106 protein-coding genes (1 of these 106 running past the window's edge) are annotated in these 112,826 nt (G+C 70.4%); 46 read left to right on the forward strand and 60 right to left on the reverse strand.

Annotated elements, in window-relative coordinates; all coding sequences use genetic code 11:
• The 4 genes from ABZS69_RS16815 to ABZS69_RS16830 all read right to left on the reverse strand — a co-directional run.
• The coding region (locus ABZS69_RS16815) for a transposase (RefSeq protein WP_355372530.1) at positions 1-296 on the reverse strand (296 nt) is incomplete at its 3' end.
• Between the two features lie 519 nt (positions 297-815).
• Complete coding sequence (locus ABZS69_RS16820; RefSeq protein WP_355372533.1) at positions 816-1,592, reverse strand: ABC transporter permease subunit; 777 nt, start codon at positions 1,590-1,592, stop codon at positions 816-818.
• 720 nt (positions 1,593-2,312) lie between these two features.
• Positions 2,313-3,077, reverse strand: a complete 765-nt coding sequence (locus ABZS69_RS16825; RefSeq protein WP_355372536.1) for an ABC transporter permease subunit — start codon at positions 3,075-3,077, stop codon at positions 2,313-2,315.
• A complete protein-coding gene (locus tag ABZS69_RS16830) occupies positions 3,074-3,838 on the reverse strand; it encodes an ATP-binding cassette domain-containing protein (RefSeq protein WP_355372539.1) in 765 nt (254 codons plus the stop codon). Before ABZS69_RS16830 ends, ABZS69_RS16825 begins: the two co-directional genes overlap by 4 nt.
• Positions 3,839-3,906: 68 nt before the next feature.
• Here ABZS69_RS16830 and ABZS69_RS16835 point away from each other — a divergent pair, with 68 nt between their 5' ends.
• The 5 genes from ABZS69_RS16835 to ABZS69_RS16855 all read left to right on the forward strand — a co-directional run bounded on the left by ABZS69_RS16835 (position 3,907) and on the right by ABZS69_RS16855 (position 7,285).
• Positions 3,907-5,103 carry a histidine kinase gene (locus tag ABZS69_RS16835; RefSeq protein WP_355372542.1) on the forward strand — a complete coding sequence of 399 codons (1,197 nt, stop codon included), beginning with the start codon at positions 3,907-3,909 and terminating at the stop codon, positions 5,101-5,103.
• On the forward strand, positions 5,100-5,741 hold the full coding sequence (locus ABZS69_RS16840; RefSeq protein ID WP_355372544.1) for a response regulator transcription factor: 642 nt from the start codon (positions 5,100-5,102) through the stop codon (positions 5,739-5,741). Before ABZS69_RS16835 ends, ABZS69_RS16840 begins: the two co-directional genes overlap by 4 nt.
• A 322-nt stretch (positions 5,742-6,063) precedes the next feature.
• Positions 6,064-6,426, forward strand: coding sequence for a VOC family protein (locus ABZS69_RS16845; RefSeq protein ID WP_355372547.1), 363 nt, complete (start codon positions 6,064-6,066; stop codon positions 6,424-6,426).
• A gap of 40 nt (positions 6,427-6,466) precedes the next feature.
• Positions 6,467-6,853 carry a hypothetical protein gene (locus tag ABZS69_RS16850; protein WP_355372550.1) on the forward strand — a complete coding sequence of 129 codons (387 nt, stop codon included), beginning with the start codon at positions 6,467-6,469 and terminating at the stop codon, positions 6,851-6,853.
• A gap of 57 nt (positions 6,854-6,910) precedes the next feature.
• Positions 6,911-7,285, forward strand: coding sequence for a hypothetical protein (locus ABZS69_RS16855; RefSeq protein WP_355372553.1), 375 nt, complete (start codon positions 6,911-6,913; stop codon positions 7,283-7,285).
• 194 nt (positions 7,286-7,479) lie between these two features.
• Here the strand turns inward: ABZS69_RS16855 and ABZS69_RS16860 are convergent, their stop codons facing one another.
• From ABZS69_RS16860 to ABZS69_RS16870, 3 genes are all read right to left on the reverse strand, one after another.
• Entirely contained in the window at positions 7,480-7,995 is a 516-nt protein-coding gene (locus ABZS69_RS16860) for a DUF402 domain-containing protein (protein ID WP_355372555.1), read from the reverse strand.
• Between the two features lie 66 nt (positions 7,996-8,061).
• The gene (locus ABZS69_RS16865; protein ID WP_355372558.1) at positions 8,062-9,303 is read right to left on the reverse strand and encodes a hypothetical protein; all 1,242 of its coding nucleotides are present in this window, start codon (positions 9,301-9,303) and stop codon (positions 8,062-8,064) included.
• Complete coding sequence (locus tag ABZS69_RS16870; protein WP_355372561.1) at positions 9,300-10,556, reverse strand: glucarate dehydratase family protein; 1,257 nt, start codon at positions 10,554-10,556, stop codon at positions 9,300-9,302. The genes ABZS69_RS16865 and ABZS69_RS16870 overlap by 4 nt, the downstream gene beginning before the upstream one ends.
• A gap of 104 nt (positions 10,557-10,660) precedes the next feature.
• Here ABZS69_RS16870 and ABZS69_RS16875 point away from each other — a divergent pair, with 104 nt between their 5' ends.
• Complete coding sequence (locus ABZS69_RS16875) at positions 10,661-12,130, forward strand: aldehyde dehydrogenase (NADP(+)) (protein WP_355372564.1); 1,470 nt, start codon at positions 10,661-10,663, stop codon at positions 12,128-12,130.
• A gap of 261 nt (positions 12,131-12,391) precedes the next feature.
• On the opposite strand, the gene ABZS69_RS16880 is transcribed toward ABZS69_RS16875, so the two are convergent.
• The 5 genes from ABZS69_RS16880 to ABZS69_RS16900 form a co-directional block, all read right to left on the reverse strand.
• A complete protein-coding gene (locus tag ABZS69_RS16880; RefSeq protein ID WP_355372567.1) occupies positions 12,392-13,297 on the reverse strand; it encodes a 5-dehydro-4-deoxyglucarate dehydratase in 906 nt (301 codons plus the stop codon).
• A 12-nt stretch (positions 13,298-13,309) separates the two neighbouring features.
• Complete coding sequence (locus ABZS69_RS16885) at positions 13,310-14,071, reverse strand: IclR family transcriptional regulator (protein WP_355372570.1); 762 nt, start codon at positions 14,069-14,071, stop codon at positions 13,310-13,312.
• A 67-nt stretch (positions 14,072-14,138) separates the two neighbouring features.
• Complete coding sequence (locus ABZS69_RS16890) at positions 14,139-14,999, reverse strand: carbohydrate ABC transporter permease (protein WP_355372573.1); 861 nt, start codon at positions 14,997-14,999, stop codon at positions 14,139-14,141.
• Complete coding sequence (locus ABZS69_RS16895) at positions 14,996-15,925, reverse strand: sugar ABC transporter permease (protein ID WP_355372576.1); 930 nt, start codon at positions 15,923-15,925, stop codon at positions 14,996-14,998. The genes ABZS69_RS16890 and ABZS69_RS16895 overlap by 4 nt, the downstream gene beginning before the upstream one ends.
• Positions 15,922-17,229, reverse strand: coding sequence for a sugar ABC transporter substrate-binding protein (locus tag ABZS69_RS16900; RefSeq protein ID WP_355372579.1), 1,308 nt, complete (start codon positions 17,227-17,229; stop codon positions 15,922-15,924). The genes ABZS69_RS16895 and ABZS69_RS16900 overlap by 4 nt, the downstream gene beginning before the upstream one ends.
• A gap of 135 nt (positions 17,230-17,364) precedes the next feature.
• Here ABZS69_RS16900 and ABZS69_RS16905 point away from each other — a divergent pair, with 135 nt between their 5' ends.
• The 3 genes from ABZS69_RS16905 to ABZS69_RS16915 all read left to right on the forward strand — a co-directional run bounded on the left by ABZS69_RS16905 (position 17,365) and on the right by ABZS69_RS16915 (position 20,185).
• Positions 17,365-18,159, forward strand: coding sequence for an NAD(P)-dependent oxidoreductase (locus ABZS69_RS16905; RefSeq protein ID WP_355372581.1), 795 nt, complete (start codon positions 17,365-17,367; stop codon positions 18,157-18,159).
• Positions 18,160-18,287: 128 nt separating this feature from the next.
• The gene (locus ABZS69_RS16910) at positions 18,288-19,250 is read left to right on the forward strand and encodes a LacI family DNA-binding transcriptional regulator (protein WP_355372584.1); all 963 of its coding nucleotides are present in this window, start codon (positions 18,288-18,290) and stop codon (positions 19,248-19,250) included.
• Complete coding sequence (locus ABZS69_RS16915; protein ID WP_355372586.1) at positions 19,247-20,185, forward strand: aldose epimerase family protein; 939 nt, start codon at positions 19,247-19,249, stop codon at positions 20,183-20,185. The genes ABZS69_RS16910 and ABZS69_RS16915 overlap by 4 nt, the downstream gene beginning before the upstream one ends.
• Before the next feature lie 15 nt (positions 20,186-20,200).
• On the opposite strand, the gene ABZS69_RS16920 is transcribed toward ABZS69_RS16915, so the two are convergent.
• Both ABZS69_RS16920 and ABZS69_RS16925 read right to left on the reverse strand, forming a co-directional pair.
• Positions 20,201-22,636, reverse strand: a complete 2,436-nt coding sequence (locus ABZS69_RS16920; protein ID WP_355372588.1) for a SpoIIE family protein phosphatase — start codon at positions 22,634-22,636, stop codon at positions 20,201-20,203.
• A gap of 117 nt (positions 22,637-22,753) precedes the next feature.
• On the reverse strand, positions 22,754-23,422 hold the full coding sequence (locus tag ABZS69_RS16925; RefSeq protein WP_355372590.1) for a tyrosine-protein phosphatase: 669 nt from the start codon (positions 23,420-23,422) through the stop codon (positions 22,754-22,756).
• A gap of 146 nt (positions 23,423-23,568) precedes the next feature.
• On the opposite strand from ABZS69_RS16925, the gene ABZS69_RS16930 reads away from it, so the two are divergent.
• The 6 genes from ABZS69_RS16930 to ABZS69_RS16955 all read left to right on the forward strand — a co-directional run bounded on the left by ABZS69_RS16930 (position 23,569) and on the right by ABZS69_RS16955 (position 30,088).
• Positions 23,569-26,070, forward strand: a complete 2,502-nt coding sequence (locus ABZS69_RS16930; RefSeq protein WP_355372593.1) for a DNA translocase FtsK 4TM domain-containing protein — start codon at positions 23,569-23,571, stop codon at positions 26,068-26,070.
• 94 nt (positions 26,071-26,164) lie between these two features.
• Entirely contained in the window at positions 26,165-26,920 is a 756-nt protein-coding gene (locus ABZS69_RS16935; RefSeq protein WP_355372596.1) for a RodZ domain-containing protein, read from the forward strand.
• Between the two features lie 60 nt (positions 26,921-26,980).
• A complete protein-coding gene (gene rimO, locus ABZS69_RS16940; protein WP_355372599.1) occupies positions 26,981-28,390 on the forward strand; it encodes a 30S ribosomal protein S12 methylthiotransferase RimO in 1,410 nt (469 codons plus the stop codon).
• Positions 28,387-28,959 (forward strand): CDP-diacylglycerol--glycerol-3-phosphate 3-phosphatidyltransferase, encoded by a 573-nt coding sequence (pgsA, locus tag ABZS69_RS16945; protein ID WP_355372602.1) that lies wholly within the window; start codon positions 28,387-28,389, stop codon positions 28,957-28,959. The genes rimO and pgsA overlap by 4 nt, the downstream gene beginning before the upstream one ends.
• A gap of 3 nt (positions 28,960-28,962) precedes the next feature.
• Positions 28,963-29,454, forward strand: a complete 492-nt coding sequence (locus tag ABZS69_RS16950) for a nicotinamide-nucleotide amidohydrolase family protein (protein WP_355372605.1) — start codon at positions 28,963-28,965, stop codon at positions 29,452-29,454.
• Between the two features lie 277 nt (positions 29,455-29,731).
• Positions 29,732-30,088: a helix-turn-helix transcriptional regulator gene (locus tag ABZS69_RS16955; RefSeq protein ID WP_355372608.1), complete on the forward strand. Its 357-nt coding sequence runs from the start codon at positions 29,732-29,734 to the stop codon at positions 30,086-30,088.
• Here ABZS69_RS16955 and ABZS69_RS16960 read toward each other — a convergent pair.
• Both ABZS69_RS16960 and ABZS69_RS16965 read right to left on the reverse strand, forming a co-directional pair.
• Positions 30,085-30,864, reverse strand: coding sequence for a DNA-formamidopyrimidine glycosylase family protein (locus tag ABZS69_RS16960; RefSeq protein ID WP_355372611.1), 780 nt, complete (start codon positions 30,862-30,864; stop codon positions 30,085-30,087). The genes ABZS69_RS16955 and ABZS69_RS16960 overlap by 4 nt on opposite strands.
• Positions 30,865-30,873: 9 nt before the next feature.
• Entirely contained in the window at positions 30,874-31,470 is a 597-nt protein-coding gene (locus ABZS69_RS16965) for a TetR/AcrR family transcriptional regulator (protein ID WP_355372613.1), read from the reverse strand.
• A gap of 21 nt (positions 31,471-31,491) precedes the next feature.
• On the opposite strand from ABZS69_RS16965, the gene ABZS69_RS16970 reads away from it, so the two are divergent.
• From ABZS69_RS16970 to ABZS69_RS16980, 3 genes are all read left to right on the forward strand, one after another.
• Entirely contained in the window at positions 31,492-31,779 is a 288-nt protein-coding gene (locus tag ABZS69_RS16970) for a hypothetical protein (RefSeq protein ID WP_355372616.1), read from the forward strand.
• An 82-nt stretch (positions 31,780-31,861) separates the two neighbouring features.
• Positions 31,862-33,802 carry a serine/threonine-protein kinase gene (locus ABZS69_RS16975; protein WP_355372619.1) on the forward strand — a complete coding sequence of 647 codons (1,941 nt, stop codon included), beginning with the start codon at positions 31,862-31,864 and terminating at the stop codon, positions 33,800-33,802.
• Complete coding sequence (locus ABZS69_RS16980; protein WP_355372621.1) at positions 33,799-35,703, forward strand: serine/threonine-protein kinase; 1,905 nt, start codon at positions 33,799-33,801, stop codon at positions 35,701-35,703. The genes ABZS69_RS16975 and ABZS69_RS16980 overlap by 4 nt, the downstream gene beginning before the upstream one ends.
• On the opposite strand, the gene ABZS69_RS16985 is transcribed toward ABZS69_RS16980, so the two are convergent.
• The 3 genes from ABZS69_RS16985 to ABZS69_RS16995 all read right to left on the reverse strand — a co-directional run bounded on the left by ABZS69_RS16985 (position 35,704) and on the right by ABZS69_RS16995 (position 37,516).
• Positions 35,704-36,153, reverse strand: coding sequence for an Rrf2 family transcriptional regulator (locus ABZS69_RS16985; RefSeq protein ID WP_355372624.1), 450 nt, complete (start codon positions 36,151-36,153; stop codon positions 35,704-35,706). It abuts the gene before it with no gap.
• 125 nt (positions 36,154-36,278) lie between these two features.
• A complete protein-coding gene (locus ABZS69_RS16990) occupies positions 36,279-36,695 on the reverse strand; it encodes a hypothetical protein (protein WP_355372627.1) in 417 nt (138 codons plus the stop codon).
• Positions 36,692-37,516 (reverse strand): tRNA(His) guanylyltransferase Thg1 family protein, encoded by an 825-nt coding sequence (locus tag ABZS69_RS16995; RefSeq protein ID WP_355372630.1) that lies wholly within the window; start codon positions 37,514-37,516, stop codon positions 36,692-36,694. Before ABZS69_RS16995 ends, ABZS69_RS16990 begins: the two co-directional genes overlap by 4 nt.
• Positions 37,517-37,668: 152 nt before the next feature.
• On the opposite strand from ABZS69_RS16995, the gene ABZS69_RS17000 reads away from it, so the two are divergent.
• Positions 37,669-38,850 (forward strand): ROK family transcriptional regulator, encoded by a 1,182-nt coding sequence (locus tag ABZS69_RS17000; RefSeq protein WP_355372632.1) that lies wholly within the window; start codon positions 37,669-37,671, stop codon positions 38,848-38,850.
• A gap of 59 nt (positions 38,851-38,909) precedes the next feature.
• On the opposite strand, the gene ABZS69_RS17005 is transcribed toward ABZS69_RS17000, so the two are convergent.
• The 4 genes from ABZS69_RS17005 to ABZS69_RS17020 all read right to left on the reverse strand — a co-directional run bounded on the left by ABZS69_RS17005 (position 38,910) and on the right by ABZS69_RS17020 (position 43,603).
• Complete coding sequence (locus tag ABZS69_RS17005) at positions 38,910-40,349, reverse strand: glycoside hydrolase family 3 protein (RefSeq protein WP_355372635.1); 1,440 nt, start codon at positions 40,347-40,349, stop codon at positions 38,910-38,912.
• 67 nt (positions 40,350-40,416) lie between these two features.
• A complete protein-coding gene (locus ABZS69_RS17010) occupies positions 40,417-41,271 on the reverse strand; it encodes a carbohydrate ABC transporter permease (protein WP_355372638.1) in 855 nt (284 codons plus the stop codon).
• Positions 41,268-42,272 (reverse strand): sugar ABC transporter permease, encoded by a 1,005-nt coding sequence (locus tag ABZS69_RS17015; protein ID WP_355372640.1) that lies wholly within the window; start codon positions 42,270-42,272, stop codon positions 41,268-41,270. Before ABZS69_RS17015 ends, ABZS69_RS17010 begins: the two co-directional genes overlap by 4 nt.
• A 5-nt stretch (positions 42,273-42,277) precedes the next feature.
• The gene (locus ABZS69_RS17020; protein ID WP_355372642.1) at positions 42,278-43,603 is read right to left on the reverse strand and encodes an extracellular solute-binding protein; all 1,326 of its coding nucleotides are present in this window, start codon (positions 43,601-43,603) and stop codon (positions 42,278-42,280) included.
• A gap of 137 nt (positions 43,604-43,740) precedes the next feature.
• Between ABZS69_RS17020 and ABZS69_RS17025 the strand changes: the two genes are divergently transcribed.
• From ABZS69_RS17025 to ABZS69_RS17035, 3 genes are all read left to right on the forward strand, one after another.
• Complete coding sequence (locus ABZS69_RS17025; protein ID WP_355372644.1) at positions 43,741-44,889, forward strand: ROK family transcriptional regulator; 1,149 nt, start codon at positions 43,741-43,743, stop codon at positions 44,887-44,889.
• Between the two features lie 12 nt (positions 44,890-44,901).
• Positions 44,902-45,552 (forward strand): M15 family metallopeptidase, encoded by a 651-nt coding sequence (locus ABZS69_RS17030; RefSeq protein WP_355372647.1) that lies wholly within the window; start codon positions 44,902-44,904, stop codon positions 45,550-45,552.
• A gap of 89 nt (positions 45,553-45,641) precedes the next feature.
• Positions 45,642-46,727 (forward strand): glutamate--cysteine ligase, encoded by a 1,086-nt coding sequence (locus tag ABZS69_RS17035; protein ID WP_355372650.1) that lies wholly within the window; start codon positions 45,642-45,644, stop codon positions 46,725-46,727.
• A gap of 9 nt (positions 46,728-46,736) precedes the next feature.
• On the opposite strand, the gene ABZS69_RS17040 is transcribed toward ABZS69_RS17035, so the two are convergent.
• From ABZS69_RS17040 to ABZS69_RS17080, 9 genes are all read right to left on the reverse strand, one after another.
• Complete coding sequence (locus ABZS69_RS17040) at positions 46,737-47,477, reverse strand: sulfite exporter TauE/SafE family protein (RefSeq protein WP_355372653.1); 741 nt, start codon at positions 47,475-47,477, stop codon at positions 46,737-46,739.
• A complete protein-coding gene (locus ABZS69_RS17045; protein ID WP_355373398.1) occupies positions 47,474-49,228 on the reverse strand; it encodes a gamma-glutamyltransferase family protein in 1,755 nt (584 codons plus the stop codon). The genes ABZS69_RS17040 and ABZS69_RS17045 overlap by 4 nt, the downstream gene beginning before the upstream one ends.
• A gap of 50 nt (positions 49,229-49,278) precedes the next feature.
• On the reverse strand, positions 49,279-50,247 hold the full coding sequence (locus ABZS69_RS17050) for an oligopeptide/dipeptide ABC transporter ATP-binding protein (RefSeq protein ID WP_355372656.1): 969 nt from the start codon (positions 50,245-50,247) through the stop codon (positions 49,279-49,281).
• Positions 50,244-51,209, reverse strand: a complete 966-nt coding sequence (locus ABZS69_RS17055) for an ABC transporter ATP-binding protein (RefSeq protein WP_355372659.1) — start codon at positions 51,207-51,209, stop codon at positions 50,244-50,246. The genes ABZS69_RS17050 and ABZS69_RS17055 overlap by 4 nt, the downstream gene beginning before the upstream one ends.
• A complete protein-coding gene (locus tag ABZS69_RS17060; RefSeq protein ID WP_355372662.1) occupies positions 51,206-52,057 on the reverse strand; it encodes an ABC transporter permease in 852 nt (283 codons plus the stop codon). The genes ABZS69_RS17055 and ABZS69_RS17060 overlap by 4 nt, the downstream gene beginning before the upstream one ends.
• Positions 52,050-53,009, reverse strand: coding sequence for an ABC transporter permease (locus ABZS69_RS17065; RefSeq protein WP_355372665.1), 960 nt, complete (start codon positions 53,007-53,009; stop codon positions 52,050-52,052). Before ABZS69_RS17065 ends, ABZS69_RS17060 begins: the two co-directional genes overlap by 8 nt.
• Positions 53,009-54,625: an ABC transporter substrate-binding protein gene (locus tag ABZS69_RS17070; RefSeq protein ID WP_355372667.1), complete on the reverse strand. Its 1,617-nt coding sequence runs from the start codon at positions 54,623-54,625 to the stop codon at positions 53,009-53,011. The genes ABZS69_RS17065 and ABZS69_RS17070 overlap by 1 nt, the downstream gene beginning before the upstream one ends.
• A gap of 90 nt (positions 54,626-54,715) precedes the next feature.
• Positions 54,716-55,390 (reverse strand): GntR family transcriptional regulator, encoded by a 675-nt coding sequence (locus tag ABZS69_RS17075; RefSeq protein ID WP_355372669.1) that lies wholly within the window; start codon positions 55,388-55,390, stop codon positions 54,716-54,718.
• A 164-nt stretch (positions 55,391-55,554) separates the two neighbouring features.
• The gene (locus ABZS69_RS17080) at positions 55,555-60,318 is read right to left on the reverse strand and encodes an ATP-dependent helicase (RefSeq protein ID WP_355372672.1); all 4,764 of its coding nucleotides are present in this window, start codon (positions 60,316-60,318) and stop codon (positions 55,555-55,557) included.
• A 90-nt stretch (positions 60,319-60,408) separates the two neighbouring features.
• Here ABZS69_RS17080 and ABZS69_RS17085 point away from each other — a divergent pair, with 90 nt between their 5' ends.
• Positions 60,409-60,897 (forward strand): VOC family protein, encoded by a 489-nt coding sequence (locus ABZS69_RS17085; protein ID WP_355372675.1) that lies wholly within the window; start codon positions 60,409-60,411, stop codon positions 60,895-60,897.
• A gap of 13 nt (positions 60,898-60,910) precedes the next feature.
• Here the strand turns inward: ABZS69_RS17085 and ABZS69_RS17090 are convergent, their stop codons facing one another.
• The gene (locus ABZS69_RS17090; protein WP_355372679.1) at positions 60,911-61,105 is read right to left on the reverse strand and encodes a hypothetical protein; all 195 of its coding nucleotides are present in this window, start codon (positions 61,103-61,105) and stop codon (positions 60,911-60,913) included.
• 44 nt (positions 61,106-61,149) lie between these two features.
• Here ABZS69_RS17090 and ABZS69_RS17095 point away from each other — a divergent pair, with 44 nt between their 5' ends.
• Entirely contained in the window at positions 61,150-61,344 is a 195-nt protein-coding gene (locus ABZS69_RS17095; protein WP_355372682.1) for a DUF3046 domain-containing protein, read from the forward strand.
• Between the two features lie 29 nt (positions 61,345-61,373).
• Here ABZS69_RS17095 and ABZS69_RS17100 read toward each other — a convergent pair whose 3' ends face one another.
• Complete coding sequence (locus ABZS69_RS17100) at positions 61,374-61,646, reverse strand: hypothetical protein (protein WP_355372685.1); 273 nt, start codon at positions 61,644-61,646, stop codon at positions 61,374-61,376.
• Between the two features lie 74 nt (positions 61,647-61,720).
• Positions 61,721-62,284 carry a hypothetical protein gene (locus ABZS69_RS17105; RefSeq protein WP_355372687.1) on the reverse strand — a complete coding sequence of 188 codons (564 nt, stop codon included), beginning with the start codon at positions 62,282-62,284 and terminating at the stop codon, positions 61,721-61,723.
• Here ABZS69_RS17105 and ABZS69_RS17110 point away from each other — a divergent pair.
• The 4 genes from ABZS69_RS17110 (at position 62,277) to rny (ending at position 68,220) form a co-directional block, all read left to right on the forward strand.
• A complete protein-coding gene (locus ABZS69_RS17110; protein ID WP_355372689.1) occupies positions 62,277-62,549 on the forward strand; it encodes a hypothetical protein in 273 nt (90 codons plus the stop codon). The two genes, ABZS69_RS17105 and ABZS69_RS17110, sit on opposite strands and share 8 nt — an antisense overlap.
• A gap of 156 nt (positions 62,550-62,705) precedes the next feature.
• On the forward strand, positions 62,706-63,800 hold the full coding sequence (gene recA / locus ABZS69_RS17115; RefSeq protein ID WP_355372692.1) for a recombinase RecA: 1,095 nt from the start codon (positions 62,706-62,708) through the stop codon (positions 63,798-63,800).
• Positions 63,801-65,393: 1,593 nt separating this feature from the next.
• Complete coding sequence (locus ABZS69_RS17120; protein WP_355372695.1) at positions 65,394-65,840, forward strand: regulatory protein RecX; 447 nt, start codon at positions 65,394-65,396, stop codon at positions 65,838-65,840.
• A 763-nt stretch (positions 65,841-66,603) separates the two neighbouring features.
• Positions 66,604-68,220: a ribonuclease Y gene (gene rny, locus ABZS69_RS17125; protein WP_355372698.1), complete on the forward strand. Its 1,617-nt coding sequence runs from the start codon at positions 66,604-66,606 to the stop codon at positions 68,218-68,220.
• A 203-nt stretch (positions 68,221-68,423) separates the two neighbouring features.
• Here rny and ABZS69_RS17130 read toward each other — a convergent pair whose 3' ends face one another.
• From ABZS69_RS17130 to ABZS69_RS17180, 11 genes are all read right to left on the reverse strand, one after another.
• A complete protein-coding gene (locus ABZS69_RS17130) occupies positions 68,424-69,386 on the reverse strand; it encodes an ABC transporter permease (RefSeq protein WP_355372701.1) in 963 nt (320 codons plus the stop codon).
• On the reverse strand, positions 69,386-70,342 hold the full coding sequence (locus tag ABZS69_RS17135; protein WP_355372704.1) for an ABC transporter permease: 957 nt from the start codon (positions 70,340-70,342) through the stop codon (positions 69,386-69,388). The genes ABZS69_RS17130 and ABZS69_RS17135 overlap by 1 nt, the downstream gene beginning before the upstream one ends.
• Positions 70,339-71,304, reverse strand: coding sequence for a dipeptide ABC transporter ATP-binding protein (locus tag ABZS69_RS17140; protein WP_355372706.1), 966 nt, complete (start codon positions 71,302-71,304; stop codon positions 70,339-70,341). The genes ABZS69_RS17135 and ABZS69_RS17140 overlap by 4 nt, the downstream gene beginning before the upstream one ends.
• Positions 71,304-72,353, reverse strand: a complete 1,050-nt coding sequence (locus ABZS69_RS17145) for an ABC transporter ATP-binding protein (protein ID WP_355372709.1) — start codon at positions 72,351-72,353, stop codon at positions 71,304-71,306. Before ABZS69_RS17145 ends, ABZS69_RS17140 begins: the two co-directional genes overlap by 1 nt.
• A gap of 14 nt (positions 72,354-72,367) precedes the next feature.
• Positions 72,368-74,194: an ABC transporter substrate-binding protein gene (locus ABZS69_RS17150; protein WP_355372712.1), complete on the reverse strand. Its 1,827-nt coding sequence runs from the start codon at positions 74,192-74,194 to the stop codon at positions 72,368-72,370.
• Between the two features lie 196 nt (positions 74,195-74,390).
• On the reverse strand, positions 74,391-76,199 hold the full coding sequence (locus ABZS69_RS17155) for a prolyl oligopeptidase family serine peptidase (protein ID WP_355372715.1): 1,809 nt from the start codon (positions 76,197-76,199) through the stop codon (positions 74,391-74,393).
• Between the two features lie 50 nt (positions 76,200-76,249).
• Entirely contained in the window at positions 76,250-77,095 is an 846-nt protein-coding gene (locus tag ABZS69_RS17160; RefSeq protein WP_355372718.1) for a glutamate ABC transporter substrate-binding protein, read from the reverse strand.
• Between the two features lie 119 nt (positions 77,096-77,214).
• Entirely contained in the window at positions 77,215-78,132 is a 918-nt protein-coding gene (locus tag ABZS69_RS17165) for an amino acid ABC transporter permease (protein ID WP_355372721.1), read from the reverse strand.
• On the reverse strand, positions 78,129-78,797 hold the full coding sequence (locus ABZS69_RS17170) for an amino acid ABC transporter permease (RefSeq protein ID WP_355372724.1): 669 nt from the start codon (positions 78,795-78,797) through the stop codon (positions 78,129-78,131). The genes ABZS69_RS17165 and ABZS69_RS17170 overlap by 4 nt, the downstream gene beginning before the upstream one ends.
• 58 nt (positions 78,798-78,855) lie before the next feature.
• Entirely contained in the window at positions 78,856-79,719 is an 864-nt protein-coding gene (locus ABZS69_RS17175; protein ID WP_355372727.1) for a glutamate ABC transporter substrate-binding protein, read from the reverse strand.
• A gap of 18 nt (positions 79,720-79,737) precedes the next feature.
• Complete coding sequence (locus ABZS69_RS17180; RefSeq protein WP_355372730.1) at positions 79,738-80,493, reverse strand: amino acid ABC transporter ATP-binding protein; 756 nt, start codon at positions 80,491-80,493, stop codon at positions 79,738-79,740.
• Between the two features lie 137 nt (positions 80,494-80,630).
• Between ABZS69_RS17180 and miaB the strand changes: the two genes are divergently transcribed.
• A complete protein-coding gene (miaB, locus tag ABZS69_RS17185) occupies positions 80,631-82,127 on the forward strand; it encodes a tRNA (N6-isopentenyl adenosine(37)-C2)-methylthiotransferase MiaB (protein ID WP_355372733.1) in 1,497 nt (498 codons plus the stop codon).
• Between the two features lie 125 nt (positions 82,128-82,252).
• Here miaB and ABZS69_RS17190 read toward each other — a convergent pair whose 3' ends face one another.
• Positions 82,253-82,561, reverse strand: a complete 309-nt coding sequence (locus tag ABZS69_RS17190) for a hypothetical protein (RefSeq protein WP_355372736.1) — start codon at positions 82,559-82,561, stop codon at positions 82,253-82,255.
• 508 nt (positions 82,562-83,069) lie between these two features.
• Between ABZS69_RS17190 and ABZS69_RS17195 the strand changes: the two genes are divergently transcribed.
• From ABZS69_RS17195 to ABZS69_RS17205, 3 genes are all read left to right on the forward strand, one after another.
• Positions 83,070-83,600 (forward strand): hypothetical protein, encoded by a 531-nt coding sequence (locus tag ABZS69_RS17195; protein ID WP_355372739.1) that lies wholly within the window; start codon positions 83,070-83,072, stop codon positions 83,598-83,600.
• 82 nt (positions 83,601-83,682) lie between these two features.
• A complete protein-coding gene (locus tag ABZS69_RS17200) occupies positions 83,683-84,417 on the forward strand; it encodes an isocitrate lyase/phosphoenolpyruvate mutase family protein (protein ID WP_355372742.1) in 735 nt (244 codons plus the stop codon).
• 25 nt (positions 84,418-84,442) lie between these two features.
• Positions 84,443-85,093, forward strand: coding sequence for a hypothetical protein (locus ABZS69_RS17205; RefSeq protein ID WP_355372745.1), 651 nt, complete (start codon positions 84,443-84,445; stop codon positions 85,091-85,093).
• Here the strand turns inward: ABZS69_RS17205 and ABZS69_RS17210 are convergent.
• Entirely contained in the window at positions 85,069-85,983 is a 915-nt protein-coding gene (locus tag ABZS69_RS17210) for a ribonuclease Z (protein WP_355372748.1), read from the reverse strand. The two genes, ABZS69_RS17205 and ABZS69_RS17210, sit on opposite strands and share 25 nt — an antisense overlap.
• Here ABZS69_RS17210 and ABZS69_RS17215 point away from each other — a divergent pair.
• From ABZS69_RS17215 to ABZS69_RS17240, 6 genes are all read left to right on the forward strand, one after another.
• Entirely contained in the window at positions 85,982-86,494 is a 513-nt protein-coding gene (locus tag ABZS69_RS17215; RefSeq protein ID WP_355372751.1) for a methylated-DNA--[protein]-cysteine S-methyltransferase, read from the forward strand. The two genes, ABZS69_RS17210 and ABZS69_RS17215, sit on opposite strands and share 2 nt — an antisense overlap.
• Positions 86,495-86,522: 28 nt before the next feature.
• The gene (miaA, locus tag ABZS69_RS17220; RefSeq protein ID WP_355372753.1) at positions 86,523-87,428 is read left to right on the forward strand and encodes a tRNA (adenosine(37)-N6)-dimethylallyltransferase MiaA; all 906 of its coding nucleotides are present in this window, start codon (positions 86,523-86,525) and stop codon (positions 87,426-87,428) included.
• Between the two features lie 9 nt (positions 87,429-87,437).
• Positions 87,438-88,250, forward strand: coding sequence for a diaminopimelate epimerase (gene dapF, locus ABZS69_RS17225; RefSeq protein ID WP_355372755.1), 813 nt, complete (start codon positions 87,438-87,440; stop codon positions 88,248-88,250).
• 49 nt (positions 88,251-88,299) lie between these two features.
• Positions 88,300-89,055, forward strand: a complete 756-nt coding sequence (locus tag ABZS69_RS17230; RefSeq protein ID WP_355372757.1) for a hypothetical protein — start codon at positions 88,300-88,302, stop codon at positions 89,053-89,055.
• Positions 89,056-89,074: 19 nt separating this feature from the next.
• On the forward strand, positions 89,075-91,351 hold the full coding sequence (locus ABZS69_RS17235) for a tetratricopeptide repeat protein (protein WP_355372760.1): 2,277 nt from the start codon (positions 89,075-89,077) through the stop codon (positions 91,349-91,351).
• A 119-nt stretch (positions 91,352-91,470) separates the two neighbouring features.
• Positions 91,471-92,253 carry an SDR family oxidoreductase gene (locus ABZS69_RS17240; protein ID WP_355372763.1) on the forward strand — a complete coding sequence of 261 codons (783 nt, stop codon included), beginning with the start codon at positions 91,471-91,473 and terminating at the stop codon, positions 92,251-92,253.
• 8 nt (positions 92,254-92,261) lie between these two features.
• Here ABZS69_RS17240 and ABZS69_RS17245 read toward each other — a convergent pair whose 3' ends face one another.
• The gene (locus ABZS69_RS17245; RefSeq protein WP_355372767.1) at positions 92,262-92,714 is read right to left on the reverse strand and encodes a hypothetical protein; all 453 of its coding nucleotides are present in this window, start codon (positions 92,712-92,714) and stop codon (positions 92,262-92,264) included.
• Positions 92,715-92,806: 92 nt separating this feature from the next.
• Between ABZS69_RS17245 and ABZS69_RS17250 the strand changes: the two genes are divergently transcribed.
• Genes ABZS69_RS17250 through ABZS69_RS17260 form a run of 3 tightly spaced genes read left to right on the forward strand, consistent with a single transcriptional unit; the run spans position 92,807 to position 95,188 of the window.
• The gene (locus ABZS69_RS17250) at positions 92,807-93,487 is read left to right on the forward strand and encodes a response regulator transcription factor (protein WP_355372769.1); all 681 of its coding nucleotides are present in this window, start codon (positions 92,807-92,809) and stop codon (positions 93,485-93,487) included.
• A 40-nt stretch (positions 93,488-93,527) separates the two neighbouring features.
• The gene (locus ABZS69_RS17255; protein WP_355372772.1) at positions 93,528-94,766 is read left to right on the forward strand and encodes a HAMP domain-containing sensor histidine kinase; all 1,239 of its coding nucleotides are present in this window, start codon (positions 93,528-93,530) and stop codon (positions 94,764-94,766) included.
• A 35-nt stretch (positions 94,767-94,801) separates the two neighbouring features.
• Positions 94,802-95,188 carry a PepSY domain-containing protein gene (locus ABZS69_RS17260; protein WP_355372775.1) on the forward strand — a complete coding sequence of 129 codons (387 nt, stop codon included), beginning with the start codon at positions 94,802-94,804 and terminating at the stop codon, positions 95,186-95,188.
• Positions 95,189-95,249: 61 nt separating this feature from the next.
• On the opposite strand, the gene ABZS69_RS17265 is transcribed toward ABZS69_RS17260, so the two are convergent.
• The 4 genes from ABZS69_RS17265 to ABZS69_RS17280 form a co-directional block, all read right to left on the reverse strand.
• Entirely contained in the window at positions 95,250-96,014 is a 765-nt protein-coding gene (locus ABZS69_RS17265) for an endonuclease/exonuclease/phosphatase family protein (protein ID WP_355372777.1), read from the reverse strand.
• Positions 96,015-96,080: 66 nt separating this feature from the next.
• Complete coding sequence (locus tag ABZS69_RS17270) at positions 96,081-96,761, reverse strand: HNH endonuclease family protein (protein ID WP_355372780.1); 681 nt, start codon at positions 96,759-96,761, stop codon at positions 96,081-96,083.
• A gap of 80 nt (positions 96,762-96,841) precedes the next feature.
• Complete coding sequence (locus ABZS69_RS17275; protein WP_355372783.1) at positions 96,842-97,156, reverse strand: glycine cleavage T C-terminal barrel domain-containing protein; 315 nt, start codon at positions 97,154-97,156, stop codon at positions 96,842-96,844.
• Positions 97,157-97,979: 823 nt separating this feature from the next.
• On the reverse strand, positions 97,980-98,321 hold the full coding sequence (locus tag ABZS69_RS17280) for an FAD-dependent oxidoreductase (RefSeq protein WP_355372786.1): 342 nt from the start codon (positions 98,319-98,321) through the stop codon (positions 97,980-97,982).
• A gap of 126 nt (positions 98,322-98,447) precedes the next feature.
• Here ABZS69_RS17280 and ABZS69_RS17285 point away from each other — a divergent pair, with 126 nt between their 5' ends.
• A complete protein-coding gene (locus ABZS69_RS17285) occupies positions 98,448-99,434 on the forward strand; it encodes a helix-turn-helix domain-containing protein (protein ID WP_355372788.1) in 987 nt (328 codons plus the stop codon).
• Between the two features lies 1 nt (position 99,435).
• Here ABZS69_RS17285 and ABZS69_RS17290 read toward each other — a convergent pair whose 3' ends face one another.
• Genes ABZS69_RS17290 through aceB form a run of 7 tightly spaced genes read right to left on the reverse strand, consistent with a single transcriptional unit; the run spans position 99,436 to position 107,796 of the window.
• A complete protein-coding gene (locus ABZS69_RS17290) occupies positions 99,436-101,337 on the reverse strand; it encodes a hypothetical protein (RefSeq protein ID WP_355372791.1) in 1,902 nt (633 codons plus the stop codon).
• Positions 101,338-101,395: 58 nt separating this feature from the next.
• Positions 101,396-101,608, reverse strand: coding sequence for a DUF2277 domain-containing protein (locus ABZS69_RS17295; RefSeq protein WP_355372794.1), 213 nt, complete (start codon positions 101,606-101,608; stop codon positions 101,396-101,398).
• Positions 101,609-101,628: 20 nt separating this feature from the next.
• A complete protein-coding gene (locus ABZS69_RS17300; RefSeq protein WP_355372796.1) occupies positions 101,629-102,381 on the reverse strand; it encodes an IclR family transcriptional regulator in 753 nt (250 codons plus the stop codon).
• The gene (locus tag ABZS69_RS17305; protein ID WP_355372799.1) at positions 102,378-103,580 is read right to left on the reverse strand and encodes a heterodisulfide reductase-related iron-sulfur binding cluster; all 1,203 of its coding nucleotides are present in this window, start codon (positions 103,578-103,580) and stop codon (positions 102,378-102,380) included. Before ABZS69_RS17305 ends, ABZS69_RS17300 begins: the two co-directional genes overlap by 4 nt.
• Positions 103,580-104,755: an FAD-binding oxidoreductase gene (locus ABZS69_RS17310; RefSeq protein WP_355372801.1), complete on the reverse strand. Its 1,176-nt coding sequence runs from the start codon at positions 104,753-104,755 to the stop codon at positions 103,580-103,582. The genes ABZS69_RS17305 and ABZS69_RS17310 overlap by 1 nt, the downstream gene beginning before the upstream one ends.
• Positions 104,755-106,191, reverse strand: a complete 1,437-nt coding sequence (locus ABZS69_RS17315) for an FAD-linked oxidase C-terminal domain-containing protein (RefSeq protein ID WP_355373401.1) — start codon at positions 106,189-106,191, stop codon at positions 104,755-104,757. The genes ABZS69_RS17310 and ABZS69_RS17315 overlap by 1 nt, the downstream gene beginning before the upstream one ends.
• A 27-nt stretch (positions 106,192-106,218) precedes the next feature.
• Positions 106,219-107,796, reverse strand: coding sequence for a malate synthase A (gene aceB, locus ABZS69_RS17320; protein ID WP_355372803.1), 1,578 nt, complete (start codon positions 107,794-107,796; stop codon positions 106,219-106,221).
• 153 nt (positions 107,797-107,949) lie between these two features.
• Between aceB and ABZS69_RS17325 the strand changes: the two genes are divergently transcribed.
• From ABZS69_RS17325 to ABZS69_RS17340, 4 genes are all read left to right on the forward strand, one after another.
• On the forward strand, positions 107,950-108,642 hold the full coding sequence (locus ABZS69_RS17325) for a DUF4097 family beta strand repeat-containing protein (RefSeq protein ID WP_355372806.1): 693 nt from the start codon (positions 107,950-107,952) through the stop codon (positions 108,640-108,642).
• Positions 108,643-108,717: 75 nt separating this feature from the next.
• Positions 108,718-110,145 carry a GTPase HflX gene (gene hflX / locus ABZS69_RS17330; RefSeq protein ID WP_355372809.1) on the forward strand — a complete coding sequence of 476 codons (1,428 nt, stop codon included), beginning with the start codon at positions 108,718-108,720 and terminating at the stop codon, positions 110,143-110,145.
• Positions 110,146-110,801: 656 nt separating this feature from the next.
• Positions 110,802-112,010 carry an imidazolonepropionase gene (hutI, locus tag ABZS69_RS17335; RefSeq protein WP_127930837.1) on the forward strand — a complete coding sequence of 403 codons (1,209 nt, stop codon included), beginning with the start codon at positions 110,802-110,804 and terminating at the stop codon, positions 112,008-112,010.
• A 14-nt stretch (positions 112,011-112,024) separates the two neighbouring features.
• Positions 112,025-112,826 carry the 5' portion of a DegV family protein gene (locus tag ABZS69_RS17340; protein ID WP_355372813.1) on the forward strand. It continues 11 nt past the right edge of the window, so 802 of the gene's 813 nt are visible here — the first part of the coding sequence; the start codon lies at positions 112,025-112,027; its stop codon lies beyond the right edge, outside the window.

Consider the following 112,826-nt stretch of genomic DNA (forward strand, 5'->3'; position numbering starts at 1 on the left):
GAGTCCACGGCGATGTCCCAGTCCACCCGCCCCTCGGCGTCCTGCTCGGCCTGGATCGCGGTCAGCAGCATCTGCCAGGTGCCATCGGCCGACCAGCGGCGATGCCGTTTGTAGACCGTGATCCATGGACCGAACCGCTCGGGCAGGTCCCGCCACGGCAGCCCGGTCCGTGCCCTGTACAGCACGCCGTCGATCGTCGTGCGGTGGTCATTCCATCGCCCGCCCCGTTGGCCACCTTCGGGCAGCAGCGGCCGGAGCCGCTCCCACTCGGCGTTCGTTAAGTCACCACGCCCCATGAACTGATCGTGACAACATCACCACGATTAGTCAGCAGATCTAAGAAACAGCTCTTAGTCGTCTGAGGTCCTTGGCGGTCCCGCCCCGGAGGGTGGGTGCCAACGGCGAGGAGCGTTTGGTGGTCCCGCTCCGCGGGGTGGGTGCTAACGGTGACGGGCGTTTGGTGGTCCCGCCCTGCGGGGTGGGTGCCGGCGGCGATGGGCGTTTGGTGGTCCCGCCCCGTGGGTTGGTCACGGTGGCTCGGGGGATTTGGTGCCGCTGCGCCCCACTGAACGAGCAGGCGTGGTGTCGATGGGTTGGTGCTATCGCTCGGATCCTGTAGGTGCCTCCGCGCTCTGTGGACGGGCATGCATGCTTGTCCTGTGCGCCCTGCCACTGCGCTGGTGTCGCGGCGTACTCCTGGGAGACCGATGATGCGGCGGATGAGTTCCCATACACCCCTGAGCCGGGAGCCGGCGCTCAGGCGTGAGCTGGTGTGGTGATGGGCCGGTCGCATCAAAGGCTCCGAGGCGGACATCTCAGGCGTCTCTCCGGCGTACCAGCCACGCGGCCGCCAACAACGGGACCGCCGCATAGGCGACCAGCACTGCGGCAGCGGCTGCGGGAGACAAGAGGGAGCCGTATACCGATGTGGTGATGAAGTCGCCGGTGAGCTCGCGGGGAAGGGCGCCGATCATCACCGAGCCGAGGCGTTCACTCCAGGGCTCCGGGATGTTGCCGATGATTATGGGGATCACGTAGACGAGGCCGGCCAAGGTGGCGATGGAAGCGGCGGTCGAGCGGAAGAGCGCGCCTAGGCCCAAGCCGAGCAGCGCGAACGTGGGCACCGTGAGGCTGATGGCGGTGAGGAGTGGCAGCCTGTCCACGAAGGCGCCGGTGTACGCGCCGGAGAAGCGGTCGCCCAGCACCCATCGGGTGACGAAGTACGTGCCGAAGACCGTCAGCAAGCCGATGATCAGGCCGAGTGCGCCCACGACCGCGGATTTGGCGGCAAGGACGGGCCAGCGGCGTGGCACGACGGTCAAGCTCGTTCTGATCAAGCCGGTTACGTATTCGGAGGTGATGGCGAGCGTGCCCAGGATGCCCATGCACAGCTGGGGCACGATCACGATCACCTCCTCCAGGTCCGCGATCCGGGCGTTGGGTTGCTGGGTGGCGGGAGCGGTGTCGTACATGTTGGCGGCCATCACGGCGAGCGCGAGACCCAGGAGGACCGTGCAGAGACTGAGCCCGAGGATCAGGTAGGTCGAACGGAGGGAACGGACCTTCAGCCATTCCGAGGCGAGAACGCTCATGCTTCCGTCCGCTCCGAGCTGAGGATGCCCACGGGGGTATCCATTCTTCGGATGTGTGTGTTCATGTGAGGTGGGTCCGTTCCTGGGGAATTGCTCTGTAACCCCAGTTCCTGGGGCGGCAGCGTTCGTGCGGGGTTGCATTCACGTTCCCGGGGTCTTTAGCCCTGGTACGGAAACGTTCGGATAGGTGATGGTGGGGGCGTTCGTGGGGCGTTGTTGAGGCGCTCGCCGAAGTGTGAGAGGGAATATGCCCCCGCTGGGGTGCTCGCCTGAGCGGCGCTTCCGGCTGCAGGCGGATGTTCGTATAGGCGGTCCTTCGTGGCGAAAGCGTGCTTGTTCGCGTTGTTACTGCAGTTGGGACATTCACGGTCGTTGGTTCTGGGGTCGGAGATGCTTGAGCGGGCGCGCCCTTTGGCGGGAGCGTTTGCTCGGCCGGCTGCTGCTGCGGTGAGAACAGGCATTGCGGTCTGCGCTCCTGTGGCGAAAACAGGCTTTGCGGTCTGTACTCCGGCGGTGGGAGCAGACTTGTGGCTGCTTGGTGCCCGTATGGAGAAGCTCAAGTAACTCCTGACGCGGGATGGATGCTCGTGCGGGCGTGCGGGCGTGCGGTTTGGGTGAGGGTGGCTGTGTGGGTTTTCTTTCAGGGCTGGTGGTGTTCTACGGGTGGTTATCGCCGTTTTGGTGATGCCTGTGAGCGTTTCGTTCTGGAAGAGGGAGGGGTCACACGTCTCTTCGGTGGAGTTGGTGGTAGCCGATGGCGAGGGCGATGAGTGGGTAGGCGAGGAGAGCGGCTAGTGCGGCCCAGGGCGGCAGGAGCCCGTCGCCCAAGCGTGAGGAGAGGCGCTGGTCGGCTATTTGGGGGACGAGGTTCGGCAGGAGGAGCGTGGCCACGCGGGTGTTCCAAGGTGGGGGCAAGTAGTTGACTACGCCCGGTAGTACGAAAAGCAGTGCCACGATCGAGACGATTGCTCCCGCCGTTGAGCGGATCGCGGTGCCCAGGCCGAGGCCTACCAATGCCAGCGCGGTCACCGACAGGCCGGAGGCAAGCAGCATCGGCAGGTCGTCGGTTATCGAGGTGTCGTTGAAGCCCAACTCGTGACCGCTCGCTATCAAGCGGCTCGCCGAATAGGTGACCAGGAGGACCGCGTTCGCGGCTATCAAGGTGGCCAGGCCGACGATGCCGGCCTTGGCCAGAAGTAATGTGCCGCGTTTCGGGACGGCGATCAGACTGGTGCGAATCGTTCCTGTGGCGTATTCGGAAGTGATCGCGAGCACGCCCAGCACTGCCAGGCTGATCTGGACGAGTGGGAGAAAGCCCTGCTCCGGGGCCGCCGCTCTCAGCTCGCCCCGCTCGTCGGCCAGGCCGCTCACATAGACGGTCCATGCCGCGCCCAGGAGCACTGTGAGGGCCGCCGTACCCATCGTTTGGTAAGTGGAAGTAACTGAGCGTAGCTTCAGCCATTCGGCGGAGAGGACCGCTCTCATCGGGACGCTCCGTACTGGACGCTGCCGGCGGTCAGGGCCATGTAGGCGTCTTCGAGCGAGGGACAGTGCGCGGTCAGCTCCGCGACCGTGGCCTCGGCGATCAGCTTGCCGCGGCCGACGATGACGATGCGCTCGGCGGTGAGGGCCATCTCGCTCATCAGGTGGCTGGAGAGCAGGATCGTGCGGCCTTCGGCGGCCAGAGAGCGCATGAGGTCGCGGATCCAGCGCACGCCGTCCGGATCCAGGCCGTTCACCGGCTCGTCGAACATCAGCACGGCCGGATCGCCGAGAAGCGCCGACGCTATGCCGAGCCGCTGTTTCATGCCGAGTGAGAACCCGCCCACCCGTTTTCGCGCCACGCCGGCCAGCCCGACCTGGTCGAGCACCTCGGCCACTCGGGTGGCGCCGATGTCGTTGGTGCGGGCCAGAGACAGCAGGTGGTTGTAGGCGCTGCGGCCGCCGTGGACTGCACCTGCGTCGAGGAGGGTGCCCACCTCGTGCATCGGCTTGGCGATCGACGTGTATCGGCGCCCGTTGACCAGCGCTTGGCCGGAGGTCGGGGCGTCGAGGCCGAGGATCAGGCGCATTGTGGTGGACTTGCCCGCGCCGTTGGGACCGAGGAAGCCCGTGACGTGGCCTGGCTCGACCCTGAACGACAGGTTGTCCACGGCGAGGGTGTCGCCGTAGCGCTTCGTGAGGTGCTGGAGTTCGATCACGCCGTAAAGAATGCGGGACGGCGGGTCGCCGGCGCGTCGGACCACGGTTCGAATCTCAAGGTCAGACCCTGGGTTGACGTGAGGGGACCGCGGCAGCGGCTACCGTTCAACGCGTGGACGACACCCATCCCTTCTTCGCCAGGCGATTGAGCCGTGGCCAGTTGCTCATGCTCGATCTGGTGGCAGGGATGTGCTTCGCCTTAGTTTCCTTCACGGTTGCGGTGAACGCCACCGCGCTGCCGCCCTGGATGAGAATCGCCATTCCTCTCGGGCTGGGGCTGCCGCTGGCGCTGCGGAGACTGTGGCCTCTGCCCGTCTTCTGTTTCACGCTTGTGCTCGCCATCTTCGCCGCGCTGGTCGACGCCGTGGGATTCGCCTATCTCGCGCCCGCGTACGCCCTATATATAGTCGCCCTCTCCGGCAGGTTCGGCGCGGTGGTCCCGACGTCGGCCATCGGCGGGTTGAGCCTGGTCACGGTTCTCGGCCTGGCTGTGGCAGGTGCGCCGCGTGACACCGCTCCTGGATGGCTGGTGCATCTCGACCAGCCACTCATGGGGATCGCGGCGCTGGGCGGCGCTTGGACGGTCGGTCGGGCCGTGCAGGAGCGCAGGCATTACGCGGCCCGTGACGCTGAGCGGTTGGCGACGCAGGCGGTGACGGAGGAGCGTTTACGGATCGCTCGGGAGTTGCACGATGTGGTCACCCACAGCGTGGGATTGATCGCCGTCAAGGCCGGTGTGGCCAATCACGTGATGGCGACCAGGCCGGACGAGGCGCATGACGCGCTGCGTGTGATCGAGACTGCCAGTCGGAGCGCGCTGGTTGAGATGCGCCATCTGCTCGGTGTGCTGAGATCGTCGTCCAAGCCTGAGTTCGTTCCTGCTCCTGGCCTCGCGGGGATCGAAGGGTTGGTGGCGCAGGCTCGGCTGGCGGGGGTCGAGGTCGAGCTCAAGGTACGGATCGGGAGCAGCGATGAAGCGAAGGAGGGGCAGCCTGAAGGGCGAGGGCGGCCACCTGAGGGCGTGGGGCTGTCGGTTTATCGCATCGTGCAGGAAGCGCTGACGAATGTCATCAAACATGCCGCGCGTGCTCGCTGTCGGGTGTCCGTGTTCGCTGATGGAAAGACGGTACGGATCGAGGTGGTGGATGACGGGGCCGGCAGCCGTGCGTCGTCTGCTGCCGGCACCGGGCATGGCCTGATCGGGATGCGGGAGCGGGTCATGATGTACGGCGGGACGTTCGAAGCCGGGCGCCTTTCTGGTCGAGGGTTTCGTGTTTTCGCCGAACTGCCTTATGAGGAGGTCTCGTGATCCGGGTCGTTATCGCCGATGATCAGGCGTTGCTCAGGGGAAGTTTTCGAGTGCTGGTGGACTCCGAGCCCGATCTGGCTGTCGTCGGAGAAGCGGCCACAGGGGTCGAAGCTGTCAGTGTTGCTTTGGAGCAGCGGCCGGATGTCGTGCTTATGGACGTTCGAATGCCAGAAATGGATGGGATTGAGGCTGCTCGGCGCCTCAGGGATGTTTCACGAGTGCTTGTCGTGACGATGTTCGATCTCGATTCTTACGTCTATGATGCGTTGCGGGCCGGGGCTAGCGGATTCCTGTTGAAGGACACGCCGCCTGCGGATCTGCTTGCCGCTATCCGTGTGGTCGCGAGTGGGGAGGCGCTGCTGGCGCCTACGGTTACCCGCAGGCTGATTGAAGAGTTCACGCGTACGCCTGTTCTGCCCCGGGTGAAGGGATTGGGCGGGGTTACGGAGCGGGAGCGAGAAGTTCTGACGTTGATCGCGCGGGGCTTGTCCAATGGGGAGATCGCGGAATATCTACAGGTGAGCTTGGCTACGGTGAAGACTCATATCACTCGGCTGCTCGCCAAACTGGAGGCCCGGGATCGGGCGCAACTCGTTATTGCGGCGTACGAGAGTGGGCTGGTTTCCGCTGCGGGCTGAATTTGCCTGCACCGGCACGGGTTGCGTGCAGGGCTGAAGCGTTCTTGTCTGGTGGGACGGTCACATCCCTTGGGTGGGTAGGTGATTCAGGGCGCCCTGTCGGCGTACGGGTCAATGAGTAGAGCCGGGTATGTGTGAACGTGCGCGGGCCGATGGCGCTGTTCAACGGTGGACTCATGAGGCGTCCGACACGGTGCGTCACGATGATCGCCAACGGGTCACCATTCCGGAAGTAGAACGTCCACAACTGGCTGTAGCGTGCACAAGAACCAACATCGACGCTTACGTGGGAAGGTGCACGGTGCGATCTCGAACAGGGGGCATGTGGTGGGGAACCGCTATCGAGGCGCCCGACCCCGGCGCTTTGGCGAAGTTCTACTCCGAGCTGCTCGGGTGGCCCATCGGCCATGAGGAGCCGGGAACGACGATTCTCGCCGCTCCCGAGGGATCTATCTATGTCGTGTTCCAGCAGGCGACCGGTTACCAAGCTCCCGTCTGGCCACCTGTCGATGGGCAGCAGCGTCCGATGATGCACTTCGACTTCCAGGTCGGAGATCTGGACTCCGCGGTCGCCGAGGCGGTCGCCCTCGGAGCTTCGGTCGCCGAAGAACAGCCGCGAGACAATGTCCGGGTGCTTTTCGACCCGGCCGGCCACCCGTTCTGCTTGTGCCGCGACGACGGCTGATCGCGCGGCCGTTGATCGGCAGAAGTGGACGTGCTGGCCGGTGGATGTGATCGTCGCGACGGCACGCTGGTGTTGTGGGCTTGCCGTGTTGGCTTGTCGCGTCGTAAGCGGTTGGGTGTCGGACCTGTTTGCGCTCATCGCATTGTCTACAAGCAGGACGCTGTGCGCGTTCTGTCGTATGCGGCTTTGCACGCTGCCCTGCTCGCGGGCACACTCCGGTGCGGAGATGATAGACGCGGCCCCGGTGGTCACCGCCGACGCTCTGCACACCCAGCACGAACACGCCCGGCAGATCGTCGAGGTGGGCGGCCACTATGTGTTCATCGTCAAAGGCAACCAGACCACGCTCCTGCGCCAGCTCAAGGCCCTGCCCTGGCGTGAAGCCATCCTCGCTCCTGTGCCGGCTCAAGGGCCTGCCCTGGCGTGAAGCCATCCTCAACGACCGCACTGACGAGCGCGGGCATGGCCGCCGCAAGATCGCCGCATGAAGATCTGCACCGTCCGCCCAGGGCTGCCCTTCCCGTATGCGGTCCAGGCAATCCAGGTCAAGTGTCGCCGCACCGACCGCAAGACCGGCAAGACCACCATCGTCACGATCTATGCCATCACCAGCCTGCCGCCCGGCCGAATGGCCCAGGCCCAGCTCGCTGAGCTGATCCGCGGCCACTGGGGCATCGAGGCACTGCACCACATTCGCGACGTCACTTACCGCGGAGACGCCTGCGGAGGATGTCGCTTACTGCGAAGACGCCTGCAAAGGACGTCACTTACTGCGGAGACGCCTGCGAAGTGCGGACCGGTGCCGCTCCCCGCATCCTGGCGAGCCTGCACAACCTGGCTATCGGCCTTACTCGGCTGATCGGCTGGTCCAATATCGCCGCCGCTACTGACCACTGCCGCAGCCCCCAGGCGACGGCCTTCAGCTGCTCGGTCCCACCATATGAGAACACTTCGGCCCTGGGGTTGTGTGGTTGATGTTGAAGCTGTCTGTGTTTTGTTGGGTCGATATTGGCGGCCTTGTTATGGTGCGCGGGGTTGAGTGGGCTGAGCTGATCAGGTTGTTCTTGCGAGCCACTCGAGGTGGGCGCCGTCGAATGGGCCCTTTCTGTGGCCTACTGCGTCGAGTAGCCAGCGTGCGGTGGCTTCTGCCTGGGTGATGAGTTCGGGGGGATAGCCCAGGAGGACCTGATGTTCGGCGAACTCGTCCTCGTCGTCGAGGATGAGCCGGCCGTCCCGCATCCGGATCACGTCGAGATCGAGGTCGAGCATCGTCACCTCGCCGTCTCTCCACTCTGGGACGGTCGTGACGTCGACGTAGATCTCGGCCCGGTGGGGTGGTGAGTTGAAGGACGCCGTCCACCAGGCGTTTCGAGGGAATAGCATGATCGCGGTGGTCTCCCAGGTGACCGGTGGGCCCTCGCCCTTGCGGGCGACCGTTCCGCCGGGGACTTCCGCCCAGACTCCGTGTTCGTCCTCGCCCAGGAGTCGGCCGGAGTGGTTCCAGTGCAGCGCTCCGCCGTACTTTCGGTACACAACTCGTACATCGGTCACATGTGGCAACTTATCCACGGTGTGAGGCTTGCGTGCGCAGGGCCCTGGTTTTCGGTGGGAGTTCGGGTGGCTGGGTTTGCCGCGTTAGGCGTGCCGGCGTAGGGCTTCAGTGATGGCGGCCAGGCGTTGTGGGGAGGCCAGGCCGGCGTGGTACAGGTGAAACTCGGTCGCTCCTGCCTTGGCGTACGTACGGAGCTGGTCGACCAGTACCGCGGGGTCGGCAGGGCGAGGGGGCAGGGTGAGGACGTAGGCGCCGATTCGCTGGCCCGGGGTGGACAGGTCCTTGAGCTGGGCGAGGCGGGTGGCGTCCGTGGCGGGGTCGCCCCAGCAGTTGGCGACGAGCACGTCTGCTCCCGGTTCGCCTGACGGCAGAGGTGCGAAGGCTCCTGCTGCCCAGGGGTTCGGGTTGGCGTGGAGGGTGATGGGGGTGCCGGGGGCGGTCCTTCGGGCGACGGCGATCAGGCGGCGGCGGAGGGAATCGGACAGGCCGCGGCGAACGTCGCGCACCTCGTCGGTCAGTTCGCCGAGAGCGTCTTCGATCGTGAGCGGTGGAGCGCCGGTGGCCGTGCCGTCAGCCGGAGAGGCGCTGGTGTGGGCCGCGGAAATGGATGTCGCGGAGTGGGTTGTTGCAGGGGTGGTGATGCGGGCGGGTGTGGCTCGGTACGAATCTGTGGGGTGGGTGCGGTCTATGGCGGCGCGGACTCTGTCCCGGGTGGTTGCCGGGTAGCGGTCGGCGCAGGCCGTGCAGAAGCACAAGGAGAGGAGGTCCGAGTCGGCGGGTGTCCAGTCCGCACCGGAGGTCTTCTCGTGGACGCTCTGGTGACCGAAGCCCATCGGGCCGCAGGCCTCCAGGATGAGGCCGTCCGGCTCGCCTACCGCGAGGATCTCCTCGACCAGGTGCTCGCAGTACTCAAGAACGTCCTCGTGGGCGGGGCAGATCGCGTACGGATAGGGGTCGCCGAAGGCGTTGCGTACGACCAGGTCGGGATTCGCGGTGCCCAGGTAGGAGTTGTGAGTCAGGACGGTCCAGGCGTGCACCTGCAGGCCGACCGCCTTCAGGGCGTCTCTGGCCTGGAGGTACGCGTCCTCCGGGGTCCAGGTGGGGGCCGCGGGAACCAGGCGGGACCAGGACGCGGGGCGGATCGGGAGGTAGAAGGCCGGATAGGGGACGTCGAGTACGCGATGGGACGGGTGGTAAGGCGTGGCGGCTCTCGTCGAGTGGTAGCTCGCTGCCAGAGCTACCGCCTCCACTCCCAGGCCGGCCAGGCGGTCGGGGGCGGCGGGGTCGCCGACGATGTCCCAGGGGTAGACGTAGGCCACGTTCACCAGCGCGGTCTCCTTGCGGAAAAGGTGGGCTCGAAGCGTTGCATGTAACTCGTGTCGTCGCGGGCGGAGATCCCGCACTTCTCGTACTGCTCGTTCATGACGGCCAGCGCGTCGCGGTCGAGCTCGACGCCGAGGCCGGGGCCGGCGGGCACGGGGACGGCGCCGTTCACGAAGCGCAGGGCGCCGGGCGCGATCACGTCCTGGCCATCCTGCCAGGGGGTGTGCGTGTCACACGCGAACGTGAGGTTCGGGGTGGCGGCGGCCAAATGGGTCATGGCGGCCAGGCTGATCCCGAGGTGGGAGTTGGAGTGCATGGACAGCGCCAGTCCGAATGTGTCGCACAAGGTGGCGACATGCGCGGAACGCACCAAGCCACCCCAGTAGTGGTGGTCCAGGAGGAGTACGCCGATCGCGCTGGACGCGATGGCGGGAGGGAGGTGCTCGTGGGTGACCACGCACATGTTCGTGGCCAGCGGCATGGGGACGGCGGCGGCCACTTCCGCCATGCCGGAAATGCCGGGGGTGGGGTCTTCCAGGTATTGGAGGGTGCCCTCCAGCTCCCGGCCCACGCGGATCGACGTCTCGACCGTCCAGGTGGCGTTCGGGTCCAGGCGGAGGGGCGTCTCAGGGAACGCCTCGTGCAGCGCGCGGATCGCGGCTATTTCCTGGTCGGGAGGAAAGACGCCGCCTTTGAGCTTGATGGACTCGAAGCCGTATTCGTTGATGAGGAGGGTCGCTTGTTCCACGACACCCGATTCGTCCAGGGCCGCACCGAACCGGTCGGGGGCCTCGTCGGGGTGGCCCGCCCACTTGTAGAAGAGGTAGGCGCTGTACGGCACGGCATCCCGGACGCGGCCGCCCAAAAGGTCGGTCACCGGGACGCCGGCCGCCTTGCCGCGAATGTCGAGGCAAGCGACCTCGAAGGGGGAGAAGACCCGATCGATGCTCTTCTCCTTGGTGGCCGCACCGGTCAATCCATGCAGATCGGTCACCGTGTGGCCGACGATCGCGCTGATCCGGGCGTACATCGTGTTCGTGGCGTGCACGTCGAGGCCGATGAAGGCCTGCGCGCACTCGCGTACCTTGCCCAGGTGTCCGAGGTCCCCGTAGGTCTCCCCCAACCCGGTCAAACCTTCATCAGTGACGACCTCGACAATGGTGCGGAGGGCCCACGGTTCGTGGACTCCGGCGGCGTTCAGAAGAGGCGGATCCCGAAAGGCGACAGGGGTGACGTGGATCTGCCTAATGATCATTTAGACCGCCGTCCAGATATGTGAACAATAGCCAGATTTGTGGACAAGTTGCCGCAACTGTAAGAATCAAGCTGAAGAAGTGTCAAGCTCGGAAGGGCCTTTCGATGATCTACGGACACGACCCCAGGACCGGCGAGACCGTTGGCGCCGCACTGCCCGAGACCGGCAGTGCCGGGGTCGACTTGATCGTTTCCGCCGCGGCCGCCGCCGGCACGGCCTGGCGGGCGACTCCGGCGGCTGAGCGCGCGGTCGCGCTCGAGGCCGTCGCCGATGCGCTGACCGCGCACGTGGACGAGCTGTGGCAGCTCGCCGACCAGGAGACCGCGCTCGGCGAGGTACGGCTGCGCGGCGAGGTCGCGCGTACGGCGGGCCAGTTCCGGCTCTTCGCCCAGGTCCTCAGGGACGGCGGTTACGTCGAGGCCATCATCGATCACGCGGATGCCTCGCTCGCGCCACCCCGGCCCGACGTGCGGCGGATGAAGCATGCCCTGCCGGGTGTCGTCGCCGTGTTCGCGGCCAGCAACTTCCCGTTCGCGTTCTCCGTGGCCGGGGGTGACACGGCGTCCGCGCTGGCCGCTGGGTGTCCGGTGGTCGTCAAGGCGCACCCCGGGCATCCGAACACCTCCGAGCGGGTGGCGAAGATCGTTCGTGACGCGCTTCCGTACCCGGACCTGCTGGGTCTGGTGCAGGGCATGCAGGCCGGGATCGATCTGGTGCAGCACCCCGGGGTGGTCGCGGCCGGGTTCACCGGGTCCGTGGCCGGGGGCAAGGCGATCCAGCGGCTGATCGATGAGCGGGAGGTGCCGATCCCGTTCTACGGTGAGCTGGGCAGCGTCAACCCCGTCGTCGTGCTGCCTTCCGCGCCGGCCAAGGACGTGGCCACGGGGTTCGCCGGGTCGCTGACGCTGGGGGTCGGGCAGTTCTGCACGAACCCCGGTCTCATGTTCGTTCCCGAGGGCGACGAGCTGCAGAAGGCGCTGGCCGAGGCGGTCGCGGGGACCAGCGGTGGCCCCATGCTGGCCGAGCGGATCAGGGACGGATACGTCGGCGGTGTCGAGCGGCTGGGCGAGCTGCGCCTGCTGGCCGAGGGCAAGCCCGGCGAGGGCAGCTGGGCGGTCACGCCCAAGGTGTTCACCGCCGATCTCGACACGTTCGAGGAGAAGCTGCCGCGGATCGCCGAGGAGTGCTTCGGGCCGGCGTCGATCGTGGTGACGTATCGGGAAATTTCCGATCTGCGGCCTGTGCTTGAGCGGCTGGAAGGGTCGCTGACCGCGACCGTCCACGGCGCCGACCCGGACGAGGCCGGCGAGGTCGTCGAGGTGCTGGGGAGGAAGGCCGGTCGGCTCATCTGGAACGGGTGGCCGACCGGGGTGGCCGTGTGCTGGGCGATGCAGCACGGCGGTCCTTGGCCTGCCGCGACCACTACGACCACCTCTGTCGGGGCGACGGCGATCGATCGGTGGCTGGCGCCTACGGCGTACCAGGACTGGCCGGAGGCGCTGCTGCCGGACCAGCTCAAGGACGACAACCCGCTGTCCGTTCCGCGGAGGGTTGACGGTCGTCTCGAGGTGTGAGCCGGCCCCCCTGAAGTGGGGTGATGGCGGAGGTGGGGCCCGTGGCGATGGTTTGTGCGGCTGACCGGCCGGCTGTGAGGCTGGCCGGTCAGCCGTGAGGCGGGGTATCGGCCCTGGGCGACGGCGTCGTGATGGGGGAGCCGGTTGGCTGGGGTGGCGGTGTGTGGGGCCGGTCTGGTTGTGGTGATGGTGCGGGGTGAGCCCGAGCGGCCGACCAGCCCGCACCGCCGTGCCATCACCCCAGGCCAGGCAGGCGCGGGCTTAGGCGCCGGCTATTTCCAGGCCCCTTGCGATGATCCGTTCCAGGCGCTCGATGTGTTCGGGTGTCGGGTCCACCAGAGGCGCGCGTACGCCTCCGGCCTCCACCCCCCGCAACCGCACCCCCGCCTTCACCAGCGCGACCGCGTAGCCGGGGACGAGGTCGCGTAGCTCCACCAGCGGGAGGTAGAAGTCGGTCAGCAGCCGCTGCGCCAGCACCTCGTCCCCGCCTGTCACCGCCTTGTAGAAGGCCAGCGAGATCTCGGGTGCGAATGCGAACACCGCGCTCGAGTACAGGTTCACGCCGAGGCCGCGGTAGGCGGGGACGGTCAGTTCGGCGGTGGGGAGGCCGTTGAAGAAGGTGAAGTCCTTGTCGGTGGATCGGCGGACGGTGAGGATGATCCGTTGCAGCAGGTCGAAGTCCCCCAGCCCGTCCTTGAAGCCGACGATGTCGGGCACTTGGGCCAGTTCGGCGACGGCCGATGGGGTGAAGCGGGTGGTGCCGCGCTGGTAGATGATGATCGGCAGGTCGACGGTCGCCGCGATCTCGCGTACGTAGCGCACCAGGCCCGCGGGCGGGCCGCTGACCAGGTAGGGAGGCATGAGCAGCAGTCCGTCGGCGCCCTGGGCGGCGGCCGCGCGGGCGATGGCCTTGGCGGCGGGCAGCGGGCCGCCCGCGCCGGCGAAGACCGGGACACGACCGGCGGTGGAGGTGACGGAGACGCCCACCACCCGGGTGTATTCGTCGAGGTCGAGGGCGTTGAACTCACCGGTGCCGCACGCGGTGAACACCCCTCCCGCTCCCGCCGCGACTCCGTCGGCGACGTGCCGCGCCAGTACGGCTTCGGCGAGGTCGCCATCGGCTTCGAAAGGGGTCACCGGGAAGAAGAGAACACCATCCAGCCGCATCGACAGTCCTTTCTAGCGGATGCCCTCCCTGCGCAGGGTGGCAGCCAGCTTGCGGGTGTGTTTGATCACTGCCTCGGTGATCCGCTCGACCTCGCCGGGCGCCAGCCTCGCGGGCATCGAGCAGCTGATCGCATCCGTGGCCGGGATGCGGTAGTCGACCGCCACGGCCACGCAGGCCAGGCCGGGCGTGCCCTGCTCTCGTTCGTAGGCCCAGCCACGGGTGCGGACCTGGTCGAGCTCGCCGGTCAGTTTGTTCAGGTCCGTGATCGTGTGCTCGGTGAGCCCGGACAGCGGCTCCGGCAGGATGGCCATGACCTCGTCGTCGGTGAGCTGGGCGAGGAGCACCTGGCCGAGCGCCGTGACGTGGGCGGGCAGCCGCCGGCCCACCCTGGGGATCACGTGGTCGGCCTCGCGCGACTCGCGGGTGGCCAGGTAGAGGACGTGCCCGCCGTCCCGGCGGGCGAAGTGGGCGGTCTGTCCGATCTCTGCCCGCAGGTCTTCCAGGGTCTCCTGCGCGAACGGCAGCGCCGGATCCTTGTCGAGGTACGCGGTGCCGGTGAGCAGCGCGTGCGGGCCGATCCCGAACGCCGACCTGGCCGAGTCGGTCTCGACCCAGTTGAGCTCGACCAGTGTCCGCATGAGGGCGTGGAGGCTGCTGCGCGGGAACCCGGTGCGCTGCTGGAGCTCCGACAGCGTCAGGCTGTCGTGCGACTCGGCCAGTGCCTCCAGGATGCGCACCGTCCGTTCCGCGGACTTGACCAGCTGAGGCTCCATACTCTTCCCATCTACTGCTGCGGGTTCGACGTCCAGGATATGGGATAGCGTCCAGATACATGGACACTTAACCCTTGATGGCACCGCTTGTCAGACCGCGCATGAACTGTCGCTGGAAGGCCAGGAACGCGATGATCGACGGCAGCAGCGCCAGCAGCGACGCGGCCAGCAGCACGCCGATCCCCACCTCCTCGTCGGAGCGGAGCGAACGCAGCGCGATGGGCAGCGTCCACATGCTCGACTCGGGCGCGACGATCAGGGGCAGCAGGTACTGGTCCCAGATCATCGTGAAGCCGAACACCCCGATCACGCCGAGCGCGGGACGGCACAGCGGCAGGATGATGGTGGCGAAGATCCGTACTTCACCCGCGCCGTCGATGCGTGCGGCCTCTTCCAGTTCGACCGGCACCTCCTTCATGAACTCGGTCATGACCAGGATGGAGAAGCCCCAGGCGCCGACCGGCAGGATCATGCCCGCGTACGTGCCGATGAGATTCACGTGCAGCAGCGGCATGTCGGCCAGGACCAGCGAGAGGGGGATCGCGATGATCTCCTCCGGCAGCATCATCGTGGTGAGCATGAGCAGCAGCACGAACGTCATGCCGCGAAACTTCTTGCGGGCCAGCGAGTACGCCGCGAAGACGCTCACCAGCATCTGCAGCAGCAGGCCGAAGCCGACGACGATGAAGGAGTTGAGCAGGTAGAGGTAGACGTTCTTCTCCTTGGCCTGGACGAAGTTCTCCAGCGTGAACTCGTCCGGCCACAGGGAGAAGGAGGTGGGGTCGAGCGTCTTGCTGAAGGCGCTGACGAGCAGCCCGACCAGTGGCCCGGTAAAAACCACCACCATAAAGCTATAAATCAGGACTTTTCCGCCGACGGCCAGCGGGCCCTTGCGCGACTCCAGCCCCAGAGCGCTGTCGAACCTCATGTCGCCTGCCTCCTGCGCAACATCTGCGCGACCAGGGTCAGCGCCAGCGTGGCCAGGAACAGCACGATCCCGCCCGCCGAGGCCACGCCCAGGTCGTTCTTCTGGAACCCGAGCTTGTAGATCAGCGTCATCAGTACCTCGGACGACCCGTTCGGACCGCCGTTCGTCAGGACGTACACCTCGACGAAGACCCGCAGCCCGCGGATGGCGGCCAGCGTGAACAGGATCCAGAACACCGGCCGCAGGGCGGGCAGCGTGATGTGCCGCAGCCGGTGCCAGGTGGAGGCGCCGTCCACGGCCGCGGCCTCGTACAAGGTGCGGTCGACGCCGACCAGCCCCGCCAGGAAGATCATCATGTCGTACGGGGTGCCGCGCCAGATGCTCATCAGCATGATCGACCACAGCGAGGAGTGCTCACTGGCCAGCCACGGCTGGGGATCGATGCCGACCCAGCCGATGATGACGTTCAGCATCCCGCTGTCGGCCGGGTGGAACATGATCCGCCACACCTCGGCCACGGCCGCCATCGTGGTGACGACGGGCAGGAAGGCCGCGGTGCGCACGAACCACAGGTAGCGCGCCGGCCCCTCGATGAGCAGCGCGAACCCCAGACCCAGCACCAGCGAGCCGACCGTGGTGCCCAGCGCCAGCAGGATGCTGTGCCAGATCGCCGCGGCGAAGTCGGCGTCGCTGATGATCGTCTGGTAGTTCTGCAGGCCCAGCCACTCATCGCCGAGGAACGTCTGGACCTTGAAGAAGCTCTTCCACAGGCCCACGAACATCGGGATGAACTTGAAGTACAGGAACAGCAGCAGCGCGGGCGCCAGGAACAGCCAGGCGATCAGCGGCCCCCGCCACCGCGCCCGCTTGGGGCGGCGGTGGGGGGTCGTCGTGCGGCTGCGCGCCTCGGTCAGTGTCGAGGTCATGACGCTTTCTGGCTCTGGAGTTCCTGCGTGAGCTTGGTGTTCAGCTGGTCCATGGCCGTCTTGACGTTGGAGGCGCAGTCGGCCCAGACCGCGTTGATGGAGTCGGCCGAATCCTGGCGGATGGGCGCCCAGTTCGGCACGGGTGGGGCGTAGACGGCGTTGGCGTAGGCGTCCTGGAACACCTTCCAGCGCGGGTCCTGCCGTTCGCCGGCCATGTCGACCTGCGTGTTGACGGGCAGGCGGACGATGGCGCCGTTGGCGTCCTTGTTCATGCCGATCTTCTGGCCCTCGGGGGAGATCGCGAACTCGGCGAACTTCTTCTGCGCGTCCTGCTGGTCGGAGCCGGCCATCAGGTAGACGTTCTCGCCCTCGCCGAGGGTGCCGGGGCCGCCGGACGGGCCCTTAGGCAGGGGCAGGACCTCGATCTTGTCGGTGCCGATGCTCTTGACGAACCTGGCGAGCACGTACGGGCCGACCAGGTAGATGCCGCCCTGGCCCTTCTCGAACACCTCGTGCGTGACGGTCGTGTCGTTGCTGACGGCGCCCGGGTTGACGGACTTGGTCTTGCAGAACTGGTCCTGCAGGTACTGGACGGCCTCGACGGTCTTCGGGTCGTTGACGGTGGACTGGAAGTGGCCGCCGCCGGTGCTCTTGATGAAGTCGCCGCCGTTGGCGTAGATGAGGGAGGAGGCGTACCAGGAGGCGTAGCCGCGCTTGGTGCCCGCGGGGATGACGAATCCCGCCGTGTCGGCCTGGCCGTTGCCGTCGGGGTCCTTCTGGGTGAACGCCTGGGCCAGCTTGGCCAGGTCTTCCCAGCTCTGCGGCGGCTCCATGCCGACCTTCTCGCGCCAGTCCTTCCGTACGATCAGCGCGAAGGACTGGGCGGAGAACGGGGCGGCGTAGAACTTGCCGTCGGCCCCCGTGGCGGCCACCCACGCGCGCTCGGACAGCTTGTCGCCGTTGGCCAGCGTGGCCTTGTCGATCTCGCGCAGCCAGCCTTGCGAGTGCATGTTGCCGAGTTGGGCGGTGTCGTTGATGACGATGTCGGGAAGCTGCTTCTGGGCGGCCTGCTGGTTGAGCTTGGTCTCGAAGTCGTCGAATAACGCGACGACTTTCGTCTTCACCCCGCTGGCCTTAGTGAATGCGTCGGCGAGTTTCACCGCCGTCTTGGCGGAGTCCGAATCGGGCGCCTGCCTGATCCAGATCTCCAGTGCGTTGTCAGAGCCTGATCCCCCGGAACCGCAGCCTGTCAGCGTTACGGCCAGGGCCGCTGTCACTGCGACCCCGAGCAGACGACGTGACATCAGACCGCCTCCCGTTCACATACGTGGACTTGAGTCGTGGACTTGAACTCGTGTCTGCGAACGTAACTAGCGGCATGGTTCACGGTCAATATTCAAGGATGTGAATTTCGGTCAGAATCGTGTACACCATGAGACATGCGCATTCTTATGACCGGAGCCGCTGGAAAAGTCGGCACACTGCTCCGCCCACGGCTCGCCCGTGACGGCCGCACCCTGCGGCTTTCCGACCTCCACCCGATCGAGCCGGGCCCCGGCGAGGAGTGGGTGGCGGCCGACCTCGCCGACCCGGCCGCGGTGGCCGAGGCGATGAAGGGCGTGGACGCGGTGGTGCACCTTGGCGGCCAGAGCCGGGAACATCCCTGGGCAGACATCGTGCAGGCCAACATCAACGGTACGCAAGTGCTGTTGGAGGCGGCGCGCGAGGAGGGCGTCCAGCAGTTGGTGCTCATGGGCAGCCACCATGCGGCCGGTTTCCACACCCGGCCCGCCGACGGCTCCGATCTGCCCGACTACGCCTTTCCCCGGCCTGACACCTTTTACGGAGTGAGCAAGGTCGTCATGGAGGCCCTGGGGAGCCTGTACCACGACCGGTTCGGCATGAACATCACCGTGGTCCGGCTCGGCACCTGCAGCGAGGCCTCCGGCGACACGCGCGGGCTGGCCACGTGGATCTCACCTGACGACCTGGCCCGGCTGACCGAAGCGGCGCTGACCGCGCCCGGGTACCACGTGGTCTGGGGGGTCTCGGACAACGCGCGGCGGTGGTGGTCGCTGGAGGAGGCCGAGGCCATCGGGTACGAGTCCCGCGACTCCTCCGACGCCCAGGCGGCGGCGCTCATCGCCGAGCAGGGGGAGCCGGACCTTGCCGCGCCGCTCCACAACCGTGCCGGTGGGGTGTTCACCCTCAACGAGCTGGGGGGTCGCTGGTAACCGGGCCGACCGGCGGCCGATGCAGGGTTGGCGCACGCGGGGGCCAGCAACCGGTTGCAAAAACCTTGACGGCGACAGGTGTGAAGGTCAAGGTTTAGTCTGGCAACCGTTTGCAAGGGAGGACGGCGATGGCGGCGACGATCAAGGACGTGGCCCGCGCCTGCGGCGTGCACGTGTCCACTGTGTCCCGCACCTTCTCCGCACCCCACCTCGTCAATCCTGCCACCAGGAGCCGCGTGCTGGCCGCCGCCGACGACCTCGGTTACCGGCCCAACCGCGCGGCCAGAGCGCTCACGACCGGCCGCACGTTCAACATGGGCCTGATCGTGGCCGACATCTCCAACCCGTTCTTCCCGCCGCTCATCAAGGCCGCCCAGGCGCAGGCCAGGGGCCGGGACTACCACGTGTTCGTGGCGGACACCGACGAGGACCCGCGCGTCGAGGAGGAGCTGATCAGGACGTTCACCAAGCAGGTGGACGGCGTCCTGCTGTGCAGCCCGCGACTGTCGAACAAGATGATCGAGCGGCTGGCGGAGGACGTGCCGTTCGTGGTGATCAACCGGCGGATCAAGGGCATGCCCGCCGTGCTGATGAACGTCGCCCAGGGCGCCAAGCTGGCGCTGGAGCACCTGGTCGGGCTGGGGCACCGCAGGATCGCGCTCGTGTCGGGCCCGATCGGTTCGTGGACCAGCAACGAGATGCAGGGCGCCGCGGCCGAGGCGCCCGGGCTCGACCTCGTCTTCTTCGGCCCCAACCAGCCCACGGAGTCGGGCGGCCTGTCGGTGGCCGCCGACGTGGCGGCCTGCGGGGCGACGGCGGTGCTGGCGTACAACGATCTCGTCGCGCTTGGTCTCATTGAGGGGCTGTCGGAGATGGGGATAGGGGTACCAGACCAGATAAGTGTGATCGGGTTCGACGACATCCTGCCGGGACGGCTCAACCGGCCCAAGCTCACCACGGTGGCCATGCCGGCCGTGGCCGCCGGGAGGATGGCAGTCGACCTGCTGCTCCAGTCGGGGGGCGAGGGCGCGACAGTGACCCTCGACACCGCTCTCATTGTCCGCGAGTCCACGGGAAGGGCCCAATCATGAACTTCGGAACGCTGCCGTCGGGGGAGAGCGTCGAGCTGGTGGAGCTGTCGTCGGGACGGCTGCGCGCCGAGGTGCTCACGTACGGCGCCATCGTGCGCTCGCTGGAGGTGTCCGGCCGCAACGTGGTGCTCGGGCTGGACACGCTGGAGGACTACCAGACCCGCAGCCGCTACTTCGGCGCGGTCGTCGGCAGGTACGGCAACCGCATCGCCAACGGCCGCTTCACCCTGGACGGCGTCGAGTACGAGCTGGCCGTCAACAACGGCACCGCCCACCTGCACGGCGGCATCGTGGGCTTCGACAAGCAGGTGTGGACCATCGAGTCCAACGACGCCAAGTCGGCGACGTTCAGGCTGATCAGCCCCAGCGGAGACGAGGGCTACCCGGGCACGCTGACCGCCCGGGTGACGTACACGCTCGACAACGACGCGCTGCGCATCGACTACGAGATGGAGGCCGACGCCCCGACCGTGGTCAACCTCACCAACCACTCCTACTTCGACCTGGCGGGCGAGGGCGACGTGCGGGACCACGTCGTGTGGATCGACGCCGAGCACTACCTGCCGGTGGACGAGGCCAAGATCCCCACGGGAGAGCTCGCGCCGGTCAAGGGCACGCCGTTCGACTTCACGGAGCCGCACGCGGTGGGGGAGCGGAACGACGGCGCCTACGACCACTGCTACGTGCTCGGCGGCGGTGGCGCCACGGTGACGGCCGGCGGCCTGACCATGGAGGTCACGACGACCGAGCCGGGCGTGCAGTTCTACACCGGTCACATGCTGGACGGGGACGCGACGCCGTACGGGCCCTTCGGCGGGCTGTGCCTGGAGACGCAGCACTTCCCCGACTCGCCGAACAAGCCGCAGTTCCCCTCCACCGTGCTCCGGCCGGGCCGGCGGCGCACCTCGACGACCACGTACCGGTTCACGTCCTGACGGGGGCTCACGGCCTCAGACGGGGCGACGGCGCTCCCTCACGGCTGAAGCCTTGATCACCAGCAGGGCCACGTCGTCCTGTGACGGCTCCTCGGCGAACGTCTCGACCGCGTGCCGCACGCGTTCGGCGACCGCGTGGGCGCTCAGCCCCGTGCAGCCGGACAGCAGCGCGGCCAGCCCGTCGCCGTCGTCGAGCAGCCGGCCGCCGTTGCGCCGCTCGGTCACCCCGTCGGTGACGCACAGCAGCAGGTCCTCCGGCGCCAGCTCGAACGTCTCCACGTAGAACCTGGCGCCGGACTCGATGCCCAGCAGCAGCTGCGGGGTCGCCATGGGCTCGACCTTGCCGTTCGGGCGCAGCAGGAGTGGCGGGGGGTGCCCCGCGGAGGCGATCGTGCAGAGCGCGCCGCCCTGCGGCAACGGGGTCAGCTCGCCGCACAGCAGGCTCAGGAACCTGCCCTCCTCGCCCTCCTCCAGCAGCGCGTGGTTGAGCCGGTCGAAGATGTCGGCCACCGTGTAGTGCTCCTTGGCCAGCAGGCGTACGGCATGGCGGGCCAGCCCGGTGACGGCGGCCGCCTCGGGCCCGCTGCCGCACACGTCGCCCAGCGCGAAGCACCAGTGGTCGCCCACCGTGAACAGGTCGTAGAAGTCGCCCCCGACGTGCGCGCCCTCCTCGGCCGGCTCGTAGACGACCGCGGACTCCAGGCCGGGCATGGGCGCCGCGCGCATGGGCAGCAGGCTGCGCTGCAGCACCCGGGAGGTGGTCGCCTGCCTGGTGTAGAGCATGGCGGTGTGCAGGTTGAGCGCCACCAGGCGGCACAGGTCTGACAGCAGGTCGGCCAGCTCCAGCGGCAGCGTCGGCTCGGCGCGGCCGATCACCAGCGCCCCGTGCGACCTGCCCTGCGTGAGCAGCGGGAACGACAGCACGCTCTCGGGGCCGACCGGCCAGCTCACGTCGCTGAGCGCGGTGCGCGGGATCGCGGGCAGTGACTTGCGCAGGTCGGCGTTGTGGCGCTCGTCGCTGTGCCAGACGTGGGCGAGCCTGGTCATCCCCGCGAGGTCGGTCAGGTAGACGGCCGCCCAGGTGGCGATCTTGGGTACGACGAGCTGCGCGGTCAGCGCCGCGATCAGCTCCTCGTCGTGCACGCCGGCCAGTAGCTCGCCCGCCTCGGCCAGGAACGACAGCCGCCCCCGGTGCGCGCGGTCCTGCTCGGCCAGCCGCTCGCGCTGCACGGGCACGGCCACCTGACCGGCGATGTGCTGGAGGCTGACCGTGAGCTCCTGGTCGAAGCGGTCCGGCTGGGCGGCGGTCACCACGATGTATCCGGCCAGCTCGCCGCCCGCCAGCAGCGGCGCGCACGCCAGCGATCTGGCGCGCAGCTGCTCGGCCAGCTCGACGTCCACGGCGAGCAGGTCCTCGATCATCGTGGGGGTCTTGCGCTCCGCGCCGAACACGCCGGTGGCCAGCACCCCCACCAGCCCCGCCGTCGCGCCCGCGCCCGCCGCCACGCCGAACCTGTTGCCGCCCTCCGCCGCGAGCAGCACGTACGCGGCGTCGCCCCCGCTGGAGATCTGCACGATCTGGGCGATCGTGTCGAGCAGCTCGGCGAACGGCACGTCCTGGTCGAGCAGGTCCTTGATGCGCCGGCCCGCCCCGCGCAGCTGCGGCGCCGGCGGTGGCGCCAGCACGTAGCCGTGGTCGGCGGCCACCACCATCCAGATCGAGCACCGCTGCCGCCTGGAACGCAGGTGCGAGACGTAGACGGGGACCAGCCTGCCGTCCTGGTGCCGCATGTGCGTCTCGCCCCGCCAGCGGCCCAGGCTGAGGGTGTCGGCCAGCGACAGCGCGTACGGCCCGTGGCCGCGCCAGGCCACCAGCCGCTCCAGGGAGCGGCCGATCGCCTGGTCGGCCCGCCAGCCGAGCAGCTTCTCCGCCTCCGGGTTCCACGACTGCACGACCCCGTCGCGGTCGGCCACGACGACGCCGACGTGCAGCGTCTCGATGGGCGCCCCGCCGGGCGGCGCCGGCGGGGCCTCCTGGACCTCGCAGCCGTCCGTGATCTCCATGCGCACCCAGACGCGCTTGGCGGTCTTCGTGTACGTGACGCCCCAGGCGTCGGCCAGCATGTTCGCGAGGGCGAGTCCGCGCACGGAGGCACGCGCCGGCTCGGGCACGGGCCCGGCCGCCAGGATCGTCCGAGCGGGGTGGGGGTCGTCGACCTGGATCTCCAGCTTCGGGGGACTGGCCTCCACGTCCAGGCGGCAGGTGAGCTCGATGCCGGTGCCCGCGTGCTCGACGGCGTTCGTGACGAGCTCGCTGGTCAGCAGCACGGCGTCCTCGGCCAGGTGGCTCAGGCGCCACTCGCCGAGCACCTGGCGGACGAACTTGCGCGCGTGCGCCGGGGCATGCGGCGTCCCGTCGAAGGCCGTGCTCGACACCCTTGTCGTGTCCACTCTGCGTCCTAGAACATCACTCGATGTGGCAGTCCGGTGACTCTCAGAGTGGCAGAATGGTGCGGCTGATACCTCCTGTTGTGAAGAAGGCGGGCTCGACCGACGCGGTCGACGCGTTCAGGGGACGAGGGCGGCCCTGAGGCGGTCTGCGTGCGCCCTGGTGAGCCCGTTGGCCAGCAGGAGCCGCTCCGCGCCGCCGAGCTCGCCCAGCGTGGCCAGGAACGTCCGCATCGCGCTCTCCGGCGCCTCCAGGAGCGCGGCGGGCGCGTCCCGCGACGGCGTCATGCCGAGCATGAGCATGACGTCGGGCAGCGCCTTCGCGGTGAGCGCGTAGTCGCGGACGATGGCCTCGTGGTCCACGCCGAGCAGGTCGAGGATCAGCGCGACGACGATGCCGGTGCGGTCCTTGCCGGCGGCGCAGTGGACGAGGGCGGGCAGGCCGTCGGCGATCTCCGCGACGACGCCGGCGAACCAGGTCGTCCGATACCGCAGGAGTCCGACGTACAGGTCGCCGAGGGTCAGGTCGGGCGGCAGCGCCGCGAGCTGGGCGGGTGAGGCGTCGGAGGAGCCCGCGCCGAGCAGCGCGTGCCGGACGGCGCCGCCGAGGACGGGCGCCCAGTCCCCGGGGGCCCGCTCGTTGTCGCCGCGCAGGTCGGCGATGAGCCGCAGCCCGGCCACCAGCTTCGCGTCGTCGGCCGTGAGCGTGTGCGGCTGCGCGGAGCGGTAGAGCACACCCGGGCGCAGCGCGGTCTCCGTCGCGACGTCCCGGAAGTTGAGGAGAGGCATAGGACCATTCAGGAAGGAGTTGTCTGCGGGTGCGCGGCTTTTATGTGGACATCGGGTGAATCTTCCCGGGATCTTCGTGCCCGTTTGGCGAGGTCCTCGGCGAGCCTACGCGCGATCCACGGTGTCTCCGACGTACCTTTGGCATCATGGCCACCCGTACGCCGAAAAGCGCATCGAAGGGGCCGGCGAAGCGGTCGACCTCGTCTCGCTCGACCCCCGCCAAGCGCGGGGCCTCGTCGACGGGGCGTCCCAGGGCGGCCTCCGGACGCAAGCCTTCGATGACCCACCAGGACCCGATCAGCTGGGTCTTCACGATGATAGGCAAGCTGATCGTCGGGCTGTGGATGCTGCTCGCCAACGGCATCGGCAGCACGGCCCGCGCGCTGGGCAAGAACGCCCGCGAGCTCGATCCCGCGCACCGGCGCGACGGGGTGGGCCTGACGGTGCTCGCCGGCGCGATCGTGCTGGCCGCCATGACGTGGCGCAACGCCGACGGGGCGGTCTCGGGCGTGGTGAACACGACCGTGCACGCCGTGTTCGGCTCGCTGGCGTGGGCGCTGCCGCTGCTGTTCGGGCTGCTGGCCTGGCGCTACCTGCGCCACCCCGACCAGAACGCCGACACCGGGCGCATGGTGATCGGATGGGCCGCGCTGATGGTCGGCGTCCTCGGCGTCATCCACGTGGCCAACGACACCCCCTACCCGGCCGGCGAGGGCCAGGGCATGGACAAGGTGTCGCAGGCCGGGGGCATGATCGGGTTCATCGTGTCGGCGCCGCCGATGAGCATCCTGCCGCCGTGGATCACGATCCCGCTGCTGCTGCTCCTGTCCGGGTTCGGGGTGCTGGTGATCACCGCCACCCCGGTGCACCGGATCCCGGAGCGGCTGACCGAGCTCAAGCACATGCTCTTCGAACGGCACGCCGAGCCCGAGTCGCGGCAGCCGGGCAAGAAGCGGGTCAGGACCTCGAAGAAGTCCGCCGAGGAGGGGCCCGACTCGGTCAAGCCGTACGACACGCCGGTCCTGTCGGACAAGAACGACAAGCGGCCCGAGCACTCGCCCGAGATCGTGCCCGGTCTGACGGACGAGGAGGAGACGCCCGCTCCCGAGGCCGAGAAGCGGCCTGAGCCGCCCCAGCCGACGCCCGCGCCCCGCAAGGTGGAGCAGCTCGTGCTGTCGCCGCAGGCGGGCCCGTACAGCCTGCCCGACCTGCAGTTCCTCAAGCAGGGCACGGCGCCCAAGCCGCAGACCAAGGCCAACACCACCGTGGTCAACGCGCTGACCAGCGTGCTGGAGCAGTTCACCATCGACGCGCAGGTGATCGGGTTCACCCGTGGCCCGACGGTGACCCGTTACGAGATCGAGCTCGGGCCCGCGGTCAAGGTGGAGAAGGTCACGGCGCTCACCAAGAACATCGCCTACGCCGTCAAGTCCGCCGACGTCCGGATCCTGTCGCCCATCCCGGGCAAGTCGGCGATCGGGGTCGAGATCCCGAACGCCGATAAGGACCTGGTGGCCCTGGGCGACGTGCTGCGCGCGCAGGTGGCGCAGGCCGACCACCACCCGATGATCGTCGGCCTGGGCAAGGACGTCGAGGGCCGCACCATCGTCGCGAACCTCGCCAAGATGCCCCACCTGCTCATCGCGGGCGCCACCGGCGCCGGTAAGTCGGTCTGCGTGAACGGGCTGATCACCAGCATCCTGATGCGGGCCACGCCCGACGAGGTGCGCATGGTGCTGGTCGACCCGAAGCGGGTCGAGCTCAGCGTGTACGAGGGCATCCCCCACCTGATCACGCCGATCATCACCAGCCCGAAGAAGGCCGCCGAAGCCCTCGAATGGGTCGTGGGCGAGATGGACCGGCGCTACGACGACCTGGCGGCGTCGGGGTTCAGGCACGTCGACGAGTTCAACAAGGCCGTGCGGGCGGGCAAGCTGCAGCCACCGCCCGGGAGCGAGCGGGTCTACCAGCCGTACCCGTACCTGCTGGTGATCGTGGACGAGCTGGCCGACCTCATGATGGTCGCCCCGCGCGACGTCGAGGACTCGATCGTGCGCATCACGCAGCTCGCCCGCGCGGCCGGCATCCACCTCGTGATCGCCACCCAGCGGCCCTCCGTCGACGTCGTCACCGGCCTGATCAAGGCGAACGTGCCGTCCAGGCTCGCGTTCGCGGTGTCGAGCCTGACCGACTCGCGGGTCATCCTCGACCAGCCGGGCGCCGACAAGCTGGTCGGCCAGGGTGACGCGCTGTTCCTGCCGATGGGCGCGAGCAAGCCCATCCGCATCCAGAACGCGTTCGTCTCCGAGAAGGAGATCGCCGAGATCGTCGGCCACTGCAAGACGCAGATGCAGGTCGAATACCGCGAGGACGTGTCCGCCGCGCCGGTCAAGCGGGAGATCGACGAGGACATCGGCGACGACCTCGACCTGCTGATCCAGGCCGCCGAGCTGATCGTGACCACCCAGTTCGGCTCGACCTCGATGCTGCAGCGCAAGCTGCGGGTCGGGTTCGCCAAGGCCGGGCGGCTGATGGACCTGCTGGAGAGCCGCAACGTGGTCGGCCCGAGCGAGGGATCCAAGGCCCGCGAGGTGATGGTCAAACCGGACGATCTACCGGGTTTGCTCGCCGACCTGCGTGGCGAATGACCCCAATGCGTGCCTGCCGGGTAGTAACTGGTTGAATATAAACCACTACCCATAGTGGTAGGCAGATGCAGGTGCCGTGGGGGAGGCGTTCGTTGTGCAGGAGCAGAGCATCGGGGCCATGCTGGCGGCGGCCAGGCAAACGGCCGGGCTGACCGTCGAGCAGGTCAGCGCGGCGACCAGGATCCGCGAGGCGATCATCCATGGCCTGGAGCAGGATGATGGCAGCCAGTGCAATGGCGACTTCTACACCAGGGGGCACGTCAAAGCGGTGGCGAAGGCGGTGGGGCTCGACCCGGAGGCCACCGTCCATCTCTACGACCAGCAGCACGGCGGGGCGCCCAGGCCGGTCGCGGCCTCGGCCGTGTTCCAGGCCGACAAGAAGATCAACGTTCCGGAGCGGCGGGGGCCGAACTGGACGATGGCACTCGGGGTCGCGCTGGCGATCGTGGTCGTCTTCGGCATGATGCGGGTGCTGGGCGGCGCGAGCGACCAGGTGCGGACGGCCGACGTGCAGGTGGCCTCGGCCCGGCCCAAGGTCCCGCCGAACATGCCCATCGAGCAGCCCAACGCCGCGGCGGCCAAGGCGGTCAAACGCATGGTGACCGTCGAGATCAAGGCGAAGCGGTCGTCGTACGTCCAGGCTCACGACGCCATGGGGCGCAAGCTGTTCTCGGGGACGCTGAAGGCCGGAAAGTCCGACACGTGGAGCGCGGAAGACAAGGTCAACGTGCTGCTAGCGGACGCGTCGGCCGTTACGCTCCAGGTCAACGGCAAGAAAGTGAAGCTGGACGCGGGCAGGGGGGAGCTGGTGCGGCGCTCGTTCGGGCCGCCCAAAACAGCCGCGCGATAGTCATCTGGCGGGAGCCGGTGCATCGGGTGGTGGCCAACTCCCGATACCGTAGTGTTCACCATGTCATCCCGCCGAACCGCATCGCTGATCACTCTGGGCTGCGCCCGCAACGAGGTCGACTCCGAGGAGCTGGCCGCGCGACTTGAGGCTGCCGGTTGGCAGCTGGGCGACGACGACCCCGATGTCGTCGTCGTCAACACGTGTGGCTTCATCGACTCGGCCAAGAAAGACTCCATCGACACGCTGCTGGCCGCCGCCGACACCGGCGCGAAGGTGGTCGCAGCGGGCTGTATGGCCGAGCGCTACGGCAACGAGTTGGCCGAGGCGCTGCCCGAGGCCAGCGCGGTCATCTCCTTCGACGACTACACGGAGATCGGCGGCCGCCTCGACGACGTGCTCGCCGGGCGGCCGCTCAAGCCGCACACGCCACGTGACCGCCGCACCCTGCTACCCATCTCGCCGGTGGACCGTGCCAGCGCGCCCAAGGCCAACATCCCCGGTCACGGCGACCTGCCCGACGGGCTGGCGCCCGCGAGCGGCCCGCGCGTGCTGCGCAAGCGCCTCGACGAGAGCCCGGTGGCCTCGCTCAAGCTGGCCTCCGGCTGCGACCGGCGCTGCACGTTCTGCGCCATCCCGGCCTTCCGCGGCTCCTACGTCTCGCGCCGGCCCGACGAGCTGCTGGCCGAGGCCGACTGGCTGGCTCACCGGGGCGTGCGCGAGCTCGTCCTGGTCAGCGAGAACTCCACCTCCTACGGCAAGGATCTCGGCGACCTGCGGGCGCTGGAGAAGCTGCTGCCCGAGCTGGCGGCGGTCGAGGGCGTCTCCCGGGTGCGGGTCAGCTACCTGCAGCCCGCCGAGCTGCGCCCGGGGCTGATCGACGTGATCACGGGCACCGAGGGGATCGCCGCCTACTTCGACCTGTCCTTCCAGCACGCGAGCGGCACCGTGTTGCGCCGGATGCGCCGCTTCGGCGACCCCGAGCGCTTCCTCGGGCTGCTCGAGACCATCCGCGAGCGCGCCCCCGAGGCGGGCGTGCGCTCCAACTTCATCGTGGGCTTCCCCGGCGAGACCGAGGAGGAGTTCGGCGAGCTGGTGGGCTTCCTGGAGGCCGCCAGGCTCGATGTGATCGGCGTGTTCGGCTACTCCGACGAGGACGGCACGGAGGCCGCCGGGCTGCCGGGCAAGCTCGACCAGGAGGTCGTCGACGAGCGCGTGCGGGTGCTCACCGAGCTGGCCGAGGAGCTGACCGCCCAGCGCGCGGAGGAGCGCATCGGCACCGAGGTCGACGTGCTGATCGACGACGACCTGGGCGACGGCGGCTACGAGGGCCGGGCCGCCCACCAGGGCCCCGAGGTCGACGGCTCCGTCACGGTGCAGGGCATCGGCCTGGTCAAGGGGCAGATCGTGCGCGCGGTCGTGGTCGACTCCGAGGGGGTCGACCTGATCGCGCGTATCAAGGCCAGTCCATGAAAAGGGACGAGCGCCGCGTGGTAAGCCCGTGGAACATCGCCAACGTCCTCACGGTCCTCCGGTTGGTGCTCGTCCCCTTCTTCGTCGTCTGCCTGTTCCTGCCGGGCACGGGCTGGCGGGTGGCCGCGCTCGCGGTCTTCGCGGTCGCCTCGATCACCGACCACCTGGACGGCGAGCTGGCCAGGCGCTACGGCCTCATCACCGACTTCGGCAAGATCGCCGATCCGATCGCCGACAAGGCGCTCACCGGCGCGGCGCTGGTGAGCCTGTCCATACTCAACGAGCTGCCCTGGTGGGTCACGATCCCGATCCTCGGCAGGGAGATCGGCATCACGGTCCTCAGGTTCGTGCTGCTGCGGCGCGCGGTCATCCCGGCCAGCTACGGCGGCAAGGTCAAGACCGTGCTGCAGATCGCCGCGATCGTGCTCTACCTCCTGCCGTGGGTGCCGGGGCCCGTCCGGTGGGTGGTCATGGGGGCGGCACTCGTGGTCACCGTGGTCACCGGGGTCGACTACGTCATCAGGGCGGTGCGGCTGCGCAAGGTCGCGAAACAGGTGCGCGGGGAGTGATCGATGGCGGACGTGGCCGAGGTTCTGACGATGCTGGTGGGCCGGTCCGCCACGGTCGCGGTGGCCGAGTCGCTGACCGGCGGGCTCATCGGGGCCGCCATCACGTCGGTCTCGGGGTCGTCCAAGGCGTTCAGGGGCGGGGTCATCTCGTACGCCACCGATCTCAAGCACGAGCTGCTGGGGGTGCCGGGGGAGCTGCTGCGCCGCGAGGGGGCCGTACACCCTGAGGTGGCCGCGGCCATGGCGGCGGGGGTCGCGCGGCTGTGCGGGGCCACGTACGGGCTGGCCGTGACGGGGGTGGCCGGGCCGGAGCCGCAGGACGGCAGGCCCGTCGGCACCGTGTACGCGGCCGTCTGCGGGCCAGGGGGCAGGATTTGGGGGCGTGAATTGAGACTTAGCGGGTCGCGCGAACGTATCAGGGTAGAGACGGTGGACGAGGCAGTCGATCTACTGTCAGGTGTGCTGAAGGCTAACGTAGGGGAACATTCCGGGTGATTACCGTGTTACGTCCCGAGCGAACATGCCAAGCACGGTCTGACGCGGTGTCGGTGGATACGGGTACGGTGGAGCTGTGAGTGAGGTCCGTGAGCCAACTGCAAACCCCGAGCGCCCGGCCGGCGGGCCTGAAGAGTCGCGAGCGGCAGTCCAGGGTCGGCGACGCCCGATGATGACGGCGAGGAGTATGTACGAAGCTAAGAAGACCAAAGTGCGGCACGATCCGATCGCGCGGGGCGTGGTGAAGTCATCGTCCGCGCCGGGGAGGGAGCGACAGATGATTCTGCTGCGTCAGCTGCTCGGCGACGTGCTGAGGCGGTTGAGGGTGCGGCAAGGACGCACGCTACGCGAGGTGTCCACCCAGGCACGTGTCTCGCTCGGCTACTTGTCCGAGGTCGAGCGCGGCCAGAAGGAGGCCTCGTCGGAGTTGCTGGCGTCCATTTGCGGCGCACTCGAAGTGCCCCTTTCGCAGGTGCTGCGTGAGGTTTCCGACCAGTTCTCGCTGGCGGAGCTCCAGGCTGCCCCTGTGCTGGCCGACGTGCCCGATCGCGAACGCCTGCCCCTTACGGAGACGGTCCCCGGGTCGATTTCCGACTCCGTGTTCCCCGAAGTCAAGGACATGGTGGCTGCCTAAGCCGGTTGGCAGCCAGCACACCACAGGATCAGCCGTTCCTGTGGCTGCGCCCCCATCTCCCCACGGCTGATGCGGGTGCCGCATCGGCGACAGGGCCTCCCCGCCCTGCCGTAGACCCACGTCTGGTGCGCCGGGCGGCGATCACCTGTGGTCACCGTGCCCGCATGATTCTTGTTCGCGTCCAGCAACCGCTGGGCCAGTGACACGAGCCCGACGAGATCCTCGATCTCCCCGACCTTCTTCCACGGCCAGATCCCGCGCAGGAAAAGGGTCTCGGCGCGATAGATCGTGCCGACCCCCGCCAGGTTGCGCTGATCGAGCAGCGCCTCCCCGATGGTCCTGTCGGGTGCCGCTCGCAGCCTTCGCACGGCCTCATCCGGGTCCCACTCCGGGCCGAGCAGATCCGGCCCCAGATGGCCGACGAGCCGCCCCTCCTCGCCTGTCCTGACGAGATCCACCATTCCCAGCCTGACCCCCACGGCCTGCCACCGCTGGTTGGCCAGCACCAGCCTGACCTGGTCGCCCGGCGCGGTCCGGCGTCCCGCCGCCATGACCTGCCAGCTCCCGTCCATGCGCAGATGGGTGTGCACGGTCAGGTCGCCTTCGACGCGGGTGAGCAGGTGCTTGCCCCTGGAGACCGTGGTGATGACCGCGCGGCCGGTCAGGTCGGCCGTGGCGTGCCTGGGGACGCGGAAGTCCGACCTGGTGAGCACCTGGCCGTCCAGCGCCCCACGCAGCTTCGCCGCCGTGCGGTAGACGGCGTCTCCTTCGGGCATCCCTCCAGTCTAAGAACGCGTTCCCGTCCCGTGCGCGGCCACCCAGTCGTCCACCAGCGCGCACAACTGGTCCAGAGCCTCCTCCGCCCGTTCGCGCTCGCCGGTCGTGAGGAAGTCGATCTGCAGCCCGGTGTACGCCGAGTTGGCCAGGGTGGAGATCCGCAGCGCGTCGGCCTCCGGGACGCCTCGATCGCGCAGCAGGCCCGCCACGAACTCCGACCGGTCCGCCAGCAGCCGGGGCACGGGCCCCGGGAGCCGGCCGCCGGCCGCCAGCCCCTCGATCTCGTGGATCAGGCGGGCGACCGGCAGGTTCTCCTCCCGCGCCTGCCAGTCCCAGGTGCGGCGGATGATCGTGCCCACGCTGTCGGGGCCCGACCAGCCCGGCAGCGCGCGCAGCCATTCGCGGTGCCGCTCGTCCAGGCGCTCCATGGTGGCCGAGAGCAGCGCCTCCTTGTCAGAGAAGTGGTGGGTCAGCACGCGGGTGGACTTGCCCAGGTGCTCGGCCAGCGGGCGCATCGACAGGGTCGAGAGGCCGTGTTCGGCCAGGTAGTCGACGATCTGGTCGAGCAGTTCGGCCCGGCGGCGCGGGTCGGCGGTCCTGGCCATCGGCGAAATCCCTTTGAGGTCGTGGGGGTTACGACTGTTACCCTATCGGGGAAACGACCGTTACCGCAGACCCGGCTGCTCGCCCTGGCCGGCCCGGCCGGGCCGCAGGCGCTGGCGCTCAACAGCAGCGCCGTATACGTCGGGGTCGCCGGCGGTGGCGCGGTCGGCGGGCCCGTACTGGAGAGCCGCGGAAGTGGCCTGCTGCCCCTGGCGGCGGCCGTCGTCGAGCTGGTGGCCCTCGCGCTCTTCTGGGCGGCGGCGAACAAGGCGCGTTCCAAGGAGTCGCCCCCGCTTCACGCGGGCGGTTGATGATCGGGAAAGGCTGCGTCGGGCGGAGAGGGAGACCATAATGACGGGCGAGGAGTAGGCCTGGCGGAAGGCTGACCGGGGCATGCCGGAGATCACAGGTTTACGCGGGGGCGACCCCGCCGAGATCGGCGGATATCGGCTGATGGGCCGCCTGAGCTCCAGCGTGTACGCCGGACGGTCCCGCTCCGGCGAACCCGTGGCCGTCAGGCTGCTGCCGACGGAGATGGAGCCTGAGCCCTTCCTGCTGGCCATGGAGCGGCTGCAGGGCGTCTCCGCCGTCACCACCGCGCAGATCCTGGCCACCGGCCTGCTGGGCGAGCAGGCGTACGTCGTCAGCGAATACGTCGAAGGCCCCGCGCTCGAAGAGGCCGGGGGGAGCCTGAGCGAGGTGGGGCTCCACCGGCTCGCGGTCGGCACCATCACGGCGCTGGTCGCGATCCATCAGGCTGGGCTCGTGCACGGCGACATCCGGCCCGGCAACGTGCTGCTCGGCCCGGACGGGCCGCGGGTGATCAACACGGGCCTCGAGCAGGCGATGACCGAGGCGGCCATCTCCACCCGCAAGGTCGCCGTGCCCGCCTACACCGCGCCCGAGCGGCTGCGGGGGGCCGGGGCCGAGCCGCCCGCGGACGTGTTCTCCTGGGCGGCCACCATGGTGTTCGCCGCGACAGGGGCGGCCCCGTTCGACGGCGGCTCCATGGCCGCGACGGTCGATCGGATCGTCCACGACGCGCCCACGCTGCCCGGCAACCTGGGCGAGCTGCACGGACTGATCGTGGCGTGCCTGGACAAGGAGCCGGCCCGGCGGCCCGGCGCCAGCGAGGTGCTGTTACGGCTGGTGGGCCAGACGTTGTTCCTGACCGGGCAGGTGGCGCCGCCCGTCCCGCAGCCGCCGCCCCCCGTCCCGCCGCTCGCGGTGGCCGGGCAGGAGACGAGGCCGCCGAGCCGCAGGGGCCGCGGACTGGCGGCGCTGGCCGCGGCGTTCGCGGCCGGGGCGCTGGTCTCCGGAGCCTCCGTGTACGTGCTGGTCGACGAGCCGGCGCCGGTCAGGACGGTCGCCGCCGCCACACCCGCGCCGAGCACCACGCCCACCGTCACCTCCTCGCTGACGCAGGTGCCGGTGGAGAAGGTGGAGGCGAAGGCCGCCACCGACACCAAGCTCCCGGTGGTCGGCGCGACCCTGCACGAGAACCCCAAGGACCCCGTCAGGCTGGCGGCCTATCTGGAGGTCGCCGGCAAGTACACCAGCTACGTCAGGGACAGATCGGGCGCCTTCAAGGCCGTCGGCATGGCGGAGGAGCCGATGGTCTCGCCCGACGGCGACTGGGTCGCGCTCAACCCGTGGCTGAAGTTCCAGAACGCCGAGATGGACCAGGTGAAGTTCACCAGGCTGTCCACGGGTGAGAGCTTCACCGTCGCCACGGTCAAGAAGCCCCTGCAGACCATGATCCCGGCCTGGTCGCGCGACGGGCGCAGGCTGCTGCTCTCGGTCGTCGACAACGGCAAGCCGCAGCGGATCGTGGGCTTCGTCCTGGTCGACGTGGCCGCCAGGAAGGCCGTGCACGTCGAGACGGCCTTCACCGACAACGCCTCGCTCAGCTTCACCTTCACCCCCGACGGCAGGATCGCCAAGGCCTACTTCGACGGCAAGACGAACGGGATCGACTTCTACAGCGACTCGGGCCAGGTGATCAAGTCGATGCACTGGGTGGGCCTGCCGCGTGACCGCGACTGGTACTCGCCGTCGGGCAAGCAGTTCGTCACCGTCTGCCCGGGCGGCCGCAAGGACCTGTGCGTCTGGAACGCCGTTACCGGCGACAGGCTGAAAACGGTGCCCCTCGCCGACTCGGAGGGCAACCTGCTCGGCTGGTTCGACGAGTCGCACCTGCTGGTGCAGGAGCCGGGCAAGAAGAAGGGCACGGCCCAGGTCAAGATCATCGACCTGGTCGGCAAGACCGTCCGCGTGCTCGCCGACGTGAACCCGCGCAAGGCCTCGTTGCAGTTCGCCGCCGTGCCGCGATGATGAGAGCGCTGACCGCCGGCGACCCCGCTCAGGTGGGCGGGTACCGCATCGTGGGCCGGCTCGGCGAGGGCGGCCAGGGGGTGGTCTACCTCGGCGAGGCACCCGACGGACGGCGGGTCGCGGTCAAGATGCTGGGGACCGGGCTGGACGCCCCCGACGCGCGGACGCGCTTCCGGCAGGAGATCGGGTACGCGCGCCGGGTCAAGGCGTTCTGCACGGCCCAGGTGCTGGCCAGCGGTGAGCTGGACGGCCTCCCGTACGTGGTGAGCGAGTTCGTCGACGGGCCCTCGCTGGCGGAGGTGATCCGGGAACGCGGCACGTTGCGCGGAGCGGAGCTGCGCAGGCTCGCCATCGGCACGCTGACCGCGCTGTCGGCCATCCACCAGGCGGGCGTGGTGCACAGGGACTTCAAGCCCGGCAACGTGCTGCTCAGCAGGGACGGGCCGCGGGTGATCGACTTCGGCATCTCCAGGGCGCTGGAGGAGTCGGAGTCCGAGGGAGACCACCTGGTGGGGACGCCCCCGTACATGGCTCCCGAGCAGTTCGGCGGGCGGCCGGCGGGGCCGCGGGCCGACATGTTCGCCTGGGCCGCGACCATGGTGGCCGCCGCGACGGGCACCCCGCCGTTCGGGACGGGCGACGTGCCCGCGCTGATCAACCGGATCCTGTACGCCGAGCCCGGGCTGGGCGGACTCGACGACGAGCTGCGGGATCTGGTGGCCCGGTGCCTGGCCAAGGACCCGGAGGTCCGCCCCACCGCGGCGCGGGCGCTGCTCGGCCTGCTCGGCCACCACGTGCCGGAGCAGCGGCTCCTGGCCGAAGGTCAGCAGTCCGCGACGCCGCCCCCCGGTCGACCTCCGGGCCCCGGCCGCCGGTGGTGGCTCGCCGCCGGGGCCGTGACGGCCGCGCTGGCCGTGACGGCGGCCGTGCTGCTCACCCGGTCCGCCCCGGCGCCCGGCGCGCGCACCCCTGCCTCCTCCGCCGCGCCCGTGCCCGCCCCGCGGGACGGGCGGATGGCGCTCACCTCGACGGCGGAGTCGAAGATCCCGGATACCAGGATCACGCTGTACGAGAACGCGGCCGACCCGGTCTGGGTGTCCTCGTACCACGACCAGCGCGACGGCACCGGCTACCCGTCGTATGTGCGGGACGCGGTCACCGGGAGGTTCGGGTACTTCGGGGGATTCGAGGAGCCGATCGTCTCGCCGGGCGGCGGCTACGTGGCCTCGCTCTCGGCCACCCGCCTGCGCAAGCCGGACTTCGAGACCGTCCTGATACGCGAGCGCGCCACCGGCCAGGACCGGCACGTCCGTACCGTCGACAAGCCCGACACGCTGTTCCACCCGAGCTGGTCGGCCGACGGGCGGCGGTGGCTGGCCACCGTCGTCGAGGATCGCGAGCAGGACCGCGTCGTGGGCTTCGCGATCGTGGACCCGGTCGCGGGCAGCGTCAAGGTCACCAAGGTCGTCGGCGGGAGCGAGGTCAGGTTCGGGTGGGGCGCCGATGACAGGAGCGTGGTCTACGGGATGCCCGGCGGGGCCGTGCGGGTGCTGGACCTCGACGGCAGGCCGGTGCGGACGTTCACGGGGGTGGGCGAGCTGTACGCGGGCGGCGTGGCCGGCACCACGCTGGGGTCAGTCTTCGCCACAAAATGTCCCAAAATTTCGGTAAATGTCTGTTTTTGGGACGCGGAGAGCGGCGGCAGAAAGGGCGAGGCCCGGCTGCCGGCGGGCGGCGGCTACCACGGGTGGCTCGATGACGCCCACTTCCTGGCCACCGTGCCCGACGGCAAGAACACCGACGTGGTCCTCGCGGACGCCACCGGCCGCACCGTGCGGCGGCTGGCCATCGGGCCCAAGAGGGAGATCGCCAGGGTGGTGCTCTGGTTCACCCGGAAGTGATCAGTCCCAGGCGGCCGGGTCGGCCGCGAGCTGGCGGACGCGCTCGGGCAGCGCCCCGGAGGCGACCTGATCGAGCGTCACTTCCTCCAGGATGGCGCGCTCGGTGGCGCGCAACGCGATCCACACCTGCTGCAACGACTCGGCGGGCCCCCGGTAGCCGACATGCTCGGGCCGCTCACCGCGTACGTTGGCCAGCGGGCCGTCCACGGCCCTGATCACATCGGCCAGCGAGATGTCAGTGGCGGGCCTGGCCAGCACGTAACCACCCTCAGGCCCACGCTGCCCGCGCACGAGCCCGGCACGCCGCATCTGCAACAGGATGTTCTCCAGGTATTTGGGCGGCATGTCCTGTTCCTTGGCGAGCTCGCCCACGGTAGTCGGGCCTGCACCGGCTGCGGCGAGTTCGGCGGCGGCGCGGAGGGCGTAGTCGACACGAGCGGAAAGGCGCATGTTCTCGATTATCCCCCCTGGTGAACGCGGTTGGTGCGCTCGTGTCCTGGTTGGGAGGGTGCCGGGTGTGCCCTACCTGCGATCGGACAACAGTATGCGTCTTGGTAGATCTCGCAGCAGGTCCGTCAGAAGTCGCGTTCGGCGACCTGGAGCACGGTCAGGCCGAGCCTCCTCCACATGGCCACCACGGTCGGCCGGTCGTCGATCACCCCGAACACCTCCTGGTCGGCGAATTGCTCCTGGTAGATCTCTCGTTTGACCGCCGTGTCGGGCCGGTTGTCCCGGTCGCCGCGCATCCACAGTCCTTCGAGGTCGCCGCCGACGTGCCGGGCGAGCCACCTCTCGGTCTGACGGCGGCACTGCTCTTTCCGGCCGGACACGTAGGCGATGCGGTGGCCGTCTCGGAGGAGGGCCTGGACTATCGCCACGACGGGAGGGTTCGGCCGGTCTTCGCCTACCCGGTTCCAGTCGTACGGGCCTCGGGCCCCTCGCAAGGCCACGGTGCCGTCGATGTCCACGATCCACAGCTTCGAGTCGGTCAACGGCTCTCCTTCGGCGTGAGCGGCTCAGGCCACTCGGCGACGAGGGACGGCAGCGGCGGGATCGTCGCGGCCAGCCATCCGCCGGGTTCGGCGGTGAAGTGCGGGGCCGGCTCGGACAGCCAGCGCGAGCGTAACGCCCTGCTCGTCATCTGGTTCCCGGTGTGGCGTTCGGTCCAGGTGACGTCCTGCTCTTCCGTGTGCCGGACGCACACCCGCCCTCGTTTCGCGCCGGCCGGGTAGTCGTTCCAGTTGATGCCGTGCTCGCTCCACAGCATCTCCTGCATGGTGCCGGTGGAGACGCCGTGGAGTCGCTTGTGGGAGAACTTCGCCTGCGCGGCCATGGTGATGCTGTTGCGAACGCAGTCCCGCTGCCGCCACAGGAAGTAGTTCGCGACCTCGACCGGGTCGGGGATGGTGAACACGCGGGCGTCGAAGGTGGCGTGGGCGTCGTCATGGCGTACGCCGTAGGCGCGGTTGAACGCCACGGTCGCGGTCGACGCGGCGATGGATGCGATCTTCTGGACCACCCCGCCGAACCACGGCTGCGTTCCGTGCGATTCGAAGTCCGTCAACAGCACTGAGCATTCGTCCGACTGGGTGAACGCGAACGCCGCCCCCGACATCTCGTTGCACAGCGCCTCGGCCACGGCGTCCATGGCGGCCATCACCGCCTCGTCGAACGGCTTGCCGGCGTCCCTCAGGAACGAGTGGAAGGCTCTCCCGTCCACCCTGACCAGGCAGTGGGTTCGTCTCGGCAGGATCGTCCTCGTGGCGGCCTCGTACGCCTTCATGCGGTCGCCGAGAGCGGTCTTGTCACTCACTTCCAGGCTCCTCTGTGGTGTCCAGAGTGGCGAGGGTATCGCGGGCCTGATCTACGGCCTGGGCGCGATCCGAATGCACGCGATGGTGAGAGCGCTAAACTTCCAACAACCTTTTCGATAACAGCGGTTCTCATGAGACGGCGGAATTCAGCGTGGAGCGACGCCCTGGTGTGCCCAGACTGCTCAGGGAGATCAACGACCGGGCCGCGCTGGACCTGTTGCTCGCCACAGGCCCCATGACCCGCGGCCAGATCGGCGATCTGACCGGCCTGTCCAAGGTCACGGCCTCGCAGACGCTGGCCAGGCTGGAGGAGCGCGGCCTGGTCGAGGTGGTCGGCGCCCAGGCCGGGGGGCGGGGGCCCAACGCGGCCCTCTACTCCGTGATCCCCTCCAGCGCGTACGTGGCCGGCCTGGAGGTCGGCCCCGAGCTGATCTCCACCGCGGTCGCCGACATCCACGGCCACACGATCGCCGAGGTCACGGTCGACCCCGGCGGCCACGGCGACCCCGTCTCGGCGGTCCACGGCGCGATCGTCAAGGCCTGCCGCAGCGCCAAGATCAGCCTGTCGAAGCTGCGCGGGGTCGTCATCGGCACGCCCGGCGTGGTCGATCCGCGCAGCGGCGACGTGCGCTTCTCGTTCGACCTGCCGGGCTGGCACGAGGGCATCCACGAGGCCCTGGCCGGCGACCTGCGGCGCGAGGTGACCATCGAGAACGACGTCAACCTCGCCGCCATCGCCGAGCGCGCCGACGGGGCGGCCAAGGGGCTCGACGACTTCGTCCTGCTGTGGTCGAGCCGCGGCCTGGGCCTGGCGATCATGCTCGGCGGCAAGCTGCACCGTGGCCGTTCCGGCAGCGCGGGCGAGATCGGCTACCTGCCGGTGCCCGGCGTGCCGCTGCCCGAGGACATCCGCACCGAGCCCGGGCGGCTGCCGTCGCTGGCGGGCGGCCTGCAGTCGCTGGTCAGCGCCGAGGCGGTGGCGGAGCTGGCCCAGACGTACGGGTTCGCGGCCGGCAGCGCGGGCGAGTGCGTCAAGGTCGCGATGGAGGCGGGCGCCGAGGGAGAGCCGCTGCTCGACGAGATCGCCAACCGGCTCGCCCTGGGCGTCGCCGCCGTGTGCGTGATCCTCGACCCTGGCCTGGTCGTGCTGGGCGGCGAGGTGGGCCACGCCGGCGGATCGGCGCTCACGTCCCGGGTGGAGGAGGCCGTGGCCAGCATCTGCCCGGTTCGCCCCCAGGTCGTCACCACGAAGGTGACCGACGCCAACCCGGTGCTGCGCGGCGCCGTGCTGGCCGCCCTCAACCGGGCCCGCGAGGAGCTGCTGGCGCCTTAGGCCGTGCGCGGCCCCTCGACCGGGCCCGCGAGGAGCTGCCGGCGCCTTAGGCCGGCGCCTCAGGCCGTGAGCAGCTCGATCGCGGCCTGGGCGTTGGCCCTGGCGGCCCCGTACGTCGCGATGTAGGCGGCGCTCTCGGGGCGCCACACGGGTAGCCCCATCTCGATCACCGTCGCGTCCGGGCGGGCCGCCACCAGCGCGGAGACCAGGTCCTGGCTCGCCTGGTGGCGGTGCGCGTCCTTGACCACCACGACCAGGGACCGGTTCACGGCCTTGGCCAGCAGGTCGGGGACGTCGGCGGCCGCGGGCTTGAGCCGGACGATCTCCGCGTCCGGCAGCCACGGGCCCACGCCCCACGGCACGTCGCCCACGGCGATCGTCGGCGGGGTGTCCACCTCGATCACCAGGGGCTCGACCAGGGGCTCCGTCGCTCCGGTCAGCCGCACGGCGCGGCGCGCGGCGTGCAGGCCGACCACGTTCTGCTCGGCGGCGACGGACGCGGGCGCCCCGAACCACGCCCGCAGCGCCGTCACCCGCGCCGCCGCCTCCTCCAGCCGGGAAAGCTGGAGGCGACCCTCGCGCACCGCGGAGACGATCTCCGCGATGATGGCCTGGACGTCGTCGTAGGTCGGCAGCGGCCCGAGGCACAGCAGGTCGGCCCCGGCCGCGAGCGTCAGCACCGCGCCGCCGGCCAGGCCCACGCTCCTGGTGATCGCCTGCATGTCGAGCGCGTCGGTGATGACCACGCCGTCGTAGCCGAGCTCGCCCCTGAGGAGCCCGGTGAGCGCGGCGCTGGACAGCGTGGCCGGCGTCTGGCCCGTCACCGCCGGCACCGCGACGTGCGCGGTCATCACCGACCTGGCCCCCGCGCCGACCGCCGCGCGGAACGGCGCCAGCTCCCGCTTCCGCAGCACGTCGAGGTCCACGTCCACGACCGGGATCGCCAGGTGGGAGTCCACCCGGGTCGCGCCGTGGCCGGGGAAGTGCTTGACGCAGGCGGCCACGTTCACCGACTGCAGGCCCTCCACAGCCGCCACCGTGTGCCTGGCGACCAGCTCCGGGTCGGGCCCGAACGACCTGGTGCCGATCACCGGGTTGTCGGCCTCGGTGTTGACGTCGGCGCTGGGCGCCATGTCCAGGTTGATGCCGCAGGCGGCCAGTTCCGAGCCGATCGCGCGGTAGACCCGGCGGGTCAGCTCGACGTCGTCCACCGCGCCGAGCGCCGCGTTCCCCGGGTACGGGCTGCCGACGTGGTACGCCAGCCGCGTCACGTCGCCGCCCTCCTCGTCCAGCGAGATGACGGGCTCACCGGCGCCCCGCAGCGCGGTGGTCAGGTCGCGTACCTGGCCGGGGTCGGCCACGTTGAAGCCGAAGAGCGTGACGCCGCCCAGACCCTGCTCCAGCTCGCGCAGCACCCATGCGGGCGCCACGGTGCCCTGGAAGGCGACGAGCAGCGTGCCGGCCGCGAGACGGCGCAGCCCCCGATCACTCTGACTCATGGCTCCTCATCTGTTTTCGGGCCCAGAAAATGAGCAGGGTCGAATAAGGCATTCGCCCCTGCGGATGTCAGCCCTTCACGGCCCCGGCGACCAGGCCGGAGACCATGCGGCGTTGTACGAGAAGGAAGAAGATGACGACCGGGACGGTCATCATCGTGGAGCTGGCCATGATGGCGCCCCAGTCGGTGCCCTTCTGCCCGAAGAAGTACTGCAGGGCGACGGGCATCGTGTATTTCAACGGGTCGTTGATCAGGTACAGCGCCATGATCAGCTCGTTCCACGCGGTGATGAACGAGAAGATGCTGGTCGCGACCAGCCCCGGGGCCACCAGTGGGAAGAGCACCTTCCAGAAGGTGGTGAACCGGCTCGCCCCGTCGATCCAGGCCGCCTCCTCCAGCGACTTGGGCACGGCGGCCACGAACGTGCGCAGCATCCAGATCCCGAACGGCAGCGTCAGCGCGACCTGCGTCACGATCAGACCGAGCAACTGGTCATAGAGGCCCAGCCGCTTGACGCCGAGGAACAGCGGGATGAGCAGCGCCTCGGCCGGGATCATCTGCGCGACGAGCAGCAGGGCCAGGAACGGCGTGCGGCCCTTGAACCGGAACCGGGCCACGGCGGTGGCCGACAGCAGCGCGAAGACCGCGCCGATCAGCACCGTCCCGAGCGCGACGATGGCGCTGTTGCGCATGTAGAGCCAGATCGAGTGCCCGGCCACGCCGTCGGTGAGCACCCGCGTGACGTGCTCGAAGGTGAAGTGCGTGGGGAACGGGATGAATTCGGTGGTGAAGATCTGGTCGTTCGCCTTGAAGCCGGTGGAGACCATCCAATAGACGGGGAAGACGGCGACCAGGAAGACCAGCGCGCCTGCCGCGTTGAGCGTGGCCTTGCCCAGGCGCCTGCGGGCCTGCGGGCTCTTCACAGCTCCTCCTGCTTGAACATCTGGCGGATGTAGGCCGCGGTGACGATGAGCAGGATCACGGTCAGGACCACCGCGATGGCCGCGCCCGATCCCATCTTCGGCGGGGCCTTGAACGCCTCGGTCACCGCGTACATCGACAGGTTGTAGGCCTCCCGGTTGGTGGTGCCGGCCAGCACGTACAGCTGGGAGAAGACCTTGAAGTCCCAGATGATCGAGAGCACGGTCAGCACCGCGAACACCGGCTTGAGCAGCGGGAAGGTGATCTTCCTGAACGTGCGCCAGGCGCCGGAGCCGTCCACCTTGGCCGCCTCGTACAGCTCGGCCGGGATGCCCTTGAGGCCGGCCAGCACCGAGACCGCGATGAACGGGAAGCCCGCCCAGACGACGCAGACGATCAGCGCCATGTAGATGGACCAGGCGTCGTTGAGCCACGGCACACCGGTCCAGTCGGCCCGTCCGAACAGGGCGTTGGAGAGCCCGTCGGGCAGCAGGTTGAGCGCCCAGTTGACGATGCCGGCCTCGGCGTCGAACAGCGAGCGCCAGATCATGCCCTGCGCCACCGGCGGGACTGCCCAGGCGAACATGATGCCGATGATGACGAACAGCGACATCTTCTTGCCGAGCCGGTGCAGCAGGACGCCGACGGCGGTGCCGAGGATCAGCGTGAGCGGCACCGCGATCACCGCGAACACGAGGGTGTTGCGCAGCGAGGACCAGAAGATGTCGTTCTCGAAGACCTTGGTGAAGTTCTCGAGCCCGACCCAGGTGGCGGGCTTCTTGCCCGAGATCTGGACGAGGCCCACCTTCTGGAAGGAGATGATCACCATCTGGATCAGGGGCCACAGGAGCAGCGCCCCGATGACCAGCAGTCCCGGGATCAGCAGGACGTAGGGGATGGACCAGGCGGGTAGCCCGCTGGCGCGCGGTGGACGGTGTGAGCGGCGCCGTCCCGGGGGGGAGGTGTTGCCTCCGCCCCGGGAGAGCGTTGACGTGTTCGTCATAGGTCTCAGGAGGCGTTGAGGATGTCTTCGAGTTCCTTGTTGGCCGCGGCCAGCGCGTCATCCGCGCTCGCCTTGCCCTCGATGACCTTGCGGGCCGCGTTCTGCAGCACCGCCTTGGTCTCGTTGGCCTCCGTCCACTGCGGGTCGGCGGGGAAGGCCTTGGCCTTGGCGAAGGCGGCGGCGAACGGCGCCTGCGCCGGGTCGCTGGACAGAGCGGCGAGGGCCTCGGGGTAGACGGGGAGCAGGCCGCCGTCGGTGGCGTACTTGACGCCCCACTGCTTGCCGGAGGCCAGCTTCACGAACTCCTTGGCCGCTTCCTTCTCCTTCGCGGTGCCCCAGACGGCGATGTCGTTGCCGCCCAGGAACGACTGCGCCTCGCCGCCGTCCTTCGCAGGGAGCGGGAAGAAGGCCAGCTTGTCACCCTTGAGTTTGCCCTTGCTGTCCTCCTCGATCCCCGGCAGGTCCCACGACGCGGTGAGGTACATGCCCACCTTGTTGTTGGCCATCCTGGTGCGGATCTCGGTGGTGTTCTGGTTGAGCCGCGACTTGCTGGACAGGCCGTCGGTGACCAGGCCGGTGTACTGCGCGAAGCCCGCCTTGAAGCCGGGGTCGGTCAGCTTGCCGACCCACTTGTCGCCCTCCTTGACGGCGTAGTCGCCGCCGGCGGTCCAGGCGAGGGCGCCGAGCAGGTGGTTGGCGTCGGAGCCGCCGTTGAAGGCGAAGCCGTCGACGTCCTTGCCCTTCTTGGCCTGGATCTTCTTGGCCGCGGCCACGAGTTCGTCCCAGGTCTTGGGGATCTCGATCTTGAGCTCCTTGAACCAGTCGGCGCGGTAGAGCACCGCCCGGCTGCCGCCGCCCCACGGCACGGCGTAGGTCTCGCCGTCGATGGTCTCCAGCCCCATGAGGTTCTTGGGGATCTGGGCCTGGTCGCCGGCGGCCACGATGTCGGTGATCGGCTCCAGGGCCTCCTGGCTCTGCCACAGCGGGACCTGGTCGTTGCCGATCTCTGTCACGTCGGGCCCGGCGCCGCCGGCGGCCGCGGCCGTGAACTTGTCGTTGACCTGCGGCCAGGGGATCCACTCGACGTTCACCTTGGCGCCGGTCTCCTTCTCGAACTCGGCGACCAACTCGTCGGTGTACTTCTGGGCGGCGGGGTTGGTGTCCCCGAGGCGCCAGAACGTCAGCGTCTTGCCGGCGTACTTGGGGCCGCTGCTTGCGGGTGCGGCGGCGCTGGGTGAGGACGAGGGGGTCTCGCTCGAGCCACAGGCGGCCAGACCCAGAGCCAGCGCGGCCGTGCTGACCGTAGCGGCTGTGATCTTCGCGATCCTCACAGGGTTCTCCCTTCCCGGGTGCCGGCCCACGGTCCGCACCAGGCTGATCGTCAAATGTCGAACAACGCTGCTAAACTAACAAGAAACTTTCTTAAAAGAAACGCCCGTTAGCCATTCGTGACGAGAGGGGTGCGGTAATGAGTCGAAGCCCGGGAGTCCCCCGGCTGCTGCGCAGGTTGAACGATCGCGCGGCACTCGAGCTCCTTCTGGTGGACGGTCCGCTCACCCGGGCCGAGCTGGGGGAACGGACCGGGCTCTCCAAGGTAACCGCAGGTCAGCTGCTGGCCCGCCTGGAGGAGCGAGGGCTGGTCGAGGTCGCGGGGGAGCGTGCCGGGGGCAGGGGGCCGCACGCCGCCCTGTACGCCGTGGTCCCCTCCAGCGCGTACGTCGCCGGGTTGGAGGTTCTGCCCGACAGCCTCAGGGTCGCTGTGGCGGACATCACAGGCAGGACGGTCGTCGAGATCACGCTCAACCCGTGCGACGGCCGCGACCCGGTCAAGGCGGTCCACGAGGCGGTGCAGCGCGCCTGCGACACGGCGAACGTCAGCCTGTCGCGGCTGCGCTCGTTCGTCATCGGCACCAGGGGCGTGGTCGATCCGGACACGGGCGACGTGCGCTGGTCGTACGACCTGCCGGCCTGGCACGTCGGCGTGCTGGCCAGCCTGCGCGAGACGCTGGGCGCGTCCGTCACCATCGAGAACGACGTCAACCTGGTCGCGCTCGCCGAGCACAAGCACGGCGCCGCCGTCGGCCACGACGACTTCGTGGTGATCTGGGCCGGCGTCGGCCAGGGCCTCGGCGTCATGCTGGGCGGCAGGCTGCACCGGGGCCTCAGCGGGGGAGCGGGCGAGATCGGCTGGCTGCCGGTCCCCGGCGAGCCGCTGCCGACGGACGTCTCGGAGCCGCAGTCGGGCTCGTTCCAGCGCCTGGTGGGCCACGACGCGCTGCGTGGCCTGGCCGACCGGCACGGCGTGACCGGCAGGACGGTGCCCGACCTGGTGCGCGGCGGCGACGAGGGCTACCTGGACGAGGTGGCCGGGCGGCTGGCCGTGGGCGCGGCGGCGGTGACCGTCGTGCTCGACCCCGGGCTGATCGTGCTCAGCGGCGACGTCGGCCGCGCGGGCGGCGCGCGGCTGGCCGCCAAGGTGCAGGAGGCGGTGGCCCGCATCTGCCCCAGCCGGCCCACCGTGGTGACGACCCGGGTGGCGGGCAACCCCGTGCTGCGCGGTGCTCTGGTTGCCGCCCTGGAGCAGGCCCGGGAGCAGGTCTTCTCCGATACTGTGTGAGAATTTCTGCTCATGTGGCAGTCCCCAGACGATGTCGTGCTCATCTCCGACCCCCGGGTGACCGCGATCCCCGTGCGGGAAAGCGGCGAACCGCTGGCCGACGTCCGCGGGCGGCTGCGCCTGGACCCGCGGCTGGCGGATGACGAGGGCGCGTACGCGCACCTGCGCTCCGGCCTGCTCGACCGGCTGGAGCGGGCCGAGCGCTCGCTGCCCGACGGGTTCCACCTGCTCGTCGTCGAGGGCTACCGGCCCATCGCCACCCAGCGGCAGATCTTCGACACGTACCGTGCGGAGCTCCACACCACATTCCCCGAAATCTCCCCCGACGAGTCATATATTGCGGCGAGCCGGTATGTGTCTCCGGTTGAAGTCGCCCCCCACACCGCCGGCGCGGCCGTGGACCTGACCCTGTGCGACCCCGACGGCGTCGAGTACGACATGGGCACCCAGGTCAACGACAACCCGGAGCAGAGCGACGGCGCCTGCTATACGGGCGCGCCCAATATCTCCGCCGACGCCCGCTCCCACCGCAAGCTCCTCGCCGCCGCTCTGGAGCCCGTGGGCCTGGTCAACTACCCCACCGAGTGGTGGCACTGGTCCTACGGCGACCGTTACTGGGCCATGTCCACGGGATTTCCCCACGCCCACTACGGGCCCATCTAAGCAATCGTTTGCTTGACGGGTTTTCCCCGGGGCGCGGGCAGGGCACAACCTTCAGTCGGAGGGTTTTGGACTCCCAGCGAGGTGTGGGCATGGTTCCGTTGATCGGGATCGAAGAGGAATACCTCGTAGTCGATCCCCGCACCCGCCACGTGGCTCCCCGAGCGGCCGATGTCCTGGCCGCGGCGACGGATGTCCTCGACGTGGTGCAAGAAATCACCAGGTTCCAGGTGGAGGCGCGCACGCCGCCCTCCGCCTACCTCAGCGAGCTCGGCTCGCAACTGCGTTCCGCGCGGCAGGAGGTGGCGTCCGCCGCCCGTTCGTGCGGACTGGCGGTCGTCGCGAGCGGCATCCCCGTGCTGGGGAACGTCATGCTGCCGCCGCTCGCCGACGACGATCGATATCACGAAGGGAGGACGCTCTATCGAGCGCTTCACGACGAGATCAGCATCTGCGCCCTGCACGTGCACGTGGACGTGCCCGACGAGGAGCACGCCGTCTACGTCGGCAACCACCTGCGTCCCTGGCTGCCCACGCTGATCGCGCTGGCCGCCAACTCGCCGTTCTTCGTGGGCCGCGACACCGGCTACGCGTCCTGGCGGGTGATCAGCTGGGGTCGCTGGCCGGTGTCCGGCGCGCCGCCGTACTTCCCGTCGTTCGGCGACTACGAGCTGGCGGTGCGCGCGCTGACGGAATCGGGTGTGCTGCTCGACGCCAAGACGGTGTACTGGGACGCCCGGCCGTCGTCCCGGCTGCCCACGGTCGAGATCAGGGTGGCCGACGTGCCGCTCGACGTGAGCGACAGTCTCACCCTGATCGGGCTCATCCGCGCGCTGGTCGTGACCGCGCTGGCCGCGGTGAAGCGGGGTGACCGGGGGTTGCCGATCCCGGCCGAGGTGCTGCGCGCCGCCTACTGGCGCGCGGCACGCTACGGCCTGATGGGCGACAGCATGGACGTGCGGCACGGCGCCCTCGTGCCCGCGCCGGTGATGGCGGACCGCCTCCTGGAGCACGTACGCCCGGCGCTGGCGGCGGCCGGCGACCTGACGTTCGTCCAGGAGGGGCTGGACCGGCTGCTGAGCAAGGGCTCGGGAGCCATGCGCCAGCGCCGGGTCCACGCCAGGGGCAACGACCTGGCCGACGTGGTGGACGACCTCATCGAGGCCACCGTCGCGTAGCCACATCGCTCAACGCAGAGCGAGCGCCACGGCCACGCCCAGGCCGAACGCGACAACGACGCCGCGCAGAACCTTGGCCGACATGAGCTTGGCCAGGCGCGTGCCCAGGAACCCGCCGGCCAGGCTGGCCGGCGCGATCACCGCCACGGCCTGCCACTGCACGGGACCGAACAGGGAGAACGCCACGACCGACACCGAGCTGATCACCAGCGCGAGCGTGGCCCGAACGGCGTTCACCCGATGCAGGTTGTCGTGCAGGAACATGCCGAGCACCGTCAGGAGCAGTACGCCCATGCCTCCGTTGAAGTAGGCGCCGTAACAGCCGCCGAGGAACACCCCGGCGTACACCATCTTGCTGGGCGGCCCGTCGGCCTCACCGCCGAAGAGCTTGCGCAGCCACGGCTGGGCCAGCAGCGCCAGGCTGGCGAAGGCCACCAGCCACGGCACCAGCGACTCGAACAGCCGGCCGGGCGTGAGCAGCAGCAACGCGCTGCCCACGCCCGCGCCCAGCACGGTCGTGATCGACAGGGCCGCGGCCCGGCGCCGCTGGCCGCGCAGCTCGGCCCGGTAGCCGAGCACGCCGCCCAGATAGCCGGGCCACAGCGCCACCGCGTTGGTCACGGACGCGGTCAGACTCGGATAACCCAGCGCCAGCAGCGCGGGGAACGAGATGAGCGTCCCGCCGCCCGCCAGCGCGTTCACCACACCGGCCAGCAGGCCGGCGCCCAGCATGAAGAGCAGATCCGTCATCGGCCGACTGCGTAGCCCTGTGCGCCGCGCGGGTTGGCCGCGGCCTTGAGGAACCCGCCGTCACGGGCGACGGCGCTGAGCCTGCCGAGCGTCCACGGGCCCTGCACCTCGACCTCGTGCCCACGCCGCCGCAGCTCCGCTATCACGCCCGCGTCCACGCGGTCCTCGACGTGCAGCACGCCGGGGCGGGAGCCGCGCGGGAAGAACGAGCTGGGGAAGTGCTCGGAGTGGAACATGGGGGCGTCGATCGCCTCCTGCAGGTTCAGCCCGCCGTGGACGACCGCGAGGAAGAAGTTCAGGCTCCACTGGTCCTGCTGGTCGCCGCCCGGCGTGCCGAATGCCAGCCATGGCCTGCCGTCCCTGAGCGCGAACGACGGCGTCAGCGTGGTGCGCGGACGCGTACCCGGGCGCAGCGAGGCGGGCAGCCCGTCCTGCAGCCAGAACATCTGCGCCCTGGTGCCCAGGCAGAAGCCCAGCTCGGGGATCGTGGGGGAGCTCTGCAGCCAGCCGCCGCTGGGGGTGGCGGAGACCATGTTGCCGTGCCGGTCGACGACGTCGAGGTGGCAGGTGTCACCCTTCACCGAGCCGTCGCGGGCCACGGTCGGCTCGCCGACGCCCTGCGGGGCGCGCGCGCCGGAGACGCCGGGGGCGTCGCTGGCCGTGCCGGGCGCGGGGAAGTCGGGCAGCCTGGGCGCGCGGCCGCCAGGGGAGCCGGGCCGCAGCTCGAGGCTGGCCTCCGCGCCGATGAGCTTGCGCCGCTCGGCGTTGTAGGCCTCGCTGAGCAGGTCGGACACGGGCACGTCGGTGTCGCCGTACCAGGCCTCGCGGTCGGCGAAGGCGAGCTTGGCGGCCTCGGTCACCGTGTGCACGTAGTCGGCGCCGAGGAAGTCCGTCCCGTCCAGGTCGAAGCCTTGCAGCAGGGCGAGCTGCTGCAGGAACACCGGCCCCTGGCCCCACGGCCGCGTCTTGTAGACGGTGTGGCCGTGGTAGTCGAAGGCGAGCGGCGCCTCGACCGAGGCGGACCACCCGGCCAGGTCGTCGCCGGTGAGCAGCCCGCCGTGCGCCGCACCGCTGCTGTCCCGCCAGGCCGTCTTGGCGCAGAACTCGGCGATCGCCTCGGCCACGAACCCCTCGTACCAGGCGCGGCGGGCGGCGGCCAGCTGTCCCTCGCGGGTGCTGGACGCGGCCTCGGCCTCGGCGACCACCCGCCGGTACGTGGCGGCCAGCACCGGGTTGGCCAGCTTCGACCCGGCTGGGGGAACGTTCCCGCCGGGCAGCCAGGTCGCCGCCGACGTCGGCCAGTCGTCGGTGAACAGCCCCTGGACGGACTCGATCGTGGCCGCGACGCGCTCCAGGACCGGCACCCCGTGCTCGGCGTAGTGGATCGCGGGCGCCAGCACGTCGGCCAGCGACCAGGTGCCCCAGCGCTCCAGCATGAGCATCCAGCCGCCGAACGCCCCCGGCACGGTGGCCGCCAGCAGCCCCGTGCCGGGCACGATGTCCAGGCCCAGCTCGGTGAAGCGCTCGATGGTGGCGGCGGCCGGGGCGACGCCCTGCCCGCACACCACGGACACGTTCTGCTCGTCCTCGCTCCACAGCAGGATCGGCACCTCGCCGCCGGGGCCGTTCAGGTGCGGCTCGGCGACCTGGAGCACGAACCCGGCGGCCACCGCCGCGTCGAAGGCGTTCCCGCCGCGCTCCAGTACGCCCATGCCGGTGGCCGAGGCCAGCCAGTGCGTGCTGGCGACCATGCCGAAGTCGCCCGTCAGCTCGGGCCTGGTGGTGAACAAGATCTCTCCTTCTATTGATGGGCGGCCGCGTCCGGGACGCGGTCCACCGTGACCAGGTGGCACGCGGCCGGATGGCCGTTCCCACGTGGATCGGTCAGGGGCGGCTCGTCGGTGCGGCAGGCGTCGTACGCCAGCGGGCACCGCGTGTGGAAGCGGCACCCGGAGGGCGGGTCGACCGGGCTGGGGACGTCCCCGCCGAGCACGATCCTGCGCCGCTCCCGCTGCCGGACCGGATCGGCCACCGGCGCCGCCGACAGCAGGGCCTGCGTGTACGGGTGCCGCGGCGCGGCGAAGATCTCGGCCGTCGGACCGGACTCGACGATCTTGCCCAGGTACATGACGGCGATCCGGTCGGCCAGGAACTCCACCACCGACAGGTCGTGCGTGATGAACAGGCACGAGAACCCCATGTCCCGCTGCAGGTCGGTGATCAGGTTGAGCACCGACGCCTGCACCGACACGTCCAGCGCCGACACCGGCTCGTCCGCCACGACCAGCTTGGGCTCCAGGATCAACGCCCTGGCCAGCCCGACCCGCTGCCGCTGCCCGCCGGACAGCTCGTGCGGGAAGCGGGAACGCATCTCCTGTCGCAGCCCCACCTTCTCCAGCATGCCGGACACACGTCCGGAGACCTCACGCCGGTCGGCCACCTTGTGCCGCAGCAGCGGCTCGGCGACGATCTGCCCGATCGTGAAACGCGGGTTGAGCGAGGAGTAGGGGTCCTGGAAGACCATGTGGACATTCCTGCGCAGCGGGCGCATGGCCCGGCGCGACAGGTGGGTGATGTCGCTGCCGTTCAGCTCGATGGTCCCCGAGGTGGGCTCGGTCAGGCGCAGCACGCACTTGCCGACGGTGGACTTGCCGCTGCCGGACTCGCCGACCAGGCCGAGCACCTCGCCCTGGCCGATCTCCAGCGACAGGCCGTCCACGGCGCGTACCTGGCCGTAGTGCTTGACCAGGTTGTCGATCCGCAGGATCACTGCTTGCCTCCCGGGTGGAAACAGGCCGCCAGATGGCCGTCCGCGTGCCGTTCGAGCGGGGGCCTGGCCGCGCGGCAGTCGTCCTGGGCACGCGGGCAGCGGGCCTGGAACGCGCACTCGTCGGGGTCCGACAGCGGCGAGGGCACCATGCCGGGGATCTCCGCCAGGCGCCCGCCGACCGCCGCCGACGGGAGCGCGTTCATCAGCCCCACCGTGTACGGGTGCCGCGGGTTCGCGAACAGCTCGGTCACCGGGGCCTGCTCGACGGCGCGGCCGGCGTACATGACCACGGCCCGGTCGGCGATGTCGGCCACCACGCCCAGGTCGTGCGTGATGAGGATGATCGCCGTGCCCAGCCGGTCGCGCAGGTCGCGGAAGACGTCCAGCACGCCCGCCTGGATCGTCACGTCGAGCGCCGTGGTCGGCTCGTCGGCGATCAGCACCCGGGGCGAGCAGGCCACCGCGATCGCGATCATCACGCGCTGGCGCATGCCGCCGGAGAGCTGGTGCGGGTACTCCTTCATGCGGCGCTGGGGCGCCGGGATGCCGACCAGCTCCAGCAGCTCGACGGCGCGGCTGTTCGCGGCCTGGCGCGCGAGGCGCTCGTGCCTGCGCAGCACCTCGGTGATCTGGTAGCCGACGGTGAACGACGGGTTCAGCGAGGTCATCGGCTCCTGGAAGACGACCGAGACGTCCTTGCCGCGTACGTGCCGCAGGTCCGCCTCGGGGAGCGTGGTGAGCTCGCGACCGTCCAGCTTGACCGAGCCGGACAGCCTGGTCGTGTCGGGCGGCAGCAGCCTGGGCACCGACATCGCGGTGACCGACTTGCCGCAGCCGGACTCGCCGCACAGCGCCAGGATCTCGCCCTCGTCCAGCGTGAGCGAGATGTCCCTGACCGCCTGCACCAGGCCGTCCTCGGTGTCGAAGCCGACCCGCAGGTCGGTGATCTCCAGCAGGCTCATCGGCCGCTCCTCGGGTCCAGGACGTCGCGCAGCCCGTCGCCCAGCAGGTTGAAGCCGAGCGTGGCCAGCGCGATCATGATCCCGGGCCAGACGGCCAGCCAGGGCGCGTCGCTCAGATACTGCTGCGCGGTCGTCAGCATCACGCCCCACGAGGGCGTGGGCGGCTGCACGCCCAGCCCCAGGAACGACAGCGTGGCCTCGCCGATGATCGCCCCCGGGATCGCCACGGTGGCCTGCACGATGAGCGGGCTGAGGCAGTTCGGGAGCACGTAACGGAAGATGAGGTGCCCATCGCCCGCGCCGTCGGCGACGGCCGCGGCCACGTAGTCCATCTCCCTGATCGCCAGCACCTCGCCCCGGGTGATCCTGATGACGGCGGGCAGCTGCGAGAAGCCCAGCGCGAACACCACGCCCTTCAGCGACGGTCCGATGATCGCCGCCAGGCCCACCGCGAACACCAGGAACGGGAACGCCAGCGTCACGTCCACCAGCCGCATCACGACCGGGTCGAGCCAGCGCCGGTAGAACCCGGCGACCAGGCCGATCGGGATGCCCACGACCATCGCCAGCAGCGTGGAGAGCACCCCGGCCTGCAGCGACACCATCGCGCCGTGCGCGATCCTGGCGAACGCGTCGCGGCCCAGGTCGTCGGTGCCCATCGGGTGCGCGGCCGACGGGGGCGCGAGCGTGGCCAGGTAGTCCTGCGCGGCGGGGTCGCCGGTCACCAGCGGCCCGATCAGCGCCAGCAGCACGAACGCGACCACCAGCACCAGCCCGGCCATCGGCATCGGGCGCCTTCTGAAGCGCCGCCACATCCTGCCCCTGCGGGGCACGGCCACCTCAGTCATGGCCGCCCCCGGCCAGCCTGATCCGGGGGTTGAGGTACGCGTACGCGATGTCGACCAGCAGGTTGACCAGCACGTACCCGATGACCGTGATCAGCACGACGGCCTGGATGACGGGGTAGTTCCTGGTCAGCACGGCGTCCACGGTCAGCTTGCCGAAACCGGGGATCACGAAGATCTGCTCGGTCACGACCGCGCCGCTGATCAGCGCGCCGAGTTGCAGGCCGAGCACCGTGACCACGGTCGTCAGGCTGTTGCGCAGCGCGTGCGCGCCCACGACCTTGATCTCGGACAGGCCCTTCGACCTGGCGGTCCTGACATAGTCGGCCGACAGCGCGCCGAGCATGGCCGAGCGGGTCTGCCGCATGAGGATGGCGGCGAAGCCGGTGCCGAGCACGAGGGCGGGCAGGATCATGCGCTGGAGGTTCTGGCCGGGGTCCTGGGTGAAGGGGACGTACCCGGAGGCGGGCAGGACCCGCCAGGTGACCGCGAACAGCAGGATGCCGAGCAGTCCGAGCCAGAAGTGCGGCACCGACAGCCCGGCCAGGCCGAACCCGGTGGCCAGGTAGTCGGCCAACCGGCCGCGCCGGACGGCCGCGACGATGCCCGCGCCCACGCCGACGACGATCGCGACCAGCATGGCCAGGGCCGACAGCTCCAGCGTCACCGGCAGCCGCTCGGCGATGATGTCGATCACCGGGAGCTGGTCCTGCGTGGAGCGGCCGAAGTTGCCGGACAGGGTCTGGCCGACGTAGTCGACGTACTGGGCGGGCAGCGGCTTGTCCAGGCCGAACTCGTGCCGGATGGCCTCGACCACGGCGGGCGAGGCCTCCTCGCCCGCCATGACCGTGGCCGGGTCCCCGGGCAGCGCCCTGATCCCGAGGAAGATCAGGACGCTGGCCAGGAACAGCACGATCACCGCTGACCCGCAGCGCCGAAGGATGAACCAGAGCATTACGCGGTGAACCCGGCGGTGACGAAGCGCGGCAGGCCGTCCTTGAAGTACTGGACGCCGGCGACGTTCTTGCTCATGCCCAGGTAGTACTTGTTGTGGTACAGGTACAGGACCCCGCGCACCTCGGCGGCCTTCTTCATGGCGCTCGCGTAGAGCTCGGCCCGCTTGGCCGGGTCGGACTCGGCGGCGGCCTGCTTGATCGGGTCGTCGATGCCCGGGTCGGACATGCCGCTGTAGTTGTTGCTGCCGCGGCTGGTGATGAGGTTCGTGAGGTTGCCGTCCGGGTCCACGCGGCCCGACCAGCCGTTGAGCAGGACGTCGAACTTGCCGGACTTGCCCTGCTCCAGCGTGCTGACGAACTCGGCGGTCTGCACGCTCACGTTGAAGCCCGCCTCCTTGGTCATCTGCTGGATGACCTGGGCCAGGCGCACGTTGGTGGCGTCGTTCGGGCTGGTGAGCGTGACCGTGATCGGCGTCTGCACGCCGGACGCCTGCACCAGCTGCTTGGCCTTGGCCAGGTCGCGCTTCGGGCACTGCAGGTCCTGGGCCCGGTAGGGGCTGTCCAGCGGCACGGGGAAGCAGTCCACCTCGTGCAGGCCGTTGTAGACGGTCTTGTTGATCACGTCGCGGTCGAGGGCCAGTTCGAACGCCTCGCGCAATTGCGGGCTCTTGGCCAGCGCGGTGTCGACCGTGCCGGGCTTCTCGGTGGAGCCGCTGGCGTTGCCGGTGTTGATCGTGATGCCGTAGTAGCCGAGGCCGCCGCCGGACACGACCTTGAGGTTCGGGTCGCTCTGGACGCCCTTGACGGTGGTGGTGGCGAGGTTGTCGCCCACCTGGACGTCGCCGGACTTCAGGTTCGCGGACCGTACGTTCGGGTCCACGATGATTTTGTATACGAGCTTGTCGAGCTTGACCTTGGCGGCGTCGTAGTAGTCGGGCGCCTTCTCCAGCGCGATCTGGCTGCCGGACGTGCGACTGGCGAACTTGAACGGCCCGACGCAGACCGGGCTCGCGCCGAAGTTGTCATTGCCCGCGTCCAGGGCCTTGGGCGACATGATCATTCCGGCGCGGTCGGCGAGCTGCGCGGTCAGCGGCGTGAACGCCTGCGTCAGCGTGAGCTTGACCGTCGTGGGGTCGACCACGGCGACCTTGGACACCGCGGCCAGGTCGGCCTGGCGCGCGGACTTCTCCCAGGTGCGGTGCCGGTCCAGCGACTTCTTGACCGCCTCGGCGTCGAACGCCGTGCCGTCGTTGAACTTCACGCCCTCGCGCAGCTTGATCGTCACCTCCTTACCGTCGGCGGAGACCTCGGGCAGGGCGGTGGCGAGCTGCGGGACCAGGTTCGACTGAGCGTCGATGTCGAAGAGCTTCTCGCACATGTTCGCGAACACCTCGCGGCCCACCAGCGTGGTCGAGATGCTCGGGTCGAGCGCGTCGGGGTCGGCGCTGAGCGCCACGTTGAGCGTGCCGCCCGCCTTGACCGGCCGATTGTCGGCCGAGGCGTCGGCTATGGAAGGAGGGGCTGCGGGGGTGCCGCTCGACCCGCCTCCGCCGCAAGCTGCCAGGGCAAGGGGGAGAACGGCGAGCGCCGCGACGAGCCTGGGGGACGGTCTCATGGGGCCTCCGTTGAAACGTTTAGGAGACTGTATACAAGACCTGACATTTCACCGGTGTTTCATGACCCTGTGTTGTTATCTGAGTGTTTTCTAATCGTTCGGGGGATTTGTCCTGCGGACCGCCGTCAGGAACGACCGCCGAGCCGCGGCGACGTGCGCGATCGCCCTGGCCTGCGCCTCGTCCTCGTCGCCCGCCGCGATGGCCTCGCACAGGCTCAGGTGCTCGCTCCAGGAGTGCGGGCCGCGGGCGGCGGCGGTCTGGCTGAAGACCCACTGCGCCCGCAGGAGCATGGGCTTCATCATCAGGCTGAGGTACGAGTTGCCCGCCGCCTCGCCCACGGCCAGGTGGAAGGCGGTGTTGAGATCGGCCACCTCCTCCAGGCGCCCGTTCTCCACGGCCTCCTTGGCCTGCTCCAGCACCCGCCGCAGCCGCTCGGCCGACTCGGGGGTGCGCTTGCGCGCGGCCAGCCGCGCCGCCAGGCCCTCGACCGCCATGCGTACGTCGAAGAGCTCCTCGCCCTCCGCCGCCGACAGCCGCGCGACGGTGGCGCCGAGCCGGGGCACGACCTCGACGAACCCCTCGGCGGCCAGCACCCGGATGGACTCGCGCACGGGGTTGCGCGAGACGCCGAGCAGCGCGGCCAGCCGATCCTCGACCAGCCGCGCACCCTGGGCGAGCTCGCCGGAGAGTATGCGTCGCCGCAGCTCGTGGGTGACCTCGTCGCGCAAGGTCTGATGGGCCGCGCCCAGCGTCAAATCAGTCATGAGGCGACAATCGTATACAGTCGGGGTCCCACCTCGCGGCCGTGGCACCACCAACCCCCCACCCACCAAGCACACCAACCCCAAGCCCTCCACCACAGACTCCCGCACCGCGCCCCGCCTGCCGAGCGGCACCGCCACCACCAAGGAGCCGGGCCTGCCATCGCTCAGGCGCGTAGTCGCAGGCCGCGGGGGGTGGGGTGGAAACCGGCCGCCTCCAGGGCCGCCGCCAGCGGCGACTCGACGATGGCGGCGCCGTCGGCCCGTTCCACGGTCAGCTTCCCGAGCGCCCCGTCCCGCACCGCCAGCGCGAGCGCGTCGACGGCGGGCTGCAGCCGGTCGTCGTCGGCGAACGACAGCACCGTCTTGCCGCCCCGTTCGACGTAGAGCACCAGGTGGCCGTCCACGAGCACGACCAGCGAACCGGCCTTCCGGCCGGGCTTGTGCCCGAGCTCGCCGGGATGCTGCGGCCACGGGAGCGCGGCTCCGTACGGACTGGCCGGGTCGGCGGCGGCCAGCACCACGGCCCGCCGCCCGGCCCCCGGCTCCGGCCCGCCACCCGGAGCGTCGCCTGGACCTCGCCCCGGAGCACCACCCGGAGCGTCGCCTGGACCACGCCCCGCACCCCCGCCCGGGGCGAGGCCCGGCGCCATGGCGCGCATCCGGTCGACCGCACCCGGCATGGCGAACTGCGCGCCTCCGAGGCCCTCGACGAAGTAGCCCCGGCGGCAGCGCCCGCCCTCCTCGTACGCCCGCAAGACCTGATAAATGGGCGTAAATCCCCCGGGGAGCCGCTCCGAAGTCACCGCGCCCCGGGTCACCACGCCGTGCCGTTCCAGCAGCACCTCGGCCTGCGCGTGCGCCCGCTGGGTGGCGTCGGCGGCAGGCTCGGGCAGCAGCCACCACCGGCCGCCTACGGTAGGCGGCCCGCTCCTGCTCGGCAGCACGGCCCGGCGGCGCCGCGTGGTCGCGGGCCGGTGCGCGGGACGGCCGGTGCCGAGCGCGGCCCGCAGCGGCGCCAGCGTGTCGCCGGAGATCCGCCCCGACCACACCAGATCCCACAGCGCCGCCGCCAGGGTCGCGTCGTCCAGGGAGCCGAGCTGGTCGGAGATCCCCCGGAAGAACAGCGCGCCGCCCCCGCCCAGCAGCTCCAGCACGCGCTCGTGCAGCGGGGTCATGGTGATCTCGGCAGGCTCGGGCAGCAGCAGCGGCGCGGTGTCGGCAAAGTAGAGCGACACCCACCCGTCACCGCCGGGCAGCGAGCCCTGCCCCGCCCACATCACTTCGCCCGACGAGGTCAGCTCGTCGAGCAGTGCCGGATGGTAGCCGGGCACCCGCGCGGGCAGCACCAGCGTCTCCAGCGCGGACGCGGGCACGGCGGCCCCCTGGAGCTGCTCGATCGAGCGGACCAGCGCGTCCATGGCCCGGGCCGCCTCGCTCGCGCCCCGGCCGCCGGCCGGCCCCGCGGAGGTGGAGCCGGTGATGCCGTGCCAGGCGGGCAGGAAGCGGGCCAGGGTCTCCGGCGCGACCGGCTCCACCTCCTTGCGCAGCCGGGCCAGCGACCTGCGGCGAAGCATCCGCAGCACCCCGGCGTCGCACCACTCCTCGCCCCGCCCGCCGGGCCGGAACTCCCCGTTCACGACCCGCCCGGAGGCGGCCAGCCGCCGCAGCGCGTCCGTCACCACGGCCACGCCCAGCCCGAACCGAACCGCCGCCGAGCCCGCGTGGAACGGCCCGCGCGTGCGGGCGTGCCGCGCCACCAGGTCGGCCAGCGGATCGGGCACCGGCTCCAGGAACGCGTGGGGCACCCCGACCGGCAGCGGCGCACCCAGCGCGTCACGCATGCGGGCCGCGTCCTCGATCGCCGCCCACTGCTCCTCGCCGGAGATGCGCACCCGGATGGCCCGCCGGGAGCGTTCGAGCCCCTCCAGCCAGGCCGGATCGCCGCCGCGCACGCTCACGTCGGCCGCGAGCAGCGGCCCGTGGGAGCGCAGCAGGTCGGCGAGGTCCTCCAGGTCGCGCAGCGGCCGATCGAGCCTGGCCAGCTCGCGCTCGGTGTCGGAGATCACGTCGGGGTCGAGCAGCTCGCGCAGGTCGGCCTGGCCCAGCAGCTCGGCCAGCAGCGTGGTGTCCAGCGCCAGCGCCTGGGCGCGCCGCTCGGCCAGGGGCGCGTCGCCCTCGTACATGAACGCGCCCACGTAGTGGAACAGCAGCGACGCCGCGAACGGCGAGGCCTGCGAGGTCTCCACCTCCACCAGCCGCACCCGGCGCGCGGCGATGTCGCGCATGAGCTGGACGAGCCCCGGCACGTCGAAGACGTCCTGCAGGCACTCGCGCATCGTCTCCAGCACGATCGGGAACGAGGCGTACTGCGAGGCCACGCCCAGCAGGTTGGCGGCGCGCTGCCGCTGCTGCCACAGAGGGCTGCGCTTGCCCGGCGTGCGGCGCGGCAGCAGCAGCGCCCGCCCCGCGCACTCCCTGAACCGGGAGGCGAACATGGCCGACCCGCCCAGCTCCTCCGTGACGATCTGCTCGATCTCCTCGGCGTCGAACGCGGCCACGTCGGTCGGCGGCTCGGCCAGCGTGTCGGGGATGCGCAGCACGATGCCGTCGTCGGAATGGACGGCCTGCACGTCGATGCCGTAGCGCTCGCGCAGCCGGCGGTTGATCGCCAGCGCCCACGGGGCGTGCACCCGCGCGCCGTAGGGGGAGTGGATGACCACGCGCCAGTCGCCGAGCTCGTCGTGGAAACGCTCGACGAGCAGGGTGCGGTCGTCGGGGACGTAGCCGGTGGCCTCGCGCTGCTCGTGGAGGTAGGCCAGCAGGTTTCCCGAGGCGAATTCGTCGAGCCCCGCCTCCCGCATGCGCTCCGTCGAGCCGTGTTTGGCCTGTTCGCGAAGGAACTGCCCGATCGCCCGGCCCAGCTCGGCCGGCCGCCCGGGCGCGTCGCCGTGCCAGAACGGCAGCTTGCCCGGCTGGCCCGGCGCGGGCGAGACGAGCACCCGGTCGGCCGTGATGTCCTCGATCCGCCAGGACGTCGCGCCCAGCACGAACACGTCGCCCACCCGCGACTCGTAGACCATCTCCTCGTCCAGCTCACCCACCCGGGAGGCCTTCTCGCCCACCAGGAAGACGCCGAACAGGCCGCGGTCGGGGATCGTGCCGCCGTTGGTGACCGCCAGCCGCTGCGCGCCCGGACGGCCCTGGAGGGTGCCGGTGACCCGGTCCCAGACGACGCGTGGCCGCAGCTCGGCGAACTCCTCACTCGGATAGCGCCCGGCCAGCATGTCGAGCGTGGCCTCCAGGGCGGTCCTGGGCAGCGTGGCGTAGGGGGCGGCCCGCTTGACCACGGACTCCAGCTCGTCGACCGTCCACTCGTCGAGCGCGGTCATCGCCACGATCTGCTGCGCCAGCACGTCGAGCGGATTACGCGGATAGCGCAGCTCCTCGATCTGGCCGCTCTTCATCCGCTCGGCCACCACGGCCGTCTGCACCAGGTCGCCCCGGTACTTCGGGAAGATCACGCCCTTGGACACCGCGCCGACCTGGTGGCCGGCCCGCCCGATGCGCTGCAGCCCGCTGGCCACGCTCGGCGGCGCCTCCACGCACGCGACCAGGTCGACCGCGCCCATGTCGATGCCCAGCTCCAGGCTGGAGGTGGCGACCACGGCGGGCAGCCGGCCCGACTTGAGCGCCTCCTCGATCTGCGCCCGCTCCTCCTTGGAGACCGAGCCGTGGTGCGCGCGCACGATCTCGGTCACGACGCCCTTGGCGGCCCCGGCCTGCGCCATCATGTCGGCCGGCATCCGCTGGGGCGGCCGGGCCGGGGCGGCGGCCGGCCCCGTCTCCCAGATGGACAGGTCGACGGCCTCGGCGCCGCCGTTCTCCCGCTCGTACGCGAGCTCGTTGAGGCGGGTGCACAGCCGCTCGGCCAGCCGCCGCGAGTTGGCGAAGACGATCGTCGAGCTGTGCGCCCCGATCAGGTCGAACAGCCGGTCCTCCACATGGGGCCAGATCGACCGGTTGCCCGGCTCAGGGGCGAACTCCTCCGCCCCCTCCGCCCGCGGCCGGCCCTCCATCTCCGTCATGTCCTCGACGGGGACGACGACCTCGACCTCGATCCGCTTCTCCGACGGCGGCTGCACGACCGCGGCCGGCCGCGTGCCGCCCAGGAACGCCGCAACCTCGCTCACCGGCCGCACCGTCGCCGACAGCCCGATCCGCTGCGCCGGCTTGTCGAGCAGCGCGTCGAGCCGCTCCAGGCTGAGCGCCAGATGGGCGCCGCGCTTGGTGGCCGCGACCGCGTGGACCTCGTCCACGATCACCGTCTCCACGCCGCGCAACGCCTCGCGCGCCTGGCTGGTGAGCAGCAGGAACAGCGACTCGGGCGTCGTGATCAGGATGTCGGACGGCTTGGCGGCGTAACGCCTGCGATCCTCCGAGGGGGTGTCGCCCGAGCGGATCGCCACCGAGATCTCCGGCACCGGCAGCCCGAGCCGGCGCGCCGTCTGCTTGAGACCGGCCAGCGGCGCGCGCAGGTTGCGCTCGACGTCCACGGCCAGGGCCTTGAGCGGCGACACGTACAGCACCCGCGTCCCCTTCGGAGCGCCCTTGCTCCCGGCGCCGCGCCCGGGCGCGGAGGGTCTATGCACGGCGGATCCAGGCGCGCGCTTCTTGGGTGCGTCGGGCTCGGCCTCAGGTACGGCGGGCTCGGCCCCGGGCGCGGCGGGCGCGGTCTTCTCGAACGCCAGCCTGTCGAGCGACCAGAGGAACGCCGCCAGCGTCTTGCCCGAACCGGTGGGAGCGACGACCAGGGTGTTGTCGCCGCGCGAGATCGACTCCCACGCCCCCTCCTGGGCGGCCGTGGGAGCTTCGAAGGCCCCGGCGAACCATTGCCTGGTCACCTGGCTGAACTGGTCTAGCGAGCTCACCAGCACATATTGCCTCGCGCCACCGACAGAAAACGCATTTGGCCCCCCGGCGGGCGGTTGAGCGGGGGCCTAGGCGGACATACAGCGACCGTGACCATCGACTATGCGGCCATCGAAGCCCGCCGAGCCGAGATGAGGCAGCGTTACGTCTTACCGCACCGGCCATCGAGCAGCGCCCGGGGCCTGCACCACATGGCCCTGCTCTCGTCGGATGTGGAACGCACCATCAAGTTCTACCAGGAGCTCCTGGAGTTCCCGCTCACCGAGATCATCGAGAACCGTGACTACAAGGGCTCCAACCACTTCTTCTTCGACATCGGCAACGGCAATCTGCTCGCGTTCTTCGACTTCCCCGGCCTCGACCTCGGGCCGTACCAAGAGGTGCTGGGCGGGCTGCACCACGTCGCGATCTCCGTCGACCCTGCCACCTGGGAGCGGCTGCGCGGGAAGCTGGAGATGGCCGGCGTGCCGCACCAGATAGAGAGCGGCGCCTCCATTTACTTCAAGGACCCCGATGGCGCCCGGCTGGAGCTGCTCGCCGACCATCTCGGTGAGATGTACGGCTCGCGCGTGCTGTGACCGCGGGTCCGCCCTAGCGCCGCGACGCCCTGCGCGTACGCGGCTTGCCCGCACGGGGCTCCTGCCTGATGCCCGCGTGCCTCTCCGATCGCTCGGCCTTCTCCTTCTGTACGGCCACCCGCACCGTGAGCAGTAACTGGCGTCGTCTGGCCCTGTTGGCCTTCGTCTTGGCTGTCTTCGGGGGCGAAGACTTGGGGGTCTTTGGCATGGGGGTGTCCTACCCACCCCCCAGGTGATTCCATACTTGGATCCATGCGCCTGACGGAGTTCTGGAGACGGATGAAAGCTCACTTCGGTGACACGTACGCCGATTCGTGGGCCCGCGACTACGTGCTCGCGCCCCTGGGCGGACGGACCGTCGTGCAGGCGCTGGCCGACGGAGAGAGCGCCAAGACCGTCTGGCGCGCGGTCTGCCAGGTGGAGGACGTCTCGCCCAAGCTCCGCTAGCTTCCGCAGCTCCGCTAGCTTCCGCGGCGTCAGGGCTGCGCCCCGTCCAGGGCCTGCCGCAACGCGGTGGCCGTGAGCTCCAGCTCCTCCACGCTGCCCTGCCCGCCGGGCGACCACAGGAACGTCCATCCCCGGTGCGACGGGGTGGCGAAGATGATCGTCTGGCGGCCCGTACGCGGGTGCCAGACCCACAGCACCGGATCGTCGGTGCCCACCATGCGACTGACCAGGCCGTGATGGGGGAGCACCTCGGCGAGTGCCTCCAGATGGGTGCGCCGTTCCCTGTTGTAGCCGCTCGCCACTCGCCGCCTCCAACCTTCGCCCCTGCTGTGAGTCTCCCCAGCTCACCGCCCGGACAACACATTGGTGGCCAACATCAGCGGGGCGTGTTCACGAGGATGCGCATGCGTCCGAAGTCGAACGTGAGCGCATACGGCTTGAAGAACTCGTGCGTGGGCAGACCCCCGATGCGGAAGCCGAAACCGTGCTCGAACCAGTCGGGGAACGCGCCGGACAACCCGGGCACCCGGCGGCGGATGACGGAGCCGAGCGTCACCTCGTCCACGGTCACCGGGTGAAGGCCGCCACCCGGGGGGATCGGGATGCCGGCGGCCTCGAAGGTGGCGGGGGGAGCGGTGAAGCCGATGTCGCCGCCCCCGGTGTCGACGAGGAACACCATCCGCTCCAGGCCGTTCACGGTGCCGTGGGACAGCAGGAAGTGGTCGCCCAGATACCACATGGGCATGCTGTGCTCAGGCCGGACGCGGCCGTTCCTGCGCAGGACGAGCTTCCCGGCCGGATAGTCGACCGTGGACAGGAAATTCGACAGGACGCTCGTGCCGATCGCTCCCTGGCAGCGGATCGGTCGCCGCGAACGGGATCTCGACGGTCCGCGGGCCGGAGATCTCGAACGGCCGGCGCCCCGTGAAGCTATGACCACCGAGCTCATGATCCACGCCACCCGCCATCCCGCTGTCCGCGACCAGCTCGTCGCCCTGTTGTTCCCGCCGGGCCGCCCCGGCCGCCACCCCCTCGCGCCTCCCGGCAGCGGGCTGGGAGAGCTCCCGTACGAGCAGGCCGACGCCATACTGAAGTCGCTGGACATCGGCATGCGCCTGCTCACCCTCCTCGCTCCCGAACAGTGCCCTCCTGAGCTGTTCAGGACGGCGCTCGGGCTCCTCGCCGCCCCGAAGGCGGGTGATTGACGGCGACCTGCGTGTTCCTGCTGTGATCGAACAGCCGTTCGGCTACGATGGGTTCCGCCCGAGCCACGTCTTCTCCGGCAGTCGCGGAAAAATGTCGGTGGCAGGCCGTAGCTTTCACTCGACTGATCGGACCACGACCCTCCAGGGGGAGTTCCCATGGCAATCAACGACCGCGAGAAGGCCCTCGAGACCGCCCTCGCTCAGATCGAGCGACAGTTCGGCAAGGGCTCCGTCATGCGCCTGGGCGACGACGCCCGAGCTCCCATCGAGGTGATCCCCACCGGGTCGATCTCCCTTGACGTCGCCCTCGGCATCGGCGGCCTGCCGCGTGGCCGCATCGTCGAGATCTACGGCCCTGAGTCCTCCGGTAAGACCACGATCGCCCTGCATGCGGTGGCCAACGCCCAGCGTGCCGGCGGCATCGCGGCGTTCATCGACGCCGAGCACGCCCTCGACCCCGAATACGCCAAGAAGCTGGGGGTCGACACCGACGCCCTCCTGGTCTCCCAGCCTGACACGGGTGAGCAGGCGCTGGAGATCGCCGACATGCTGATCAGGTCCGGCGCCGTCGACATCATCGTCATCGACTCGGTGGCCGCGCTGGTGCCCAAGGCCGAGATCGAGGGCGAGATGGGCGACAGTCACGTCGGCCTCCAGGCCCGCCTCATGTCCCAGGCCCTGCGCAAGGTCGCCGGCGCGCTCAACAGCACCGGCACCACCGCCATCTTCATCAACCAGCTTCGCGAGAAGATCGGCGTCATGTTCGGCAGCCCCGAGACCACGACCGGTGGTAAGGCGCTCAAGTTCTACGCCTCGGTCCGGATGGACATCCGCCGCATCGAGACCCTCAAGGACGGCACGGAGGCGGTCGGCAACCGCACCAGGATCAAGGTCGTGAAGAACAAGATGGCCCCGCCCTTCCGCGTGGCCGACTTCGACATCCTCTACGGCGTGGGCATCTCCCGTGAGGGCGGCCTCATCGACATGGGCGTGGAGCACGGCTTCGTCCGCAAGTCCGGCGCCTGGTACACGTACGAGGGCGACCAGCTCGGCCAGGGCAAGGAGAACGCCCGCAACTTCCTGAAGAACCACCCCGACATGGCCAACGAGATCGAGAAGAAGATCAAGGACAAGCTGGGCGTAGGCCCCCGTCTCGACGCCCCGGTCGAAGCCGCTGCCGCCGCCCCTGCCCCGGCCGCCGCTCCTTCCGGCCGCGGCTCGAAGTCCACCCCGAAGCCGGGTGACGTCTGATCGTCCGCCCCATGAGCGACCGTGTCCCCTCCCATGAGTGACCCGAACCGGCCACCGGCGCCCCAATCCGGGGGCGCCCGGCCAGTCCGCCCCGACCCCTCCCGGGGCAGCGACCTGGCCCGCTCGGCCGCGGACGGCTGGCCGTCGGTCGACGAGTGGCGCGAGCACCGCACCCGCCAACGCGCCGAGGCCGAAAGTGAGTCCGGGCCGGACCAGGAGTCCACCGTCACCGGCGGACGGGACGACGCCGTACGCTCCGACGATCATGCGCCCATCGAGGTGGAGGAGGCCACCAGCCACCTGTACAAGGAACGCACCGGCCGACACCCCTTCTTCGGCGACGACACCGACGACCAGCACGACTCCCGCACCACCGCCGAGCCCCAGGCCCGAGCAGTCGATCAGCACAAATCCCGGCCCGCCACCAAGGCGCAGACCGGCGCAGACGATCACGACGAACCCCCGATCGCCACCACGAATCCGCCCGACCCGCCTGTCGACGGCCATCCACCTGCTGACGGCCATCCGCTTGCCGACGGTCGTCCACCTGTCGACGGCCATCTGCCTGTCGACGGCCACAGTGGCTCGGACAGCCAGGTTGCCCCTGGCCACCCTGACGCCGCCGGTGGCCCAGCTGGCCCCGCTGGTGGTGCTGCCGGTGAGGGCCGGGGGGACTCCGCCGGTGGACGGGGCCACACCAGGGGACGGCGCTCTCCCGCTGAGGCCACTGAGGCTATTGAGGCCACTGAGGCCGCGCCTGCCGACCGGGGGGACGGTGGGTGGCACTCCGAGGTGCTCGCGGGTAGCAGTTGGTTCTCGGCCCAACAGCCGGACGACGCTGAGACCGGCAAGAAAGGATCGGGCAGAGGACGGCGATCCAGCACCTCCAACGGACGGACCGCGAGAAAGGGACGCGGGCAAAGCCGGCCGTCCGAGGCGCCTGCTGCCGAAGCCCCTGCCGAGCCCTGGCACGACAGCGGGACCTCCGCCGAGGCTGCGCAGGATGGTGGCGGCTTCGCTGGGGGCACGCTAGGCGGTGAGGGGTTCACCGGGAGCACACGAGGCGGCGACGGCTTCGCTGGGAGCACGCGAGGTAGCGATGGGTTCGCCGGGGCCTGGCCTGATAAGGAAGGCTTCGGCGAGGCCGGCCGCAGTGGTGGGGGTTCTGCCGGGACGGGGCGTGGTGATGGGCGTTCTGGCAGGTCCAGGCGTCGCGGCCGGGGCTTCACGGGAGCCGAGCATGACGGCGACGGGTTTGCTGGACCCGGACTTGATGGATCTGGGCTGGATGGATCCGGGCTTGCTGGCGAGGGCTTCTCCGGGGCCGAGCGTGATGGTGACGGCTTCGGCGGAGGCGGGCAGAGCGGCGGGAGCTCTGGCGGAGCCGGGCGGGGTGGCAGGAGGTCTGGCAGGTCAGGGCTGAGTGGTGGGAGGTCTGGCAGGTTTGGGCCCAGTGACGGGAGGTCTGGCGGGCGCGGACTCAGCGGTGGGGGGTCTGGCGGGTCCGGGCTGAGTGACGAGGGCTTCGACGGGGGCGGGCGGGAGGCCGATCCGGAGTCGGTGGCGCGGGCCATCTGCCTTCGGTTGCTCACCATGGCGCCCAAGACGCGGGCCCAGCTCGCCGAGGCTCTCCGGAAACGTAACGTACCCGACGAGGCCGCCGAAGCGGTGCTCAGCCGCTTCTCCGAGCTGGGGCTGATCAACGACGAGGCGTTCGCCGCGGCGTGGGTCGACTCCCGGCACCACGGCCGAGGTCTGGCCAAGCGCGCCCTGGCCGCCGAGCTGCGTCATCGCGGTGTGGACACCGACACGGTCAAGGAAGCAGTCGAACGGCTGGACTCCGACCAGGAGGCGGAGACGGCCCGGCGGCTGGTGGAGCGCAAGCTCGCCTCCACCCGGTCGCTCGACCCGCAGACCCGCACACGGCGGCTGGCGGGCATGCTGGCACGCAAGGGATACCCCGCGGGCCTGGCCTTCCGCGTCATCCGCGAGGCGCTTGAGCAGGAGGGGATCGAGATGGAAGAGGACTTCCCGTCGTAGCAACCCCCCGTTCCGCGGCTCCCTCCTCATGAGCTCCCCCCGTTCTGCGGCTCTCCCGGTCCTGCGACCCTCTTCCGCGCCCCCTCCCGCGATCCCGCTTCGCGGCCATCCTTCCGAGGGCCCCTTGGTTGTGGGCTTCTTCGGTTCTGCGGGCCCCGTTTCATGGCCCCGTTGTGAGGCTTCCCCGGTGCCGTGGTTGCCTCAGTTCCGTGGCGTCCGTGGCGTCCGTGGCGTCCGTGGCGTCCGTGGCGTCCGTGGCGTCCGTGGTCCTGTGTTTTCTTGGGTCCGTGGTTTTCTGGGGGTGCCCGGGGGTGGCTGAGTGATCGTCTGCATGTGCTCCTGCACCTGCAGCTGCGAGTACGGCAGGGATTGCGAGTGCATATGCGGGTGCCGGTGCTCCTGCACTCGCATGTGCTCTCTTGCCCATACATGTCTCCTGCCTTGCCCGAAGGTATCTGTGGAGATGCAGGCCCGTAGGACACGCTTGATGACGCGTTTGCTTGCTCGTGACCTGTTCGACGCATAACCTCGACGGCAGTGAGGAGTTACTCCGCGCAGTGCGGATTGCCATACCGGTGAACGACGGACGAACGAGGCTGGTTGATCTAGGCGGACGAGGTGTCGGCTTTACGAGTCGACGCCCGGTCAGTCTTGGCTGTATATCGATCCCGACGCCGACCGGGCTTTTCGTGGCGCGCTTGTGACCCCTCCTGTTTGTGGCCGCGTTATGAGGTGTTGACGACGCGAGGAGGGCGGGGCGCACATGGGGCCGCTTGTCGTGGTGCTGATGGTGGCGGTGCTCGTGCTCGCGTTCGGGATGATTGTCGCGCTTCTCGTCGTCATAAGGCGCACTTCGGGCAGTCTGCCACGCGCGTCCAAGGCCACCCCCGAGCAGCAGCAGGCCGTGCACGAGGAGCTCGAGCGGGCGCGTGAGGAGGCGCGGGAGATCCGGCTCAAGGCCGAGACCGACGCCCAGGAGATCCTGCGCAGGTCGGAGAAGGCCGGCGAGAGCGCCGCGCAGCTGCGGCGGGAGGTCGAGGAGGAGAGCCGGACCCTCAAGTCCGAGCTCAAGGAGCTGCGCGCCGACCTCGAACGGCGGGAGGCTCGGCTGGCCGAGCGGGAGCAGCGGCTGGACGAGGAGGCCAGGCGGCAGACCGAGCGCGACAGGAAGCTGGGCGAGACCGAGGTCGAGCTGGCCGACCGGCGCGAGGAGTTGCTCCAGGTCGAGGGGGAGCGGCGGACCATCCTCGAACGGGTCTCCGGGCTGACCGGCGAACAGGCCAAGGCCGAGCTGGTCAAGGAGATTGAGAACCAGGCCAAGCGCGAGGCCGCGCTGATCGTCCGGGAGATCGAGGGCGACGCCCGCAAGGAGGGCGAGAAGCGGGCCACCAAGATCGTGACGCTGGCCGTGCAGCGGGTGGCGGCGGAGCAGACGGCGGAGTCGGTCGTCAGCGTGCTGCATCTGCCCGGCGATGAGATGAAGGGCAGGATCATCGGGCGCGAAGGGCGGAACATCCGGGCCTTCGAGTCCACGACCGGCGTGAACCTCATCATCGACGACACTCCAGAGGCTGTGCTGCTGTCGTGTTTCGATCCCGTGCGCAGGGAGACGGCCCGGCTGACGCTGGAGAAGCTCGTGCTGGACGGGCGCATCCACCCGCAGCGCATCGAGGAGGCGCACGACCGCAGCCGCCAGGAAGTGCAGGACCTCTGCGCGCGGGCCGGCGAGGACGCCCTGGTCGAGCTGGGCATCACCGACATGCATCCCGAGCTGACGCTGCTGCTCGGGCAGCTCAGGTATCGGACGTCGTACGGGCAGAACGTGCTCAAGCACCTGATCGAGTCCGCGCACATCGCCGGCATCATGGCCGCCGAGCTGAAGATGAACCAGGCGTTGATGAAGCGCTGCGCGCTCCTCCACGACATCGGCAAGGCCCTCACGCACGAGGTCGAGGGCAGCCACGCGCTGATCGGGGCGGAGATCGCCCGCAGGTACGGCGAGGAGGAGGACGTGGTGCACGCCATCGAGGCGCACCACAATGAGGTCGAGGTGCGTACCGTCGAAGCGGTTCTCACGCAGGCCGCCGACGCGATCAGCGGCAGCCGTCCCGGTGCCCGCCGCGAGTCCCTGGAGGCGTACGTCAAGCGCCTGGAGCGGCTGGAGGAGATCGCGCAGTCGTACGAGGGCGTGGAGAAGGTCTTCGCCATGCAGGCCGGGCGGGAGATCCGGGTCATGGTCAAGCCGGATGCGATCGACGACATCCAGGCTCAGGTGATCGCCCGTGATGTGGCCAAGCAGGTGGAGGAGGAGTTGACCTACCCGGGGCAGATTCGCATCACAGTGGTGAGGGAGTCTCGGGCCACCGAGTTCGCGAGATAGGCCGTCCGTGGTGGGGCGGCGGGTGTGGCGATGGTTGAGGGGGCTGGGCGTCCGTAGTTCGGGTGGATGGGGTCTGTGGTGGTGGGCCGGCGGGCGTGGCGGGGCCTGAGGGAGGCTGAGGCGCCGGAGCACGCCCGCCGGAGTCCGACGGTCCGGGGAGGTCCAGGAAGGTCTGGGGAGGTCCGGGGAGCGTCAGGGGGACGTCAGGCGAGGCGGATGCGGGGGTCGAGGAGACCGTACGCGACGTCCACCACCAAGTTCGCCACCACCACCGCGGTCGTCGCCAGCGTCACCACGCCCATGATCACGGGCAGGTCCCCGCTGACGAACGCCTGCACCACCGCCTGCCCCACCCCGCCGAGCCCGAAGACCGACTCCGTCACCACCACCCCGCCGATCAGCGTGCCCACGTCCACCCCGAGCTGCGTCACCACCGGCGTGAGCGCGGCCCGGAGGCCGTGCCGGTAGATCACGCGCCGCTCGGGCACCCCCTTGGCCCGGGCCGTGCGGATGTAGTCCTCGCCGAGCACGTCCAGCATGGAGCCGCGGGTGAGACGGGCGTACGACGCCGCCTGGACCGTGGCCAGTGTGATCCACGGCAGGATCAGGTGGCGGGCCCATTCGGCGGGGTTCTGCGAGAACGGCACGTACGAGTCCGGCGGCAGGATGGGCGCCCCCGCCATGGTGAGCTGGAAGAACAGGAAGTACAACAGCAGCAGGCCCACCACGAACGTCGGCATGGAGACCCCGGCCAGCGCCAGCAGCGTCAGGCCGCGATCCATCAGCGACCGGACCCGGGTGGCGCTGAGCACGCCCGCGCCGACGCCGAGCGTGAACCACAGCACCGCGCCCCCCAGCACCAGCGAGAACGTCGGCGGGAAGTCGGCGGCCAGGAGCTTGCCGACCGATTCGCCGGAGAAGTACGACTGGCCGAGGTCGCCGTGGAGCAGCCTGCCCAGGTAGTCCAGATACTGGACGAGGATGGGCCGGTCGAGGCCGAGGTTGTGCCGGATCAGCTCCACCTGCTCGGGCGTGGCCTGCCGCCCGGCCAGCGTCCTGGCGGGATCGCTCGGCGCGACGAAGAACAGCAGGAATGTCCCGAGGGTGACCAACCAGAGCACGAGCAGGCCGAGCAGGGCCCGTCGCAGCAGGAACGCGCGGAGCATCACGCCCCCTTACGAGTACGGCGGCGGCGGCTGAACAGGCGCTCCATCCGAGGATCGATGGCATCCCTGATCCCGTCGCCCACCAGGTTGAACGCGAGCGTGGTGACCAGCAGCGTGGCGGCCGGGAACCCCAGGTACCAGTACGCCACCCGGTAGAACCCCTGCGCCTCGCTCAGCAGGTTCCCCCACGACGGGGTGGGCGGGACGATGCCCAGCCCCAGGTACGACAGCGTCGACTCGAACACGATGGCCGCCGGCACCAGCAGCGTGGTCAGCACGATGACGGGGGCGAGCAGGTTCGGCAGGATGTCCACGAACATGATCCGGAAGTCGCCCGCCCCCATGGACCGGGCCGCCTCGACGTACTCGCGCTCCTTCAGCGACAACGTCTGCCCGCGCACCACGCGGGCGATGGCCGCCCACGAGTAGAACGCGATCACCCCGATCGTGGCCGTCAGCGAGGGCCCGGCGATGGACACCACCGCGATCGCGAAGATCAGGTACGGGAACGACAGCACCACGTCCATGAGCCGCGACAGCACGGTGTCCACGACGCCGCCGTAGTATCCGGCCAGCAGCCCCACGACCACCCCGACCAGCGCCGCCAGGCCGGTGGCGACCACGCCGACGAGCAGCGAGACCCGGGCCCCGTACAGGACCCTGATGAACAGGTCGCGCCCGAGCCGGTCGGTGCCGAACCAGAACTCCCCGTTCGGCGGCACCGGCAGCCCCTGGGCCGTGATGCCGGTGTCGCGGAACTGGTCGTCGGGGCCGTGGCCGTTCCAGGCGGCGATGAGCGGCGCGGCGAGCGCCAGCGCGCACAGCAGGACGACGACGAGGCCGGACACCATGGCGACCCGGTCGGTCCTGATCCGGCGCCAGGCGAGCTGCCAGGGCCCGCGCCCGGCTATCCCCTGGGAGGCGACGGCGCCGGGTCTGATCTCGGTCAGCGTCATACGACCACCTCAATGGGGAAGTGGCAAGCCACCGGCCCTTCAAGCTGCGGCTCCACGGACGAGCAGACCTCCTGGGCCCGGGGGCACCGCGGATGGAACCGGCACCCGGACGGCGGGTCGATCGGCGAGGGCACGTCCCCGGTCAGCACGATCCGCTGCCGCCGCTCCGCCTCGTCCGGGTCGGCGACCGCCGTCGCCGACAGCAGCGCGTTCGTGTAGGGGTGCCGCGGCCGTTCGTACACCGGCTCCGCGTCCCCCACCTCGACCACCTTGCCCAGGTACATGACCGCGATCCGGTCGCTGATGTGCCGGACGACGGACAGGTCGTGGGCGATGAACAGGTACGTCAGCCCGAACTCGGCCTGCAGGTCCTTCAGCAGGTTGAGGATCTGCGCCTGGATGGACACGTCGAGCGCCGACACCGGCTCGTCGCAGATGATCAGCCGGGGCCGCAGCGCCAGCGCCCTGGCCACCCCGATCCGCTGCCGCTGCCCCCCGGAGAACTCCGCGGGGAACCGGTTGTAGTGCTCCGGGTTGAGCCCGACCCGCTCCATCAGCTCCTGCACGGTCCGGCGGAGCCGGTCGCCGCTCATGACTCGGTGGATCACGAGCGGGTCGGCGATGATCGACCCGACCCGGCGGCGCGGGTTCAGCGAGCCGTACGGGTCCTGGAAGATGACCTGGATGTCGCGGCGGTAGGGGCGCATGCGCTTCCTGGACAGGTTCGTGATGTCCGCGCCGTCGAACCGCACGCTGCCGGAGGTGACCGGATGCAGCCCCGCGATGCAGCGGGCGAGCGTCGACTTGCCGCAGCCGGTCTCGCCGACCAGGCCCAGAGTCTCGCCGGGGGCGAGCGCGAAGCTGACCCCGTCGACCGCCTGGACCTGCCCGACGACATGCTTGACCAGCGCGCCCGTGGTGATGGGGTAGTGCTTGACCAGGTTCGAGACTTCGAGCAGCATCACGACTCCTTCGCCTTGAGCCGCAGCGCGTCGGCCGCCGCGCCCAGCCCGACCGCCTCGTGCGGCAGCCAGCAGGCCGAGGCGTGGCTACCCGCGCCCGCACCGGTGACCGCTCCCGCGCCGGTGCTCGTGACCGCGCCCGTGACCGTGGCCAGGGGCGGCCGCTCGGCCGAGCAGACCGGCATCGCGTACGGGCAGCGCGGGTGGAAGGCGCACCCGGACGGAGGGGCGATCAGGCTGGGCGGCGAGCCGGGGATGGGCCGCAGCCGCCCGCCCCGGTCCCCGCTGCTGCCCGGGATCGACTCCAGCAGCCCCTTGGTGTACGGGTGGTGCGGCCGGTAGTAGAGCGTGCGCCGGTCGGCCCGCTCCACGGCGAGCCCGGCGTACATGACCAGCACCTCGTCGGCCATCCCCGCCACCACGCCGAGGTCGTGCGTGATGAGGATGAGCGCGATCCCGAACTCCGCCTGCACCCGCGCGATGAGCTCCAGGATCTGCGCCTGCACGGTCGCGTCGAGCGCCGTGGTCGGCTCGTCGGCCACGATCAGCTTCGGGTTGAGGGCGAGCGACATCGCGATCATCGCCCGCTGCCGCATGCCGCCGGAGAACTGGTGGGGGTAGTCGTCCACCCGGCGATCCGGCCGGGGGATGCCGACCAGGCCGAGCAGCTCGACCGCCCGCCTCCTGGCCTCGCCGCGCGAGGTGTCCGGCCGGTGCACCCGGATCAGCTCCTCGATCTGCCAGCCCACCTTGTAGAGCGGGTGCAGGCTGGTCAGCGGATCCTGGAAGACCACGCTGATCTCGGCGCCGCGGATGTGGCGCAGCCGCTCGCTGTCGAGTTCGAGCAGGTTGACGCCGTCGAACACGGCGGTGCCCGAGATGTCGGCCTCGGGGGTGAGCCCCAGGATGGCCTGGGTGCCCACCGTCTTGCCGCTGCCGGACTCGCCGACGATCGCCAGCGTGCGGCCGCGTTCGATGCGGAACGACAGCCCCCGCACGGCCTGCACCACGCCGTCGGACGTGGGGAAGGCCACGCGGAGGTCAGTCACCTCGAGCAGGCTCATCACGGGTTGTTGGGGTTGAGCCAGATGTTGGTGAAGTCGTAGAGCTGGAACGCCGGCAGGTACAGGGCGTTCTGCACCCGCTTGCTCTTGTAGATCGGCGTGTTCTGGTTGTTGAGCGGCACGATCACCGCGTCGCCCATCACCGTCGTGTCGACCTGGTGCCACAGTGCGGCCGACTTGGCCTGGTCCTGCTCGGCCAGCGCCTGCTTGATCAGCGAGTCCACCTTGGGGTTGCTGTAGCAGCCGTAGTTGCTGGTGCCGGGCGTGCAGTTGGTCTCGAACAGCGGCTGGACGACCGCGCGGCCGTTGTTGCCGTACCAGTCGGGGACCCAGCCGGGCGCCGAGATGTCCCACTTGCTGGCCTTGGCGATGGACGGGTTCTGCAGGAAGGCGCCGTAGTAGTCGCCCTGCCGGACCGGCAGGCCCTTGACGGTGATCCCGCACTTCTGCAGGTCGGCCGAGTACGACTGGAAGTTGGCCGGGTGGTTGCCCGCGTTGCGGAAGGCGCCGATGAGCGTCAGCCCGTTCGGGTAGCCGGCCTCGGTGAGCAGTTGCTTGCACTTGGCCGGGTCGCCCGCGTCACCGGGGCTCGGGTACGGGTTGTACTCCTGGTATCCGATGTTGCCCGGCGGGATCGCGGTGTGCAGCGGCGTGGCCACGTCGGCGCCGCCGTAGACCTTGGCGATGGCGACCTTGCTGACCGCGTACTCGATGGCCTGGCGGACCTTGAGCTTGCCCATGGCGCCGCCGGCGTTCTTGCTCTGCAGGTTGAAGACGATGTACGGGTTGCTCACCGCGCCGGGGAAGATAGTGAAGTTGGGGTCGCCCGAGCTCTTGAGCCGCGGGATCTGCGCGGTCGGCACCGGCAGGTCCCACGACAGGTCGGCGCTGCCGGCCTCAAGCTGCTGCTGCACCGCGTCCGGCTCGTTCACGCCCATCTTGACCTCGATGGCGTCCACGTACTGGTGCCGGATCGGGTCCGACTCCTGCTTCCAGGCCGGGTTCCGCTCCAGCCTGATCGACTTGGTGGCCACGTACTGGGTGACCTTGTACGGGCCGTCGGAGATCGTGTGCTGCCGGAACGTGGCGTCGTCCGGCACGTACTGGTCGTACTCCTTGGGGGCGGCCACGGAGAAGTTCAGTGACAGGATGTTGAGGAAGTCGCTGGCGGGCTGGGTCAGCGTGAAGACCAGCGTCTTGTCGTCCTTGGCCTGGACGCCCGCGATCTCGTGGGAGTTCTGGAAGTCGGCCAGCGCCGCGGCGGTGGGCTTGGCCTTGGTGAACGCCTTGGCGTACGCGTCGCAGTACGCCTTCATGCCCTTGATCGTGCTCGTGTAGTAGCCGGGCGCGCCGGAGCCCGCCACCGGGTTGCAGATCCGCTTGAAGCCGCGGACGAAGTCGCCCGCCGTCACCTCGCGCGGCGGCTGGGTGTCCCACTGCACGCCGTCACGGAGCTTGATCGTGTACGTGAGCCCGTCGGCGCTCAGGCCCCCGTTGCCCGCCGTGGGCAGTTCGGAGGCGACGTCGGGGACGAGCGTGAAGCCCTTGGTGGTGTCGGACCCGCTCGCCACCCCGTTGAGCCCGAAGAGCCCGCGGGCGTACGTGCGCAGGATCCCGTTGGTGACCGTGTAGTACGAGCTGGTGGGGTCGAGGTGGTCGACGTCCCCGCCGCCCACGAGCCGGAGCGTGCCCCCGGAAACGGGCTGGCCGGGGGCGGCGGAGGTGGGCGGGGCGGAGTTCGTGGCTCCGGTGTCCGTTTGGCAGGCGGTGGCGAACAAAGTTGCGAAGACCGCCACGGCAATGCTGAAATGGCGCATGCTGGCCATCTGGCCTCCCTCGTGCCGAGATGCGGGGCGTGCATGGCTGGCCGTGTGGGGCGTGCGCCGTGGCCGCGGAGCACGTCCCACCTTGCATGTTCACGCGCGAGGGAGCGCAAGCGAAAAGCCGGTTATGCAACCGATGATGATTAGCGACTAGTAAGTAATATCGATTTGGTACGAATTCTGTAAGTAAATTACGACATTAGGTAAAAAGCTGCTGGTAGAAGGCCAATTCAGCGGCCAGCGCGGTCATCCGCGTCTCCGTGCGGCGGAAGCCGTGCGACTCGCCCTCGAACGCCAGATACGTGCACGGCACGCCCCGCTCCGACAGCGCGTCCGCGAACGCCTCCGACTGCGCGGGCGGCACCACGGGGTCGTCGAGCCCCTGCAGGAGCAGCATGGGGCAGCTCACGCCGGCCACGAGGGCGAGCGGCTCCCTGGAGGCGTACACCTCGGGGTCCTCCGGCCCCACCAGCCATTCCACGTACCGCGACTCGAAGTCGTGGGTGTGCGCCGCGAGGGGCGCGAGCGCGCTGACGCCGAAGTACGACACCCCGCCCGCGAACACGCCGGACCGGCAGCAGGCCGCCATCACGGTCCACCCGCCCGCGCTGCCCCCGCGCACCGCGATCCTGCCGGGGTCGGCCAGCCCCTCGGCGGCCAGCCATTCGGCGGCGGCGATCGTGTCCGCCACGTCGACCAGCCCCCACTGCCCCTTCAGCCGCTCGCGGTAGGCCCTGCCGTAGCCGGTCGAGCCGCCGTAGTTGACGTCGAGCACCCCGATGCCGCGCGAGGTCAGGAACGCCTTCTCCAGGTCGAGCGCGGTGTCGGCGTGCGAGGTCGGCCCCCCGTGCACGAAGATCACGTAGGGCGGCGTGCCCTCGGTCGCCGGGCCGTGCGGCGGGTAGAGGAAGGCGGGCGCCGGCGACTCGACCGCGCGCGGGACGGGCAGGTAGGACCGGTCGGGCAGCCGCGCGAGGTCGCTCTTGAGCGCGTGGGCCTCGCCGGACGCCACGTCCACGCTGACGACCGACCGGGGGACCGTGGAGGCGTACCCGACGCCGACCACGGAGGTGCCCTCGGCGGCCAGCGCCGCGTCCCACCCGTCGTAGGGCACGTCGAGGTCGGTCAGCGTGCCCGAGACCGGGTCCAGCACGCCCAGCCGCAGGTCGCCGCGGCCGTGCAGGACCGCGAGGCGCCCGTCGTCGAGCACGGTGTACGGGTGCCCGCCCAGCCGCCACGGCGGCAGCGCGAACTCCTCCTCGGCGGCGTGGATCGCCCGCAGCCCGTCGCCGCGCAGGCCGACCTCGTAGAGGTTCCACCAGCCGGAGCAGTCGGAGACCAGGTAGAGGCTGGTGTCGTCCTTCCAGGCCGGGGCCAGCACGGACTCCGCCGGGCCGCCCTTCACCGTCCAGGCGCCGCCGCCCGACAGCCGGGCGACGCGCAGCTCGGTGCCGTCCCAGGGCATGCGCGGGTGGTTCCAGCAGACGTAGGCCAGATGCCGCCCGTCGGGGGAGAGGGCGGGGGAGGCGTAGAAGTCGCAGCCGGTGGCCCACTCGCGCAGTTCGCCGCCGTCCAGCGAGATCGATACGATCGCCCGGGTGACCTTGCCCTCCTCGGCGTGGCGCTCGCGTACGCACCAGACCCGGCCGTCGCGCACCAGCGGGTCCGCGTAGCGGGAACCTTCGTCCGTGATGGGTTTCGGCTCGCCGTAATCGCCCAGAATGTACAGGCGCTGGTCTTTGAGGTTGGCGAAGACCACTTCGCCCCCAGGTGTGACGGCGTACGGCCTGCCGCCGTACTCGTGGACTCTGGTGCGCGCGCTCCACGGGGCCCGCAGCAGGTCATGCCGGGTGCCGTCGGCGTCGCGGCGCACGATCGTGGTGCGCCCGCCCTCGTCCGGACGGTCCTCGGTCCACCAGATCCGGCCGTCCTGGGCCGTGGGCCAGCCGGGGCGCACGCCGGAGGCGGCCACGTCTCTGGTCGAGATGGGGGAGGGCCAGAAAGGCATACCCGCATCCTGCCGGAAGATCGGCAACGGCGTGGGGCGGTCCCCACAGTTCAGGGGCACCCTACGGGCTTCGGCAGGGACGACGGCAGTTTGAGCCCCGTCTTCCCGAACCACCTGTGCAGCAGCCGCGTGGCCGTGCCGTCGTGCCACATCGCGGAGATCGCCTGGTTGACGGCCTCGCAGGTGGAGGCGTCGCCCTTCTTGACGCCGACCCCCCAGTCCTCGGTGCTGACGGGGTCGTTCAGCAGCCTGAAGCGGCCCGGCTCCTGCTCGGCGAACCCCGCCAGGACCAGGTTCTCGGTGCTGATCGCGTCGAGCCGGCCGTCAGCGAGCTTGCGTACGCAGTCGGAGTAGTTGGCCGCGGGCACCAGCCGCATGGGAAGGGCCAGCTTGCCGTTGGGCGGGGGATCGACGATCCGCCGGTACGAGTTCGAGCCCTCCGCCAGGCAGAGCCGCTTGCCCCGCAGGTCGGTCACCTTCTTGATGCTGGTGTCGCTCGCGCGGACCATCGTGTCCTGCGGGGTGGAGATGTAGGGCCCGCCGAACGTCACCTTGGGCCGGCGCGACGGGGTGATGCTGTAGGTGGCGATGATGAGGTCCACGCTGCCGTTCTGGAGCAGGGCCTCGCGGGCGGACGAGGGCGACTCCCGCCACGTGATCTGCACGCGCCGGCCCTGGGCGATGTGGTCGACGATGTACTTGGCCACGTCCGCGTCGAAGCCCTCGGGAGGGCCCTCCCCGGTCTTGAGACCCAGGCTCGGCTGGTCCCACTTGGTGCCGACGACGACCCGGCCGGCGTTCCTGATCTTGCCCACGACGGTTGTGTACGAGCCCGCGCTGCCGCACCCGGCGACCAACGCCGCCACCGCCAACCCCGCGAGCGCCACCCCACGCATGGACACAGTCTGGGGGCTGGGCAAACGATACGGACCGGCCTTGGGGCGGTTTCAACGGAGAAATGGGGCCTTCTTGGAGATTCGCGGACGTACGGGCGCCGCAGCGCCCGTACGTCCAATCACTCCGCGGGACGGTCGGGGGCCGGTCCGGCGTCCCCGGTGCCCTCACCCGCGCCCACGCTGACCTCGGCCGAGCCGGGCGCCGCGATCGGGGCGGCGGCCGTCTTGCGGCTGCGCCTGCTGCGCCGCTCCAGCCACGTGGCCAGGAAGCTCAGCGCCATGTTGAGCGCCACGTAGATGATCCCGATGACGATCGCCGCCGGGATCAGCGAGCCGAAGAAGACGGCCGGCAGGATCTTGAAGCCGGTGTTGAGCAGGTCGACGTAGGCGATGATGTAGCCGAGCGCGGTGTCCTTCAGCAGCACCACGAGCTGGCTGACGATCGCTGGCATCATCGCCGTGACGGCCTGCGGCAGCAGCACCAGGCGCATGACCTGGTTCTTGCGCATGCCCACCGCGAACGCCGCCTCCGACTGGCCGCGCGGCACCGCGTGCACGCCCGCCCTGACCACTTCGGCCAGCACCGAGCCGTTGTAGAGCATCAGGCCGATCACGACCGCCATGAACGTGTAGTCGCCGCTGCCCGCCACGGCCGGTGCGAGGTAGAAGATGAAGAAGATCAGCAGCAGCAGCGGGATGGCCCTGAAGACCTCGACCACCACGCCCGCCGGGACGCGGATCCAGGTGTGGTCGGAGAGCCTGGCCAGGCCGAAGACCGCGCCGAACAGCAGCGCGAGCACCGAGGCCACCACGGCGGCCTGCAGCGTCCCGAGCAGGCCGGGGAAGATGTAGACCTCCCACGTCTCCCACTGCAGGAACGGCTGCCAGATCTTGCCTTCCCACTGGCCCTTGGCGTCGAAACCGCGGTAGATGCCGTACAGGACGGCGGCCACGGCCACGACGCTGATCACCGTGAGGACGCCGTTGCGCGTCCGCGCGCGCGGCCCGGGGGCGTCGAACAGGACTGTGGTGGTCATCGCGCCACCGCCAGTCGCTGGGCCAGCCGGCCGGTGAAGAAGCCGATGGGCAGTGTCACGGCCATGAAGGCGACCACGATGCCGAGGAAGATCGGGATCGACGCGCCGACCTGGTCGAAGGCTTCCTTCATGTTGCTCGCGGCCTCGAAGGCGGCCCCGCCGGCGACCGCGACCGTCGTGTTCTTGACCATGGCGATCATCACGCTGCCGAGCGGGGCGATGACCGCGCGGAACGCCTGCGGGAGGATGATCATCCGCAGCGACTGGATGAACGTCAGCCCGATCGCCCTGGCCGCCTCGGCCTGCCCGAGCGGCACCGTGTTGATGCCCGCGCGCAGCGCCTCGCAGACGAAGGCCGCGGTGTAGGCCGACAGGCCCATCGAGACGATCCAGAACGAGTTGGTGGTGGGCACGTCGGAGAAGACGAGCCCGAGCTGGTCGCTGAGGCCGAGCGAGGAGAAGGCCAGCACCAGCGTGAGGGGGGTGTTGCGCACTATGTTGACGTAGATCGTGCCGGCCGCGCGCAGCACCGGCGTGGGGGAAACTCGCATCGCCACCAGGACGGTGCCGAGAATGAGCGAGGCGATCGCGGCCACGACGGAGAGCTTGATGTTCTCCAGGAACCCCAGTGCGAGGTCGGGCGCGTATCTAATCAGATCTTCCATCGTGCTCCACCGCATAGGGGAACGGCGGCCGGGGGGCCGGCCGCCGCTTCTGGCATGATCAGCTGCAACCCTCCGCGGGCGGTGCCGCGTCCGACAACTTCAGGCCCTCGATGCCGCCGAACCACTTGTCCAGCAGCTGCTTCATGGTGCCGTTGTCCCACAGCTTCTTCACCGCGGTGTTGACGGCCTCACACGTCTTGGTGTCGCCCTTCTTCAGGCCGACGCCGTACTTCTCGTCCGTGAAGGCCTGGCCGAGCACCTTGAAGTTGCCGCCGGCCTGCTTGGCGAAGCCCGCCAGGATCAGGTCGTCGGTGGTCACGGCGTCGAGGTTGCTGCCGTTCAGCTTCTGCACGCACTCGGAGTAGTTGGCCGCGTCGACGGTGGTGGCGTCGATGTCGAGCTTGCCGTCCGGTGGCGGGTCGGTGATCCGCTTGTAGGAGTTGGAGCCGGCCGCCTTGCAGATCTTCTTGCCCTTGAGGTCCTGGGGCGTGGTGATCGCGGTGTCGTCCTTGCGGATCATCACGTCCTGGTGGGCGACGACGTAGGGGCCGCCGAAGGTGACCTTGCCCTTGCGCTCCTCGGTGATGGAGTAGGTGGCGAAGATGATGTCAACGGTGCCGTTCTGGAGGAACGGCTCGCGGTTGGACGAGGCCGACTCCTTCCATTCGATCTGCGGGTCCTTGCCGCCGTTGACCTCTTTCAGCACGGCCTTGGCCACGTCGACGTCGAAGCCCTCGGGCCCGTTGCCGACCTTCAGACCCAGGCTCGGCTGGTCCCACTTGGTGCCGACGACGATCGTGCCGCCGTCTTTGACCTTGTCCACCACGCTCGAGTAAGTCTTGCTGCTGCCGCCGCCGCAAGCGGTCAGACCGGCGGCGAGTGCCGCTATCGAGAGCACCGCTCCCGTTCGACGCATGTGCATGAATACCTGCCTCAATGATCAGTGCGTGAGGATCTTGGAAAGAAAGTCACGCGCCCGGTCCGTCTGCGCGTTGGTGAAGAACTCGTCGGGGGTGTTCTCCTCCACGATCTGGCCGTCGGCCATGAAAACCACCCTGTTGGCCGCCCGCCGGGCGAAGCCCATCTCGTGGGTGACGACCATCATGGTCATCCCGTCACGAGCCAGCCCGATCATGACGTCGAGCACCTCCTGAACCATCTCGGGGTCCAGTGCGGAGGTCGGCTCGTCGAACAGGATCATCTTCGGCTCCATCGCCAGCGCCCTGGCGATGGCGACCCGCTGCTGCTGGCCGCCGGAGAGCTGGGCCGGATATTTGTCCGCCTGCGCCGCGATGCCCACGCGCTCCAGCAGCTCCATCGCCCGCTTGTTCGCCGCGTCCTTCGAGACGCCGCGCACCTTGAGGGGGCCGAGCGTGACGTTGTCGCGGATGGTCTTGTGGGCGAACAGGTTGAACGACTGGAACACCATGCCGACTTCGGAGCGAAGCCTCGCCAGCGCCTTGCCCTCCTGGGGGAGCACCTGGCCGTCGAAGACGATCTGCCCCTCGCTGATCGTCTCCAGACGGTTGATCGTGCGGCAGAGCGTGGACTTGCCTCCGCCCGATGGACCGATAACGACCAGAACCTCGCCGCGGGAGACGGTCAGGTTTATGTCCTTCAGGACGTGCAACGCCCCAAAGTGTTTGTTGACGTTCTCCAACCGTACGAGTGGAGCGTCGTTACCGTTCTCCGTCATGGGTCAAACCGTAAGGGTCTCTAGAACGCTGGTCACTAACCAAGCGGTACCGATCCGATCACATCATGCCACCAAGCTGGCCTTTTAGCGCAGTCGGGACTGTGCCAAGCCGCACAGCGACTACCCTTGAACGTGCCATGACTGTGACCCAGGAGGGCGCCCGCACATACGAAGTGCGCACATACGGGTGCCAGATGAACGTCCATGACTCCGAGCGGCTGTCCGGTCTGCTGGAGGACGCCGGCTACGTGCCCGCCACCGAGGGCGAGACCGCCGACGTGGTCGTGTTCAACACGTGCGCCGTGCGGGAAAACGCCGACAACCGCCTCTACGGCAACCTCGGCCATCTCCGGCCCGCCAAGATGAGCAATCCCCGCATGCAGATCGCGGTGGGCGGCTGCCTGGCCCAGAAGGACCAGGGCGAGATCGTCCGCAAGGCGCCGTGGGTCGACGTGGTCTTCGGCACCCACAACATCGGCTCGCTGCCGGTGCTGCTGGAGCGCGCCCGCATCGAGGGCGAGGCCCAGGTCGAGCTGAAGGAGTCGCTGGAGGTCTTCCCCTCCACGCTGCCCACCAAGCGCGAGTCCGCCTACGCGGCCTGGGTGGCCATCTCGGTCGGCTGCAACAACACGTGCACCTTCTGCATCGTGCCGTCGCTGCGCGGCAAGGAGAAGGACCGCCGTCCCGGCGACGTCCTCGCCGAGGTCCAGACGCTGGTCGGCCAGGGCGTCCTCGAGGTCACGCTGCTGGGCCAGAACGTCAACACGTACGGCGTCGAGTTCGGCGACCGCCTGGCCTTCGGCAAGCTGCTGCGCTCGTGCGGCACGATCGACGGCCTGGAGCGCGTGCGCTTCACCTCTCCCCACCCGGCGGCCTTCACCGACGACGTGATCGCCGCCATGGCCGAGACGCCCAACGTCATGCACCAGCTCCACATGCCCCTGCAGTCGGGCTCGTCGCGCCTGCTGCGCGAGATGCGCCGCTCCTACCGGGCGGAGCGCTACCTCGGCATCATCGAGCGGGTGCGCGCGGCCATGCCCGACGCGGCCATCTCGACCGACATCATCGTCGGCTTCCCGGGGGAGACCGAAGAGGACTTCCAGGCCACGCTCGACGTGGTCCGCCAGAGCCGCTTCGCCAACGCCTTCACCTTCCAGTACTCCATCCGCCCAGGCACCCCGGCGGCCACCATGCCCGACCAGGTGCCCAAGGAGGTCGTGCAGGAGCGCTACGAGCGGCTCGTGGCCCTGCAGGAGGAGATCTCATGGGCGGAGAACAAGAAGCAGGTGGGGCGCACGCTGGAGGTGCTGGTCGCCGAGGGCGAGGGCCGCAAGGACGACGCCACCCGCCGCCTGTCGGGCCGCGCGGCCGACAACCGCCTGGTCCACTTCGCGGTCGGCGCCGAGACGCCGCGGCCCGGTGACATGGTCACGGTCGAGGTCACGTACGCGGCCCCGCACCACCTGGTGGCCGACGGCCCGGTCGCGCCGGTCCGGCGCACGAGGGCGGGCGACGCCTGGGAGTCCCGGCAGGGTGCCGCGAGTTCCGCGCCGGGGGTTCTGCTGGGCATGCCCACCATCGGCCGCCCCGCGCCTTCCCCCGCCGCCCCTTCGGACGCCTGCTCGGCCCACTGACGCCACGCCGCACGCTGCCACGGGCCCATCCGTGGCAGCGCCGCGCCGCATTCGGCCGGGCGCCTTCCGGCGGACGGCCCACCCGTGACAGCACCGCGCGTCGCCCGGCCACGAGCTGAGGCCGGTCATCGGCCGAGGCGGTTGAGGTAGGCGTAGCAGGGCTGGCGGCGGAAGTCGTGGAACGTGGCGCACGGGTCCGCGCCACCCGGGATCGCCGGCGGCGGGTCCGCGCGCCGGTCCGGCTCCGGCGCGGAGCGCACCTGGGGCGGCACCTGGGGAGCGGGCGAGCTCGCCGGGGGAGGGACGGCCACCTCGTTCCGTGGCTGCGGCCTGGGCGGCGCCGACCGCTGCGGGGCCGTCGTCGCGGGCGGCGGCGGTACGGCGACGGAGACGGGAGGCCCCGTCTCGGGGTCGAGCGGGTCAGGAACGCGCACCCGGGGATGCGGGTGGCCGTAGACCGGTGCCAGGGGGTCCGGGGCGAGCGACGGGACCGCGTAGATCGACGACAGGGGATCCGGGGTGCCGCCGGTGGGGATCGGCGCCCCCGGCGAGGGAACGGCCTGGACCCAGGAGAACGGCGTGAGGGCGGCAGCTTCTTGGAACGATCCAACGGATCGGTCGGGGGCCGGCGTTGGGGACGAGAAATGCGATCTTGGAGAAAGCAGGCTTTTCCGCGCGAATTCCGGTGGACTTTGCGCGGGCGGTTCGTGGGAGTTTGTGAATGCCAGGAAAATGCCCGCGATCGCGGTCGCGAGCACCCCGGCAACTCCTGCGACCGGTGCGAGGTGGGCGCGGCGACCTGGGTAAACGGATCCACGGGGGGACATGTCGTGATTCCTTTGTGATTGGTGTGCGAGCATTCATCCGATGCGGCTAGTGTGGTCCATCACCCGCGGAAGCCGGTTAGCTTTCGCCGATACGACCGCAGGGAGCTGCACCACCATGCGAGATCCGATCGAGCCGGATCGTCACGAGGTCCTGTCCGGGCCGGGGGACACCCGCCTGGCGGACAAACCCCCGAAGAGCACCAAGAAGACCGCCGCCATCGCCGCCGCGGCGCTCGTCGGCGTGCTCGCGGCCGGCGGCGTCGGCTACCTGCTGGCCGCGAACCCCGCCGGCACCGTCCAGCCGGGCGGCGCCCGTCCCGCGCCCTCCCAGACCACCGGAGGCTCCGAGGACCTCGGGGGCGACGACGACGCCACCATGGGCGACGTCACGACCGACGCCCCGGCCGGCAGCCCCGACGACGGCAGCGTGGGAGACGCCGCCCCCGACCTGGGCACGGGCGACGAGCCCACCGGCGGCACGGGCAGTGACTCCGCCAAGGGCGGCAGGCGGCCGGCCTCGACGTCTCCCACCAAGTCCCCCGCCAAGCCCGCCCCCACCGGCTCCGCGCAGCCGGACGAGGGCGACATCCCCGCGGACGGCCCGGCGGGCGAGGTCAGCGGCCTGTGCTCCAAGAGCGGCTGCTGAGCGGACCGCGGTGAAGTGGCTCGGCGTTTGCGGCCGGCATTGGACCTACGCCGACGACCACCCCGGTCCGTAGGGTCGGGCCATGACGACTGACAGAGCCTCGGCCCTGCGTGCGCTGCACGTGCCGGGAGACCCCGTGATCCTGCCGAACGCCTGGGACGCCGCCTCCGCCCTGGCCGTGCGGGAGGCCGGGTTCCCCGCCGTGGCCACCAGCAGCGCCGCCGTCGCCAGGGTCCTGGGGTACGAGGACGGCGAGCGGACGCCGGTCGCCGAGATGATGGCGGCCGTCGCCCGCATCGCCAGGGTCGTGGACGTGCCAGTCACCGCCGACATCGAGCGCGGCTACGGGCTCGGGCCCGCCGAACTGGTCGAACGCCTGCTCTCCACCGGAGCCGTGGGCTGCAACCTGGAGGACTCCGGCGCCGGAGGGCTGATCGACCCCGGCGAGCAGGCGGACTTCCTGGCGGCGGTCCGGGCCGCGGCGGGTCAGGCACTGGTGATCAACGCGAGGGTCGACACCTACCTCCACGGCACGAAGACGCGCGAGGCGGCGCTGGAGCGCGGGCGGCGGTACCTGGAGGCGGGGGCCGACTGCGTCTACCCGATCGGGCTGGCGGACGAGGACGAGATCCGCGCGCTGGTGAGCGAGCTGGGCGCGCCGGTCAACGTCTACGCCGGGCCGGGGGTTCCTGGGCCGGCGCGGCTGGCCGAGCTGGGCGTGGGCAGGATCAGCTTCGGCAGCGGGTTGCACCGGGCCGTGCACGGTTATGCGCAGAGCATGTTCGCGGAGGTCAGGGCAGGTCGCAGTCCGTACTGAGCCGGCCGCCGCGTACGCTTGCCCCGTGCTTGTCGCCGCGGCCGTCTGCCCGCCCACTCCGCTGATCACCCTCCAGCTCGACGACCTCCGGACCGCCTGCCGCACGGCGATCGCCGCGCTCCACGACGCCCGTCCCGACGCGCTGATCGTGGTGGGCGGCGCGCGGGCCGCGACCGCGTACGGAGGCCAGGCGGCGGGCACCCTCCGCCCGTGGGGGATGGACGTCACGGCCGGCCGCGAGGGCCCCGTGCTCCCGCTGTCCCTGACCGTGGGCCGCTGGCTGCTGGACGACCGCGACCCGGACGGCTTCCAGTCCGTCGCGCTCGACGCGCCGATCGAGGAATGCCTCCAATTGGGCGAAAAACTAGGAAAAATCGCGCCAAAGGTGGCATTGCTGGTGATGGCCGACGGCTCCGCCTGCCTCAGCCCGAGGGCCCCGGGCAAGTACGACGAGGCCGCGGGGCCGTACAACCGCCTGATCGCGGAGGCCGTAGCCCAGGCCGACCCCGGCGCGCTCGCCGCCCTCGACCCCGCGCACGCGGACCGGCTGTGGGTGAGCGGGCGGGCCGCCCTCCAGGTGCTGGCCGGCGCGGCCGGCACGCGGAGGTATGAGGGCCGCCTGCTCATGGAGACGGCTCCCTACGGCGTGGGCTACTTCGCCGGCCTGTGGACCTGACGCTTCGGCACCGGGATCTTCATCAGGTCGCGGGCGAGCACGACCTCCCCGTCGAAGTGCCGTCGCACCTCCGCCACGAAGGCCGGCTCGTCGGCGAAGCCGTACCGCTCGGAGAAGTGCGTCAGCACCAGCCTGCGCACCCCCGCGTCCGCCGCCACCAGCCCCGTCTCGAACGCCGTCAGGTGCCCGTATTCCTTGGCCAGCGCGCTCTCCGACGACAGGAACGTGCTCTCGATCACCAGCAGGTCCACCCCCGAGGCCAGCTCGAACACGGTGTCGCAGAGCCGCGTGTCCATCACGAACGCCGCGCTCTGCCCCGGCCTGGGCACGCTGCACTGGTCGAGCGTGACCCCGCGCACGGAGCCCGTGCGCTGGAGCTCGCCGACCTCCGGGCCGCGGATGCCGTACGCGGCCAGCCGGTCGGGCAGCATGGTGCGGCCGGGCGGCTCCTGGACGCGGTAGCCGTACGACTCGACGGGGTGGGACAGGCGGCGCGCGGTCAGCGAGCCGACGGAGGCGAGGTCGCCGGAGAGAGGGTGCTCGGAGATCACCGAGGTGTCGGCGAAGGCGGCGGCGTGGCGGAGCCGGCGCCAGTATTCGGTGCCGGAGCCGGGGAAGACCGCGCGCACCGGGTGCCTGACCCTGTCGCGCGCGATGCGCTGCACGACCCCGGGCACGCCCAGGCAGTGGTCGCCGTGGAAGTGCGTGACGCAGATCCAGTGCACGTCGTGCGCGCTCACCCCGGCGTGCAGCAGCTGCCGCTGCGTACCCTCGCCGGGGTCGAAAAGGAAGCCTTGTCCATCCCAGCGCAGAAGGTAACCGTTGTGGTTACGGTGTCGGGTAGGAACCGCGCTGGAAGTGCCCAGCACCACCAACTCACGTGAGGACATGATGACCACAGTCGCGTTCGCCGAGGTGCCGACGCCGGTAGGGCCGTTCGTGCTGGCCGTCACCGAGGTCGGGCTCATCGCGTCGGGCTGGGGGTCCCGTCCGCCGCTGGCCGAACGTCTCGGCCTGGCTGAAGTCCATGATTCGGATCGTACGGCCTTCGCGGTCGCCGAGCTGAACGCTTATTTCGCCGGCGATCTGAAGGTCTTCAAGACGCCGGTGGACTGGCGGCTGATGGGCGGCTCGCGGCTGCGGGTGCTCCAGACGCTGCACCAGGTCCCGTACGGCACCGCCGTCACGTACGGCGAACTGGCCACGCGCAGCGGCTCCAGCGTGCCCGCCCGCGGCATCGGCTCGATCATGGGCTCCAACCCCATCCCGATCGTCGTGCCCTGCCACCGCGTGATCGCGGGCAACGGCCTGGGCGGGTTCAGCGGCGGCGAGGGTGTGGAGACCAAGCGCTGGCTGCTCACCCATGAGGGGTACCTGCAACCGACCCTGCTGGATTTCTAGGGCTTGGACCTCCAGCAAACTTGTCCTTGTGCGTCAGCAGCCAGTCATCGCCGTCGTGGGCCCCACGGCGGCCGGGAAGTCAGACCTCGCCGTGGACATCGCGCTCCGCCTCGGGGGCGAGTGCGTCAACGCCGACTCCATGCAGCTCTACCGGGGCATGGACATCGGCACGGCCAAGCTCACCCCCGCCGAGCAGCGCGGGGTCCCGCACCACCTGCTGGACGTCTGGGACGTCACGGTCACGGCCAGCGTGGCCGAATACCAGAAGCTGGCCAGGCAGGTCATCGACGCCGTCGAGGTGCCCGTGCTGGTCGGCGGCAGCGGCCTGTACGTGCGGGCGGCCATCGACGAGCTGGAGTTCCCCGGCACCGATCCGGAGATCAGGGCCAGGCTGGAGGGCGAGCTGGCCGAGCGCGGCTCCGCCCCGCTCTACGAGCGCCTGCGCGAGCTCGACCCGGTGGCCGCGGCGGCGATCCTGCCGAGCAACGGCCGCCGCATCGTCCGCGCGCTGGAGGTGATCGAGCACTCCGGGCGCCCGTTCTCGGCGACCATGCCCGGCTACGACGCCGTCTATCCGAGCGTGCAGATCGGCCTTGAGGTGCCCAGGCCGGAGCTGGACGAGCGGATCGCGCTCAGGGTCGAGCGCATGTGGCAGGCGGGCCTGGTCGAGGAGGTGCGGGGCCTGCTCGGGCAGGGTCTGGCCGAGGGGCGCACGGCCGGCCGCGCCCTGGGATACGCCCAGGTCATCCGCTTCCTGCAGGGCGAGTGGAGCGAGGAGCAGGCGATCGAGGAGACCGTCAGGACCACCAGGCGCTTCGCCCGCCGCCAGGAGTCGTGGTTCCGCCGCGATCCCAGGGTGCGGTGGCTGCCGTACGACGCTCCGGATCTGCTTGAGCGGTCCCTGGCGCTGATCTCCGCAAACCCGTTCGCATAAGCTTGCAAGATGCGGTTTCTTAAGGGGCACGGCACCGAGAACGACTTCGTCATCCTTCCCGACCCTGGCGGAGAGGCGGGCGTGACAGCCGCGCTCGTCGCCAAGATCTGCGACAGGAGAGCCGGGATAGGGGCCGACGGCGTGCTGGTGGTGACGCGCACCAAGGAGAGCCCTGAGGTGGCCGAGCACGCCGCCGTGGCCGAGTGGTTCATGGACTATCGCAACGCCGACGGCAGCGTGGCCGAGATGTGCGGCAACGGCGTGCGCGTGTTCGCCCGCTACCTGATCGACGAGGGGCTGGAGAAGCCCGGCGAGTTCATGCTGGCCACCAGGGGCGGCGTGCGCACGGTCCGCGTCGAGCCCAACGGCGACATCACCGTCGACATGGGCAAGCCCGTCGTGCACGGCCGCAGCGTGGCGACCGTCGGCGGCCAGGAATACCCGGGGCTCCACGTCGACATGGGCAACCCCCACCTGGCCTGCGCCATCGGCGATCCCGTCGCCCAGCTCGACCTCCACTACCAGCCGGGCTTCGACCCCGGCGTCTTCCCCGGCGGGGTCAACATCGAGCTGTTCAACCCCGTCGGCACCCGCCGCGCGGTCATGCGCGTCCACGAGCGCGGCTGCGGCGAGACCCGCTCCTGCGGCACCGGCACGGTGGCCACCGCCGTCGCCGCCGCGGCCCTGACGGACGAGACCACCGGCACGTGGACGGTCGAGGTGCCCGGCGGCTCGCTGACCGTCATCCTGGAGGAGGAGACGAGCTACCTTTCCGGCCCCGCGGTCATCGTGGCCAGCGGCGAGCTGAGGCTTGCAGAATAATGTTCTTCTGAGGGATGCTGGGTCCACTTCGCGAACTGAGAGGTGGACCATGGCTGACCCACGCACCACCGCGACGCAGGTCAAAGCGGCGATCGGCCAGTACGGCGGCGGGTTCATGGTCTCCAGAGAGGCCAAGGCCGTCTGCGAGGAGTACGGCCTCGGCCCCCGCGAGCTCTACTTCCGGGGCCGCTGCGGCGTGCTCGGCGAATGCGACGCCGACGTCGTCAATTCGGTCGTCGTTTTCTTCCCGCCCGAACACGTCGAGCAGAGCTGGAACGGCGGCCGCAAGCTCCCCGTCGAGCAGGCCGTCGAGCTCTACGCCGAGGTCTGCAGGGCCTGGGGCCGGCGCAGGCTGGGCGGCTACGAGGGCTGCGCGCGGCTCGCGGAGCTGCTGGAGCCGGTCGCCGAGGGCGCCTCGTCCGTGGGCGTCCCGCTGTTCGCGGGCTGGCGGGCCGTGCCGCTGCCCGACGACCCGCCCGCGCGGGCCGTACAGCTCATGCACGTCGTACGAGAGCTGCGTGGCGGCCTGCACGCCAACGCCGTGATCGCGGCCGGCCTGCACCCGCTGGAGGCCACGCTCGCGATCGACCACGACACGACGCCGTTCGGGGCGGCCAAGGGAGAGACGATCGCCAAGTTCTTCCAGTGGCCGGAGCCGTACGCCACGCCCGGCCCGGACGTCGTGGCGCGCCGCGCCGTGGTGGAGGAGACGACGGACGACCTGATGGCACCGGCATTTTCGGTCCTTGACAGTAGCGAATCGGACGAGCTGATCGGCCTTCTGCGTTTTGGGGACGCTCGTTGACCTGGCAGACTGGCTGCCCATGGACGTGGACATCTGGGCCTGGGTCGGCGAAACCCAGCAGCAGCTTTCCGAGGCGGGCAACGTTGGCCTCGCCATGGCGCTGGGAGACCTCCCCGCACAGGCCTACGAGGGCCGATATCCGCAGCTCGACGTCATGGCCCCCGCGATCGCGCAGCAGGCCGAGTCCCTTGAGCTGCCCTGGCTGGAGTTCTACGCCCGCTACTGGCACCTGATCGGGCGCATCGGCGACCGGGCGCAGGGCGCGGTCGCCGTCGACGACGCGCAGCAACTGCTGGCGTTCGCCCAGCGCGAAGACGTCCGCGAGTGCCCGGCCGCCCCGGCGGCGGTCGAGGCGCTCGCCATCGCCTGGGCCAACACCGACGGCCCCGGCCACGCGAGCGAGCGCCTGGAGACGCTGGGGGCGCACCTCGAGGGCCTGAGCCCGGAGAAGTCCGCCTTCACCGGCCTCGTCACCCAGTACGTCGCCGCGCTCATCGACGCCGGTAAGCCGGGCGAGGCCGTGACCTACGCCGAGTCCGCCGTCGAGCGGCTGCGGGTCGCGGGCCGTGAGGCGAGCTGGGAGCTCGGCGCCGAGAGCGCCCGCGCGCTGCTCGCCGACGGCCGCCCCGAGGACGCGCTCAACGCCCTGCAGGCCGCGGCCGAGTTCCAGGCCGACGACCCGGTGGCCAAGGAGCACCGCGACGGCGTGCGGCGGGCCCTGATCCTGGCCACGCTCGAGCGCACCGCCGAGGCCGTGGACGCGCTGCCCGACCTCGACGTGGTGGGCGAGCACCCGCGCGTGTTCGTGGAGTGGTCGCAGGCGGTCAGCAAGCTGGCCGGCTCGGCCCAGATCACCAACACCTGGCAGCTCGGCCGCGTGCTGCGCCAGTGGATCGACTACTTCGGCATGATGGGCGGCTACCGCGCCCGCGTCGAGCTCGCCCTGGTCGCCGGCGACCTCGCCGTCGCCCGGCAGGGCGTGTGGCAGGCCGGGCTGCTGGCCGACCTGGCCGAGTCCGGAGCCGCCGAGCTGCGCGAGACCGAGGGCATCGCCGACCGGGTGGCCGCGCTGCGGGCCGCCGCCGAGGCCACGTCCGAGCCCGAGGCCCCGGGGCCGCTCAGCGAGCGGGTCGGCCTCTTCGACGCCGCCGACGGTTTCAACGCCGACCCGGAGAGGTGGGTCGGCTGGCTGGCCCCGCTGTCCGGCGAGGACCTGGAGGCCACCCGCCGCCACACCACCACGCTCGGCTTCCTCGGCTACCCCGCCACCGGCGCCGACATCTACTGGAAGCTGCTGGTCGACACCGGCGACATCGCCGGCGCCGACGACGACGACGTGGCCTACCTGACCACGCTGCTCGTCGAGGCCCGCCAGGACGAGCGGCTGGAGCAGATGGCCGCCATGCTGCCGCACGCCGCCCAGCACCTCGCGCTGGCCCGGCTGCACAGCGCGCGCGAGCGCTGGGCGGAGACGGTCGAGGCCGGCGAGCACGCCGTCGCGGCCGGCGCCGGGCTCGAGGCCCGCCGCCTGCTGTCCGGCGCCGCCCAGCAGCTCGACGCCAACTCCAGGGCCGCCGAGGTGCTGCTGGAGGTGCTCGACGAGCTCGCCGACGAGGACGTCTGGCGCATGATCGTCATGGCCACCTCGGCGGAGGACTGGGACACCGTACGCAAGGGCGCCGCCAAGATCGGCATGCCGATCAAGGCCAAGGAGGGCCCGATCGAGGAGGAGATGGGCCTGATCAGGCTCATCCTCCCGGCGCCCGACGGCGGCCAGCGCCAGGTGCTGTCCATCCGCACCGGCCCCGCCACGGCCAGGCTCGCCCTGCCGCAGCCCCGCGGCATGGACTACAACGCCGGCGACTTGGTCGTCTTCGACCCGCAGCTGCTGGAGCCGGTGCCCGACGACCCCCAGGAGCAGCAGAACTTCGTGCCGCCGTTCGCCGCGGTGCGCATCCTGCGGCCCGGCGGCTACACCAGCTACTTCTTCGACGGCGCGGCGCCGAGCGAGGAGGACTGGGCGGAGTTCACCGAGGTCATGGCCGAGCGCGGCTGGCCCATGTGGGTCTACAGCGACGAAAACTACGCCGTCACCCACCCGAGCTCGGGCGAGTCGCTGCCCGGGGTGTTCGGCTGGGTCGCGGTCCCGCCGGACGTCTCGGCCTCCGAGGTCGACGCGCTGCTCGACGACGCCACCGAGCGCTGGGTGCACCCGCTGGCCTGGCTCGACCTGGCCCGCGAGATCGACGTCGAGATCGAGCGGCACGAGCGGATCGTCAAGGAATACGGCCTCTGACGGCTGCGTCCCGGGCCTCCGGGGGCGCCTGACCACGGCGTCCCCGGGCGCGCCGCGGCACGCCCCGCGCGCCGGTGGTGTGGTGCGGTGGTGGTCGGCGTCGTTGAGCGGTGCCCAGAATGAGCGGGAAGGCGGGATGTGGCGTGCTGGAGCGGTTCGCTCTCGACGGCAAGGTGGCGATCGTCACCGGCGCGTCCTCGGGGCTGGGCGTCGCGTTCGCCAGGGGCCTCGCGGAGGCGGGCGCCGACGTCGTGATCGGCGCCCGGCGCGCCGACCGGCTGGAGGAGACGCGGCGGCTGGTCGAGGAGACCGGCCGCCGGTGCCTGGCCGTGCAGACCGACGTGGCGCGTCCGGAGGACTGCGACGCGCTGGTGGCCGCCGCCGTCGAGGCCATGGGCGCCGTGGACGTGCTGATCAACAACGCCGGCATCGGCACCGCCGTGCCCGCGCTGCGGGAGACGCCCGAGGAGTTCCGGCAGGTCATCGACGTCAACCTGCTCGGCACGTACTGGATGGCCCAGGCGTGCGCGCGGGTGATGCGGCCCGGCTCGTCGATCGTGAACATCGGCAGCATCCTCGGCGAGACCACGGCCGGGCTGCCCCAGGCCGCCTACAGCGCCTCGAAGGCGGCGATCGTCGGCCTGACGCGGGACCTCGCGCAGCAGTGGACCGGCCGGCGCGGCATCCGGGTCAACTGCCTGGAGCCGGGGTTCTTCCATTCGGAGATGACCGAGCAGTTCAAGCCCGGCTACGTGGAGGCGGTCGTCGAGTCCAGGGTGGTGATGAAGCGGCCGGGCGATCCGGCGGAGCTGGTGGCCGCGGCCGTCTTCCTGGCCGGTGACGCGGCCTCGTACATCACCGGGGTGACGCTTCCCGTGGACGGTGGGGTCCTGCTCACCTGACGCGGGGTCTAGGAGTCGTGGCCGGCCACCGGCAGGCCGTTCGAGCACTCGATCCTGAGCTCGACGTCCGCGCCCTCCTCCGGCTCGAACTCCACCTTGGCCCTGCGGGCGGGCCCCGGCTCGACCGTGTCCACCGAGTAGTTCTGGGCCGGGCTCCACGAGCGCAGCGTGACCAGGTCGCCCGCGCACGAGGCGATCACGGTGCCGCCCGCGGTGCGGATCAGCCGGTCCTGGGAAGCCTGCGTCGTCGGGGTCGGGGTCAGAGTCGGGGTGGCGACCCCGGTCGGAGGGGCGCCGGTGGCGCGCTGGGTGGCGGTGTTCAGGGCCGCGCTGACCTCGGCCTGGCTGAGCACGTGGCCGGAGTCGCCGGTGAGGCCGGTGCCGAGCAGGGCGAGCACCGCCACGGCCGCGCCGGTCGCGGCGACGGCGGTGGCGGCCCAGGCCAGCACGAGTCTCTTCATGGCCTCACCATCCCCCATGTACGGCTAAGGCCAGGTTAAGGCGGCGCTAAGGCTGCTCGGGGCATCGTCATCGAGCGTCTACGTTCTTGTATATGGCTGACATCCTGCTCATCGAGGACGACGTGGCGATCCGGACGGCGTTGAGCCGCGGGTTGCGCGATCTCGGTCACGCCGTCTCCTCGTCCCCGACGGCGCTGGACGGGCTGCGGCTGGCCGTGCAGGACCGTCCCGACCTGATCGTGCTCGACCTGGGGTTGCCGGACCTCGACGGGGTGGAGCTGCTGCGGATGTTGCGGGCGGTCAGCAGGGTGCCGGTCATCGTGGCGACCGCGCGTGACGGGGACGCCGAGATGGTGCCGGTGCTGGACGCGGGGGCCGACGACTACGTGGTCAAGCCGTACAGCGCGGCGCAGCTCGACGCGCGGGTGCGGGCCGTGCTGCGGCGGGCCGGGGGGTCGGCGCCGGAGCCGTCGCTGGCGGTGGGGGCGTTGCGGGTGGACCCGCGGGCGCGTACGGCCACGCTCGACGGGACGGCGCTGGATCTGACGCCGCGCGAGTTCGACGTGCTGCACTATCTGGCCGCGCGGCCCGGCGAGGTGGTGACCAAGCGGGAGCTGCTGACGGAGGTGTGGCAGCTGCCGTACGGGGGCGCGGACAAGACCGTGGACGTGCACCTGTCGTGGCTGCGCAGGAAGCTGGGTGAGACGGCCGCCGAGCCCCGCTACCTGCACACGGTGCGCGGGGTCGGCGTCAAGCTGGTCGAGCCGTCATGACGTGCGGGTCGAAGGCCGCGGGGACACGGAGGGGCCGGTCGTGAGGCGGTGGCTGGCGTTGCTGGTGGCGGCGACGACGTCCCTCGTGCTGATCGCGCTGCTGGTGCCGATGGCGCTGCTCATCCGGGCCGTGGCCGAGAACAGCGCGATGGGCAGGGCGACCGCCGCCGCCGAGTCCGTGGCGGTCGCGGTGGGCACGCCCGACCTGGAGCTGGCGATGGCGCAGGTGCCGCGGCCGGTGACGGTGTTCCTGCCGGACGGGCGCACGGCGGGTGCGGCGGCGCCCCGTACCGACGCGGTGCGTCTGGCCGCGACCGGGCGCAGCGTCACCGCCGCGACCACCGGCGGCAGGGAGGTGCTGGTCTCCGCGCAGTCGGCCGGGGGCACGGCCGTGATCAGGGTGTTCGTGCTGGACGCGGAGCTGACCAAGGGCGTGCGCGAGGCGTGGCTGGGGCTGCTCGTGCTCGGGCTCGCGCTGGTGGTGCTGGGGATCGTCCTGGCGGACCGGCTGGCGCTGGCCGTGACGCGGCCGGTGGACGGGCTGGCGCGCGTCTCCCACCGGCTGGCCGGGGGCGACCTGACGGCTCGGGCGGAGCCGGGCGGGCCGCCCGAGGTGCGTTCCGTGGCGCTGGCGCTCAACCAGCTCGCGGGGCGGATCGACGAGCTGCTGGTGGCGGAGCGGGAGTCGGTGGCCGACCTGTCGCACCGGCTGCGTACCCCGCTGACCGGCCTCAGGCTGGACGCCGAGTCGCTGCGGGACCCGGAGGAGGCGGCACGGGTGCAGGCCCGAGTGGACGCCCTGGAGCGGGCGGTGAGCGCCGTCATCACGGAGGCGCGGCGCCGCTCGGCAGGGCGCGAGTCGTGCGACGCGGCGGCGGTGGTGGGGGAGCGGGTGCGGTTCTGGTCGGTGCTGGCGGAGGATCAGTGCCGCGAGCTGTCGATCTCGCTGCCCGACGGGCCGCTGCCCGTCGCGGTGGGCGCGCAGGAGCTCGCGGCCTGCGTGGACGCCCTGCTCGGCAACGTCTTCGCGCACACCCCCGAAGGGGCCTCCATGGCGGTACGGCTCGCGCCGCACCCGTCGGGGGCCGTGCTGGCGGTCGAGGACTCAGGGCCCGGCTTCGACCTGGAGCTGCTGGAACGGGGGAACAGCGGGGGCGGTTCGACCGGCCTCGGCCTCGACATCGCCCGCCGTACCGCCGAGTCCTCGGGCGGTCGCCTGGCCGTCTCCACGCCCGAAGGGGGCGGCGCACGGGTGGAGCTGGTCTTAACCGCTGCTTAGCGCGCGATTAGCGGAGATCGCGATTTCGTGGAGTCATGCAGATCACGAAGAAGTTCATCGCCGTCGGTGCCGGGGTCGTCGCGCTGGTCGCGGGCGGGGGCGTCGCCTTCGCCGCCACCACGTCCACGACCGCCGCGCCCACGATCACGGTCGCCGCCACCGGGGCCACGGCCGCCGCGCCCAAGATCACGGCCGAGCGGGCCATGGAGATCGCGCACAAGGAGGTGGCGGGGGCCTGGGTCAGCGAGGTCGACTACCAGACCAGGGACAGGCGGCCCGACGTGTGGGAGGTCGAGCTGACCAAGGGCGCGGAGCGCCACGAGGTGGACGTGGACGCGGCCACCGGCAAGGTCGTCAAGCACCAGAAGGACAGGGACGACGACCACGGGGGCCGTGACGACCACGGTCACGACGACGACTGACAGCCTCCCCACAGCCACCGGCCCACCGCGAGCGGCGGTGGGCCTTTCGCCGTGCCCGGCGTCAGCGGGTCATCTTCATGACGACCGGACGGTGGTCGGACGCGGTGCTCGACAGGACGGAGCCGCTCGTGGTGGTGACGCCCTTGGTGTACACGTAGTCGATGCGGGCGTCCCCGTGGGTCGGCTGGTTGGCATACTTGGCGCCGGTGTCCACCCAGCCCGCGGCCACGAACTTCTTCGACAGCGCGTCCGTGGGCGGCGCGTTGAAGTCGCCGGTGAGGATCAGCTGGGACCGGGAGCCGAAGTAGTCGCGCACCTTGTCCGCCTGGGCCTCGCGGCGGGCCACCGAGGTGGCCGACAGGCCGGGGGACAGGTGGGTGGTGAACACCGTGATCGTCGAGCCGCCGCCGAGGTCGAGCTTGGCCCCGGCCATGGAGCGGTTGACCGGGCAGGTCTCGAAGTCGGTGAGCGGGATCGTCACGCGCTCGACGATCTTGAACGAGGACAGGATCGCGTTGCCCGCCTTGCCGGGCTGCGGATCGTCGCAGGGGCCGGGGTTGTCACCCGCGCCGAAGTGGGCGTTGGCCGTGATGTCCCAGCCGAGCTCGTCGGCTAACTGCTTGACCTGGTCGGCGTCCGGCTTGCGATGGATCTCCTGGACGGTCACGATATTGGCGCCGCTGCCGCGGATCACCGCGGCGACGGCCTCCATGCTGGCGGTGTCACCCGCGATGTTCCAGTCGAGGACGACCAGGTTCGTCGCGGCGTGCGCCGGAGCGGGCAAGGCGGAGGCGGCGAGCACTGTGACCGCGGCCGCCATGGTCATTTTGATGAGTTTTGTCGCATACATGCCGTCGGATCTTACGGACCGCGTGACTGCCCGTATAGATCTTCAGCAGCTCTGCAGGATGGTCTCCATGGCGTCCTTCTCCGCCGACGTCACCCAGACGCCGTACTTCGTCTTCACGTCGATCTGGCGGGAGATGTAGGTGCACCGGTACGCCTTGCGCGGCGGCAGCCAGGTGGCCGCGTCGGAGTCGCTCTTCTGGCCGTTCAGCGGGCCGTCGACGGCCATGAGGTTCAGCGGGTCGTTGGCGAACTCCTTGCGCTTGTCCGCCGGCCACTGCTGCGCGCCCTTCTGCCAGGCGTCCGACAGCGGGATCACGTGGTCGATCTGGACGGCCGTGCTGGTGTCCTGGCCGCGCTTGAAGTTGATCGTCTTGCCGCTGTACGGGTCGTGCAGCGTGCCGGTCAGCACGATGCAGTCGTGGGTCCCGGCCTTGAACGTCTCGTCGTCCAGGTCCCGCTTGAGTATGTCGTTGCGGGTGTCGCACCCGTTGTGGTCGACGTCCGCCCACGCCGGGCCGAACTTGTCGCGGTCGAACCCGGTCTTCGGGGCGCGGCCCTTGACCGTTAACTTGTCGAGTTTCTTGCGGGCGTCCGAGACGGAGACCGAGTCGGACTTGCCCCCCTTGTCGGTGCCCGCCGAGGACTGCCCCTGCAGCCCGCCGCAGCCCGCCAGTACCGCCACCGTGGCCACACCGGCCATGAACGCCCGAACCCGCCGCCCCACGCCCACTCCCCAGACTTCGCCGAACCTTCGTAAAGTCTAGGTCAAGTGCCCATAAAAGGCCTTACTACGCCTCCTGGCGGTCAACGTCTGATCTTTTCCATTCCCGGGTCGAACAGCGGCTCGGCGGCGACCGTCGCGGGGACCTGGCGATCGAAGTACGAAATATCGACATCCGTCCCGGGTTCGGCGAGCTCGCTCGGCAGCCAGGCGTACGCGATGGGCCGCTGGATCGTGTGCCCGTAGGCCGCGCTCGTGACGTACCCGACAGTCCGGCCGCCGTGCCGTACCGGCTCCTTGCCCATGACCACCTCGGCGCTGAGCAGCGGCACCAGCCGGCGCGTGACGTCGGCGGTCAGGGCGTCGCGCCCGATGAAGTCCTTGTCCTCCCTGACCACGAAGCCCAGCCCGGCCTCGTACGGGTTGTGCGGATGGTCTCGTTGCCGTAGCGTTTCCCGCTTTCGCCGTCAGCGGCCAGGAACCAGCGCTCGGCTTCCACCTCTGCCGCCATCCGTCCTGGGTGAGTCCCGCGGCGTCCAGGTGGTGCCGCGCCCGGGCCAGTCGTTTGCCTCCCCGCACCACGCGTACCCGCCCGGCCTGCTGGTCGGCCCGCTGGCGCTTCAGTCGATCCTGCAGCACGCCCAGGCGGCGGGATTTGGCGAACCATTCCTGCGTCGAGCGGTATCCGCCCGGCTCCTTGCGGGTTCCCTTCTTCCCGACGGGCAGAGACAGCCGACTGGTGATCGTGGCGATGGCTGCCTGGAGGTCGCGGATGTGGTGGGCCTGGCCGCGGCGGCCCAGCGCCCACTGATCGTGGGACGTTTTGGTGATGGCCCCGGCCCAGCGCGCCGACGACTGCGCCGTCAGCTCGCGCTTGCGGGCTGCCCAGGTGTCGGCGCAGTGCTCCAGCCCGTCGGCGCACCTGGTTTTCAGGTCGGCGGAGGCCAGCGCGCCCAGGTGCGCGCCGACCAGGCGCAACACCTGCTCGTCTGCTGCGGTGAGGTGTTTGAGCCGGTCACGGACGGCGACACCGGACGGGCCGGCTACCACGAAAGCGGGGGCGATCGGACGCAGCTCAACCATGCTGGAGGGCCTCCGGCGCGATGCCAGCGCGGTCCGGGGCCGACCGATAGGCGCGGACGGTCGACGCTTGTGGATCGCGGCCGGACGGGCACGATGGCGGTGCGCACCGGCGCGACACCGGCATGCGGGAGGGGGCACCTACCCGCTGCACGTGCACATCCGCATCGCGAGCACCTGAACATGCCCGACATATCCGGTCTTGCGGCTGAAGTGGCGGAAGCCCTGAGGTGACAGGTCCATGTCGGTGAGCGGCTGCACCAACTCCCTCGCTTGCGGCCCCACACGCCCACCGCAGCACGTGCCCGGTGTCACATCGCCCACTCGCACCCCGCGGGGCGCGTGCGAGCTGGACCCGCCGACGGCGAACAGCGGCCCCTGGTCCACCACCGTGACGTCGGTCCACCCGCGCTCGGTGAGCTCGTCGGCGAGGGCGCAGCCCACGATCCCGGCACCTACGATCACCAGACGGGGCCGACTCATGACGCCTCCGGTTGTTCCTTAATGCGCAACACGTGCCGGATATGCATCGACGATAAAGCCCGGTGCACCTCCGAACAAGCCTGCCTTAACCTGAACGTGGATCATGGCATGTCGGAAAGGGGGGACATGGCGCAGCGCCGCTTGCTGGAGGGGCTCGGCGTCACGGTCGCCGAGGAGACGGCCTACCGCGCGCTGCTCAGGCACGGACCGGCGACGCTGAGCGAGCTCGCCGCCGAGACCGGCTCGTCCGCCGCGGCCATCCGCCGCATGCTGCCCAGGCTGGAGGACCTCGGCCTCATCTCCCGGGTGGCCGGCCGGCCGCTGCGGCTGATCGCCACTCCGCCGAACGTCGCCATCGACATCCTCGTCGCGCGCCGCCAGGAGGAGATCACGCACAGCAGGGCCGCCGCCGCGCTGCTGGCCACCGAGGTCGCCGAGCGCAGCGGGCCGCACCCGGAGGAGGTGCTGGAGGTGGTGAGCGGGCGCGACGCCGTGGCCCGCCGCTATCTCCAGCTGGAACGCAACGCCACGCGGGAGATGCTCGTGCTGGTGCATCCCCCGTACGCGGTGGACGTCAGCGACGACAGGGAGAATCGCAGACGGGCGGCCCACCAGGGGGCGCCCACCCGCGGCATCTACGGTCCGCAGGCGTTCGAGCACCCCGGCATGCTGGCCCACACGCGGCGGGCCATCGCCGACGGCGAGCAGGCCAGGCTCGGGCAGGTGCCGGTCAAGCTGGCCATCGCCGACGCCCGCACGGCCATCCTGCCCCTGGTCTCCGACGAGGACCAGGCCGTGGAGAGCGCGCTCGTGGTGCACCCGTCCGCGCTGCTGGACGCCCTGGTGGGGCTGTTCGAGACGCTGTGGCGCTCCGCCGTGCCGCTCCGCCTGACCGCCGAGGCCGGTCTGGAGCCCGAGGTGTGGCCGCAGACGCCCGACACGGAGGTGCTGGCGCTGCTGGCGGCCGGGATGAAGGACGACGCCATCGCCAGGCAACTGGGGCTCAGCCCGCGCACGGTGCAGCGCCGGGTGCAGGTGCTGTGCGAGCGCCTGGACGCCAGGACCCGCTTCCACGCTGGGTTCCTGGCCGCCCAGCACCGCCTGCTCGAATGAGCTAGGACTCGGCGCTCAAGGCCACCTTCGTCAGCTCGGCCTGGCGCTGGATCTGCCCCATGACGATGGGGTTCACCCCCTTGGCCTGGAACGTGGCGACCATCTGGTCCATCACCGCGTTCGCCCGGTCCAGATCCCCCTGCCGCGCCTCGGCCCTGGCCAGGCGGCGCATCACCATGTTCAGGGTGATGTTGTCGATGCTCGCGTCGCGGACGACCTCGCTGAGGTGCTCGATGCCCTGCTTGGGATCCGGCGGCCGGACGCGCAGCCGCTTGCCCGCCGTCACCGCCTTGAACTCGCGCTCGGCGTTCAGCCCCTTGACCAGGCGGGCGTAGACGGCCAGCGGGTGGGAGCCGTGGCGGTCGATGACCTCGTCGAGGGCCACGTTCCCCGAGCGCAGCGCGGGCGAGTCGGAGCCGAGCAGCGAGAACAGCTGCCCCTGCTCCTCGCCCAGCATCAGCTCGGCCACCTGGTGGTCGTCGCGGCTGACCGGGAAGCGCACCCTGACCAGGCACGCGGGGGAGACGATGCGGGAGCCGTCCGCGGCGATGTACTGGGCGCGCACCTGGTAGTCGCCGGGCTGCTGGAAGTAGTGCCCGTCGCGGCCGTGCCCGATGTACGCGCTGCGGTACAGGGCCGGATTGCCCTCGTCCAGCCGGATCTGCGGCGAGGCGTCCACGCAGTGCCGCATCATCGGCCGGTACAGCACGGTCCGGCCGCCCGGCCGCGTGATCGACACCTGGGTGAACTCCGTGTCGGGGTGCAGGTGTCCGTGCGTGACGCGGGGCTCGCCGGCGTAGGACAGCTTGAACTCGATCACGACGGGCTCGCCCAGCTCGAACGACTCCTTGGCGCGCAGCTCCAGCCGCAGCCCGGAGTGGTCCTCGACGGGCTGCTCGAACGGGGCGATCTCGGCGGCGCCGGTGCCGAACGCGTTCGCGCCCATGGCCACGTCGCGGTAGAAGCCGTGGCGCAGGTGGATGAGCTCCGGGTCCGTGAACTGGAAGGGGAAGGCCAGCCAGTAGCTCGGCTCGCCTCCCGGGAGGTAGTTCTGCACGTAGTTCATCCACGACAGGTCGCCGAAGCCGCCGTCCGGGCCCAGGGGCTGGGGCGGGGTGCCGAGGTTCTTCTGCCAGGAGTGCAGCAGGTTGAAGGCGTGCCCGAGCTCGTGCACGTACGTACGCAGCTGCGCCCGCTGCGCCTGCGGCGTGCTCCCCTTGATCACGTCGTAGAACACCGCGGACCCCTGCCGCTGGTGCGCGTCGTTGTAGTCGAACATGATCCCCCGGTAGCCGCCCACGTGCTTGCTGGCCACCAGCAGCCACACGCGCCAGGCCGGCACGTCGCCGAACGCGCTGAACTGCTGCGTCATCGCGTGATGCAGCTCGGCGTCGTCCCACGCCAGATCCGCGCCCGACCCGTCCACCGGGATCACCCCGGGCTGGGCGAGGGTCAGCTCGATGCCCGCCTCCGCGTACGCCGCCCGCACGCTCAGCTCCCTGGCCGGCGAGCCGCCCGGCCCCGGCAGCGTACCGGTCTGGTACGACACGAACGGCACGGTGCCGATCACGGAGTCCTGCTCCAGCAGCACGCTGCGGAAGAACGGCGAGGCGAAGGTCACCTGGTACGTGCGCCCCGCGACCGCCGCCGTGCCCGACCCGCCGTCGATCGTCACGCTCACATCCCTCACCGGGGTGTCGAACGTGAAGACCCCACGCCCCTCGATCCGCGACTCCTGCACGGTGGGGGCGTCGACCACGAACGAGCCTGCGTAGGAGGTCGTCGCGCCCGCCACGGTGAACAGGTCGCCGCTCACCCGCCCGGTGGGCCTGGCCCCGTCGACGTCGACCCGGAGCGCCAGCTGCGAGTCGCCGTCCTGTCCCTGGTACAACCCGCTGATCATGGGAGCTCCCTCGCTCAGGGCCTACACGAGGGAACACTTCACCGACCGCGGGTGCCTGTCAACGCGTTCCGCGAACTTGGAGCGCTCCCAGCAGCTCCTCCGACGCCCTGGTGATCGTCTCCACCGCCCGCTCGAACGCCTCGGCGTTGTGCGCGGCGGGCGCGCGGAAGCCGGAGATCTTCCTGACGTACTGCAGCGCCGCCGCTCGCACGTCCTCCTCGGTCACGCTCTCGGTGTACGGGGGGCGCAGGGTCTTGATGCTTCTACACATGCCCCCAACCGTAACTTCGTTCAGGGTGCGTCGACCGCCGGGCCGAGCTCGTTGCCGAAGTCGAGGGCGATCTTGCGCATGCCCTCGGCCAGGTCGTCGCGGTCGATCGCGTCGATCCGCTCGGCGGGGCCGGAGACCGACATCGCGGCCACCACCCGGTCGCCGTCCCACACGGGCACGGCCAGGCAGTGCACGCCGAGCTCCTCCTCGCCCAGGTCCATGGCGTATCCCTGGGCCCTGACGCGATCGAGCTCGGTGAGCATGGCCGCCAGGTCGGTGATCGTGTTCGGGGTGCGGCGGGGCATGCCGGTGCGCTCGAAGACCGCGACCGCCTCGGCGGGGGGCCGCCCGGCCAGCAGCACCTTGCCCACGGCCGTGCTGTGCGGCAGCACCCGCCGGCCCACCTCGGCGAACATCCGCAGCCTGCGCGGCGAGGGCACCTGCGCCACGTAGACGACGAAGTCGCCTTCGAGCACGGCCAGGTTGGCGGTCTCGCCGGACAGCTCGACCATCTTGGTCAGGTACGGCTGCGCCCACACGCCCACCATGCTCTCGGCGATGCCGCCCAGCCGTACGAGGCCGCCGCCCAGGGCGTACCTCTTGTCGGATTCCTGCCGCACGTAGCCGCGGGCGAGCAGGGTGCGCAGCAGCCGGTGGATGGTCCCGTACGGCAGGCCGGTCCGGGCGGCGATCTCTGACAGGCCCGCCTCGCCCCCGTGCTCGGCCAGCGCCTCCAGCACGTCCAGCGCCCGCTCCACCGACTGGACACTCATAGGGAGACCCCGCGCAGTGAGGCGTCGAGCACTTCGGCCGTGTGGGCCACCCTGATGTCCGAGCCGGCGCGCCGCATGGCCGCGGCGATCTGCATCGTGCAGCCGGGGTTGGCCGAGACCAGCAGCTCCGCGCCGGTCGTGGCGACCGCGGCGGCCTTCCTGTCGCCGAGATCGCGGGCGGCCTCGGGCTGGAAGATGTTGTACGTGCCCGCCGACCCGCAGCAGATGGCCGACTCGGGGATCTCGCGGACCACCAGGTCGGGGATGCCGCTCAGCAGCTCGCGCGGCTGGGCGCGCACGCCCTGGGCGTGGGCCAGGTGGCAGGCGTCGTGGTAGGCGACAGTGATCGGCAGCGGGTGCCGCTTGGCCACGGGCCCCAGCTCGGCGAGGTATTCCGACAGATCGACCACCCTGAACCCCGGCTCGCGCCCGAGCAGCTCGCCGTACTCCTTCATCGACGAGCCGCAGCCGGCCGCGTTCACCACGACGGTGTCGACCCCGGCCTTCTCGAACGTCCTGACCGTGCGGCGCGCCAGCCGCCTGGCCTGGTCGTCGCGCCCGGAGTGCACGCTGAGCGCCCCGCAGCAGCCCTGGCCGCCCGGGATGACCACGTCGCAGCCCTCCAGGGAGAGCACCCGCGCGGTGGCCGCGTTCACCTGGGGGAAGAACTCGCCCTGCACGCACCCGGTGAGCATTCCCACCACGGCCCTGCGCTCGCCCCTGGCCCTGATGACGCGCGGCATCCGCTGCCGGTGCTCGACGCGCGGCGTGAGCGCGGCCATGGCGCCGAGGCTCGGATGGACCCTGGCGAGGAACGGCGCCAGGCGCTCCGCCAGCCACATCCCCGGTCGCAGCAGCCGCAGCCTGCGCGGGTAGGGGAACAGGCTGAACACGATCCCGCGCACGGCCCGCTCCTTCGGATCCCGCGCGTGCTCCCGCTCCACCTCGGCCCTGGTCTGCTCGATCAGGCGGTCGTACTGGACGCCGGACGGGCAGGCCGTGACGCACGCCATGCACCCCAGGCAGGCGTCGAAGTGCCCGGCCATCTCCGGCGTGATCGGGGTGCCCTCGACGTGCTGCTTCATCAGGTGGATGCGGCCGCGCGGCGAGTCCATCTCCTCGCCCCACAGCACGTACGTCGGGCACGTGGGAAGGCAGAACCCGCAGTGCACGCAGTCGTTGATCAGCTCAGGGTCCACTAGATCCCTCCCAGGAACCGGCCCGGCGACATCCTGCGCCCGGGGTCGAACCGTTCCTTGACCCGCCGCATCAACGGCAGCCCGCTCACCTGCCCCCACCTGTCGACGCCCTCGTACGGCGTGGCCAGCACGTTCACCCGCCCGCCCAGCGCCTCGAACCGCTCGCGCAGCCGGGTGACGGCCGCCGCCAGCTCCTCCTCCGAGACCTCGCCCCAGAGCTCCAGGTACGCCCGCCCCGCCGCGGCCGACCCGCGGAAGGCGAACCCGGCCTCCCCGGCGGCGGCCAGCGCTCCCGCCGCCCGCGCGGGCGGGAACCGGACCTCCAGGAGCACGTCGTCCCTGAGGATCAACCCCCACCAGTCCGGCGCCTCGGCCGTGATCGTGCCCTCGCCCAGCACCACGCGCAGCGCCAGCGCGCGCTGCTCGGCCGCCGAGCCCTCCACCAGCACCGCGACCGTCGCCTCTTTGCCGTCGGGGCAGTCGATCTCCACGGCGGACGGCTCGGCCTGGGAGGCGGCCAGCCGGAGCAGCACGTCGTCCGAGGGCTCGGTGACCGCCACGAGCCAGCGCCGGTCCGCGGGCAGCGGGTGCAGCCGGAACGTGGCCTCCGCGATCACGCCGAGCGTGCCCTGGGAGCCGGTGAAGAGCTTGCCGAGGTCGTAGCCGGCGACGTTCTTGACCACCCGGCCGCCGGACTTGGCGATCGTGCCGTCGGGCAGCACGACCGTGATGCCGATGAGCAGGTCGCGGGCGGTGCCGTAGCGGAAGGCGCGCGGGCCGGCCGTGGCGGTGGCGAGCGTGCCGCCGACCGTCGTGTGCTCCGTGAACGGCGGATCGAGCGCCAGCTCCTGGCCCTTCTCGGCGAGCTCGGCGGCCAGCGCGTCCATGGTCAGCCCGGCCTGCGCGCGCACCACGAGGTCGCCGGCGGCGTGCTCGACGAGGGAGTTCATGCAGCACAGGTCGATGAGCACGTCGCAGCGCTCGGGCGGGGCGCCCCAGTGCAGCTTCGTGCCGCCGCCCGCGGGCACTGCCGCCAGGTCTTTCTCGGCGCAGGCCCGCAGCACGGCCGAGATCTCCCCGACCGTCTCGGGGAGGGCGACCCAGCGGGGCAGCACGCCGTTGACGGCGTCGTCGGCGTCCGCCTGCCTGATGGTCACCCCCGTGTCGGCCAGCATCAGAACTGCTCCGCCTTCCCCGACTCCACCAGCGGGTGCACGCCCTTGCGCACTCCCGGCACCTCGCCGCACAGGCGCGGCGTGGGGAACACCTTGCCCGGGTTCGACAGGCCCCGGGGGTCGAACGCGCACCGGACGAGCTGCATGGTGTCCAGGTCGTCCGCGCTGAACATCTTCGGCATATAGCGGGATTTATCCACCCCGACCCCGTGCTCGCCCGTGATCGAGCCGCCGTGTTCGATGCACAGGTCGAGGATCGCCCCGGAGACCACCTCGGCCCGCTCGCCGGCCCCCGGCTCCGCGTCGTCGAACAGCACGAGCGGGTGCAGGTTGCCGTCCCCGGCGTGGAAGACGTTCGCCACCCTGATGCCGTGCTCGTGCGAGAGCCGGTCGATGGCGGCCAGCACCCCGGGCAGGGACGTGCGCGGCACCACGCCGTCCTGCACGATGTAGGCCGGGCTGATGCGCCCGACGGCGGCGAACGCGGACTTGCGGCCCTTCCAGATCGCCGCCCGCTCGGCCGGGTCGGCGGCCACCCGCAGCTCGAACGCGCCCGAGCAGATCTCCGTGAGCTGCGCGAACTGCCGCTCGACCTCCGCCGCCGGGCCGTCCAGCTCCACGATCAGCACGGCGCCCGCGCCTTCGGGGTAGCGGCAGGCCACCGCCGCCTCGGCCGCCTCGATGGCGAGCGCGTCCATCATCTCGATCGCGGCCGGCACGATGCCCGCGCCGATGATCGCCGAGACCGCCTGGCCGCCCTGCTCGATGCTCTCGAACGCCGCCAGCACCGTGGTCACGGCCTCCGGCGCGCGGCAGAGGCGAACCGTGATCTTGGTGGCGATGCCCAGCGTGCCCTCGGAGCCGATGAACGCACCCAGCAGGTCGTAGCCGGGGTCCATGCGGTCGAGCGTGACCAGGTCGCCGTCGGGGGTGACGATCTCGCAGGCCTCGACGTGGTTGACCGTGAAGCCGTACTTGAGGCAGTGGGCGCCGCCGGAGTTCTCCGCGACGTTGCCGCCGATGGAGCAGACCTGCTGGCTGGAGGGGTCGGGCGCGTAGTAGTAGCCCCGGTCGCGCACGGCCTCGGTGATGGCCAGGTTGGTGACGCCGGGCTCGACGACCGCCCGGCGGTTGTCCAGGTCGATCTCCAGGATCCTGCGCATCTTGGAGGTGACGATGAGCACGCCGTCCTCGCGGGGGAGCGCGCCCCCCGAAAGGCCGGTGCCCGAGCCCCTGGCCACGAAGGGCACGCCGAAGTCGTTGCACACGCGGACCACGCGGGCGACCTGCTCGGCCGTGTCGGGCAGCACGACCACGCCGGGCGTCGCCCGGTGGTAGGTGAGGCCGTCGCACTCGTACGTGCGCAGGCGTACCGGATCGGTGATCACCGAGTCATGGGGCAGCAGCGAGCGCAGGGCCGCCGTCAGCGTTTCCAGCACCCGATCCCCCTCTTTTTCCTAGTTCTACGGCATTCGAGCATAGGCGGGAAGCGTCAGGAACTCGGCGAAGTCGTCGTCCAGCGCAACCTCCTTGAACAGCGCGGTCGCCTGACCGTACAGCTTCTCGTCGTGGCCGGGCTCCTCGGCGATCCTGGCGAGCTCCTCCGCGATGATCCGCTCCACCAGTTCCTTCGTCACCTGGGCGCCCGTGTCGGCGAGCGTGATGTCGTTGTGGATCCACTGCCAGATCTGCGAGCGCGAGATCTCGGCGGTCGCGGCGTCCTCCATGAGGTTGTGGATCGCCACCGCGCCCAGGCCGCCCATCCAGGCGGCGAGGTAGCGCAGGGCCACGTCCACGTTGTTGCGCAGCCCGGTCTCGGTGATCTCGCCGGGCGTCTCGGAGACGGCCAGCAGCTCGGCGGCGCTCACGTTGACGTCCTCGCGCAGCCGGTCGAGCTGGTTGGGCCGCGACCCCAGCACGCCGTCGAACACCTCGCGGCACACCGGCACCAGGTCGGGGTGCGCCACCCACGAACCGTCGAACCCGTCGCCCGACTCGCGCGTCTTGTCCGCCCGCACCTTCTCCAGCGCCACGGCGTTAACCTCGGGGTCGCGCCGCGAGGGGATGAAGGCCGCCATGCCGCCGATGGCGTGCGCGCCGCGCTTGTGGCAGGTGCGCACCAGCAGCTCGGTGTACGCGCGCATGAACGGGGCCGTCATCGTGACCGCGTTCCGCTCGGGCAGCAGGAACTCGCGGCCACGGGTCCGGAACTTCTTGATCACGCTGAACAGGTAGTCCCAGCGGCCCGCGTTGAGGCCCGCCGAGTGGTCGCGGAGCTCGTACAGGATCTCCTCCATCTCGAACGCGGCCGGGTAGGTCTCGATGAGGACGGTCGCCCTGATCGTGCCGTGCGGGATGCCGAGGAGCTCCTGAGCCCTGGTGAACACGTCGTTCCAGAGCCGCGCCTCCAGGTGGGACTCCATCTTGGGCAGGTAGAAGTACGGGCCCTTGCCCTTGTCGATCTGCCGCTGGGCGCAGTGGAAGAAGTAGAGCCCGAAGTCGAACAGCGAGCCCGAGACCGGCTGCCCGTCCACCTGCGCGTGCTTCTCGTCCAGGTGCCAGCCGCGCGGGCGCACGACGACCGTGGCCAGCTCGTCGTCGGGCCCCAGCGCGTACGACTTGCCGCCGGTCTCGAAGTCGATCGTGCGGTCGAGCGCGTCGCGCAGGTTGAGATGGCCGCTCACGCAGTTCTCCCAGAGCGGCGAGTTGGCGTCCTCGAAGTCGGCCAGCCAGACCTTGGCTCCGGAGTTGAGCGCGTTGATGGTCATCTTCTTGTCGACCGGGCCGGTGATCTCCACCCGGCGGTCCTCCAGGCCGGGCGCGGGGGGCGCGACCTGCCAGTCGGCCTCCCTGATCCCCTTCGTCTCCGGCAGGAAGTCGAGCAGGCCGCCCGCGGACAGCTCCGCCTGCCGCGACTGGCGGGCCGCCAGCAGCTCCAGCCGCCTGGCGCCGAACTCCCGCTGGAGAGTCGCCACGAAATCGAGCGCCTCCGGAGTGAGGATCTCGTCGAACCGGTCGAGCATCGGGCCGGTGATCTCCATGGGGTGCCTTTCCGCTTCGTGGAAAACGACTTCTGGATTGTGGAAGTGAAACTACTCCCCTGGTAGTCCCGGGTCAAAGGTTGGGGTCGCTTCGGGGAGTCGTCGGGGGCATCCCCGATGTGGCCGGGGTTCTTCCCGGACAGGATTGGGGGCATGAAGACCATCGCGATCGCGGGCGGGCTGCTGGCCTCCGCGCTGATGTTGACGGGGTGCGGGATGGCGAGCATCGCCGGCCCGAGCAGCGAGGAGACCGCGTCGTACGAGGTGACGGACAAGGTCGCCAGGCTGCAGGTCAAGAGCGGCGCGGGCGATACCGAGGTGACCGAGACCGGCGGCAGCGCCGTACGCGTCACCGAGACGCTGCGCTGGCGCGGCGACGACAAGCCGAAGCCGGAGCACAGCGTCGAGGGCGACGCGCTGCGCCTCTCGTACGACTGCCCGTCGAGCCTGGGCAGCTGCAGCGTCGACTACAAGATCGAGATCCCCAAGGGGCTGACCGTCGACCTGGACAACGGCTCGGGCAACATCACGCTCAGGGGCCTGACCGGGGAGCTCGGCGTACACGTCGGCTCCGGCGACCTCGACGCCGCGGAGCTGGCGGGCAAGAAGGTCGTCGCGGAGGCGGGGTCCGGGAACATCGAGCTCAAGTACACCGCTGTGCCCGACAGCGCCGCCCTGAAGGCCGGCTCCGGGGACATCGTGCTGCGCGTGCCCGACGGGGCCTACGACGTGGACACCCGGGTGGGATCCGGTGACACCGACGTCACGGTCAGGAAGGACAGCTCCTCGCCGCACAAGATCTCGCTCGAGGCCGGATCCGGCAACGTCACGGTGTCCGCCGGATAACGGGGTGATTGTGGCCGGGATGTCGTGCCACCATCGTGGGAAGACACCGGTGTGTCCAGACGTTCCCTAATAGAGATGACACGAATGCACGATTACACCGCGCTCGACCTCGACGAGTTCGAGACCGGCGACATGGACCTCGAGGAGCGCCAGGCGCTGCGCCGCGTGGCGGGCCTCTCCACCGAACTCCAGGATGTCTCCGAGGTCGAGTACCGGCAGCTGCGGCTGGAGCGGGTCGTCCTCGTCGGCGTCTGGACGTCAGGCACAGTGGACGACGCGGAAAACTCCCTGCTGGAGCTCAAGCTCCTGGCCGAGACGGCCGGGTCCCAGGTGCTCGACGGGCTCGTCCAGCGTCGCCAGAAGCCGGATCCGGCCACCTACATCGGCTCGGGCAAGGCGCTTGAGCTGCGCGACGTGGTCGAGTCGACCGGCGCCGACACCGTGATCTGCGACGGCGAGCTGACCCCCGGTCAGCTCCGCCAGCTCGAGGAGACGGTCAAGGTCAAGGTCATCGACCGCACCGCGCTGATCCTCGACATCTTCGCCCAGCACGCCAAGAGCCGCGAGGGCAAGGCCCAGGTCGAGCTGGCGCAGCTCCAATACCTGCTGCCCCGCCTGCGCGGCTGGGGTGGCAACCTGTCCAGGCAGGTCGGCGGTCGCGCCGCGGGCGGCGTCGGCATCGGCGGCCGCGGCCCCGGTGAGACCAAGATCGAGCTGGACCGCCGCCGCATCCGCGAGCGCATGGCCAAGCTGCGCCGGCAGATCAGCGGCATGTCCACCTCGCGCGACACCATGCGCTACCAGCGCCAGCGGCGCGAGGTCCCCGCCGTGGCCATCGCCGGCTACACCAACGCGGGCAAGTCCTCGCTGCTCAACCGCATCACGGGAGCCGGGGTGCTGGTGGAGGACGCGCTGTTCGCCACCCTCGACCCGACCGTGCGCCGCGCGCGCACGGCCGAAGGCCGGCTCTTCACGATCGCCGACACCGTGGGCTTCGTGCGGCACCTGCCGCACCAGCTCGTCGAGGCGTTCCGCTCGACGCTGGAGGAGGTCGCGGACGCCGACCTGATCCTGCACGTGGTGGACGGCTCGCACCCCGACCCGGAGGGCCAGCTGGCCGCCGTGCGCGAGGTGCTGGCCGACATCGAGGGCGCCGCCGACATCCGCGAGGTCGTCGTGATCAACAAGGCCGACGCGGCCGAGCAGGACGTGATCGACCGGATCATGCGGCGCGAGCGCGACTGCGTCGTGGTCTCGGCGCGGACCGGCCGCGGCATCCCCGAGCTGATGGCGGTCATCGAACGCGAGCTGCCCCGGCTGGACCACGAGATCCACCTGCTGGTGCCGTACGACAGGGGAGACCTGATCTCCAGGGCCCACAAGGAGGGCGAGGTGCTCTCCATGGACCACGTGGAGGACGGCACGGTCCTGCACGCCCGGGTGCTGCCCAGCCTGTGGCAGGAGCTCGAGCGGGTCGGCAAGCCCGTGGAGCGGGTCTCCTAACCCTCCGGTCACCCCCGGTTTCGCCGTTGCGGCCGGGCGGCCCCCACTCGCGCGATACGGTGGGGTCGCCCGGCCGAGCACGTTCAGGCGGGTCTGCGGTGCCCCGGAAGGGGTGCGGACGGGTCTGCCGTGACGGTCGGCGAACGATGTCACGGGTCGGGCGCGACGGCGGCCTGTGGCAGGCTGGAACGCCGGCGGCGGACGGTACGTAGCGGAGTGGCCCTCGCCGCAAAGCACGCATGGCTACCCAAAAGCGGCAGTGGTCCCCGAACCCTGAGGTTGCTAGAATCGGCCAGACCCCTTACGTGGTCGGGTTTCTAGGTTTGGGTCTGGGTTTCGGATGATGACTCTTGGTATCAAAGTCGTCAACGGGGGCCTTGGGGACGAGGTGGGGCTGGGTGACGGTTGGGATCAGTGGTCTTTCTTCCGAATAACCCTGTACAGCAAGCCCAGCTGTGAAATAACGTAACTGAACTGAAATCGCCGGATCATGACTCTGGCGATACGGTCACCGCACAACACGATGCGGATGAGAGCAGGAGACCCCCCATGTCGTCCGGACCCGGAGCGGACTCAGTGGGCGCGGCACAGCCCCTGAGCTGTGCGCTGCGCCCATGCCAGCGCGCGGGCGGGGGCTCACGCAGGGCGGTGATGCGGTGACCGTTCGACTGCTGACCAACATCGGCCGCCTCTGGACCGGCAACGAGGTCCTCAGCAACGCCGCCATCCTCGTGCACAACGACCGCATCGCGTGGGTCGGGCGCGCGCCCGACCTCCCGCAGAGCGTCCCCGGGGTCGTCGACGACATCGTCGACGTCGACCACGTCGAAAACCTCGGCGGCGCCCTCGTCACGCCCGGTCTCATCGACGCCCACACCCACCCCGTCTACGCCGGCAACCGCTACGCCGAGCTGGCCATCCGCACCGGCGGCTCCAGCGCCGCCTCGATCACCGCGGCGGGCGGCGGCGTGGGCTCCACGGTCACCGTGACCCGCGGCACCGACCCGTGGACCCTCTGCAACGGCGTGCGCGAGCGGCTGCGGGGCTGGCTGCTCAGCGGCACCACCACGGTCGAGGCCAAGACCGGCTACCACCTCACCCGCGACGGCGAGCTGGCCGACGTGCGGCTCCTGCGCGAGCTGGAGAAGGAGCCGATGATGCCGCGGGTGCACGTCACGTTCCTGGCGGCGCACGTCGTGCCGCCCGAATACTTCGGCCGCCAGCGCGAATACGTCGAGGCCGTGGGCGCCTGGTGCGCCGACGCCGCCGCGGCGGGCGCCGACAGCGTCGACGTCTACTGCGACGAGGGTCACTTCACCACCGAGGAGTCCCGCTGGGTGCTGGCCTCCGGCCGCAACGTCGGGCTCCTGCCGCGCATCCACGCCGGCCTCTTCAGCCGCCGCGGCGCCGTCCAGCTGGCCGCCGAGCTCGGCTGCGCCTCCGCCGACGGGCTGCACCACATGTCGGACGAGGACATCGCGATCATGTCCCGCTACGGCGTGCCCGCCGTCGTCTGCCCGGCCACGGCCCTGCAGCGCGGCCACCTCCCGCCGGTCCGCCAGATGATCAAGCACGGCGTCCAGATCGCCCTCGGCAGCGACCACAACCCGGGCTACTGCGGCATCACCTCGATGTCCCTGGTGATCGCCATGGCGGTGTCGGCGTTCGGGATGAGCGTCAACGACGCCCTGCGCGCGGCCACCCTCGGCGGTGCCACCGTCCTGGGCGCTCCCGACCGCGGCGTCCTGGCCCCGGGCCGGCTGGCGGACATCGTGCAGTGGGACGCCGACCACGAGGGCGCCTTCGCCTGGTCCTTCGGTCTCAAGCCGCGCCGCGTGTGGCGGGGTGGGACTCCGGTCCAGTAGTTACTCTCGGGGTTATGCCGCCCTCGGTCGCCGTGGTCACCGATTCGACCGCGTACCTGCCTGCCGTGCCGGGTGTCACGGTGGTCCCCGTCCAGGTGATCGCCGGCGGGGTCTCGTACGACGAGCCGTTGTTCGGCGGCGACCTCGCCGCCGCCACCACCTCCCGCCCGTCCCCGGAGAGCTTCGCCTCCTGCTACGCCTCCCTGGCGGCCGCGGGCGCCACGGGAATCGTCTCGATCCACGTTTCCCGCGATATGTCCGGCATCGCGGACTCCGCCCTGGCCGCCGCGGCCGACGCGCCCGTGCGCGTGGAGGTGATCGACAGCCGCTCGATCGCCATGGGCCTCGGCTACCCGGTCCTGGCCGCCGCCGACGCCGCCGCGACCGGAGCCACCCTGGAGGCGGTGACGGCCGCGGCCCGGCGGTGCATGGACACCACCCGGACGTTCTTCTACGTCGACACTCTCGACGCCTTACGACGCAGCGGCCGCATCGGCACCGCCGCCTCCCTCGTCGGCTCGGCCCTCATGATCAAGCCGCTGCTCCACATCGTGGACGGCCGCATCTCACTCCTGGAGAAGGTCCGCACGTCCTCCCGCGCCATCGCCCGCCTGGAGGACCTCGCCGTCCACGCGGCCGGCGAGGGGCCCGTGCGGGTGGCCGTACAGCACCTCGGGGCCGGCGAACGAGCCGAGGCCCTGGCGGAACGACTGCCGAAGCGGTTGGGGGGTCTGGGCGAGCTGCGGGTGGTGGAGGTGGGCGCGGTGATCGGTGTCCACGTCGGTCCCGGCATGCTGGGACTCACGGTCACGTCGT

It is taken from the genome of Nonomuraea sp. NPDC005650 (genome assembly GCF_040605375.1).
In the GTDB taxonomy this organism is placed as follows: Bacteria; Actinomycetota; Actinomycetes; order Streptosporangiales; family Streptosporangiaceae; genus Nonomuraea.

Coding starts and splice junctions, on each gene's coding strand:
- ABZS69_RS16820 (WP_355372533.1), bottom strand. CDS start 1,592: ATGAGCGTTCTCGCCTCGGAATGGCTGAAGGTCCGTTCCCTCCGTTCG.
- ABZS69_RS16825 (WP_355372536.1), bottom strand. CDS start 3,077: ATGAGAGCGGTCCTCTCCGCCGAATGGCTGAAGCTACGCTCAGTTACT.
- ABZS69_RS16845 (WP_355372547.1), top strand. CDS start 6,064: ATGTGGTGGGGAACCGCTATCGAGGCGCCCGACCCCGGCGCTTTGGCG.
- ABZS69_RS16855 (WP_355372553.1), top strand. CDS start 6,911: ATGAAGATCTGCACCGTCCGCCCAGGGCTGCCCTTCCCGTATGCGGTC.
- ABZS69_RS16870 (WP_355372561.1), bottom strand. CDS start 10,556: ATGATCATTAGGCAGATCCACGTCACCCCTGTCGCCTTTCGGGATCCG.
- ABZS69_RS16875 (WP_355372564.1), top strand. CDS start 10,661: ATGATCTACGGACACGACCCCAGGACCGGCGAGACCGTTGGCGCCGCA.
- ABZS69_RS16880 (WP_355372567.1), bottom strand. CDS start 13,297: ATGCGGCTGGATGGTGTTCTCTTCTTCCCGGTGACCCCTTTCGAAGCC.
- ABZS69_RS16885 (WP_355372570.1), bottom strand. CDS start 14,071: ATGGAGCCTCAGCTGGTCAAGTCCGCGGAACGGACGGTGCGCATCCTG.
- ABZS69_RS16890 (WP_355372573.1), bottom strand. CDS start 14,999: ATGAGGTTCGACAGCGCTCTGGGGCTGGAGTCGCGCAAGGGCCCGCTG.
- ABZS69_RS16895 (WP_355372576.1), bottom strand. CDS start 15,925: ATGACCTCGACACTGACCGAGGCGCGCAGCCGCACGACGACCCCCCAC.
- ABZS69_RS16900 (WP_355372579.1), bottom strand. CDS start 17,229: ATGTCACGTCGTCTGCTCGGGGTCGCAGTGACAGCGGCCCTGGCCGTA.
- ABZS69_RS16905 (WP_355372581.1), top strand. CDS start 17,365: ATGCGCATTCTTATGACCGGAGCCGCTGGAAAAGTCGGCACACTGCTC.
- ABZS69_RS16910 (WP_355372584.1), top strand. CDS start 18,288: ATGGCGGCGACGATCAAGGACGTGGCCCGCGCCTGCGGCGTGCACGTG.
- ABZS69_RS16915 (WP_355372586.1), top strand. CDS start 19,247: ATGAACTTCGGAACGCTGCCGTCGGGGGAGAGCGTCGAGCTGGTGGAG.
- ABZS69_RS16925 (WP_355372590.1), bottom strand. CDS start 23,422: ATGCCTCTCCTCAACTTCCGGGACGTCGCGACGGAGACCGCGCTGCGC.
- ABZS69_RS16930 (WP_355372593.1), top strand. CDS start 23,569: ATGGCCACCCGTACGCCGAAAAGCGCATCGAAGGGGCCGGCGAAGCGG.
- rimO (WP_355372599.1), top strand. CDS start 26,981: ATGTCATCCCGCCGAACCGCATCGCTGATCACTCTGGGCTGCGCCCGC.
- pgsA (WP_355372602.1), top strand. CDS start 28,387: ATGAAAAGGGACGAGCGCCGCGTGGTAAGCCCGTGGAACATCGCCAAC.
- ABZS69_RS16950 (WP_355372605.1), top strand. CDS start 28,963: ATGGCGGACGTGGCCGAGGTTCTGACGATGCTGGTGGGCCGGTCCGCC.
- ABZS69_RS16955 (WP_355372608.1), top strand. CDS start 29,732: ATGATTCTGCTGCGTCAGCTGCTCGGCGACGTGCTGAGGCGGTTGAGG.
- ABZS69_RS16960 (WP_355372611.1), bottom strand. CDS start 30,864: ATGCCCGAAGGAGACGCCGTCTACCGCACGGCGGCGAAGCTGCGTGGG.
- ABZS69_RS16965 (WP_355372613.1), bottom strand. CDS start 31,470: ATGGCCAGGACCGCCGACCCGCGCCGCCGGGCCGAACTGCTCGACCAG.
- ABZS69_RS16975 (WP_355372619.1), top strand. CDS start 31,862: ATGCCGGAGATCACAGGTTTACGCGGGGGCGACCCCGCCGAGATCGGC.
- ABZS69_RS16980 (WP_355372621.1), top strand. CDS start 33,799: ATGATGAGAGCGCTGACCGCCGGCGACCCCGCTCAGGTGGGCGGGTAC.
- ABZS69_RS16985 (WP_355372624.1), bottom strand. CDS start 36,153: ATGCGCCTTTCCGCTCGTGTCGACTACGCCCTCCGCGCCGCCGCCGAA.
- ABZS69_RS17005 (WP_355372635.1), bottom strand. CDS start 40,349: ATGAGTCAGAGTGATCGGGGGCTGCGCCGTCTCGCGGCCGGCACGCTG.
- ABZS69_RS17015 (WP_355372640.1), bottom strand. CDS start 42,272: ATGACGAACACGTCAACGCTCTCCCGGGGCGGAGGCAACACCTCCCCC.
- ABZS69_RS17025 (WP_355372644.1), top strand. CDS start 43,741: ATGAGTCGAAGCCCGGGAGTCCCCCGGCTGCTGCGCAGGTTGAACGAT.
- ABZS69_RS17030 (WP_355372647.1), top strand. CDS start 44,902: ATGTGGCAGTCCCCAGACGATGTCGTGCTCATCTCCGACCCCCGGGTG.
- ABZS69_RS17035 (WP_355372650.1), top strand. CDS start 45,642: ATGGTTCCGTTGATCGGGATCGAAGAGGAATACCTCGTAGTCGATCCC.
- ABZS69_RS17040 (WP_355372653.1), bottom strand. CDS start 47,477: ATGACGGATCTGCTCTTCATGCTGGGCGCCGGCCTGCTGGCCGGTGTG.
- ABZS69_RS17045 (WP_355373398.1), bottom strand. CDS start 49,228: ATGGTCGCCAGCACGCACTGGCTGGCCTCGGCCACCGGCATGGGCGTA.
- ABZS69_RS17055 (WP_355372659.1), bottom strand. CDS start 51,209: ATGAGCCTGCTGGAGATCACCGACCTGCGGGTCGGCTTCGACACCGAG.
- ABZS69_RS17060 (WP_355372662.1), bottom strand. CDS start 52,057: ATGACTGAGGTGGCCGTGCCCCGCAGGGGCAGGATGTGGCGGCGCTTC.
- ABZS69_RS17065 (WP_355372665.1), bottom strand. CDS start 53,009: ATGCTCTGGTTCATCCTTCGGCGCTGCGGGTCAGCGGTGATCGTGCTG.
- ABZS69_RS17070 (WP_355372667.1), bottom strand. CDS start 54,625: ATGAGACCGTCCCCCAGGCTCGTCGCGGCGCTCGCCGTTCTCCCCCTT.
- ABZS69_RS17075 (WP_355372669.1), bottom strand. CDS start 55,390: ATGACTGATTTGACGCTGGGCGCGGCCCATCAGACCTTGCGCGACGAG.
- ABZS69_RS17090 (WP_355372679.1), bottom strand. CDS start 61,105: ATGCCAAAGACCCCCAAGTCTTCGCCCCCGAAGACAGCCAAGACGAAG.
- ABZS69_RS17095 (WP_355372682.1), top strand. CDS start 61,150: ATGCGCCTGACGGAGTTCTGGAGACGGATGAAAGCTCACTTCGGTGAC.
- ABZS69_RS17110 (WP_355372689.1), top strand. CDS start 62,277: ATGACCACCGAGCTCATGATCCACGCCACCCGCCATCCCGCTGTCCGC.
- recA (WP_355372692.1), top strand. CDS start 62,706: ATGGCAATCAACGACCGCGAGAAGGCCCTCGAGACCGCCCTCGCTCAG.
- ABZS69_RS17120 (WP_355372695.1), top strand. CDS start 65,394: ATGGCGCCCAAGACGCGGGCCCAGCTCGCCGAGGCTCTCCGGAAACGT.
- rny (WP_355372698.1), top strand. CDS start 66,604: ATGGGGCCGCTTGTCGTGGTGCTGATGGTGGCGGTGCTCGTGCTCGCG.
- ABZS69_RS17130 (WP_355372701.1), bottom strand. CDS start 69,386: ATGCTCCGCGCGTTCCTGCTGCGACGGGCCCTGCTCGGCCTGCTCGTG.
- ABZS69_RS17135 (WP_355372704.1), bottom strand. CDS start 70,342: ATGACGCTGACCGAGATCAGACCCGGCGCCGTCGCCTCCCAGGGGATA.
- ABZS69_RS17140 (WP_355372706.1), bottom strand. CDS start 71,304: ATGCTGCTCGAAGTCTCGAACCTGGTCAAGCACTACCCCATCACCACG.
- ABZS69_RS17150 (WP_355372712.1), bottom strand. CDS start 74,194: ATGGCCAGCATGCGCCATTTCAGCATTGCCGTGGCGGTCTTCGCAACT.
- ABZS69_RS17155 (WP_355372715.1), bottom strand. CDS start 76,199: ATGCCTTTCTGGCCCTCCCCCATCTCGACCAGAGACGTGGCCGCCTCC.
- ABZS69_RS17160 (WP_355372718.1), bottom strand. CDS start 77,095: ATGCGTGGGGTGGCGCTCGCGGGGTTGGCGGTGGCGGCGTTGGTCGCC.
- ABZS69_RS17165 (WP_355372721.1), bottom strand. CDS start 78,132: ATGACCACCACAGTCCTGTTCGACGCCCCCGGGCCGCGCGCGCGGACG.
- ABZS69_RS17170 (WP_355372724.1), bottom strand. CDS start 78,797: ATGGAAGATCTGATTAGATACGCGCCCGACCTCGCACTGGGGTTCCTG.
- ABZS69_RS17175 (WP_355372727.1), bottom strand. CDS start 79,719: ATGCACATGCGTCGAACGGGAGCGGTGCTCTCGATAGCGGCACTCGCC.
- ABZS69_RS17180 (WP_355372730.1), bottom strand. CDS start 80,493: ATGACGGAGAACGGTAACGACGCTCCACTCGTACGGTTGGAGAACGTC.
- miaB (WP_355372733.1), top strand. CDS start 80,631: ATGACTGTGACCCAGGAGGGCGCCCGCACATACGAAGTGCGCACATAC.
- ABZS69_RS17195 (WP_355372739.1), top strand. CDS start 83,070: ATGCGAGATCCGATCGAGCCGGATCGTCACGAGGTCCTGTCCGGGCCG.
- ABZS69_RS17200 (WP_355372742.1), top strand. CDS start 83,683: ATGACGACTGACAGAGCCTCGGCCCTGCGTGCGCTGCACGTGCCGGGA.
- ABZS69_RS17215 (WP_355372751.1), top strand. CDS start 85,982: ATGATGACCACAGTCGCGTTCGCCGAGGTGCCGACGCCGGTAGGGCCG.
- ABZS69_RS17210 (WP_355372748.1), bottom strand. CDS start 85,983: ATGTCCTCACGTGAGTTGGTGGTGCTGGGCACTTCCAGCGCGGTTCCT.
- dapF (WP_355372755.1), top strand. CDS start 87,438: ATGCGGTTTCTTAAGGGGCACGGCACCGAGAACGACTTCGTCATCCTT.
- ABZS69_RS17230 (WP_355372757.1), top strand. CDS start 88,300: ATGGCTGACCCACGCACCACCGCGACGCAGGTCAAAGCGGCGATCGGC.
- ABZS69_RS17235 (WP_355372760.1), top strand. CDS start 89,075: ATGGACGTGGACATCTGGGCCTGGGTCGGCGAAACCCAGCAGCAGCTT.
- ABZS69_RS17240 (WP_355372763.1), top strand. CDS start 91,471: ATGAGCGGGAAGGCGGGATGTGGCGTGCTGGAGCGGTTCGCTCTCGAC.
- ABZS69_RS17245 (WP_355372767.1), bottom strand. CDS start 92,714: ATGAAGAGACTCGTGCTGGCCTGGGCCGCCACCGCCGTCGCCGCGACC.
- ABZS69_RS17250 (WP_355372769.1), top strand. CDS start 92,807: ATGGCTGACATCCTGCTCATCGAGGACGACGTGGCGATCCGGACGGCG.
- ABZS69_RS17260 (WP_355372775.1), top strand. CDS start 94,802: ATGCAGATCACGAAGAAGTTCATCGCCGTCGGTGCCGGGGTCGTCGCG.
- ABZS69_RS17265 (WP_355372777.1), bottom strand. CDS start 96,014: ATGACCATGGCGGCCGCGGTCACAGTGCTCGCCGCCTCCGCCTTGCCC.
- ABZS69_RS17280 (WP_355372786.1), bottom strand. CDS start 98,321: ATGAGTCGGCCCCGTCTGGTGATCGTAGGTGCCGGGATCGTGGGCTGC.
- ABZS69_RS17285 (WP_355372788.1), top strand. CDS start 98,448: ATGGCGCAGCGCCGCTTGCTGGAGGGGCTCGGCGTCACGGTCGCCGAG.
- ABZS69_RS17290 (WP_355372791.1), bottom strand. CDS start 101,337: ATGATCAGCGGGTTGTACCAGGGACAGGACGGCGACTCGCAGCTGGCG.
- ABZS69_RS17295 (WP_355372794.1), bottom strand. CDS start 101,608: ATGTGTAGAAGCATCAAGACCCTGCGCCCCCCGTACACCGAGAGCGTG.
- ABZS69_RS17300 (WP_355372796.1), bottom strand. CDS start 102,381: ATGAGTGTCCAGTCGGTGGAGCGGGCGCTGGACGTGCTGGAGGCGCTG.
- ABZS69_RS17310 (WP_355372801.1), bottom strand. CDS start 104,755: ATGCTGGCCGACACGGGGGTGACCATCAGGCAGGCGGACGCCGACGAC.
- aceB (WP_355372803.1), bottom strand. CDS start 107,796: ATGGAGATCACCGGCCCGATGCTCGACCGGTTCGACGAGATCCTCACT.
- ABZS69_RS17325 (WP_355372806.1), top strand. CDS start 107,950: ATGAAGACCATCGCGATCGCGGGCGGGCTGCTGGCCTCCGCGCTGATG.
- hflX (WP_355372809.1), top strand. CDS start 108,718: ATGACACGAATGCACGATTACACCGCGCTCGACCTCGACGAGTTCGAG.